The 115343-nt window shown below is 58.7% G+C and carries 92 protein-coding genes and 2 tRNA genes (1 of these 94 running past the window's edge); 43 read left to right on the forward strand and 51 right to left on the reverse strand.

All coding sequences use genetic code 11. The annotated features are described in order from the left end of the window. A partial coding sequence (locus tag ACR0KM_RS03840; protein ID WP_480865456.1) for an aldehyde dehydrogenase family protein occupies window positions 1–470 on the forward strand: 470 nt, incomplete at its 5' end. A 98-nt stretch (window positions 471–568) separates the two neighbouring features. On the opposite strand, the gene ACR0KM_RS03845 is transcribed toward ACR0KM_RS03840, so the two are convergent. After that, window positions 569–2875 (reverse strand): Tex family protein, encoded by a 2307-nt coding sequence (locus tag ACR0KM_RS03845; protein ID WP_480857670.1) that lies wholly within the window; start codon window positions 2873–2875, stop codon window positions 569–571. Between the two features lie 161 nt (window positions 2876–3036). Here ACR0KM_RS03845 and ACR0KM_RS03850 point away from each other — a divergent pair, with 161 nt between their 5' ends. The 5 genes from ACR0KM_RS03850 to ACR0KM_RS03870 all read left to right on the forward strand — a co-directional run bounded on the left by ACR0KM_RS03850 (window position 3037) and on the right by ACR0KM_RS03870 (window position 9717). Beyond that, entirely contained in the window at window positions 3037–4506 is a 1470-nt protein-coding gene (locus ACR0KM_RS03850; RefSeq protein ID WP_480857672.1) for a DUF4153 domain-containing protein, read from the forward strand. After that, the gene (locus ACR0KM_RS03855) at window positions 4484–5161 is read left to right on the forward strand and encodes a response regulator transcription factor (protein ID WP_480857674.1); all 678 of its coding nucleotides are present in this window, start codon (window positions 4484–4486) and stop codon (window positions 5159–5161) included. The genes ACR0KM_RS03850 and ACR0KM_RS03855 overlap by 23 nt, the downstream gene beginning before the upstream one ends. Beyond that, a complete protein-coding gene (locus tag ACR0KM_RS03860; RefSeq protein WP_480857676.1) occupies window positions 5149–6114 on the forward strand; it encodes a sensor histidine kinase in 966 nt (321 codons plus the stop codon). Before ACR0KM_RS03855 ends, ACR0KM_RS03860 begins: the two co-directional genes overlap by 13 nt. Before the next feature lie 75 nt (window positions 6115–6189). Next, window positions 6190–7314, forward strand: coding sequence for a tetratricopeptide repeat protein (locus ACR0KM_RS03865; RefSeq protein WP_480857678.1), 1125 nt, complete (start codon window positions 6190–6192; stop codon window positions 7312–7314). Window positions 7315–7503: 189 nt separating this feature from the next. Beyond that, on the forward strand, window positions 7504–9717 hold the full coding sequence (locus ACR0KM_RS03870; RefSeq protein WP_480857680.1) for an NADP-dependent isocitrate dehydrogenase: 2214 nt from the start codon (window positions 7504–7506) through the stop codon (window positions 9715–9717). Window positions 9718–10089: 372 nt separating this feature from the next. Here the strand turns inward: ACR0KM_RS03870 and ACR0KM_RS03875 are convergent, their stop codons facing one another. From ACR0KM_RS03875 to ACR0KM_RS03930, 12 genes are all read right to left on the reverse strand, one after another. Then, window positions 10090–11196, reverse strand: a complete 1107-nt coding sequence (locus tag ACR0KM_RS03875; RefSeq protein WP_480820949.1) for a peptidoglycan-binding protein LysM — start codon at window positions 11194–11196, stop codon at window positions 10090–10092. Between the two features lie 44 nt (window positions 11197–11240). Continuing rightward, window positions 11241–12503, reverse strand: a complete 1263-nt coding sequence (locus ACR0KM_RS03880) for a substrate-binding periplasmic protein (RefSeq protein ID WP_480820947.1) — start codon at window positions 12501–12503, stop codon at window positions 11241–11243. Between the two features lie 22 nt (window positions 12504–12525). After that, entirely contained in the window at window positions 12526–13305 is a 780-nt protein-coding gene (locus tag ACR0KM_RS03885; protein WP_480857682.1) for a PP2C family protein-serine/threonine phosphatase, read from the reverse strand. Next, on the reverse strand, window positions 13305–14306 hold the full coding sequence (locus ACR0KM_RS03890) for an FHA domain-containing protein (protein WP_480857684.1): 1002 nt from the start codon (window positions 14304–14306) through the stop codon (window positions 13305–13307). Before ACR0KM_RS03890 ends, ACR0KM_RS03885 begins: the two co-directional genes overlap by 1 nt. Before the next feature lie 204 nt (window positions 14307–14510). After that, window positions 14511–16667 (reverse strand): serine/threonine protein kinase, encoded by a 2157-nt coding sequence (locus tag ACR0KM_RS03895; RefSeq protein ID WP_480857686.1) that lies wholly within the window; start codon window positions 16665–16667, stop codon window positions 14511–14513. Window positions 16668–17005: 338 nt separating this feature from the next. Beyond that, entirely contained in the window at window positions 17006–18292 is a 1287-nt protein-coding gene (locus ACR0KM_RS03900) for a dynamin family protein (RefSeq protein WP_480857688.1), read from the reverse strand. Further along, a complete protein-coding gene (locus tag ACR0KM_RS03905; RefSeq protein WP_480820937.1) occupies window positions 18289–20328 on the reverse strand; it encodes a dynamin family protein in 2040 nt (679 codons plus the stop codon). Before ACR0KM_RS03905 ends, ACR0KM_RS03900 begins: the two co-directional genes overlap by 4 nt. 70 nt (window positions 20329–20398) lie before the next feature. After that, window positions 20399–21247 (reverse strand): hypothetical protein, encoded by an 849-nt coding sequence (locus ACR0KM_RS03910; RefSeq protein ID WP_480857689.1) that lies wholly within the window; start codon window positions 21245–21247, stop codon window positions 20399–20401. Between the two features lie 23 nt (window positions 21248–21270). Further along, window positions 21271–21672, reverse strand: a complete 402-nt coding sequence (locus ACR0KM_RS03915) for a hypothetical protein (RefSeq protein ID WP_480820933.1) — start codon at window positions 21670–21672, stop codon at window positions 21271–21273. A gap of 38 nt (window positions 21673–21710) precedes the next feature. Then, window positions 21711–23318, reverse strand: a complete 1608-nt coding sequence (locus ACR0KM_RS03920; protein ID WP_480857691.1) for a dynamin family protein — start codon at window positions 23316–23318, stop codon at window positions 21711–21713. An 8-nt stretch (window positions 23319–23326) separates the two neighbouring features. Further along, on the reverse strand, window positions 23327–25327 hold the full coding sequence (locus ACR0KM_RS03925; protein ID WP_480857693.1) for a dynamin family protein: 2001 nt from the start codon (window positions 25325–25327) through the stop codon (window positions 23327–23329). A 2-nt stretch (window positions 25328–25329) separates the two neighbouring features. Then, on the reverse strand, window positions 25330–25965 hold the full coding sequence (locus ACR0KM_RS03930) for a hypothetical protein (RefSeq protein WP_480820927.1): 636 nt from the start codon (window positions 25963–25965) through the stop codon (window positions 25330–25332). Window positions 25966–26503: 538 nt separating this feature from the next. Between ACR0KM_RS03930 and ACR0KM_RS03935 the strand changes: the two genes are divergently transcribed. Continuing rightward, window positions 26504–26588 (forward strand) — tRNA-Leu (locus ACR0KM_RS03935). A 13-nt stretch (window positions 26589–26601) separates the two neighbouring features. Here the strand turns inward: ACR0KM_RS03935 and ACR0KM_RS03940 are convergent. Further along, window positions 26602–27219 (reverse strand): TetR/AcrR family transcriptional regulator, encoded by a 618-nt coding sequence (locus ACR0KM_RS03940; RefSeq protein ID WP_480820925.1) that lies wholly within the window; start codon window positions 27217–27219, stop codon window positions 26602–26604. Window positions 27220–27368: 149 nt separating this feature from the next. Between ACR0KM_RS03940 and ACR0KM_RS03945 the strand changes: the two genes are divergently transcribed. The 6 genes from ACR0KM_RS03945 to ACR0KM_RS03970 all read left to right on the forward strand — a co-directional run bounded on the left by ACR0KM_RS03945 (window position 27369) and on the right by ACR0KM_RS03970 (window position 32822). Further along, window positions 27369–28298, forward strand: a complete 930-nt coding sequence (locus ACR0KM_RS03945; RefSeq protein ID WP_480857695.1) for an AEC family transporter — start codon at window positions 27369–27371, stop codon at window positions 28296–28298. 103 nt (window positions 28299–28401) lie between these two features. Continuing rightward, on the forward strand, window positions 28402–29235 hold the full coding sequence (fghA, locus tag ACR0KM_RS03950) for an S-formylglutathione hydrolase (RefSeq protein ID WP_480857697.1): 834 nt from the start codon (window positions 28402–28404) through the stop codon (window positions 29233–29235). 3 nt (window positions 29236–29238) lie between these two features. Beyond that, window positions 29239–30699: a Si-specific NAD(P)(+) transhydrogenase gene (gene sthA, locus ACR0KM_RS03955; RefSeq protein ID WP_480820919.1), complete on the forward strand. Its 1461-nt coding sequence runs from the start codon at window positions 29239–29241 to the stop codon at window positions 30697–30699. Then, window positions 30696–31151: a YaiI/YqxD family protein gene (locus ACR0KM_RS03960; protein ID WP_480857699.1), complete on the forward strand. Its 456-nt coding sequence runs from the start codon at window positions 30696–30698 to the stop codon at window positions 31149–31151. Before sthA ends, ACR0KM_RS03960 begins: the two co-directional genes overlap by 4 nt. Window positions 31152–31296: 145 nt before the next feature. Then, window positions 31297–31917: an HAD family hydrolase gene (locus ACR0KM_RS03965; protein ID WP_480857701.1), complete on the forward strand. Its 621-nt coding sequence runs from the start codon at window positions 31297–31299 to the stop codon at window positions 31915–31917. Beyond that, window positions 31914–32822: an ornithine cyclodeaminase family protein gene (locus ACR0KM_RS03970; protein ID WP_480857703.1), complete on the forward strand. Its 909-nt coding sequence runs from the start codon at window positions 31914–31916 to the stop codon at window positions 32820–32822. The genes ACR0KM_RS03965 and ACR0KM_RS03970 overlap by 4 nt, the downstream gene beginning before the upstream one ends. On the opposite strand, the gene ACR0KM_RS03975 is transcribed toward ACR0KM_RS03970, so the two are convergent. Continuing rightward, complete coding sequence (locus tag ACR0KM_RS03975; protein ID WP_480857705.1) at window positions 32823–34064, reverse strand: MFS transporter; 1242 nt, start codon at window positions 34062–34064, stop codon at window positions 32823–32825. A 146-nt stretch (window positions 34065–34210) separates the two neighbouring features. On the opposite strand from ACR0KM_RS03975, the gene zapE reads away from it, so the two are divergent. Then, window positions 34211–35269, forward strand: coding sequence for a cell division protein ZapE (zapE, locus tag ACR0KM_RS03980; RefSeq protein WP_480857707.1), 1059 nt, complete (start codon window positions 34211–34213; stop codon window positions 35267–35269). Window positions 35270–35329: 60 nt separating this feature from the next. Here the strand turns inward: zapE and ACR0KM_RS03985 are convergent, their stop codons facing one another. Genes ACR0KM_RS03985 through ACR0KM_RS04000 form a run of 4 tightly spaced genes read right to left on the reverse strand, consistent with a single transcriptional unit; the run spans window position 35330 to window position 41568 of the window. Then, the gene (locus tag ACR0KM_RS03985) at window positions 35330–36604 is read right to left on the reverse strand and encodes a bifunctional folylpolyglutamate synthase/dihydrofolate synthase (protein WP_480857709.1); all 1275 of its coding nucleotides are present in this window, start codon (window positions 36602–36604) and stop codon (window positions 35330–35332) included. Then, window positions 36601–37527, reverse strand: a complete 927-nt coding sequence (gene accD, locus ACR0KM_RS03990) for an acetyl-CoA carboxylase, carboxyltransferase subunit beta (RefSeq protein WP_480820905.1) — start codon at window positions 37525–37527, stop codon at window positions 36601–36603. The genes ACR0KM_RS03985 and accD overlap by 4 nt, the downstream gene beginning before the upstream one ends. Before the next feature lie 59 nt (window positions 37528–37586). Continuing rightward, complete coding sequence (locus ACR0KM_RS03995) at window positions 37587–38510, reverse strand: CPBP family intramembrane glutamic endopeptidase (RefSeq protein WP_480857710.1); 924 nt, start codon at window positions 38508–38510, stop codon at window positions 37587–37589. Beyond that, window positions 38476–41568, reverse strand: a complete 3093-nt coding sequence (locus ACR0KM_RS04000; protein WP_480857711.1) for an ABC transporter transmembrane domain-containing protein — start codon at window positions 41566–41568, stop codon at window positions 38476–38478. Before ACR0KM_RS04000 ends, ACR0KM_RS03995 begins: the two co-directional genes overlap by 35 nt. Before the next feature lie 238 nt (window positions 41569–41806). Here ACR0KM_RS04000 and ACR0KM_RS04005 point away from each other — a divergent pair, with 238 nt between their 5' ends. From ACR0KM_RS04005 to ACR0KM_RS04015, 3 genes are all read left to right on the forward strand, one after another. Next, on the forward strand, window positions 41807–42568 hold the full coding sequence (locus ACR0KM_RS04005) for a DUF6478 family protein (RefSeq protein WP_480857714.1): 762 nt from the start codon (window positions 41807–41809) through the stop codon (window positions 42566–42568). 9 nt (window positions 42569–42577) lie between these two features. After that, window positions 42578–42943 (forward strand): hypothetical protein, encoded by a 366-nt coding sequence (locus ACR0KM_RS04010; protein ID WP_480857716.1) that lies wholly within the window; start codon window positions 42578–42580, stop codon window positions 42941–42943. Window positions 42944–43023: 80 nt separating this feature from the next. Beyond that, a complete protein-coding gene (locus ACR0KM_RS04015) occupies window positions 43024–44550 on the forward strand; it encodes an MFS transporter (RefSeq protein ID WP_480857718.1) in 1527 nt (508 codons plus the stop codon). Window positions 44551–44582: 32 nt separating this feature from the next. Here ACR0KM_RS04015 and ACR0KM_RS04020 read toward each other — a convergent pair whose 3' ends face one another. From ACR0KM_RS04020 to ACR0KM_RS04050, 7 genes are all read right to left on the reverse strand, one after another. After that, on the reverse strand, window positions 44583–45923 hold the full coding sequence (locus ACR0KM_RS04020; RefSeq protein ID WP_480857720.1) for a S41 family peptidase: 1341 nt from the start codon (window positions 45921–45923) through the stop codon (window positions 44583–44585). A gap of 6 nt (window positions 45924–45929) precedes the next feature. Then, window positions 45930–47060, reverse strand: coding sequence for a murein hydrolase activator EnvC family protein (locus ACR0KM_RS04025; RefSeq protein WP_480820891.1), 1131 nt, complete (start codon window positions 47058–47060; stop codon window positions 45930–45932). Then, window positions 47057–48574 (reverse strand): 2,3-bisphosphoglycerate-independent phosphoglycerate mutase, encoded by a 1518-nt coding sequence (gene gpmI, locus ACR0KM_RS04030; protein ID WP_480857722.1) that lies wholly within the window; start codon window positions 48572–48574, stop codon window positions 47057–47059. Before gpmI ends, ACR0KM_RS04025 begins: the two co-directional genes overlap by 4 nt. An 84-nt stretch (window positions 48575–48658) precedes the next feature. Beyond that, a complete protein-coding gene (locus ACR0KM_RS04035) occupies window positions 48659–50329 on the reverse strand; it encodes a sulfatase-like hydrolase/transferase (RefSeq protein ID WP_480857724.1) in 1671 nt (556 codons plus the stop codon). 15 nt (window positions 50330–50344) lie between these two features. Continuing rightward, the gene (gene nqrM, locus ACR0KM_RS04040) at window positions 50345–50575 is read right to left on the reverse strand and encodes a (Na+)-NQR maturation NqrM (protein ID WP_480531099.1); all 231 of its coding nucleotides are present in this window, start codon (window positions 50573–50575) and stop codon (window positions 50345–50347) included. A gap of 15 nt (window positions 50576–50590) precedes the next feature. Beyond that, window positions 50591–51616, reverse strand: coding sequence for an FAD:protein FMN transferase (locus ACR0KM_RS04045; protein ID WP_480857726.1), 1026 nt, complete (start codon window positions 51614–51616; stop codon window positions 50591–50593). Between the two features lie 65 nt (window positions 51617–51681). Then, entirely contained in the window at window positions 51682–51867 is a 186-nt protein-coding gene (locus ACR0KM_RS04050; protein WP_480532455.1) for a hypothetical protein, read from the reverse strand. 123 nt (window positions 51868–51990) lie between these two features. Here ACR0KM_RS04050 and ACR0KM_RS04055 point away from each other — a divergent pair, with 123 nt between their 5' ends. Then, window positions 51991–52515, forward strand: coding sequence for a CBS domain-containing protein (locus ACR0KM_RS04055; protein ID WP_480857728.1), 525 nt, complete (start codon window positions 51991–51993; stop codon window positions 52513–52515). Here the strand turns inward: ACR0KM_RS04055 and ACR0KM_RS04060 are convergent. Then, on the reverse strand, window positions 52512–53291 hold the full coding sequence (locus ACR0KM_RS04060; protein ID WP_480857730.1) for a metallophosphoesterase family protein: 780 nt from the start codon (window positions 53289–53291) through the stop codon (window positions 52512–52514). The genes ACR0KM_RS04055 and ACR0KM_RS04060 overlap by 4 nt on opposite strands. Window positions 53292–53448: 157 nt before the next feature. Here ACR0KM_RS04060 and ACR0KM_RS04065 point away from each other — a divergent pair, with 157 nt between their 5' ends. Continuing rightward, entirely contained in the window at window positions 53449–54462 is a 1014-nt protein-coding gene (locus tag ACR0KM_RS04065; protein WP_480857731.1) for a GDP-mannose 4,6-dehydratase, read from the forward strand. A gap of 15 nt (window positions 54463–54477) precedes the next feature. Further along, window positions 54478–55761, forward strand: a complete 1284-nt coding sequence (gene tviB, locus ACR0KM_RS04070) for a Vi polysaccharide biosynthesis UDP-N-acetylglucosamine C-6 dehydrogenase TviB (protein WP_480857732.1) — start codon at window positions 54478–54480, stop codon at window positions 55759–55761. 35 nt (window positions 55762–55796) lie between these two features. Here the strand turns inward: tviB and nqrF are convergent, their stop codons facing one another. From nqrF to ACR0KM_RS04100, 6 genes are read right to left on the reverse strand one after another with little or no spacing between them, the layout of a single operon-like run. After that, entirely contained in the window at window positions 55797–57020 is a 1224-nt protein-coding gene (gene nqrF, locus ACR0KM_RS04075) for an NADH:ubiquinone reductase (Na(+)-transporting) subunit F (RefSeq protein WP_480857734.1), read from the reverse strand. Between the two features lie 10 nt (window positions 57021–57030). Next, complete coding sequence (gene nqrE / locus ACR0KM_RS04080) at window positions 57031–57639, reverse strand: NADH:ubiquinone reductase (Na(+)-transporting) subunit E (protein WP_480520774.1); 609 nt, start codon at window positions 57637–57639, stop codon at window positions 57031–57033. Next, window positions 57639–58292, reverse strand: coding sequence for an NADH:ubiquinone reductase (Na(+)-transporting) subunit D (locus ACR0KM_RS04085; RefSeq protein WP_170710614.1), 654 nt, complete (start codon window positions 58290–58292; stop codon window positions 57639–57641). Before ACR0KM_RS04085 ends, nqrE begins: the two co-directional genes overlap by 1 nt. Further along, on the reverse strand, window positions 58292–59119 hold the full coding sequence (locus ACR0KM_RS04090; RefSeq protein WP_480857736.1) for a Na(+)-translocating NADH-quinone reductase subunit C: 828 nt from the start codon (window positions 59117–59119) through the stop codon (window positions 58292–58294). Before ACR0KM_RS04090 ends, ACR0KM_RS04085 begins: the two co-directional genes overlap by 1 nt. Next, window positions 59112–60320 (reverse strand): NADH:ubiquinone reductase (Na(+)-transporting) subunit B, encoded by a 1209-nt coding sequence (locus ACR0KM_RS04095; protein WP_480733388.1) that lies wholly within the window; start codon window positions 60318–60320, stop codon window positions 59112–59114. Before ACR0KM_RS04095 ends, ACR0KM_RS04090 begins: the two co-directional genes overlap by 8 nt. 5 nt (window positions 60321–60325) lie before the next feature. After that, complete coding sequence (locus tag ACR0KM_RS04100; RefSeq protein WP_480857738.1) at window positions 60326–61669, reverse strand: Na(+)-translocating NADH-quinone reductase subunit A; 1344 nt, start codon at window positions 61667–61669, stop codon at window positions 60326–60328. A 285-nt stretch (window positions 61670–61954) separates the two neighbouring features. On the opposite strand from ACR0KM_RS04100, the gene ACR0KM_RS04105 reads away from it, so the two are divergent. From ACR0KM_RS04105 to ACR0KM_RS04120, 4 genes are all read left to right on the forward strand, one after another. Next, on the forward strand, window positions 61955–63070 hold the full coding sequence (locus tag ACR0KM_RS04105; protein WP_480857740.1) for a THUMP domain-containing class I SAM-dependent RNA methyltransferase: 1116 nt from the start codon (window positions 61955–61957) through the stop codon (window positions 63068–63070). Window positions 63071–63184: 114 nt separating this feature from the next. Beyond that, window positions 63185–63261 (forward strand) — tRNA-Pro (locus ACR0KM_RS04110). 250 nt (window positions 63262–63511) lie between these two features. Next, window positions 63512–65251 carry a type I secretion system permease/ATPase gene (locus ACR0KM_RS04115; RefSeq protein WP_480820860.1) on the forward strand — a complete coding sequence of 580 codons (1740 nt, stop codon included), beginning with the start codon at window positions 63512–63514 and terminating at the stop codon, window positions 65249–65251. Then, window positions 65251–66558 carry an HlyD family type I secretion periplasmic adaptor subunit gene (locus ACR0KM_RS04120; RefSeq protein WP_480857742.1) on the forward strand — a complete coding sequence of 436 codons (1308 nt, stop codon included), beginning with the start codon at window positions 65251–65253 and terminating at the stop codon, window positions 66556–66558. The genes ACR0KM_RS04115 and ACR0KM_RS04120 overlap by 1 nt, the downstream gene beginning before the upstream one ends. A gap of 4 nt (window positions 66559–66562) precedes the next feature. Here the strand turns inward: ACR0KM_RS04120 and ACR0KM_RS04125 are convergent, their stop codons facing one another. Beyond that, the gene (locus ACR0KM_RS04125) at window positions 66563–68608 is read right to left on the reverse strand and encodes a dockerin type I domain-containing protein (protein WP_480857744.1); all 2046 of its coding nucleotides are present in this window, start codon (window positions 68606–68608) and stop codon (window positions 66563–66565) included. A gap of 203 nt (window positions 68609–68811) precedes the next feature. Here ACR0KM_RS04125 and ACR0KM_RS04130 point away from each other — a divergent pair, with 203 nt between their 5' ends. From ACR0KM_RS04130 to ACR0KM_RS04150, 5 genes are all read left to right on the forward strand, one after another. Continuing rightward, window positions 68812–72633 carry an adhesin gene (locus ACR0KM_RS04130; RefSeq protein WP_480857746.1) on the forward strand — a complete coding sequence of 1274 codons (3822 nt, stop codon included), beginning with the start codon at window positions 68812–68814 and terminating at the stop codon, window positions 72631–72633. Window positions 72634–72664: 31 nt separating this feature from the next. Continuing rightward, complete coding sequence (locus ACR0KM_RS04135) at window positions 72665–73465, forward strand: SapC family protein (protein ID WP_480857748.1); 801 nt, start codon at window positions 72665–72667, stop codon at window positions 73463–73465. 70 nt (window positions 73466–73535) lie between these two features. After that, the gene (locus ACR0KM_RS04140; protein WP_480857750.1) at window positions 73536–74795 is read left to right on the forward strand and encodes a TolC family protein; all 1260 of its coding nucleotides are present in this window, start codon (window positions 73536–73538) and stop codon (window positions 74793–74795) included. Next, complete coding sequence (locus ACR0KM_RS04145) at window positions 74792–76924, forward strand: type I secretion system permease/ATPase (protein ID WP_480857752.1); 2133 nt, start codon at window positions 74792–74794, stop codon at window positions 76922–76924. The genes ACR0KM_RS04140 and ACR0KM_RS04145 overlap by 4 nt, the downstream gene beginning before the upstream one ends. Beyond that, on the forward strand, window positions 76908–78218 hold the full coding sequence (locus ACR0KM_RS04150) for an HlyD family type I secretion periplasmic adaptor subunit (RefSeq protein ID WP_480857754.1): 1311 nt from the start codon (window positions 76908–76910) through the stop codon (window positions 78216–78218). Before ACR0KM_RS04145 ends, ACR0KM_RS04150 begins: the two co-directional genes overlap by 17 nt. Window positions 78219–78273: 55 nt before the next feature. On the opposite strand, the gene ACR0KM_RS04155 is transcribed toward ACR0KM_RS04150, so the two are convergent. From ACR0KM_RS04155 to ACR0KM_RS04200, 10 genes are all read right to left on the reverse strand, one after another. After that, on the reverse strand, window positions 78274–78975 hold the full coding sequence (locus tag ACR0KM_RS04155) for a response regulator transcription factor (protein WP_480857756.1): 702 nt from the start codon (window positions 78973–78975) through the stop codon (window positions 78274–78276). Continuing rightward, the gene (locus ACR0KM_RS04160; RefSeq protein ID WP_480857758.1) at window positions 78976–80871 is read right to left on the reverse strand and encodes a PAS-domain containing protein; all 1896 of its coding nucleotides are present in this window, start codon (window positions 80869–80871) and stop codon (window positions 78976–78978) included. It lies immediately after the preceding gene. Window positions 80872–80924: 53 nt separating this feature from the next. Next, on the reverse strand, window positions 80925–82547 hold the full coding sequence (locus ACR0KM_RS04165) for a bifunctional aspartate transaminase/aspartate 4-decarboxylase (protein WP_480857760.1): 1623 nt from the start codon (window positions 82545–82547) through the stop codon (window positions 80925–80927). 18 nt (window positions 82548–82565) lie between these two features. Then, window positions 82566–84251 carry an aspartate-alanine antiporter gene (gene aspT, locus ACR0KM_RS04170; protein ID WP_480820838.1) on the reverse strand — a complete coding sequence of 562 codons (1686 nt, stop codon included), beginning with the start codon at window positions 84249–84251 and terminating at the stop codon, window positions 82566–82568. 210 nt (window positions 84252–84461) lie between these two features. Continuing rightward, window positions 84462–85283, reverse strand: a complete 822-nt coding sequence (locus ACR0KM_RS04175) for an ATP-binding cassette domain-containing protein (protein ID WP_480857762.1) — start codon at window positions 85281–85283, stop codon at window positions 84462–84464. Beyond that, entirely contained in the window at window positions 85280–86278 is a 999-nt protein-coding gene (locus ACR0KM_RS04180) for an ABC transporter ATP-binding protein (protein ID WP_480820834.1), read from the reverse strand. The genes ACR0KM_RS04175 and ACR0KM_RS04180 overlap by 4 nt, the downstream gene beginning before the upstream one ends. Further along, window positions 86275–87402 carry an ABC transporter permease gene (locus ACR0KM_RS04185; protein ID WP_480857764.1) on the reverse strand — a complete coding sequence of 376 codons (1128 nt, stop codon included), beginning with the start codon at window positions 87400–87402 and terminating at the stop codon, window positions 86275–86277. Before ACR0KM_RS04185 ends, ACR0KM_RS04180 begins: the two co-directional genes overlap by 4 nt. Window positions 87403–87406: 4 nt before the next feature. Then, window positions 87407–88411: an ABC transporter permease gene (locus ACR0KM_RS04190; RefSeq protein ID WP_480820830.1), complete on the reverse strand. Its 1005-nt coding sequence runs from the start codon at window positions 88409–88411 to the stop codon at window positions 87407–87409. A 67-nt stretch (window positions 88412–88478) separates the two neighbouring features. Continuing rightward, window positions 88479–90518, reverse strand: a complete 2040-nt coding sequence (locus tag ACR0KM_RS04195) for an ABC transporter substrate-binding protein (RefSeq protein WP_480857766.1) — start codon at window positions 90516–90518, stop codon at window positions 88479–88481. A gap of 483 nt (window positions 90519–91001) precedes the next feature. Further along, window positions 91002–92531, reverse strand: a complete 1530-nt coding sequence (locus ACR0KM_RS04200; RefSeq protein WP_480857768.1) for a sulfatase-like hydrolase/transferase — start codon at window positions 92529–92531, stop codon at window positions 91002–91004. Window positions 92532–92716: 185 nt separating this feature from the next. Between ACR0KM_RS04200 and ACR0KM_RS04205 the strand changes: the two genes are divergently transcribed. The 4 genes from ACR0KM_RS04205 to ACR0KM_RS04220 all read left to right on the forward strand — a co-directional run bounded on the left by ACR0KM_RS04205 (window position 92717) and on the right by ACR0KM_RS04220 (window position 96636). Further along, window positions 92717–93841: an MlaE family lipid ABC transporter permease subunit gene (locus ACR0KM_RS04205; RefSeq protein ID WP_480820823.1), complete on the forward strand. Its 1125-nt coding sequence runs from the start codon at window positions 92717–92719 to the stop codon at window positions 93839–93841. Window position 93842: 1 nt separating this feature from the next. Next, complete coding sequence (locus ACR0KM_RS04210; RefSeq protein ID WP_480820821.1) at window positions 93843–94658, forward strand: ABC transporter ATP-binding protein; 816 nt, start codon at window positions 93843–93845, stop codon at window positions 94656–94658. 5 nt (window positions 94659–94663) lie between these two features. After that, a complete protein-coding gene (locus ACR0KM_RS04215; protein WP_480857770.1) occupies window positions 94664–95980 on the forward strand; it encodes an MlaD family protein in 1317 nt (438 codons plus the stop codon). A gap of 101 nt (window positions 95981–96081) precedes the next feature. Next, window positions 96082–96636 carry an ABC-type transport auxiliary lipoprotein family protein gene (locus ACR0KM_RS04220; RefSeq protein ID WP_480820817.1) on the forward strand — a complete coding sequence of 185 codons (555 nt, stop codon included), beginning with the start codon at window positions 96082–96084 and terminating at the stop codon, window positions 96634–96636. Window positions 96637–96642: 6 nt separating this feature from the next. Here ACR0KM_RS04220 and ACR0KM_RS04225 read toward each other — a convergent pair whose 3' ends face one another. After that, window positions 96643–98223 carry an FMN-binding glutamate synthase family protein gene (locus ACR0KM_RS04225; RefSeq protein WP_480857772.1) on the reverse strand — a complete coding sequence of 527 codons (1581 nt, stop codon included), beginning with the start codon at window positions 98221–98223 and terminating at the stop codon, window positions 96643–96645. Between the two features lie 191 nt (window positions 98224–98414). On the opposite strand from ACR0KM_RS04225, the gene ACR0KM_RS04230 reads away from it, so the two are divergent. After that, window positions 98415–98822: a fluoride efflux transporter FluC gene (locus tag ACR0KM_RS04230; RefSeq protein ID WP_480857773.1), complete on the forward strand. Its 408-nt coding sequence runs from the start codon at window positions 98415–98417 to the stop codon at window positions 98820–98822. Further along, window positions 98819–99181 (forward strand): fluoride efflux transporter FluC, encoded by a 363-nt coding sequence (locus ACR0KM_RS04235; protein WP_480857776.1) that lies wholly within the window; start codon window positions 98819–98821, stop codon window positions 99179–99181. The genes ACR0KM_RS04230 and ACR0KM_RS04235 overlap by 4 nt, the downstream gene beginning before the upstream one ends. A 100-nt stretch (window positions 99182–99281) precedes the next feature. Here the strand turns inward: ACR0KM_RS04235 and ACR0KM_RS04240 are convergent, their stop codons facing one another. Genes ACR0KM_RS04240 through ACR0KM_RS04255 form a run of 4 tightly spaced genes read right to left on the reverse strand, consistent with a single transcriptional unit; the run spans window position 99282 to window position 103333 of the window. Further along, window positions 99282–99608: a cytochrome o ubiquinol oxidase subunit IV gene (locus tag ACR0KM_RS04240; protein ID WP_480820809.1), complete on the reverse strand. Its 327-nt coding sequence runs from the start codon at window positions 99606–99608 to the stop codon at window positions 99282–99284. Further along, window positions 99601–100233 (reverse strand): cytochrome c oxidase subunit 3, encoded by a 633-nt coding sequence (locus ACR0KM_RS04245; protein ID WP_480857778.1) that lies wholly within the window; start codon window positions 100231–100233, stop codon window positions 99601–99603. The genes ACR0KM_RS04240 and ACR0KM_RS04245 overlap by 8 nt, the downstream gene beginning before the upstream one ends. Continuing rightward, entirely contained in the window at window positions 100230–102320 is a 2091-nt protein-coding gene (locus tag ACR0KM_RS04250) for a cbb3-type cytochrome c oxidase subunit I (RefSeq protein WP_480857780.1), read from the reverse strand. Before ACR0KM_RS04250 ends, ACR0KM_RS04245 begins: the two co-directional genes overlap by 4 nt. Continuing rightward, entirely contained in the window at window positions 102317–103333 is a 1017-nt protein-coding gene (locus ACR0KM_RS04255) for a cytochrome ubiquinol oxidase subunit II family protein (RefSeq protein WP_480857782.1), read from the reverse strand. Before ACR0KM_RS04255 ends, ACR0KM_RS04250 begins: the two co-directional genes overlap by 4 nt. A 69-nt stretch (window positions 103334–103402) precedes the next feature. Between ACR0KM_RS04255 and ACR0KM_RS04260 the strand changes: the two genes are divergently transcribed. The 8 genes from ACR0KM_RS04260 (at window position 103403) to ACR0KM_RS04295 (ending at window position 114127) form a co-directional block, all read left to right on the forward strand. Then, window positions 103403–104632 carry a lytic murein transglycosylase gene (locus ACR0KM_RS04260; RefSeq protein ID WP_480857784.1) on the forward strand — a complete coding sequence of 410 codons (1230 nt, stop codon included), beginning with the start codon at window positions 103403–103405 and terminating at the stop codon, window positions 104630–104632. A 383-nt stretch (window positions 104633–105015) separates the two neighbouring features. Then, window positions 105016–106644 carry a peptide ABC transporter substrate-binding protein gene (locus ACR0KM_RS04265; protein ID WP_480857786.1) on the forward strand — a complete coding sequence of 543 codons (1629 nt, stop codon included), beginning with the start codon at window positions 105016–105018 and terminating at the stop codon, window positions 106642–106644. Window positions 106645–106710: 66 nt separating this feature from the next. Further along, window positions 106711–107634 (forward strand): oligopeptide ABC transporter permease OppB, encoded by a 924-nt coding sequence (gene oppB / locus ACR0KM_RS04270; RefSeq protein WP_480820797.1) that lies wholly within the window; start codon window positions 106711–106713, stop codon window positions 107632–107634. Window positions 107635–107644: 10 nt separating this feature from the next. Then, window positions 107645–108574: an ABC transporter permease subunit gene (locus ACR0KM_RS04275; protein WP_480857788.1), complete on the forward strand. Its 930-nt coding sequence runs from the start codon at window positions 107645–107647 to the stop codon at window positions 108572–108574. A 1-nt stretch (window position 108575) separates the two neighbouring features. Continuing rightward, on the forward strand, window positions 108576–110381 hold the full coding sequence (locus ACR0KM_RS04280) for an ABC transporter ATP-binding protein (protein ID WP_480857790.1): 1806 nt from the start codon (window positions 108576–108578) through the stop codon (window positions 110379–110381). A gap of 195 nt (window positions 110382–110576) precedes the next feature. Next, a complete protein-coding gene (gene galU, locus ACR0KM_RS04285; protein WP_480820791.1) occupies window positions 110577–111470 on the forward strand; it encodes a UTP--glucose-1-phosphate uridylyltransferase GalU in 894 nt (297 codons plus the stop codon). A gap of 24 nt (window positions 111471–111494) precedes the next feature. After that, window positions 111495–112931, forward strand: coding sequence for a mannose-1-phosphate guanylyltransferase/mannose-6-phosphate isomerase (locus ACR0KM_RS04290; RefSeq protein ID WP_480857792.1), 1437 nt, complete (start codon window positions 111495–111497; stop codon window positions 112929–112931). A gap of 119 nt (window positions 112932–113050) precedes the next feature. Then, window positions 113051–114127: a DUF2793 domain-containing protein gene (locus ACR0KM_RS04295; RefSeq protein WP_480857794.1), complete on the forward strand. Its 1077-nt coding sequence runs from the start codon at window positions 113051–113053 to the stop codon at window positions 114125–114127. A gap of 33 nt (window positions 114128–114160) precedes the next feature. On the opposite strand, the gene ACR0KM_RS04300 is transcribed toward ACR0KM_RS04295, so the two are convergent. Further along, window positions 114161–115240 carry a helix-turn-helix domain-containing protein gene (locus tag ACR0KM_RS04300; RefSeq protein ID WP_480857796.1) on the reverse strand — a complete coding sequence of 360 codons (1080 nt, stop codon included), beginning with the start codon at window positions 115238–115240 and terminating at the stop codon, window positions 114161–114163. Window positions 115241–115291: 51 nt separating this feature from the next. Next, window positions 115292–115343, reverse strand: partial view of a hypothetical protein gene (locus ACR0KM_RS04305; RefSeq protein ID WP_480857798.1) — the final stretch only. 686 nt of this gene lie beyond the right edge of the window; only the last 52 of its 738 coding nucleotides appear in the window; its start codon lies beyond the right edge, outside the window; its stop codon occupies window positions 115292–115294.

A 115343-nucleotide genomic window follows, 5' to 3' on the forward strand; every position in this document is an offset into this window, starting at 1 on the left:
GCTGCGTGATCCACGACAAGGCCGCCGAAGTGTTCGAGAACCGCGTCTATCAGGCTGAGAAAGAAGGCGCAGAAATCCTCTATCACCCCGGCCGTCAGGGCGCGCTGCTGCCGCCCATCGTGGTCGACAAGGTGCCCCATGACAGCGAGCTGGTGATGGAGGAAACCTTCGGCCCCATCATCCCCATCGTCCGCGTACCGGATAATGATGAAGAGGTCATGGCAATCTCGAACTCCACCGAGTTCGGCCTCAGCTCAGGCGTCTGCACCAACGACCTGAACCGCGCGATTGCCTATATCCACGGCCTCAACGTGGGCACCTGCAACATCTGGGAACAACCCGGCTACCGCATCGAAATGTCCCCCTTCGGCGGCATCAAGGACTCCGGAAACGGCGTCAAGGAAGGCGTCATCGAAGCCATCAAGTTCTTCACCAACGTCAAAACATACTCCCTGCCATGGCCAAGGTGAGCGGGAGGAGTTTAAAATAAAAAAAGGGCCTCAGTTTGAGGCCCTTTTAGTGATCCGTCGCACGAGGTCTTCGCAAACACCCGAACTTCTCTTTGTGACTATTTGGGCTTCAGAGCGTCCCGGAGTGCGTCACCAAATGCGCTATTCTGCGTGCCTCGAAGGAGCTGGGCGTTCCGGTTACTCTTAGGCTTTCCGTGATGCGCGGGTTTGCGCGGGCCGCGCGCGGCTTTATCCTCTCGCGCGGACGCACCGGCATCTTTGCGCATCGTCAGGCCGATGCGTTTGCGGGGCACATCGACCTCGACCACCCGGACTTTGACCACCTGACCGGTCTTGACCACCTCATGCGGGTCTTTGACGAACCGGTCGGCCAGTTGGCTGACATGGACCAGACCGTCCTGATGTACCCCGACATCGACGAAGGCCCCAAAGGCGGCGACATTGGTGACGGTGCCTTCCATCACCATGCCGGGTTTGAGGTCGGTGATCTCTTCCACGCCATCGGTGAAGGTGGCGGTCTTGAAACTGGGGCGCGGGTCGCGACCGGGTTTTTCCAACTCAGTGAAGATGTCGCGCACGGTGGGCAGACCGAATGTGTCATCCACAAACTGCTCGGCCCGCAGGCCTTTCAGCGCCCCGTCATGCCCCATGATCTGCCGGATATCGCGCCCGCAGGCACTGACCACGCGGCGGGCGACGTCATAGGCTTCGGGGTGGACGGAAGAGGCGTCCAACGGCTCGGCCCCGTCGCGGATACGCAGGAAGCCCGCGCATTGTTCAAAGGCACGGGGGCCAAGGCGTGCGACGTTCAGCAGGTCCTTGCGCGATTCGAAGGCCCCGTTGAGGTCGCGGTGAGTGACGATAGCCTCGGCCAGACCGGGCCCGAGGCCCGAGACATGGGACAACAAAGGGGCCGAGGCGGTGTTCAGGTCCACGCCGACGGCGTTCACCACATCCTCGATCACCGACTCCAATGATTGAGACAGGCGATGCTGATCCACGTCATGCTGGTACTGACCGACACCGATGCTTTTGGGTTCGATCTTCACCAGTTCGGCCAGCGGGTCTTGCAGTCGCCGCGCGATTGAGACCGCGCCACGCAGCGAGACATCCAGATCGGGGAATTCCCGCGCGGCCAGTTCCGAGGCGGAATAGACCGAGGCCCCGGCCTCGGACACCACAACCTTGGTGGGCGCTTTGACGGTTTTGGGCAGCAGGGCCAACGTGTCGGCCACCAGCCGTTCGGTTTCGCGGCTGGCGGTGCCGTTGCCGATGGCGACCAGCTCGATCCCGTGCGCCGAGATCAGGTTCAGGATCGCCGCCTGCGCGCCGCGCAGGTCGTTCTTGGGCTGGAAGGGATAAAGCGTATCGGTTGCCACCACCTTGCCGGTTGAATCCACGACCGCCGCCTTGACCCCGGTCCGGATGCCCGGGTCCAGCCCCAAGGTTGCGCGCGCACCTGCCGGGGCGGCGAACAGCAGGTCCTTGAGGTTGCGCGAAAACACCTGAATTGCTTCGTCCTGCGCGCGGCTGCGCAGATCGGCCATCAGCTCGACCATCATCGACAGGGACAGTTTCACCCGCCATGTCCAACCGGCGACCTTGCGCAGCCATTTGTCGCCCGGCGCGTCGCCTCGGGTCTGCAAATGGGCGGCGACCATCGCCTCGGCCCGCGCGGCACCGGTTTCGGGCTCGGGGGCAATATCCAGCGTCACGATGCCCTCTTTCGAGGCCCGCAGCATCGCCAGCGCCCGGTGTGAGGGGGTTTTGGCCCACAGCTCGGTATGGTCGAAATAGTCGCTGAACTTCGCGCCTTCCTGTTCTTTGCCCTCGACCACCTTGGCGGACAGCAGGGCCTCGCGCTGCATGAAATTGCGCAGCTCCCCCAGCAGGGTGGCGTTTTCGGTCAGACGCTCGGTGATGATATCGCGGGCACCGTTCAGGGCGTCCTTGGCGGTGGGCACGGCGTCACCCAGATAACCTGCGGCCAGCGCTTCGGGATCGGCGGCACGGTCGGCCAGAATCGCATCGGCCAGCGGCTCGAGCCCGTTTTCGCGTGCGATCATGGCCTTGGTCCGGCGCTTGGGTTTGTAGGGCAGATAGATGTCTTCCAACTGCGCCTTGGTCTCGGCCTGTGCGATGGATTTGACCAGATCGTCGGTCAGTTTTCCCTGATCCTTGATCGAGTTCACGATGGCCTCGCGCCGGGCCTCAAGCTCGCGCAGATAGGTCAGGCGGTCGGACAGCGTGCGCAGCTGCGTGTCGTCCAGCCCGCCGGTCACCTCTTTGCGGTAGCGGGCGACAAAGGGCACCGTTGCGCCTTCGTCCAGCAGCCTGACCGCAGCCCCGACCTGTTCGGGGCGGGCGTTGATCTCGGTGGCGATGGTGCGGGCGATGCGGTCCAAGGGGGCCTCCTTATAGTCGGTTGGAGGACCGTCTTAGCCAGAGGGGCAGGCGAGGGGAAGGGGCTTTGACGCCCTGCATGAAAACTGCACGAGCCATGCGCGATGTTCTGCACCCCCGGCAGGTCAGAAAGACGGTGCACTAGAACAAATGGAGCAGTGATATGGGACAGTTTATCGTGCGCGGGGTTCCGGCCTCGGTTCTGCAGGACAGCTGGTGGTTTGATGCGCCCGAGCAGCCGGGTAACCGACGGGATGGCCACACGGGACCCGGCAGGCGGCACGCGGCCGGGGGTCTGGCGCTTCTGGTCGCGCTCGCAGATGTGTTGTTTCTGGACCATCCCCCGGGTGTTTCGCTGGCAGTTTTTGCCTGCGCCGTGGCCGGGGTTGTGTGGTTTCTATTGGCGCGGCGGGCGGGCCTGATCGGACCGGCGGTTCTGCTGGTGCTCAGCATGTTGCCGGTGGCGGAATATGTGCAGGCGCTGTCGGTTGCGATTCTGCTGGGTGGCTCGACCGTGGCGCTGTGCTGGGCGGTTCTGGGCCGATACGAGGGCCCCTCGTGGCGCAGATTCTTGTCTGTGGCCCCGTTGTTGGCGGTCCGCGACGCCATTGAGGCGCTGCGGAGCGGCCATGTCGCATCACGGGCCGATGGTGCGGCTTTGCGCCTGCTACGGGCTTGGGGATTTCCGGCCGGGGGCGGTCTGATCCTGATGTCGCTCATGATGTCCGCGAACCCGATCCTGTCGGACTGGCTTGATCACCTCTGGCGGTTTGACCTTCGCATTGACCGGTTTCTGTTCTGGCTGGGGGCCGCTCTGTTGATCTGGCCGGTTCTCGCCGTTGCGGTGCGGCCCGAATTGCTGGCCGCGCGGAGTGGGCCAAGGCAACCCCGTTCTCTGCCCGGATTTGGCTTGAACGCTGGATCCGTGGCCAATGCGCTGATCACCTTCAACCTGCTGCTGGCGGTGCAGACGGTCATGGATATCGCGTTTCTGTGGGGCAATGCCGACCTGCCCGACGGCATGAGCCACGCCGAATACGCCCATCGCGGTGCCTATCCCCTGCTGGCCACCGCGTTGCTGGCCGGGGCTTTCGCCCTTGCCGCGCGCCCGTTTCTGGCCGAGCGGCAGGGCCTGACCCGCTGGATGATGCTGTGGCTGGGTCAGAACGTGCTGCTGGTGATCTCGTCTCTCATGCGCCTGTCGCTGTATGTTGAGGCTTATGGCCTGACCTATCTGCGGGTTCATGCCGCGATCTGGATGGGTTTGGTGGTAGCGGGACTGTGTCTGGTGGGCTGGCAAATCCTGTGCGGGAAATCGAACCGGTGGCTGCTGCTGCGATCCGCCGCGCTGGGTCTCGGAGTGCTCTACGTGTGTTCTTTCGTGAATTTTGCGGCGCTGATTGCGCGGGAAAATCTGCGCCATCCGCAGCGCTACGATGAATATTATGTCTGCCAACTGGGTCCGATGGCGGCGGCCGAGATTGCGCATTCTCCGCGCCCCACGGGCTGTGCGGCATGGGCGCCGCAGATCGGCAATTGGCGGGAATGGGGGTTTCGCGCGGATCGTGTGATCCGTAGTCTGAACGCCGAAACGAAACCGGAGAGACCTGATGAAAATCCTCGTCGTGGATGACGATCCGCGCCTGCGCGAGCTGGTTTCGATCACGCTGGAGCGTGCAGGCTATCAGGTCATCACCGCGCGCGACGGGCAATTGGCGCTGACCCATGCCCTGCGTGAGGCCCCCGATCTGGTGGTGTTGGACGTGGGCCTGCCCGAACTGGACGGGCTTGAGGTCTGCCGCCGCCTGCGCGCCCGGTCCGAGGTGCCGATCCTTTTCCTGACCGCCCGCGATGATGAGATCGACCGGATTCTGGGCCTCGAACTGGGGGCCGACGATTACGTCACCAAGCCCTTCAGCCCTCGAGAACTGGTGGCGCGGATCAAGGCGATTCTGAAACGCAGCTCGGCGCGAGGGGCGGGGGCTGTTCTGCGCCACGGGCCGGTCGAACTGGATGCAGCGGGCCATTCCGTGCGTATCGATGGTGCCGCGCTGGCGCTGACGGCCACCGAGCTGTCGATCCTGCGTCGCCTGATGCAGACGCCCGAGGCCATCGTCTCGCGCCCGCAACTGATCGACGCGATCTACGGCGCGGGCAGCGCCGTGGCCGACCGCACGCTGGACAGCCATTTGCGTAACCTGCGGCGCAAGCTGGGAGAGCAGGGCTGGGCCAGCGCCATCGAAACCGTGCATGGTATTGGTCTGCGGATGGGCGCATGGCCGGGCTAAGGCGCAAGTGGCGCCCCTCTCTGGGCTTTGTTCTGGGCGGCGCACTGGCCGGTACGCTGGTCCTGTCGCTGCTTGGCCTGATCGCGCTGCGCTATCTGGGCCCCGAGATCGGATTTCGCAACGCGGCGCTGCTGCTGGCGGGGGTGATCGGCGTGGCAACCGGGGTTCTGGGCTATCTTCTGGTGCGTTTGCTACTGCGCCCGATTTCGGCTTTGGCGGCCTATTCGGCCTCGGTCGAATTCGGCCAGACCGCCGCACCACCGGAGCATTACGGAACGCAGGAATTGTCACGTCTGGCTAGATCGGTTCTCGGGATGGCCGAAACCCTGCAACGCCGCGAAGCCTCAATCCGCGGCTTTGCCGACCACGTGACGCATGAGTTGAAGACACCAGTGACAGCAATCCGCGCCGCCGGAGAGCTGCTGGACGACTCACCGGACCTGTCGGATCAGGACCGGGCTTTGCTGTGGCAGATTCTGGGCGCAAACGATCAGATGCAAACCCACCTGAGCGCCCTCAACCGCGTCGCCGTCGCCCGGGTGCCCGAGCATCACGGGGCAAGTACGCTGGCTGAGTTGGCCGACGATTTGCAAGAGCGTTTCACCGGGCTTGATCTGCGGTTCGATGGCCTTGATCAGAGCCTCCCACTCGCCGCATCAGGTCTGAGAGTGGTTCTGCAGCAGTTGCTGGACAATGCCAGCCGTCACGGCGCGGGTCAGGTCATGCTGCGCGCCACACCGGGCCGGTTGACGGTTCAGGACGATGGACCCGGGATATCAGACGGTAACCGGGATCGCATCTTCGCCCCTTTCTTCACAACCGCCCGCGAACAGGGTGGCACCGGTTTGGGACTGGCCATCGCGGCAAGCCTGCTGGATGCACATGGGGGGCAGATTTCGCTGGCCTCGTCTACCGTTGGTGCGCGATTTGAAATAATCTTTCCAACGGCTTGATGGATGTCGTTAACTTGTAAACGAATCGCGTCGATACTATCTATAGTAGAGTTATTTATCAGAAGAGGAGTTTGAATGAAGGTCCGCCTTGCCGCAATAATCATTATCTGCATCGCCGCTCTGCTATGGTATTCCGAGCCTCTGAAGTCGGAAGATCTACTTGCGCAATGCGTAAGCGGACATGGCGCACCGTCTAATTCCATCGTGGCGTGTACTGCGCTAATTGGTACGAATGACCCTCGGCCAGAATACCAGTTTCTTTATTATTCAAAACGTGCTGAGGCACATTACCGGGCGAATATCTACGACAAAGCCCTGTCGGACGCGAACCACGCACTGTCCCTTACGCCTGGCAATCCCAGAATGCTCGTTTGGCGGGCTTACGCACATAATGCGCTTGGAGATCGGCAAGCATCGGATGCGGATTTTGAACAGGTTTTGCGGATCAACAAAGACGATACTTATGCGCTATACAACAAGGCTAAGCTGCATTGTCAGCGTGGAGAAACTGGCTCTGCAACGCGCGACTACGAAAGAGTCTTGGCGATTGTGCCCGACCATCAGAGCGCGATGAAGGACCTCATTAACCTGCTTGCTGATCAAAGCGAATTTGAACGCGTTGAACAACTCCTCAATCAGGCTGCATTGGCGTGGCCCGATAAAGAATGGGTCTATACCTATCGCATTGGTTATGCGCTTCAGTATTCGGGTGATACAGACGTCGCTTTATCGACGGCAGAAAAGGCTGTTGAGCTTTTCCCAGAGTCGTCGACGGCACTTTTGTTTCTTGCCGCTACGAACTTCCGTATGGGATATGATGCCGATGGGATTGCGACTGTTGAAAAATACTTGGTGTTAGGTAACCAAAAACGGAACTTGTTTGAGAGACTGAAGCTAACGGTCTCGAGTTTGCTTTTGGTCGGGCAGAATACAGATTCGATCGCCCGTGCCGTTTTTTACGCTGGCGTCGGCAAGACTGACCTTGCAACAACTGAGATTAAGTCCTTTCTGGCAAACACAGGAGAGAACGGTCGCAAGATCGTATTGCGTGGCTTCAAAAAGGAGGGCTTCTTGATCTCGAAAGACGCGTCCGATGGTGTTCCGGAAGCGATGGATGCGCTGATTGCAGATTATGTCGCCAAGAAACAGGCTGAAGTCGGACTAAGTCACCTTGTCTTTCCTGACCGCCCCGGGATCTGAACCACCCCGTGTCAATATGCGCCTTCAAATACGATTGATCCCAAGCCCATCCTGATTTAAGGGATGCCCTGTCAAATCAGAGTCACCCGTGGGGCACAACTGCCCCGTTACGGCTCGGTGCCATTGAATCACGTTGGCACATACTCTTGGATCGCACGCCCCGAAAGGCTTTAAAAAAGGTAAGGGAATATGGCAGAAAATTCGAACTTCGATATATTGTATACCATTGTAGACGAAGCGCCCGAGCTGGCGAGCGCGTCGTTCCTGCCCATCATCCGCAAGTTCGCATCCGCCGCGGGTGTCAGCGTTGGCACCAAGGATATCTCGCTGGCCGGGCGTATCATCGCGACCTTCCCCGAGAACCTGACCGAGGCGCAGCGAATCACCGATGATCTGGCTGCTCTGGGCGAGCTGGTGAAGACGCCGGACGCCAACGTGATCAAGCTGCCGAACATCTCGGCCTCGGTCCCGCAGCTGGTAGCGGCTATCGAGGAATTGCAGTCGCAGGGCTATGATATCCCGAACTACCCCGAGGAACCCTCGACCGATGAGGAAAAGGCGATCCGGGCGCGCTATGACGCGATCAAGGGCTCGGCGGTGAACCCGGTTCTGCGCGAAGGCAACAGTGACCGCCGCGCGGCGCGGGCGGTGAAGAACTACGCCCAGAAGAACCCGCATTCGATGGGTACGTGGGCGTCGGACAGCAAGACCAAAGTGTCTTCGATGCCGGGCAATGATTTCTATGCCAACGAGAAATCGGCCACCATCACCGCCGCGCAGGCCGGTGATGCGAAGATCGAATTCGTGGGCAAAGATGGCGGCGTGACCGTCCTGAAAGACGGCTGGCCGCTTGAGGAAGGCACCGTTGCCGATGCGACCTTCATGTCGGTCAAGGCGCTGTCGGCGTTTCTGGCCGAAGCCATCGAAGACACCCAGGCAGACGGCACCATGTTCTCGTTGCACATGAAGGCCACTATGATGAAGGTCAGCGACCCGATCATCTTTGGCTATGCGGTCAAGGCGTGGCTGGCCCCTGTGTTCGAGAAATTCGGCGCGGAGCTGGAGGCGCTGGGTGTGAACCCGAACTCGGGTCTGGGCGATCTGCTGGAACGGGTTCAGGGCAATGCCGATATCATGGCCGCCATTGATGCGCTGAAGGGCGACCGCCCGTCCATGTATATGGTCGACAGTGACAAGGGCATCACTAACCTGCACGTCCCGTCGGACGTGATCATCGACGCCTCGATGCCTGCGGTGATCCGTGCGGGCGGCAAGGGCTGGGATGAGACCGGTGCCAAGGGTGACACCAACTGCGTGATCCCCGACCGCTGCTATGCGCCGGTTTATGATGAATCCATCAAGTTCTTCAAAGCCAACGGCGCGCTGAACCCGGCGACTGCCGGAGCCGTGGCCAACGTGGGTCTGATGGCGCAGAAGGCCGAGGAGTATGGCTCTCACCCGACCACGTTCCAGGCACCAGCCGATGGCACCATCCGGATCGTTCTGGCCAATGGCGAGGCGCTGCATTCCCATGAGGTCGAGCAGGGCGATATCTGGCGGTCCTGCACTGTCAAGAAGGCCCCTATCGAGAACTGGATTCAGCTGGCGATGGACCGTCAGCGTCTGACCGGGTCCGAGGCGATCTTCTGGCTGGACGCGAACCGTGCCCATGACGCAGAACTTATCAAATATGTCAAACCGGCGCTTGAGGCGGCTGGCGTGGCTGACAAGTTCCTGATCATGGCCCCGCGCGAGGCGACCCGCCAGTCGCTTGAGACCATCACGGCGGGCAAGGATTCGATTGCGATCACCGGCAATGTGCTGCGGGACTATCTGACCGACCTGTTCCCGATCCTGGAACTGGGGACTTCGGCCAAGATGCTGTCGATCGTCAAGCTGATGAATGGCGGTGGTCTGTTCGAGACAGGCGCGGGCGGTTCAGCACCGAAACACGTCCAGCAGCTGGTCGAGGAAAACCACCTGCGCTGGGACTCGATGGGTGAGTTTTGTGCGCTGGGTGAATCCCTGAACTTCCTGGCCGACAGCAAGGGCAACGCCAAGGCCGGTGTTCTGGGTGCCGCTGCCGAAGCCGCGACGCAGGGCATTCTGGACAACAACAAATCACCCAGCCGCAAGGTCGGTCAGCCGGATAACCGCGACAGCCACTACTGGTTCGCCCGCTACTGGGCCGAGGCCCTGGCTCAGCAGACTGATGATGCAGCGCTTGCGGCCCAGTTCGCGCCGTTGGCTCGGGAACTGGCTGCCAAGGAAGACCAAATTCTGTCCGAGCTGGCCGCAGCGCAAGGTGCGGCTGCGGATCTGGGTGGGTACTATCACACCGATCCGGTCAAGGCTGCGGCAGTGATGCGCCCCAGCGCAACCTTGAACGCGATTATCGGCTGACGCCCAGTTCCCCACTGGCTCGATGCAAACGAAATCCGGCCCCTTCGGGGCCGGTTTTTTTGTTCGCCCCAATAAGAAAAGGGTCGGCCCCCATAGCCAACCCTTTTCTGAGTGAGTGGCGGGGCTGACGCCTCACCGGTGCAGTTAATGGTATCCTACGCTTATTGATCGCGCTGAACATTGGGGGATTCCCGTATGAAGGCCGCTTTTATGCGCTAGATACAGTATTTGAAACACTTATGTTCATACAATTTGGCAAATACCTCGCGATTCGAACCACGGCGTTCGCCAACGCTGCACAAAACCAGCGGGCATAAAAAAGGGGCCGGTCCTTGGACCAGCCCCCAAAAAATGGTCTTTTCGACCGAGGGATCAGTTGGATGCTGCGTTCAGCTTTTCGTTCTGTTCGCGCAGCGTGTCCGAGATGATCGCGTACCACTCACCGGATTCCCGCATCTCGACCAGGCCCTTGTTCATCATGGCGATGTACTCGCGTGCGAAGGGGTTGGTGCGGTGCGCAAGGAAGCTCATCGAGGACAGGGTCGAGACATAAGGGTTCTCGACGATGTCGCTCGACGTCAGACCCATATCCTTCATGGTCGAGGCGAAGAGTTCGACTTCGAATGCGGCCACATCTGCGGTACCGGTCAGAACCGCATCGAGGCATTCGCGGGCCGAGTTCGGCTGCACGACCGAGGTATTTGTGTGGTTCAGGCCAACTTCTTCCAGAACAACCATGCTCCAGCCTGCCATGCGGCAGATGGTCGAGCCCTCAAAGTCCGAGAAATCAGTGGCACCGGCATATTCGCTTTCGGGCAGGGTGAAGAAGCCCCCCACAACGTCGTAGACCGGAACGGACGCAACAAACTGCGTGCAGCGTGCTTCGGTTTCTGCCGACCACTCATACGAGCGGTTGGTGCAATCCGGGATCGTCCATGCGATCGAAATGTCAAACGCACCAAGCGGCAGAAGGGTGTCCAGATGCGAGCTCCAGTCATCCACAAAGCTAACCGAATAGTCGCGGCTGTTGCCCGCGCGCTGCAAGCTGGTTGTTGCAAGACGGGTCATGATACCGCCACCGCTCAGCGCTTCTGTGGTGAAGGGTTCCCAGCCGTTGCCCGCGACCATCTTGATCGGCGGAGCATAGACGTTCGAGCGTTTTACGCTGGCCGCACGTTGTTCCTCGGCTGCGATCACTTCCTGAGCGCTGCGGCCGTTTGGCAGACTGCCATCCTCACAGGGCAAGGCCAGAACCAGACCGGGCTCTAGCGCGCCCGGGTTGGTGATTGCGTTGCGGTTCGCGTTGAAGATGGGCTGATAGTTCGACGTGCCGTAGGCTGCGATAGCGATGGTTGCCATCGTGTCTCCGTCCTGAACGGTGTAGTTGGTGCAGGCCTCTTGCGCAGCGGCGGCGCCTGCGCTCAGGGTCGTCACGGCCGATGCTGAGAGCAGTGCCTTTTTAAGTGTCTTGTTCATCATGTCCTCGTCCTCCAGACTTTTGTTTTGTCAGGCCAATTGGGGCCTTAGCCATTTTCCATTTGATAGCGCAGGGCGGTCGACACGATGTCGCGCCATTCGCCGGATTGCTGCATGATCGTCAGACCCTGGTTGAGCGTCTCAAGGATCGCTTCCCCATCCGGATTATCTTTGTGGGTCATGACGTTAAGCGACTTAATTGCCGCCAGGTTGGGGTTTTCGATGATCTGATGCTCGTAACCCAGACGGCTGATGGCCTCGACCGCCAGATGGGCCTCGATGGCGACGATATCGGCGCTGCCATCCATGACGGCGTGGAAGCAGTCGTCAGGCGAAACCGGGCGCATCAGGGTGATTGCGGGCTCATACAGGCCCACCGCATCCATGTGCGACAAGGACCAGCCTTCGGGGCGGCAGATCGTGGTATCCGCAAAATCCGCGTAGGTCAGAGTTTCTTCATAGCCCGAGCCATCTTTCGCGAAGAACGTATCGACGACTTCGTAAAACGGGTTCGAGAAGTTATAGGTTTCGCAGCGGTTGCGGTCGCTTTCCGACAGGGCCTCGGCCTCTTCACAGTTCGGGCGGGACCAAGGGAAAGTCGCGTCAAAGGCCAGCGTAGGCATCAACAGATCCAGATGCGAGGACCAGTCATTGACGAACTGAATCTTGTATGGCTGCTCGGGCGCGGCCCGCAGCATCGCGGTCTCGACCAGATCGGTGTAGAGACCCCGGTTCGGCAGCGCCTCGTCCGTGAAGGGGGCATAGTTGCCGCCGGTGATCAGCAGCAATTGGCGATCGCGAATCTCGGGCTGCGCGCCGCCATCGGCGTTGCGGATCAGGGCCGCACCTTCGGCGCGGGCGGCTTCGATCTCTTTCTTGGCTTCGGCCTTGGCCGCGATCACGGCGTCTTCGCTGGCTTTCTTGGCCTCGGCTTCGGCGGCGGCCACGCGGGCTTCGGCCTCGGCGATGGCTTTTGCAGCACGTTCTTCCGCAGCTTTGACCAGTTCTGAGGCCATTTCAGCCGCCATGCGACCGGCTTCGGTATCGGGCAGTTCGGGCGCGCGGCCAATGTCTTCCAGACACGGGAAGGTCAGAACATCGCCGACCCGGATGATGTTGGGGTTCGAGCCGATGACATCGCGGTTGGCGTCATAGATGAACCGGTAATCCTCGGTCGCGTAGACCTGGATTGCCAATTCCCGCAGGCTGTCGCCGCGCTGAATCTCATAGGTTGAACACGCCTCTTGCGCCGAGGCCGCCCCTGTTGCGGCTGCAAGAGCCAGGCTGGATATGATCAGATGGGTTCTCATGTTGTCCTGTTTCTCTGCCTTGTTATGTCTGCGCCGGTTTGACCACGGCGATTGAAATATTGTCCTGATCCGGGTCGGCCTTGCCGTGGAGCGCTTGCAGCAGCGCATCCGCAATGTCGCGGGCCGGCGCGTGAACATGCGCCTGCAGCAGGGCCTCGATCTCGGGATTGCTGAGATATTGCAGCCCGTCGCTGCCGAGGATCACAACATCTGCCGGGGTGAGCGCCAAAGGCTCTTCGGGGCAATCCACCTTGGGAATAGCCGCCCCCATGATGACCGAGGTCAGCTGGTTGCGATCCGGATGGGCTTGCGCTTCGGCCTCGGTCAACAGGCCCTGCGCAAGCTGGCCGTCGATCACGGGGGCCATCGAATGATCCTCGTTCATCTGGCTCAGGGTTCCATCGCGGAACAGGTAGAGGGGGCTGTCGCCGATCGAAATCCAGAACAGGTTCTGATCGATCAGCAGGGTGCCCAGCAGGGTGGACCCCAGCCGGACCCCGGAGGTTTCGCCATGGCTGGCCACCTGGGCATTTGCCTGCATGGCTGCCATGGGCAGGGCGTCGAGCAGAGCACCCTTCGTCACGTTGGCGTCTTCAAGCTGCGTGTCCAGCGCCTCTTGCCAGGCGGTGATCACAAGCTCGGATGCGACCTCGCCCGCGTCATGCCCGCCCATGCCATCGGCAATCACGACATAGCCAGCATTGGCCGAGTCAAAGACCCGCGCGGCAATCGCGTCTTCCTGCGTCTCGCGCTGACCCTGGTCCAGGATCAGGGCGATGTCATATGCAGGGGTCGCCAGCATCAATCGGCATCCCGCCAGTCAAAGCCATCGTCGCAGAAGGCGGTAAAGCGGATTGAAGTCTCGCTGATGCGGATCAGGTCGCCGCTGGACAGGGCAATGGTGCTGAGCACCGGCTTGCCGTTCAGACGCACAAGGTTCGCCTTGCCGCCATGACCCAGATAGCATTTCCGGTCCTCGGGGTCATAGGCTATCACAGCATGGTTGCTGCGCGAGATACCGGTATCGCCGAAATCAAGCTGGATGGCCTGATCGTCGTTGCGACCGATCTGCATTAACCCTTCGGTCAGGGTGATGCTCGCGCCACGACCGGGACCGGAGGTGACAACAAGCCAGCCGACCGGGAAGGTCTGCTGTGCGGCCTCGGTCTTGGCGACCGGTTCGGCGGTTTCGATCAGTTCCTGAACATGCGTATCGGCGCGTTCAAAGCCCAGAAATGTTGTTTTCACACGCGAACGACGGTCTTCTACGGGGGCAGGCGCAGGGGTTGGAGCAGGCGCTTCGGCCACCGGCGTCGGTTCGGGCAGTTCGGCAACCGGTTCAGGGGTCGGCTCTGGTGCAGGCTCTGCAACAACTTCCGGCTCAGCCGGTGCTTCGTCGATGGTTTCCGGCTCAGGCGCTGCGGCCTCTTCTGCCACCGCGGCCAGTATGTTGTTTTCCTCGACATCTTCAACCGCGTCTTCGGGGCTGAGGTGAAGGGTGACGATCTGGTCATCTTCCTCTTCTGCGACGGTCTCGGTGGCGATCTCTTCTTCTACTTCGGCAGTTTCAGCTGCTTGCTCCTCAGCAAACTCTGTCATCCCCTCTTCGGGGATCAGCTCATCGGTGTCCTCATAGCTTTCGGAGGCCATGTTGCCGCCACCAAGTGCGGCGCGCAGGGCGTTGAAATCCGCGATCGGTTCAGGCTTTTCTTCCCGCACCGCCTCGACGTCGGCGGTTTCTTCTTCTTTCGGTTTGCCGGCACCTTCGAGAAGCCGGCTCAGAGGGCTTTTATATTTGAACATGGTGTCGACACCTTTTTGAATTCTGGCACGGGGATCATCCCGCGGGGCTGCTACAAACCATTGCGCAACGCGCGCAAAGGCACTGATGAAAGGGAAACGAAGATACTGGTAATGTCGCGACGGGCCGGTTCCCGACGGGGTGAGGTTGTTGCCGTCACCCTCAGCACACACACGCTGGCGAATTTCACAAATAACCGGTCTGAATTACTCCTGCGCCAACGGCATAACCGCCGTGCTTTCTCCACCGTTGCGCATCACGCTCAGGCGCGCCTGTGGCTCGTTGTCCGACACAAGCTGCGCCAGGATGCCATCGAGGCTTTCCGGCTCGTCCACGGCAATTCCGGTCAGCGCCTCGCGCAGCAGCACATCGCCGCGCTGCAGGCCGCCTGCGGCGTCTTGTGGAACCTGAGTCACCACGGTTTGCCATCCGGCATCCCCTGAATGGCGGACGTCGAAACCATATCCGTTTTGCAGGCCGAACATGCGGTATGCGGGCAGGGCCAGCAGGCCGTTCTGCGCCCGGGTCTGGCCCAGCGGGCGATAACGCGCTGCGACGCGGATGTATCCATCAGGATCGACCGTGAAATCATTCAGGACCTGCGCTGCAAGCGAGGCGTTTGCCTGAATGGGTTCACCGTTCAGCGTGAAGATCGTCGCGCCGCGCTGCACCCACTCTCCGATCACCGCCATATCCTGGCCCGCTTCGACGCCATTGATGGCGATGACGTTGCCGGTGGAGCTGCGGCGCTTGGACATGGTGAACGGAATTTCGACATCCCAATGGCCAAAGGCTACCTGATCGGGAGCCAGATCCACGGGTGTGGTCGGGGCCTGAGCAGTTTCGACAGGCGCTGCCTCAACCGCGACGGTATCCTGGGTCGCGGGCGGTGTTTCTTCCACCGGGGCTTCGGCCACAGCGGGCTCGTCCAGCGCGGTTTGTGCCTGCTCGACAGGTTGATCTTGCGCTGATTCCGGTGCCAAAGCAGGTTCGGCCTGTTGCGGCTCTGTTACGGCTTCGGCGGTCTGCTCGACCGGTTCCGGCTCGGTTGCGACAGGTTCAGGAACCTCTGCCGCAACCTGAGTTGCCTCGGGCGTCGACTGATCGCCCGACATAACGAAATACCCTCCGGCGGCCAGTGCGGCGACCACCACCGCTGCCCCCGCAATCATCTTGCCGCTGCCGCCCGACCCGCTTTTCACGACCGTATCGACGGCTGCAACCTCTTGTTCTTGAGGGGCGAACTTGGCCAACTCGTCCTCGGATTTATCCTCGTTGCCCAGTACCAGATCCGAGTTTCCGGCCAGCAGGGCGGTCACGACGGCCTCGGCGTTTTCGCTCTCGGCTTTGATGCGCTCTTTCTCGGCCTTTTCGTCCTGCCGATCCATGCCGACGATGACCGACACAGGACGATATGCGAAGGAGTCGAACATCACGCCGGGGCCGCGGAACATGCGCAGCCAGTCCAGCGCCGATTGCAGGCGGTCGGTGGCGTGCACCTCCATCGCTTTGTCGATCGCCTCAAGGAACCCGTCCGGGTAGCCTTTGAAACGCCCCGTCAAGGGCTCATAGGGATCGTCCTGCCCGTTGTTGAACGCGTTCAGACGGGTCTGACCGTCAATCGGGCGTTCACCACTGATCGCGTGATATAGCGTGGCGGCCAGCACGTAGAGGTCGCTGCTGGGCCCTTGTTCCGCGCCGCGCACGTAGAATTCATGTGGCGAATAGCCGTCCTTGATCACCCGCAGAGTCAACAACGCGGCCGACTTGTGTGCGGCCTGTTCGCGTGCAGCGCCAAAATCAATCAGGACCGGTTCGCCATTTTCATCGATCAGGATGTTGTCCGGCGAGATATCACGGTGGAGCATGCCGCTCTGGTGGATGAACGAAACCGCCGAGAGCATCTTTTCGGTGACCTGAATGATGAAATCCGGGCCACTTTTGTTGTCCGGGTTTTCGACATAATCCAGCAGGTCACAACCCCGGATCAGGTCCATCGCGATATAGGCGGTGTTGTTATCCTCGAACACCTGATGCACATCGACGATATTGGGGTGGACCAGCCGCGCATGGTTGCGGGCTTCCTGAATGAACAGGTCGATAATTGCGCGCAGGTCATCCTTGTGATCGGGGTTGGCCGGTTCGACGACATCACCGCTGCGCCGGCACAGGGCACCCGGATAGCATTCCTTGATCACAACTTCGCGGTCGAGGCTGTCCTTGGCCAGATAGGTGATTCCGAAACCGCCATTGCTGAGAAAACGGAGGATTTCATACTGACCGCGCAGCAGCTTCGCGCCGGGTTGCAGTCCTTCGATCTGAGGTTCGTCGTGCGTTGCGCCGACAGCCTGGTTGTGGCTCATATCTTCCCGCCCATTTCATACGTTTTGCGGCATAGATAACTGGGGCTTCAGCCCGCGAACTCACAACCAAACACAACCGCAGGACACTTGAGACGGTTAGACGTTTCAAATTTGACTTTATTGGGGCCGCCTGATGGCTTCACTAAGGATCAAAGAATCGCAAATAGACGATATAGTGCCGATATTCGATTGCGGTACAACATATTGTAAACTTATGGCGAAAATCTTGGAGTCTATCCTGCCGAATTCGCCAGTTGGTCCACGGATTCGAAACAATGGCGGCGTGATTCTCGCCGCCTCGAATCGCTGCATTGCGGCTCAATTTTAGCGGGTAAGGCTCAGGTGCCCGTTCTGGGCGGAGCTGACGCGACCGTGCTTCCGGCCCAGGCGAGGTTGTCGCTGAGTTGTGCGAGGATGCTGATGGCGTCCTTCAGAGGCGCATCGCCGCTTTCGAACTGAAGCAGCAACAGCAAGTCTGTGGCCTTCTCGAATTCTGCCGGAATCCAGTCGGCGTCGGGGTCAATCTCCTGACCTGACTCGAGCCGTTCGGCGAAATCCTCGACGATCTCCTGACAGCTTTGCAGGAATGCGGCTGGTTCGATCTCCGAGCTTTCGCGGAGGTCGTCATAAATGCTGGCAATCGCCGCAAGCCAGTCTTCGAGGATCGGGTTATCCAGCGGGGGCAGGGCGGATTCCAGACTGTTGTGAACTGCCTGACTGTCCGTATTCGAGGCGTCGGTTGCGTCACCGCCCAATTCTTCCAGATAAGGCAGAAACTCCTGCGCCAGGTCCTTGCGCGCGGCTTCCAGGTCGTGCTGGCGATGGTCTGAGGCGATCTGAAGCACCTGCTCGGCCAGGGTCTGACCGCCACAGCTTTCCCAGAGTTCAAAATCAGGCTCAGGTTCCTGTTCCATGGCACGCACGGCCACGGGCGTTCCGATGGGCACGACCGTGCGGAACAGGCCCTCTTTTTCCTTATTCAGGCGACCAAGAACCCGATCCAGGGCGTCACGCACTGGCGGCAGGTCGGCATGGGTGACGGCCAGCAGGCTGTTGTCACGCAGCTTTTGCGGGACTTTCGACCACAGATGCCGCTCGGTCTCGCGCCAGGCATTGGTACCATTGGTGCACCAAATCGCGCAGTCGACATATTCCAGCAAGTTCAACGTCTGCTCATATGACTCGTCGAGAGACCCTGCGCCGGGCAGGTCAAACAACGAGATTTCCTGCAGGGCAGGGGTGTTCAGCCCGACCGAGATAAAATCGGGATTGTCGGCCGCCGCTTTTTCAAGCGCGATGCCGGAATAGACCTTGGGTTCCTTGTCCCACCAGCCGACGGTGGTTTCGGGCGCATCGGCATAAGCCACGATGACCAGAGGCAGCTTTAGGTGCTGTGGGCCGGTGGGCAGGATATCGGCGCCCGCCAGCATGTTGGCGAGGCTGGATTTGCCCGCACCAAACTCCCCGGCGAACCCGATTGACACCGCGTTCGACAACCGCTCGGCATGGGCCAGAGCGCGGGCGCGCATCTCGTCCAAGTCCGCTGATGCGGGTTGCTTTTCGGTGACGGTCAAAAAGCGCTCCAGCTGGCGCACTTCCTGCTCGGTTCCGGGGAATTCAATCATTCTGCAGCCTCTGCCTGTCGCGTATCTGCCGATGCGGTACCCTGCACCGACCCCAGCTCATCCGTGATGCGGCGCGCCTGATCCACTGCGCGCTGCGCTTCGGCGCGGGCATTGGTGCCGCCACCGGTTCGATGTTCCAGATGCCCGGCCAGTAGCGCCAGATAGTGATCCAAAACGGTTTGCAACCGTTCTGTCAGATCACTGCGGGCAGTGTCCACCAGATCATCGCCGATCATCTCAAATTCCTGCACGATCATCCGCTCGGCCCGGTTCAGAACACTGCGGCGCGAGATCAGACGCGACAACCAAGTGACGCGCAGCTCAACCGTGATGCCACGGGTCAGGGCGGTCGTGTCGGGGCGGAACCAGCGCACCGCGCTTGTGTTCATGCGGTTATCCACCGGTTCTTGCCAGCCGGGCAGGGCGCGGAGGGCGGCGTTGCTTTGCATATCGATAGCATAAAGCTCGCTCAGCATGCGCTGGCGCACGACTTGAGTTGCGCCCTGCACGAGTTCGCGCATCCGTTCGCGCAGGGGGGTAAAGTTCAGCTCGGTATCGCCGTTCTTGGCTAGCAGCGGCGATTGCCCGTCCGGGCCGCGTACTACGATCGACACCGCTTCGGACACCGTGTCGTCCATCACGCCGCGCAAGTTGGCCAGTACGTCGTCCATATCTTTGGTGATCGCCTCGGTCTTGTCGGCGACCAGCGCGCGCAGCTCAGCCAGTGTTTGATTGTTTTCATCGGCATCTGCGGCGTCTGGTTCAACCTGCGCTTCGATCGCCCGCAAATGGGCGGTGCTGCGCTCAAGCTCACCCTGCGCAAAGCTGTTGAGGTGCTGCCATGCCATATGCAATTGCTCGTGCCTTGGACCCTCGGTCAGCGCCTTGGTGACGTGACGGCGCAGATCGGGCAGACCCGAGGCGATCATCGCAGCAAAGCGCAACACGCCTTCACGGCTGATCGGGCCGGGGCCTTGCTTGATCTCTTCGACGCCGGACAGGTATTGCTGCATCTGTTCGGGATGGGCGCGCAGCCAGGCCAGAATCTCGTCGTGATCGATGCCGGTTTCGTCCCCGGTCAGGGCGTAATGCGCCCATTGGGCACTGCCCATCAGCACATCGATATCCGCATTGCCAAGGGCCTGTTCCAGCCCGTCCATCACATCAGCACGCACCTTCGAGGCATCTTCGGCCCCGCCGCCCAACTCGTCCACGCGGTTGATGAAAACCACGATCTGCCCCAGCTCCAGCGCCTGCATCAGACGGAACAGCTTCAGGTCCGCTCGCGACAGGGCCTGATGCGCGGACAGGACAACCACGAAGAAATCGGATTCCTTGAGGTACTGGCGCGAGATCTCTTCGCGGATCAGCAGCGGGTCATTGACGCCGGGCGTGTCGGTGACGGTGATCGGATACGGAAAATGGCCGATGTCAAAATAGACCTCGGCCTTGCGGGTGATATCGCTGTACAGACCCCGGTCTGAACCGGGATCGTGCTGACCTTCTTCGGTGGGATCATCCCCGGCGCAGACATAGCGCGCCAGATCGTCCGTCGTCAGCTCATCCAGATCGTGATGCTGGCCCAGCAGGTGCTTATAGCTTTCACCCAAACGCAGTTTGGCGCGGGTTTTCATCGCCTCGACCTGTTCCTCGATCATCTCACGCTTATAGCTGTCCTCTTCATCAGGGAACATGTTGCGCAACTCTTCGCCCTCGGCGATCAGCGCCTGCCATTGGCGGTTGTCAAAGAAATGGAACTCGGCCCCCGAGGTGCGGCCCGAGGGGTGGCCGAAATGCATGTCGGTGATGACGGTGGTCCAGGGGTTTACGTCCGAAGGCAGATACTCTGCCTGACCAGTGAAGCCATTGATCAGGCGCGATTTCCCGGCCTTGATTTGCCCGACAAAGGCGATCGAGGGCTTCAGATTCGACAGGTCGTCGACAATCCGCGAGATGAACTGACGGGTTTCGTCGTTGCTCATCTCGTTCATGTCTTCTGCGATGCGAATAAGCTCGCGGCGGTTCAGTTCACTCATAAGATTTACCCTGGTAACTCGTATTTTAGATTTAGTTTTACAAAATGGACACTATTGGGCGGGATCGCGGTCATTCGACGGCGGGTTTCAAGGACTTCCACAGGTTGACGACAGCCCCCAGTTTGCGAGCGTCATGGAGCGCGGCGGCGGTTTGTTGGCCATCGGTAACAACGGCAAGTCCCGCTCCCTGACCCCCCGAAGGCCGCATGACGATCAGCTGAGGCGACGACAGCGCGTCGGCCCCATCGGTCTGCCAACCTGCCAGATCACGGGCGAAACGAGCCAACAGCTCGGGACCGGGATGGGCGGGCTGATCCGGGGCGCAGAGGCCGTCAAATACGGTGTCCTTGTCAGAGCCCATCAGTACACGCCCCAGAGCGAACCGATCAGAACCCGCGTAGAACTGGGTGGCAATGCTGGCATTGCTCGCTGGCTCGGCCTCGGTCTCCGGTTCAGCGTCCGGCACGATCGACATAAGCGGTTCATCCGGTAGGTCGATCCGGGCACAAGCGGCTTTTATTTCGGAATAGGTGATGCCGACATCATCGGCCTCAAGCGCCGCATCGGGGCGCAGCGAGACGAGTTCAAGCGGTCCCGCGGCGGTTGCGATTTCTGTTACCAGCCGCGCCAGCTGCTCGGTCAGGTCTTCGCGGGCTTCGGTCTCGAAATCCGGCACCGGCCCCGTGGCGCAGCGGAACACATCGGTGATGCGGGAACTGTTGACCTCAATCGCCAATACCGCGCCATCTGCGGCGGTGAATTCTAGCCGCCGCGGCAGGATTGTGCCCCGGATCGTGTCCAGCACCTGACCCCGGCGCAACTGAGCACTGTCGCCCGCAAGGTAGGTGGCCGGAGACAGCCTGGCCACCGATGAGCGCCCGATATCTTCGAGCATCTCAAGAATTTCACTGTCCATCATGCCGTGACCCCCTCTGGTCCCGTCTAAACCGCCGCCGCCACCGGCCCAAGGCTGAGATGTGATTTCGTTAACGCAAGCCCGACATTTGCGCTGTCGCGGCAGATATAGCACACCACGTGATCAGGGTATTCCCGGGTCCTGAGGAAGATGTGTAGACGATCATTGGAAAACACCGCGATTTCCCCAAATCCAGGGTGTTCCGTGTCGTCAATCTGCGCGGCGCGCAAAAGATCCTCGAACCCTTTGACGCCGCGCCCCTGAAACAGGTTCGCCACGGCCAGCGCCAGATGATCCAGCGCATCCGCAATGTCAGAGTCCGATGCGTGGGTGCCCAACAGCATCCCGGTCTCCATATCAAGATACCCGGCTGCTACGCAGTCGGGTATGGTCTCGATGGCCGAGGACAGAGCAGCGTCAATCGACATGACGTCGCCTGCCTGTGCAAATCGCCCTCATCTGCAGGTCAAACAGCATGCCATTCCGCTCCGCCAGTGGTGCCGGGTTCGGGAACCGCGCGCGGCATCTCTTTGTCAATGCGGGCACTGTGTTCGCGGGCGATCTCGTCAAACTCGGTCAGGAAGGCGGCAAATGCGCTTTGCAGACCTTTTGCATCGTCGGGCAAGGACTCGGTTGCAACGATTTCATTCCACATCGCGAACGCACTGAGTGGTTCGGACGCCTCCGGTGCATCCTCGATGTCCTCATCCGCGTTCATCGAAACCACCTGAACGGGGGCCAGAGCGTTCGATTCCGGTTCCGGCTCATAATCCTCGGCTTCGGCTTTGGATTGTTCAGACAGCAGCGCGGTGATCGACGAGACCGAGGATTCGATACCCGAGGGTCGCGTGTCTTCGTCGGTTGCTTGCGCAGTCTCATCTTCCTGCGCCACAGCGTCGGATGCGTCGGATTCCGGGCCAAGAACGATCAGCTCTGCCTCGTCTTCATCCTCCTCGTCATCGTCCATAAAGTCGAATTCGTCCACATCGGTGACCGGGTTCGCCAGCAGGTTGAGGTCCAGCAATTCCTCTTCCTTATCGGCGAAAAGGGCGCGCAGGTCTTCGTCGGCGGGTTCCGCCTCGGCTTCCATTTCGGCGCGCAACCGTTCGGCTTCACCGGCATCGATCCGGGGCCGCTCGGTCTCATCTGTCCGGCGTTCGACACGGGCCGGGCGCACTGGGAAGTTGGTGACCACATCGCCAGTCTCAGAGGAAGTCTCGACCGGATCGACCAGTTTCAGCGGCGTGTCTTCGTCAGTTTGGGCGGGGCGCATCGGTGCCACTTTCGTCGCATCTGACAGGGTTTTGTCGATCTGATAGCGCGCCAGCATGTCGGCACGGTTGTCCATGATCTGTTCGGTGATCTCAAGAAAACTGTCGACCATTTTGCCGCCACCGCTGCGCGCCCAAAGCTCGGCATCGCCGGTTTTGTCCCGCGCCAGAATGGCATCTCGGGCGGAGAACAGGATGGTCCGGTTAAACAGATGCCCGGCTTCGCGGTTGACACGGCGCAGCACCTTCTGGCGGTCTTTCTGATTCAGGGCATCTGCGCGGGTGACCAGCAGCAACGATTTGTGCTGCAGACGTTCAGGCAGCGATACCCAGGTGGCACGCTCGGTCTCGCGCCAGGCCTGCGTCGAATGTGTGCACCACAGAACGCCATTGGCCTGACCGACGGCGCGTTGCCACACATCGGTCGAGATCTTCGGGTCCGAGATGCCGGGCGTATCGATCAGGTCGACAGCCTCTAGAATGTCAGCCTCAAGGAAAATCCGCACGAACTGCGCATCGTTGACGCCGACCTGTTCAAGCTGATCCAGCTCGATCGTCTGCGTGCTGCCATCATGGCGCTTTATGTAAGCAGGCCGGTTGCCCCAGCTAAACCAGATCGGCGGCAATTGCGTGGCAGTGACCTGCGTCGGCAGGGCCTGCTTACGCAGAAGAAAGTTCATCAGTGTCGATTTACCTGCACTGAATTCTCCCATAAGCGCAAACACGGGTTTGCGGCGGGACCACTGCTCGATGCGGTTCCAGGCTTTGGGAGAGACGAAGCGGGTTGTTGAATCTTTTACCATAACTCTTCTTATGCTGCTTCGTTACTAAGGTCTTTCAGGATGTCGCCCAATATATCGTCACGCGACTTTTGCGGCTTCTGCTCGGCCACTTGCGCTGCCGCCCTTTCCGGCGATTGCGAGATGCTGAGCAGTGTGTCTTTCTGCTCAGTCATGAAGTCACTCAGGACGGCGCGGACATTTTCCAGAACGGCTGCGATCTGGTTTTCCTCAATATCCTTGGTGATCGAGTTCGCCTCGGACGCAATCAGACGAGTGTAGTCTGCGGCATAGGCTTCAAACCCCTTGCGTTTTTGCCACCACCGGCGCCACCAAGTGCTTTGCAGATCCAGCGCTATGGTGCGGCCGATACCCAGCGGTGGTGGGACACGCGGCACAATCGGGGCTTCGATGTTGAACTCGCCCAGATGGTTGCCTAGCAGCTTCTGATATAGTGCCTCGACATCTGCTGCCGCAGCGGAATAGAGCGCGCTGGCATCCTTGCGCATTGCACGGGCAAAGCTGAAGTAAGCCGCTTTCTGCAACGTGCGCAGGCCTGCAGGGTCGTATTGCCATGTGCCCTGCTCGCCATTCTGTTCCAAATGCACGATCAGCGAATCCGTGGCGCGTTTGACAAAGTTGGTCTCGGCCGAAGCCAGCCGTTCCAGCACCTTGTCGCGCAGCTTGGTTGTCAGGTCCGAAACCTTCTTTTCATACTCAGCCGACACCGTCGCGATCGCCTCTTCCGGCGAAACACCATCCAGATCGCGCACAATACCATCCGTGTTCGACAGCGTTTTGGCCACGGCGGTCGCCCTGATCTGGCTGGCGATGTTGCGCGCCCGGTGGCGCACACGGTCCAGCAGTCGGGTCCCTGCCCCCTCGGCAATGCGTTCGTTCATCGCCAGCAACAAATCCGGCAGCCCCGATAGCGCCCAGATCTTGTCCAGCGACGCCGCCTGATCGCCGAAACCTGCGGCCAGATAGAAGGTGTTCAGCGCGTCGCGCGATTCCTCGGTCAGGATATCGGGATTGCCGGTCAACGCGGCCTCGGCCCATAGTGCGCTGCCGAAAACGATGCTGGTGTTGGTGTCGATGTTGTTCTGTTTCAGCGTGTCCTGAATACGGTCACGGATTTCGGGAACCTGCGTGACCGGATCGGAGAGCTCGTCAATGCGATTGACAAACAGGATGATCTGCCGGTTCTCGAACTGCGCAATGATCCGCATGAGCGCCATATCCATCGTGGTCAGTGCCTGACTTGCGGCCAACACCACCACACAAACCTCGGACCCGCGCAGACTGCGCAGTGTGATCTGCTCACGCACCATGAAGGTATCGTTCACACCGGGCGTATCGCAGAGTTTCAGCGAAATCGGATACTGCGGAATATCCATGAACAGCTCGGCCGATTTTGTGACGTCTGCAAAACGGCCCGTCTTGGGATTGATATCCGGATCATCTTCATCGCCGAGGCAGACATAGCGCTGGATCAGTTCATCGTCGAAATAATCATACTGGTGGCTCTGCCCCAGAATCAGGTCGAAATGTTTGCCCAGCCGGTCCTCGGATTTGGCCTTCATTTCCCCGATCTGTCGACGGATGTCGTCCATCTCGTCATCGGCACCGGCACGATTGGCAAGCTCGCCCAGACGACCACCGCCAACCATCAGATTGTCCCATTCTTCCTGTTCGAAGAAGGTGAATTTCGACCGGGTGTCGCCCTCGGTCCGGGTATTGATGTTCAGCGTGGTCACCACGGATGTCCACGGGTTCACATCCGAAGGAAGCAGATTGGGCCGCCCCGCCAGTATATTCACGATCGAGGATTTCCCGGCTTTCACCTGCCCCACCAGCGTGACACTGGCGGTGAAGTTCTCCATCTTTGTTTTCAGCGTTGCCAGCCGTGCCGAGGAGCGCGCATCCGCCACCTCTGTCAATTGGTCGATCTGCGTCGTCAACGAGGTCATCGCTTCTGTCATCTCTGACAGGGCCTCGTTTCCTACAGACAGAAGGTGGTCATTGCGCGCCATTATCAGCCTCCGGTGCCAGTTGCGGCGATCTGGTCCCCTGCCCCGTCAGGCAGGCTAGCCAGCGTGTCGATACGCGCGATCAGATCCAGCGCATTGCCGAGGATTGCAGCCTCGGTCCGAGGCGAGATGGACTCATAAGCCAGAGAATCAGCCAGAATTTCGATCGAGCGAAAGCCTTCGCCGTTTTCCAGGCACGCGACGCGGCGCCCGGTCGGGAAGTCTTGTGATTTGTGGGCAGGCAACGGCATGCGGGCATTGGCCAACAGGTAGCGGTTGCCTGAGTGGGTGCGCAGAGCGATCCCGAATCCCGTGCCAGGATGCTGACGGTTCAGGGTTTTCAGCTCACCAATGAAACTTTCGCGTGCAAGACCGACGACGTCTTGCTCGGAGGCAGCGGTATTGATCTGGTTGGTCACGACAGAGACCCTTGTACTGGAGTTGAGCAGAAACTCGTACGATGCCAGATGGCAAAAAAGACTCATTAACTCCTGCGTCTCATCAATCATGATCACCGCGGTGTTATTTTGACGCGAATAAGACTTTTTGGCGTTTGAAATGTGGCGTAAATATGATCCAAGCCCACGGAAATGCCTCAACCAATGCGGGTATTTTGCGGTCATTTCAACAAATGCGAACACGCGGGTGGGTCATTCAAGCTGGAAATCCGGATTGAAGTATAGTTTTGACGCGCAATCGGAAGTAATCGTAATATGTTGTAATATTTAGAATAATTTTATCTGTCTTCAGCGCAATTGGGTAAGCACTTGAGCGCAGCGATGTGGAGATGGCGACTGGGCGTTAAACGGTTCGATGATCAACTCGTTTCTCCAGAATTATGGTATTCTACCTAAGATAGTAATCAATATTGCACCAAAAAGGCGTTCTGTTGCGGTTTCGGAAACCGAAATCCTGTCATGTGGCGTCTAAGGATTCAATGGTGCTCCTCTCAGGCATACGGTGTTGCGCTACAAAAACGCCAAGAGAGATTTCGCGACGCTGACAGATATCCTGTGTTCGCAAGTGCCGCGATGATGATTTGGTTTGTGCGAAGGCCGTCGACCCCGTCGGCGTTCCTCGCGCGGTCTCACAATCTTTGAGTCTGACAGATTTTACCTCTCGCCCTCCCCCAAAAGCTTTGCTATTGAGCGCGTCATTGCGGTGCTGTGTCACCGGATTGCGGGTGTGGCGAAATTGGTAGACGCACCAGATTTAGGTTCTGGCGCCGCAAGGCGTGGGGGTTCAAGTCCCTCCACCCGCACCACGAATTTCCACTGTCAGACGCCGTAGCGCGCCATAAACATGTCGACTGCCTGCAGGGCGACCTCATCGATTTCGCTCTGCGCAAAACTGTTTTGAATACCAAAGGCGGCCTTGCCCCAAAGGCGCACTTTACACAGCTCCGAAAATTGCTCGGCCGCGATATTGACGTCTTCGATCGCCAACTCACCTTTGGTGACGGCCTTGGTCAGATACTCGGCCATCTTGCGTTGACCATTCTGCGGTCCAGCCTCGTAAAAGGCATTGCCGAGATCGGGAAACCTGTCGCGTTCCGCAACGCAGATGCGGAACACCTGCTGCGCAAATTCCGAGACGAGAAACGCTGTCAGTTGCGTCGCAGCGATGAGCAACACTTCACGCGCCGGTTTGGTCTCGTCGATCATTGCGATGACCCGCTCGGACATCAGACGGCATTCGGTTTGCACCACTTCAGTGAACAAAAGCCGTTTGTCGGGGAAATAGCTGTATAGCGTCGCCTTGGACACGCCTGCCGCGCGCGCGATGTCATCAACGCTTGCACCTTCGAACCCGTCCGCCATGAACACCTCTCGGGCCCCGCGCAAAACTTGGTCGAATTTCCGGCCGGTGCGCAGGATGGTGGCGGCTTGGGTCATGGTGGCTCCTGATTTGGTTATTCTGCAACAGTATAAACCGGTCGGTTCAGTTTCAATGTTTTTCGCGGGGATAGCGGTTTTATCACGGATTACTCGGCTCGCCGGTCAAGCGCCCTTGCGACAGAAGAAAACCATGCTACCACTTCCGCATGGTCGAGATTTTCCTGCGTACCCTTCCCTTTTTTGCGATTATCGGCCTGGGCTTTTGGGCGGGTCGCAGTCGGTTCTTTCCCGCAGAAGCGACCGCATATCTGACCAAATTCGTTTTCTTCTTTGCCCTGTCGGCTATGCTGTTTCGCTTTGCGGCCACCCTGCCCTTTGCCGAGATCTTCGATGGACGCCTCGTCATTGGTTATCTTTTGGGTACTTTGGGGGTTTATGCGCTGGCTACGTTGGTGGCCTATCTGAGGGGATTGGATATTCCCACCGCGGCGGTCGAAGCGCAATGTGCGGCTATCGGAAACGTCGGATTTCTGGGCCTGCCGATGCTGGCGCTTCTATTCTCCGAGGCGGCAATTGGCCCGGTAATGCTGGTGCTGACAGTCGATCTCGTGGTCTTCTCCTCGTTGATTGTGATCCTGATCAACGGGGGCCGAGAGGGGCGCATAAGCCTTGGCACCATCCGCCTGATCGGTCGCGGCCTTCTTAAAAACCCTATGATCCTCTCGATCTCGGCCGGATTGATCTGGTCGGCGCTCCGCGTGCCTATGCCTGCGCCATTGAACGACTTTCTGACCATTCTGGGCGGTGCGGCCACGCCGGGCGCTTTGTTTGCGATTGGCGCCTCGCTGGCCGACAAATCCGCCGAGCGGATACACATTGCAGGGTGGTTGAGTTTTTGCAAACTGGGTCTTCATCCTCTCTTTGTAGCGATCATGCTCATCTGGTTGATTCCCATCGCACCGTTTCCGGCGATGGTGGCGATCGCGGCGGCGTCGCTGCCGGTTGCCGGAAATGTCTATATGCTGGCCGCGCATTACGGTGTAGCGCCGCAGCGGGCCTCGGCGGCGATCCTTTTGTCCACACTTGCCAGCATTGTGACCGTGCCGTTCGTGATCGGCTGGATCAGCACCTTCTGATCTTCACCTTTTCGAAAAATACTCCCGCCGGAGGCACCCGGACTTTACGCCAGCGCCTTGGACCGTTAGCCATGGCGCAGACATAACGCGAGGAAACAACCTGATGGAAACCCTTTCGGAAAACGCCTGTTTCGGTGGTGTGCAGGGCGTGTATCGCCATGCCTCCTCGGCCTGCAAATGCGACATGACATTTGGTCTGTTTCTTCCGTCCGAGGCCAAGGATGGTCCGGTTCCTGTGCTGTGGTATCTTTCGGGGCTGACCTGTACGCATGAAAACGCGATGACCAAGGCTGGCGCGCAGGGTTGGGCTGCGGAACAGGGCATTGCGCTGGTGTTCCCTGATACCTCTCCACGGGGTGAAGGCGTTGCCGATCACGAGGATTACGATCTGGGTCAGGGCGCAGGCTTCTACGTCAATGCCACCCAGACCCCTTGGGCACCCCATTTCAATATGTGGGACTATATCGCCGATGAGCTTCCCGCGCTACTGACCGAGACCTTCGCGATTGACCCCGACCGTCAAGCCATCACAGGTCATTCGATGGGCGGTCACGGCGCATTGACGCTGGCGATGAACCTGCCGGGACGGTTCCGGTCGGTATCGGCCTTTGCTCCGATCTCGAACCCTACGGGTGCAGATTGGGGGCGCAAGCAGCTCAGCGCCTATCTGGGTGATGATGAGGCGGCATGGGTCAAGCATGATGCCTCGATCATGATGCGCAGCACCGGGTTTGACGGCCCGATCCTGATCGACACTGGTGCGGATGATCAGTTCATGGACCTGCTACGCCCAGAGGCTCTGGCGCAGGCGATTGCCGAACGTCGTCAGCAGGCCACCTATCGCCTTCAGCCCGGCTATGATCATTCATATTATTTCGTATCCACCTTCATGGAGGATCACGTCACATTCCACGCCGAGGCGCTGTACGGAGACTGAGGCATGAGCAAATTTGACTATGACCTGATCATCGTGGGCTCCGGGCCGTCGGGCCGGTCAGCGGCCATTCAGGCGGGCAAGCTGCAGCGCCGGGTATTGGTGATCGACCGCAAGGACCGTTTGGGCGGCGTCTCGGTGCATACGGGCACGATTCCCTCAAAAACCCTGCGCGAGACGGTGTTGAACCTGTCGGGCTGGCGTGAACGCAGCTTTTATGGGCGCTCTTACCGCGTGAAGGACCAGATCCGGGCGGAAGACCTGAAAGCGCGTCTGCACATGACGCTCGATCACGAGGTCGATGTGTTGGAGCATCAATTTAACCGCAATCACGTTGAAACCCTGAACGGGCTGGCGCGCTTTACCGGTCCTCATGAGATCGAAGTGGCCACAGACGCGGGCGAAACAACGCGGCTGACGGCGGCCAAGTTCCTGATTGCGACAGGCACCAAGACTTATCGACCCGATTATGTGCCTTTTAACGGGAAGACCGTGGTGGATGGTGACGATTTCCTTGAGATGGAGGAAATCCCCCGCTCGCTCTGCGTTATTGGCGCCGGTGTGATCGGAGTTGAGTATGCCACAATGTTCTCGGCGCTGGACGTGCGGGTGACGCTGATCGAACCGCGTGAGACGTTTCTGGATTTCATCGACAAGACGCTGATCCACGATTTCACCCATCAGATCAGGGAAAACGGCGTTGATCTGCGTCTGGGATCGGCGGTTGAGAAAATCGAGGATGCCGGGGCCCATGTCGAGGTCACATTGGACAACGGCCGTCATGTGCGCGCCGAGATGCTGCTGTTCGCTGCCGGACGCATGGGTGCGACCTCGGCCCTGAATCTGGACGCGGTGGGGATCGAGACCGATCACCGCAACCGCATCAGCGTGGACCGGAAAACCTATCAGACCTCGGTGCCGCATATCTATGCAACCGGCGATGTGATCGGGCATCCTTCGCTGGCTTCGACCTCTTTGCAGCAGGGGCGGGTCGCGGCCTGTCATGCTCTGGAAACGCCAACGCTGCCGGAAAGCCCGTGGTATCCCTATGGCATCTATTCGGTTCCCGAAATCTCGACCTGCGGTATGTCCGAGGAAGAGCTGCAGGAACGTGGTATTCCTTACGAGGTTGGCGTGGCGCGGTTCCGAGAAACCTCTCGCGGGCATATCATGGGGTTGGAGCATGGGATGCTCAAGATGCTGTTTTCGCTCAAGACCCGGCGGGTTCTGGGTGTACAGATTGTGGGCGAAGGCGCGACCGAGTTGATCCACATTGCGCAGGCGGTTCTGAACCTGAAGGGCACCGTGGACTATTTTGTGCAGAACACGTTCAACTATCCGACGCTGGCCGAGGCCTATAAAATTGCGGGTCTGGATGCGTTCAACCGGATGCCCATCCCCGACGAATTCAAGGTGCGCAAAGCGGCGGCCAAGGCCAAACCCGCGAAACAGGCCAAAGAGGCGTGACAACGCTCTATATCGATGGCGACGCTTGCCCGGTAAAGGCCGAGGCTGAACGGGTGGCGACGCGCCATAGGGTCCCGATGGTCGTGGTCGCGAACGGAGGGTTGCGGCCGTCGGCCAACCCTCTGGTAAAGGTTGTCATCGTGTCCGAGGGCGCTGACGAAGCGGATAAATGGATCGCCGAGCGCTGCGGGCCCGGGGATGTGGTCGTAACCTCGGACATTCCGCTGGCCGCAAAATGTGTTGAGGCTGACGCGTGTGTGCTGCGCCCCAATGGCGAGGCGTTTACCGCAGCGAATATCGGTCAGCAACTGGCGATGCGCGACCTGATGGCTGATCTGCGTGCAGCAAACCCGTTGGGTACAGGGGGTGGTGGCAAACCCTTTGGCAAGGCCGACCGGTCGCGATTTTTGGACGCTTTGGAGCGGGAAATGCGGGCGGCCATTCGCCGGTAAAGCTCCCGCCGGTCGGAGGCGCATCAAAGATGCGCCGCCTCCCGTTGGGCCAGGCAGCGCGTGCCGCGCTGCGGTTGGTGCTTGCATATCAACGCTGGGATTGGTTCAGTCCGGGAATTCGCAACAGGTTGAATGGGATCGCAGTATGGCCATCAAAGCCGTCATCTTTGACATTGGGAACGTGCTGATCGAGTGGCAACCCGAACGCTATTATGATCGCGTGATTGGTGAAGAACGCCGCCGCGCCATGTTTGCCGAGGTCGATCTGCACGGTATGAATGATTTGGTCGATCAGGGGCATCATTTCACCGACACAATCTATGATTGGGCCGAGAAATACCCGGAATGGCGCGATGAGATTCGCATGTGGCATGACAAGTGGATCGAGCTTGCAACGCCTGAAATACCGCACTCTGTCCGCCTGCTGCGGGCGCTGCGCGCTAGCAATGTGCCGGTCTTTGCTCTGACCAATTTCGGGGTGCAGAATTTCGACTATGCCACCACGGTCTATCCGTTTCTGAACGAGTTCGACCGGCAATATGTCTCGGGCCGGATGAAAGCAGTCAAGCCGCACCAGCCGATCTATGAGATGGTTGAGGCGGATTGTGGTTTGCCGCCCGATACCCTGCTGTTTGCGGATGACCGGATCGACAATATCGAAACGGCGCGGGCACGCGGTTGGCAGACCCATCACTTTCAGTCGCCAAAGGGCTGGGCGGATCGTCTGGTGGCCGAAGGGCTGCTGTCCGAGGATGACGCGCGTTGAGCGTGTTGCAGATACCGTTCGCCGCAGGTGAGGCCAATCTGGACTGGATTGAACTGACCGAGGCCCTTGCCGCTGGTCATGAGCGTCCAAAGGCGCAGATCGAGGATACGTTTCTGTACCGTGGCGATGACACCCTGTTGTCGCGTTCTGCCTGGGTGGATGGTCTGGGGATTGCGATAAAATCGACGACGATTTTCCCGGGTAATGCGCAGATCGGGCGGCCGGTGATTGATGGTTCGGTCAGTATCTATGACGACGCGGATGGGCGGCTGGCTGCGCTGGTTGATTTCTTTCTGGTGACAAAATGGAAGACTGCCGGTGACAGCCTGCTGGCGGCGCTGCGATTGGCCAACCCCGATAGTCGCAGCATTCTGATCGTCGGCGCCGGTCCCGTGGCGGAATCGTTGTGTGAGGCTTTCGCGGCGGGGTTTCCGCACGCCCGGATTTCGTTGTGGAACCGGACAAGCGCCAAGGCCGAGGCCCTTGCCAGCAAGCTAGGCAATGTCGATGTCGCCTATGATCTGCCAGATGCGGTGAACCGTGCGGATGTCGTCGCCACCGCTACGATGAGCACGCAGCCCATCATCAAAGGGGAATGGCTGCGCCCTGGTCAACACCTTAATCTGGTCGGGGCTTACCGCCCGGACATGCGCGAGGCTGATAACGTGGCTCTGCAACGCGGAATGATCTATGTGGACAGCTTTGACTCGACGGTGGACCACATCGGTGAAATCAGAACCCCGATCCTGGAGGGGGCTGTTTCGCGCGATGATCTGGTCGCGGACTATTACGCGCTTGAGGCGTTCTCGCCCGCCCCATCGGCGATTACGATCTTCAAGAACGGCGGCGGGGCGCATCTGGATCTGATGACCAGCCGCTATATCATCGACAAATATCAGGACTGATCAGGCCGGGGCGACAGTGCCCACACGGTTTTCGCGGATTGGCAGGTGGACGATCGCGCTGAACGCGCCGATCCCGACGCCTATCCACCAGACCAACGTGTAATCACCATACAGATCATACATGCGACCCCCCAGCCAGATGCCCAGAAAGCTACCAATCTGGTGGCTGAGGAATACAATGCCATAAAGCGTACCCATGTATCGCAGCCCAAACAGATGCGCGACAAGGCCCGAGGTCAGCGGAATCGTCGCCAACCACAAAGATCCCATCGCCAGCGAAAACGCGATCACCGTCATCGGTGTGATCGGGAACAGGATGAAGGCGGCAGCCGCGATGGTGCGGCCCGTATAGACCGCCGCCAGTAGGTATTTCTTGGGAAAATGGTTTCCGGCCCAACCCGCCAACAGGGTGCCCCCGATATTGGCGAGGCCAATCAAAGAAATAGCGACCGCCCCCAAGGCTGAGGTGGTGGTGATGCCGATGGAATGCAGAACCCCTCCGGGTTCGATTGGGCCGCACATTTCGGTTACGAAGGCTGGGAAATGTGCCGTGATAAAGCCCAGCTGATAGCCGCAGCTGAAAAATCCGATGGCGATCAGTGCATAGGACGGATCTCGTAGCGCCTTACCGAGGATTTGCCCCATGCTTTCTTCCAACTCGGCCTTGGCAGCCGGTTTCGGTGCGCGCATATAAGGCAAGGTCAGCACCAGCGCCAGAATTGCTGCGGCAAAGATCAGAAAGACTTGCTGCCACGGCAAGAAACTCAGAAGCCACTCGGCCAAAGGTGCACCGATCACCTGACCAAAGCTGCCCGCCGCAGTGACAATCGCCAGCGACATCGATCGGTTGTGATCGGACGAGGCCCGCCCGACAACGGCCAGCACTACGCCAAAGCCCGTTCCGGCGATGCCAAAGCCCACGAGCCATGCGTACATCTGGTGCCCGAACGGCGTGACAGACCAAGCGCTGAGCACCATTCCCGCAGCATAGGTCAGCGCGCCCAAGACGATGGCACGCCGGTCTCCGACCTTTTCGGCGACGGCCCCGAAGATAGGTTGCCCGATGCCCCAGGCGAGGTTCTGAATGGCAATCGCCATCGAGAAATCGGTGCGCAGCCAGCCGAACTCATCTGCGATGGGGATCTGGAAAACGCCAAAGGACGCACGCACCGCGAAGCTGACGGTGATGATGATGCACCCGACGATCAGGATCGGGTTCAGCAGGCGGGCGGATTGCGGCATGGGGGCTCCGGTATCTTGGGACGCCCACGTTAGCGGCAACGCAGGTTGCGTCAATTCAGGAGTTTTGCGGCTTCGGTTCAGCAAAATTGATGTGCCCGGAAAAAGGTTTCTTTTCAATGGGCGGGCCGGAGGTTATGCCTCGGTCTATGACGAATTTGATTTCGCTCTACGAGGCGCGTATCGCCGACGGCGCGCTGACGCGGGATGACGCGCAAGAGGCGGTTCTGCCCCGGTTCGAACGCATCCGCGCGGCTGTGGCCGAACCAGTCAAGCGTGGCTTTTTTCGCAAAACCCCGCCCCCGCCGAAAGGACTTTATCTGTGGGGGGGTGTTGGGCGCGGGAAATCCATGCTGATGGATATGTTCGTCGAGACGCTGGGGGATATTCCGGCCCGGCGGGTGCACTTTCATGCCTTTATGCAGGAAATCCACGCCGGGCTGCACAAGGCTCGCGAAGATGGGGTAGAGGATGCACTTGCACCAGTGGCTGACGCGGTGGTGGCCTCTGCCAAGGTGCTGGCGTTTGATGAGATGCAGATCACCGATATCACTGATGCGATGATTGTGGGTCGGCTGTTCGACATGCTGCATGCGGGCGGAGTTGTGGTTGTCACGACCTCGAACCGGCATCCCGATGATCTGTACAAGGATGGCCTGAACCGGCAGCTGTTCCTGCCGTTCATCGCGCATATCAAAGAACAGCTTGAGGTGTGGGAGTTGATCTCGCCCACTGACTATCGTCAGAACCGGCTCAAGGGCTCGCCGGTTTACTTCTCACCCATCGGCCCGGAGGCGCGCGAGAAAATTCGCAGGGTCTGGCAGGACCTGTCGGGTGGCCCGGCGGAGCCGCTGGCATTGCAGGTCAAGGGCCGCGAGGTGGTGCTGCCCGCGTTTCGCAACGGCGTGGCACGGGCCTCGTTTTATGATTTGTGCGGTCGGATGTTAGGGCCAGGGGACTATCTTGCCATTGCCGAGGCCGTCAAGGTTCTGGTGCTGGAAGATGTGCCACGGCTGTCGCGAAACAATTTCAACGAGGCCAAGCGGTTTGTGACCCTGATCGACGCGCTCTATGAGGCGAAGGTGCGATTGATCTGTTCCGCGGCGGCGGAGCCCGAGATGCTGTATGTTGAGGGTGAAGGGACGTTCGAGTTTGAGCGTACAGCGTCGCGCCTGCGTGAGATGCAGGATCAGGATTGGGGGCGGTAGGGGGCTCTGCCCCCGTCGCCCTTGGCGACTCCGCCGGGATATTTTTGGCCAGATGAAGTTTTAGCGGTTTTCGCGCAGGATGTTGCCCGCCAGGTAGAGCGATCCGCAGATCAGGACGCGGGCTTGCGGGTCTTCGGCAGTGATTGCGCTGAGCGCCTCGGCGACGCTCTTTGCGGTTGTCGCGGGCAGGTTGACCTGAGCCGCGGCAGCGGCGGTGTCTTCGGCGCTGAGCGTGTTGGCCTCGCCCGGGATGGAGACCGAAGTCAGTGTGGAGGCTTGCGTCGCCAAAGGCGCGAGATAGCCGGTGACGTCTTTAGTATTCAGCATGCCGCAGATCATATGGGTCGGCTTTTTCGGCAGCTTTGCCAGCACGTCCGCCAATGCAATACCGGCGGCGGCGTTGTGGCCGCCGTCCAGCCAGAGCTCTGCCTGTGGTGCCTGATCGATCAGGGGGCCTGCTTTCAGGCGCTGCATCCGCGCGGGCCATTCAGCATGAGTGACGGCTGCCTCGTAGGCTGCCTCGCCCATCTGCAGGTGGCGCAGGACAGCAAGGGCAGCGCCCGCGTTCTGGATTTGGTGTGCGCCCAGAAGATTGGGCAGCGGAAGGTCGCGCAGTCCGGTTTCATCCTGATAAACAAGGCGGCCGTTTTCTTCGTGCACGTGCCAGTGCTGGCCATGGACCATCAGCGGTGCGCCAAGACGGGCGGCGGTGTATTCGATCACCTCCAGCGCCTCATCTTCCTGGGGGCCGACGATGCAGGGCACGCCCGGTTTGATGATACCCGCCTTTTCGGCGGCGATCTTGCCCAGAGTGTTGCCGAGGAATTGTTCATGGTCGATCGAAACCGGTGTGATCACGGTCACTGCGGGCTGTTCGATCACGTTGGTTGCGTCCAGACGACCGCCCAAGCCCACTTCAAGAAGTGTGTAATCGGCCTTGGTGCGGGAAAAAGACAGCAATGCGGCGCAGGTGGTGATTTCGAAATAGGTAATGTTCTCGCCACCGTTGGCGGCGTAGCATTCGTCCAGAACAGCGCTCAGCGCGGGTTCCGAGATCAGCTGACCGGCCAGTCGGATACGTTCGTGGAACCGGGCCAGATGGGGCGAGGTGTAGGCGTGAGCCGAGCGCCCTGCCCCCTCCAACCCGGCGCGGATCATTGCCTGGGTCGAGCCTTTGCCGTTGGTCCCGGCAATGTGGATTACGGGTGGCAGTCTCAGTTGGGGATTGTCGAGAGCTGCCAGCAAACGCCAGACGCGGTCCAAGGTCAGGTCGATGATCTTGGGGTGCAGCGCCATCATCCGTTCAAGGATGAGGTCCGAGCTCTGGCTGGTCATTTCTCGCCTGTGTCCTCGGTCGGGGCGTCTTGGGCCACAGGTTCCGGCGCGGGCAGATCGCCTTTGACTGCTGGGGGTTGATTCATAAGCATGCGGGTGATGGTGATGAGTTCATCGCGCATTTCGGTGCGCTTGGTCACACGGTCCAGCATCCCGTGATCCAGAAGGTATTCGGCGCGCTGGAACCCTTCGGGCAGTTTTTCGCGAATGGTCTGCTCGATTACGCGGGGGCCCGCGAAACAGATCAACGCGTTTGGTTCTGAAATATGCACATCGCCCAGCATTGCATAAGACGCCGTGACGCCGCCCGTCGTCGGGTGGGTCAGAACGACGATATAGGGCAGGTTTGCCTCTTTCAGCATCTCAACTGCTACCGTGGTGCGGGGCATCTGCATCAGGCTGAGGATGCCCTCCTGCATCCGCGCACCGCCCGCCGCCGAGAACAGGATCAGCGGGCGTTTCAGCTTTACCGCCTCTTGCGCGGCGGCGATGATCGCATTGCCGACATACATGCCCATCGAGCCACCCATGAACGAGAAATCCTGCGCAGCGGCCACGATGGGTGTGCGCCCGATCTCGCCCGAGGCGACCAGCATCGCCTCTTTCTCGCCGGTCTTTTTCTGCGCGGCTTTCATCCGGTCGGGATATTTTTTCTGATCGCGGAACTGCAGCGGATCATCTTTGGGCGCAGGTACCTCAACCTCGGTGAAAATGCCGCCGTCGAACAGGTGGCTGAATCGATCGCGCGGGGTGATCGCCATGTGGTGATCGCATTGGGTGCAGACATTCTGGTTTTCCGCCAGCTCACGATGGAACAACATCGTTCCGCACTCGTCGCATTTGTGCCAAAGGTTTTCAGGCACTTCACGGCGCGAGAAGATCGAGTTGATCCGGGGGCGGACGTAGTTTGTGATCCAGTTCATGTCGGAACCTTGCTGAGACTGCGTTGACGTCAAATAAGACGCTACGGAAGGAATTGCAATCAGCGCCTGAGAGCCAGACGCGCTGCGAGCCATCCTACGATCATGAGGCCAAAGTCCACCAGCAACCAGGGCCGGATCGCCTGTGAATCAGACGTTTCGTAAGGCAGGTGATAAAGCGCGAGGCCGCTTAGGCTGTCAGGCAGAGAAATCACGAGTAGCGCGGCAAAATTATTGAAGAAATGCAGGGCGATGGCCGGCCCCAGTGTTCCGGACCGGGCAGTCAAATCCGCTGTCAGCAGACCAAAGAACATCGCCCAGACAGCGATCAGAAAGGCGTTTTCTCCAGCGGTGGCCGGGCTGTAATGTCCCATGGCGAATAGCAGGGAAGGCAGGACCATCCACACTACTGGAGAGCGGAACCGAGCCGCCAGCCCTTGCTGCAGATAGCCGCGAAACAGGATCTCTTCGGCGCTGGTCTGAATCAAAACAGCAGCAATGGACAACGGCAACAGTGCGACCCATTGCGAAAGTGGCAGGTTTGCGATCAGGGGGGCGCCCAGATCATAAGGCGGCAGGATGAAAACCACGACGCCAAGCAACACCAGCGCCCGCAGAACACGCCAGAACTGCCATAAGGCGACCATCTGAGGCCCAATCACCGTCGCAAGCGACCGGCGCTGGATTACTCTGGCCGCGACCGCCACTCCGAAAGTTGCAAAGATAAAACTTCCCAGGACGATCAGCAGCGCCTCGGGGGATGTTCCGGTCAGAAACGTGGTTGCACTGTCCGAGGATCCAAGGCTGGCGACAAACGCAAACAAGGCTGTGTTCAGCGCAAGAACGACCGCAGCAACGACGCCAAGTCCAACGATGAGACGCCAGATTTGAGGGCGCTTGCGGGCTTCGGTGAGCAGCGCCTCATGCGGGGCATAGGCCCGATATTGGCGCTCAAGAGTCATCAGATGTGCCGATTGCTGACCCATCTGCGCCCTGCGCCGATGCGTTCGGCGCGCGCAGACGTTCGGCGGCGGATGTCAGATAACCCGCAACGGTTTCCAAAAGCCTGACTGCGACTCCGGCATCACTTTCGATCACAGCGCGCAACTCTTCTGCCCCGATCCGCAGAAAGGCACAGTCGGTGGTTGCTACAAGGTCCAGCTGTCGGGGCTCGTTGGTGATGATGGCAAGGTCGCCGATCAGGCGGCCCGGCTCAACGGTCGAGAGCGATTCGACTTCGCCGTTCTGCGCCAGCCAGTTCAGGCTGGCCTCGCCGGATAGGCACAGGTAAGCCGCGTCCGGGGCCTGACCGCGCGCAAAGATCGTCTGGCCCGCCGCTGCCTCATACCATTGCGCCGAGAAGGCCAACAGGCGCTGGTTGCGACCGTCCAAACGCGCGAACAGCTCGGTCGAGGAAATGATCTTGAGCTTGCGGCTCAGATCATCAGAGGAACTGTCTTCGGTTTCGGGCCGCACGCGAGAGACACCGTCGATGCGCCCGTCCTTGACCTCGACAAAAAGGTCATAGGCCTCTGGGTGGGCAAAGTGATCTTCCATGAAGATCATGATCGAGTCGGGCAGCAATTCGCGCAGTTTCAGACGAGTGCGCAGGCGGCTTTCCGAATCGTGGCTGGCCAGCGCTTTGTCGAGGATCAGGATATCAGGGCGCTTGATCCCGGCGCGCGAGAATGCCGCGCGTTCCTGAAACACCGTCGGCAGGTTGTTTCCTCCCAGCCCCGAGGGCAGGTCGTAGATGATTGCTGCTGCGCGACGGCGCAGCCCGGCTTCGTTGAGAACTTCGGCGACCAGATCCTCGATCTCTTCGGCATGGGCCCCCGCCATGATCGACACTCGGCCATAAAGGGCATTTTCCATTGCGGTCAGGCGCGGCACATAGAGATCGGGAGAGACCGGTACAAACATCCCTTCCATCGCGCTGCGCAGCCGCTCGGCCTGACTGTGACGAATCGAGAGTATCTTGTCCTTGTATTCTTCGGGGAAACTGGGACCTATCTGTTCCGCAGTCAGCATGAAGGGCACGGTCAACAGCAATGCGCGATCCTGCACGCTAAGGGTTTCATCCCCTTTGGTTTTGCGCCGCTCCTCAATATCGAGCAGGCGATGATACATCTCTTTCGATAGGCCAAGCCGCAGGAACAACGGGTGATCCGCTCCGTCCCGACCGAATGTCTGGTTCAGTGTATCCAACACCGCATTCGCGATGCTCAGAGCATCCCCATCCAATTCATGCGCTGCCAACATCGACATGAAACGCCCATCGCCAGCTAGAATTTCCGGTGAGATGTCGTGGGACGGGGAGGCGTATAAAAGGTTCCCGCCCAGCGGTACCGCAGGGTTGAAGCGTTCCGGGTCAAAGCGATAAACATATTTGTCTAAACCGCGCTCAGCCAGCCGGGTCGCGACAGTGTCGCGCAAACCAACAATCGCCTGCGCCAGCACCGGGTGCATATCGGGATCAAAGCGCGAGCGGAGCGTGCGACGGAACATGAACTCATCTATGCCCATCGCCTCAACCAGCTGGAACCACCAATCGCGGATGCCTTCGATGTCGTCGAGCCCCGCAAGGCCCGGATCGATCCATTCATCGCTCAGCGAATCCGGCGGATTGCCCGCGCGGACAGCTTCTATCTGACGGCGGCTGGGGGCCTTCAGCGTCTTTTCTTCATTTTGCGGATGGGTGCGCAACGGCATCAGAAGGTTGTCACCCAGTGTTCCGTCAAACAGATAGGGTCGTGAATAAGCATACCCGATCCGGGCAGCGATCACAGACTGATGCAGATCGTTGAGATTGTGGCCCGCTACGACGACCTCACCTTGCGCGGGCAGTAACTCGCGGGTCAGCAATTGGGCCAGTGCGCTACGCTCGGATGCGTGCGTCGACTGGATTGCAACACGCGCACCGCGGGGGATGATCAGGTCGATATCTTCAAGAACTGTCTTGCCATCATCGTCCCGCACAGTGACATTGCGCAGCTCGATATCGCCGGTCAGGCGCGGCAGGGTTTCGGGAACCCCTTCAAACAGATGTTCGGGGATCATGTTCGAGGGGGCAAAACGCTCGGTCACGATTTCCCATCGCAGGGACATATCCTGCACCTGATTGTAGTAGGTCAACAGATCCTTCCACGGGCCGCTGAGGTCCTTGTACGCCCCCAACGCCGCGACCAGCGCCCCGACCGTGACCTCTCCGGTGATCGCCAGATATCCACCCACCGAATAGAACAGGAACGGTGTCATCTGAGTGATCAGGTTGTTGAGAAACTTCATGAAGAATTTCTTGTTGTAAATCTTGAACCTGATCTCGAACAAGGTGCCCAGACGGTGGCTGAACTGCGCCAGTCGATAGCGCCAGCCACCATTCGTGCGCAGGTCGCTGATCCCGGCGGCGCTTTCGCCGATTTCAGAACTCAGGCGGCGGACCTCTTGGATGCGGTCCTTGTTCAGCAGATTGATCTGCCGCTGCAGCTTGGGGATGAGCCAAGCTTGCAAGGGGATCAGTGCAATGCTGGCCAGCCCGAACCAGACACTCTGCATAAAGAGAAACGTGACGATAGTCATCATCTGCCCGAACTGAAACACCGGCTGCGCGATTGCATCACCCATCAGACCGCCCATCGGTTCGGCCTCGGATGTGATCATCGAGACAAGCTCACCTTGGCTGGTGGTCGCAAAGTAGGATTTCGGGAACCGCATGGACCGGCTGATCAGGGTAAATCGCAACCGGCGTAGCATGCGCTCGGCCAGAATGCCTTTCATCGTGTTGATGCGCATCTTCATCAGCCCGCTGACGATCACGGTTGCCAAAAACGCGAAACAAAGGATCAGCAAGTAGTGTATCTGGGTCACCGTCACGCCGAACAACGTGACAGTGTCTGCGGGCGCGCCGATCGCATCGTTGATGATCTGCTTGGGCAATTCCAACGACGCATAGAGGAATGGAAACGAAAGAACGGTCAGCACCAGCAGCACCATTTGCTGCTTTTTCGAATACTTCCAGATGAATGAAAATAAGGTCGGTTCCATACACCTGCCTCGTCTTAAATCTAGATGGACCGGGGGGCATGCGCACCACCTGCAGGACCAGAGCGATGACGGTACGCCTCGGCTTGGTCTATTGCAAGAATGACGGCGCGCCAGCAGTCAGTTTTCCGCGCAGTTTGGTGCATGCTGAAAATGCGGGTTTCATGCCGAAACCGAGCAAGACGGGCTTGCCCCCGTGGGGTCTTTGACTAAACAGGGATGAGTTTCGGATGATGAGGCGATGGGCAGACTGCTGGACCGATATTTACTGCGCAAGACGCTGACCCGTTGGCGTCAGGCCGCTCAGCGGGCCGATCAGACCGGTTTGCCCGAGCTCAGGCGCCAGCGCGATGAGGCGCGTCAATTGCGCAAGTATCTTGATCAGCTTTCGCATACCGCCGATGGTCGGTTGGCGCGCCCTTTGGTCGGTTCGAACCAGTTTGTTCGCCCACTGGGTACGGATTGGTCCTGGAGGCCCGATTTATGGAAACAGCCTGCAAGTCGCAAAGGCCTTGCCCCCGCTCCGCGCAAGGCAATGATGGATGCGCAGGTAACGCTGTTTCATGATTGCGAACAATCCGAGATCGCGATGCAGCAGGTGCGTAACCGTCGCGACAAGGATCTTGCGCCGTTTAGCTTTGCAATTGAAGTTTTTGATTTTCTGGGTACTTTCCTGTCCGTGGCGATCGAGCTGCCGACGGGTGCAGCGATGGATCTGACCGGCCAGCATCTGATGCGGGTCGATACTGTCGTCGAAAGTGAACGCCCGATTGTTGTGTTCGCGCGGCTTAACATTCAGCATGGCCCCAACACCGAACAGGTGCTGCGCGCGCTTGATCTTTCGCGGCCTGAGGCGGCCGTGGATTTCGATCTGGCGCATCTGCATCTGAACGAACGCAGAATTGAAAAGCTCTGGCTTGATCTGATCTTTGAACAGCCTGCGATGAATCGGGTTGTGCTGCGCGACCTCACATTCTGTCGGCACCATAGGGCCGATCTGTAAGGATACCTGATGACTTACCCAACCCTGACCCCGATCCGTTTTGAGAACGCCCTTTGGGAAGCGCATCTGATCGCCGAGACGCAGCCTCAGATCAAGGCCGTTTATCTTGGCGAAGCTCTGCCGGATGTGGCCGTGGCCCGCGATGCGGATGGCTGGAGGCTGAGCGTACCTGTTCCTATGGCGGCCCTGTCCGAGGGCGTGCACTGCGTGACTATTTTTGACGCAGAGACTGATCGCAAGCTTGGGGATTTTACGATTATTGCTGGGGCGCCCGCAGCCGATGACCTGCGTGCAGAAATCGCTTTGCTGCGCGCTGAGCTGGATATGCTGAAACGGGCATTCCGGCGATCTCGGACCGCACAAGACGCACCCTGATTGCGTGGTCAGCCCACTTCCCTATCTTTTCAGCGCCATCCGTGCATCATGGAAGCGTTCCGAATGGATAGGATAACGTCATGGACCGCAGCAGTATCATAAAGGTCGTGGCTTTGATGGTGACGGCTTTTGGTATCGGTATCGATTTTACCGGAGCCCTGATGCTGGTCCCGGCGATCGAGAACAGCTTTGACGCGGATATCACAAGCACCCAGTGGGTTCTGAACATCTACGCATTGTTTTTTGCGATGACCATGGTCGCGGGTGGACGACTGGGGGATATGTACGGGCACCGAAAGGTCATGATCATCGGGCTGTCGATTTTCCTGTTTGCCTCGGTGCTGTGCTTTGTGTCGCCCGGGCTGGACTATCTGATTGGCGCGCGCGCGTTGCAGGGGATTGGCGCGGGCTGCGTCTGGCCATGTACGCTTGCGTTTGGGGCTACGAAGGTCTCAAAGGAAGAACACCGGGCATTGGTGATGGGCCTTATTCTTGCCGGTGTGACAACGGGCAATGTGTTCGGCCCGCTGATCAGCGGAGCGGTCGTAAGTCTGGGTGACTGGCGCTTGTTCTTCCTCGCCAATGTGGTGTTTTCGTGCATCTCGATGACCACTGCGATTGTGTTGATGGAGCGCGAGACCGAGCACAAGAAAGGCGAACATATCGACTTTGCCGGGATGGGGATCCTGTCTTTTGCAGTGCTGCTTCTGCTTTATGGGCTGGATGTCGGGGCAGATTGGGGCTGGACTTCGGTACCGCTTCTGCTGCTTTTCTTTGTCAGCGCGACCCTGTTCTTTCTGTTCCCAAGGGTCGAAAAACGCGTCAAGGAACCGTTGCTGTTACCTCAGCTGATGCAGAACCGAGAGTTTCTGATCACCCTTGGACTAAATATGTTCAACGTTTCTGCGGCCTTCGTAGCGCTGCTTTACTTCCCCCAATACATGCAGAAAGTCCTCGGGTGGTCGGTGTTTCAATCGGCTTTGGGATTGGCGCCATTGACCGTTCTGCTGGCGGTCGGCTCAATCATTTCGGGTACGCTTTATAATGACTTTGGGCCCAAGCGGCTTTTGTTCTGGGGGTATGTATGTGCCAGCGTGGGCGCGGCAAGTGTGGTGCTTATGCCGGCCAGTTGGGGGTATTTTCAGATTCTGCCGGGAATGGTTCTCATGGGATTGGGCGCGACATTGACGGTTGGGCCGTCCGGTACGGCTGCGGTGTGTGCTGTAAAACCCGAACGTGCCGGGCTGGTGGGCGGGCTAAGCTTCATGACCCACCTCGTCTATGGTGCAATTTCTGTCGCTTGCGCCACGGCGATCATGTACGTCGTCAGTCTGTCCAGTCTTCGGGATCAGCTTGCCACAGCGGGCATCAAGATGTCATTGGCAGATCAAAAGACGATCAATGGCGGTACGTTAGCGACCGATTCCGCCAAAGCCGTCATGCAAAAACTGGGGTCAGGTGAAGCGGAAACCGTAAGAGCCGCGATTGCCGCAGCTTTTGACAGTGGGATGAACATGGCCTTCGTCTTTGCGGCGATTTCGGTTTCTATGGGAATAGTTCTCGCCCTGATACTGGACGAGAAAAAACTGCATAAGGTCGAAAGCTAAGGGGGGCCGCAAGACATGCGGCCCCATGTTTGTTACTGAGACGGACCGGAGGGGTTGAACGCCGACAGGCCTTTGAGGATATCGATGGCGTAAGCCAACTGATAGTCCTGTTCACGCAGTTCTGCCGTCGCTTCGGCCTTGGCGCGATCTTCTTCGATCTGGCGGACCTCATCCTCGCTGAGGCTGTCGTTGTTCAGGCTGCCGCGCAGATCGGCCTCGGACCGGGTACGGGCGTTGTCTTCTTCCTCATCCGCCGCGGGGGCCGGGCGTGGCTGTTCCACGATGATATCCGGGCTGACCCCAAGTGCCTGAATCGAACGGCCAGACGGCGTATAGTACCGCGAGGTGGTCAAACGCATCGCACCATCCCCCCGTAGCGGCATGACTGTCTGAACCGAGCCTTTACCAAAGCTCTTGGTGCCCACAACAATAGCGCGGTGGTGATCCTGCAGGGCACCGGCGACAATCTCTGATGCCGAAGCCGAGCCTCCGTTGATCAGAACGACAATCGGCTTGCCGCCCGTCAGATCACCGGGGGTCGCGTTAAAGCGCTCGCCGTCCTGCGGATCTCGTCCGCGGGTCGAAACGATCTCACCTTCGTCCAGAAACGCGTCCGAAACCTTGATGGCTTGGGTCAGCAGCCCGCCCGGGTTGTTACGCAGGTCCAGCACGATGCCGTTGACGTTTTCGATGCCGCCGGCCTCTTCTATCTGCTCTTCCAGCCCTTCCTTGAGATTGGGGTACGTCTGGTCGTTGAACGTGGTGACACGCAGCACGACGCTGGTGCCCTCGGTCCGGGCGCGCACTGCCGTCAGCTTGATGGTATCGCGAACGATGGTGACATCGAAGGGGTCGGTCTCGCCCTCGCGCACCACAGTGATCACGATTTCCGAACCGACCGGACCGCGCATCAGATCGACCGCTTTATCCAGTGTCAGGCCCAGAATACTCTCGCCATCCACATGCGTAATGAAATCGCCCGCTTCGATCCCCGCATCATCTGCCGGGGTGTCATCGATGGGCGAGACAACTTTTACAAACCCGTCTTCCTGCGTGACTTCGATTCCCAGCCCGCCGAACTCACCACGCGTCTGCACGCGCATCTGTTCGGCATCGTCGGGCGACAGATAGCTGGAATGCGGGTCGAGCGAGGTCAGCATCCCGTCGATCGCCGCCTCGATCAGCTCCTCGGTTTCGACTTCCTCGACATATTGCGCGCGGATGCGTTCGAAGATGTCGCCGAACAGGTCCAGCTGCTCGTAGACGCTTGCCTTGCTTTCCGCTTCCTGCGCCAGCAACGGGCCCGCGATCTGAGTGGTTGCGATAATCCCTGCCACGGTGCCGGCCAGACCGGCCATCACAAATTTCTTCATACTCGTTTATCCATCCTTATCCGTGCGGAACCAGTCGTCCGGGTCCACGGGGCTGTTGTCTTGTCTTACCTCTATATAGAGCGTTTCTGACCGATCAGTTCCAGTGCCATCACCGCTTGTTGACATAATAGCGCCGATTCCGGGGGTTTCGCCCGGCATCAGACCGACCGGAGTGCCCTCTGGGATCACCTGCCCGGCCTGACCATAGACCTCTTGCAGGCCAGAAAACACAAAAAGCAGCCCGGGCTGAGGTTCAAGGATCACCAGATTCCCCAAATCCAACAGCGGCCCGCGATAGCGGATCGTCGCGGCGGTGGGTGACACCACAAGGGCGCGTGGGCGGGTGCCCAAGACCAGACCGGGGCGTGTGACCCCCGCCGCATCTGTCTCACCGGCCCGGTGCAGCACGATGCCCTGCGTTGGCAGCGCGATCTGGCCCTTGAGGTCGCTGACGCTGGCGTTGGTCTCGGCAATCTCGCCGTCTGAGATTTCAGACAGACCGCTGGCGAACCCGTCCAGCGTTTCGGTCGAGGAAATTAGGATCGCGGTGCGCACCGGGTCCTCGACAAAACGGCGCGGCAGGTCGGTGCGGTCGGCAATGGCCTCGCTGAGTTGTGTGCGGGCGTCCTGCACGCCAGTCAGACCCTCGGTCAGCGTGTCAGCGGCACTTTGTTGCAGTTGCCGCAGCGTCTGCACCTCTTGCAGATCAGCGGCCAGGGCGCGGGCCTGTGCATTCAGGCCCGGGGTGACCTCGGACAGCATCATGCCCGTCCGCGCGGCCCCCAGCGGCCCTGAAGGATGCAGCATCAGCACGGGAGGCGCGGTCGTTTCGATGGTCTGCAACACACCCAGCAGCTGCGCCACATCCTGTTCGCGGGCCTGCAACTCGGCGCTTAGTTGTGCCTCGCGTAGGGTGGCGCGGCGCAGACCGTCGCGCATCGCGGCAAGCCCGGCCTCATAGGCCTGTATGGTTTCGGTCAGGGCGCGCACCCGATCGCGGGCGCTGTCAGCCTCGGTCAGGGCGACCGAGGCTTGCTCCAGCATTTGCGCTGCCTGCAACGCGGCCTCGGACGGGCTTTGCTGCGCCATGGCGGACCACGGCCAGAGTACGGTCAGGCAGAGCCAGAATGCCTTCATGTCAGCAGGCTTTCTCCGGTCATTTCCGGTGGCACGGGCAGGTTCATAAGCTGCAACAGCGTCGGTGCCAGATCGGCCAGCCGCCCGTCGCGCAGCCCTGCCCCCTTGGGGCCACCGACCAGAGCCACCGGGACGGGGTTCAGGGTGTGTGCCGTGTGCGGGCCGCCGGTTTCGGGATCGACCATCATCTCGCAATTGCCGTGATCGGCGGTCACGATCATCGCGCCACCGACCTGCCGCAGCGCCTCAACCACCTGCGCCAGACCCTGATCCACCGCTTCGCAGGCCTTTATCGCGGCCTGCAGATCGCCGGAATGGCCCACCATATCGGGGTTGGCATAGTTGGTGACGATCAGATCATAGCCCTCATGGATCGCCCGAACGAATGCCTCTGTCACCTCGGCCGAGGACATTTCGGGTTTCAGATCATAAGTCGCCACCTTGGGCGATTTCGGCATATGGCGGTGCTCGCCTCCCTCTGGCTGCTCTTTACCGCCGTTCAGGAAGAAGGTGACATGAGGGTATTTCTCGGTCTCAGCCAGCCGGAACTGGCGCAGGCCCTGTTTGGCGACCCATTCACCCAGCGTGTTCACAATATCCCGCTTGGGGAAGACCGTGGTCATATAGGCGTTGTGACCATCGGAATACTCGACCATGCCCAGCAACGCCGACAATTGCGGGCGCGAACCGGTGTCGAAATCGGCAAAACCGGGCTCACCGATGGCGCGCAGAATCTCGCGGGCTCGGTCGGCGCGGAAATTCAGGCAAAAGAACCCGTCGCCGTCTTTCAGACCCGAATATCCCTCAAGCACCGTAGGCGCGATGAATTCATCGGTTTCCGATTGGTTATAGGCATGATCCACCGCAAAATGGGCGGTGTTTTCCACCCTGCCCTGCGCTTTGACCATGGCGTTATAGGCTTCGGCCACGCGATCCCAGCGGTTGTCGCGGTCCATGGCAAAGTAACGCCCGCAGACGGTGGCGATCTTTGCACCTTCGGGCAGCTGGTCTTCCAGCTCTGCGATATAGGTGAACGCCGATTTCGGGGCCACATCGCGCCCGTCGGTGATCGCGTGCAGCACCACCGGAACGCCCGCATCGGTGATGGCTTTGGCGGCGGCCACGATATGATCCAGATGCCCGTGCACCCCGCCATCCGAGACCAGCCCCATCAGATGCGCCGTGCCGCCCGTGGCTTTGACCTTGGCGATGAAGTCCTGCAGCGCGCCGCTGTCAAAGAATGAACCATCTTCGATGGCCAGATCGATCTGGCCCAGATCCATCGCCACCACGCGCCCTGCCCCGATGTTGGTATGGCCGACCTCGGAATTGCCCATCTGGCCGCTGGGCAGACCCACATCTGGCCCGTGCGTGATCAACTGCGCATGCGGGCCTTCCGCCATGATCCCATCGAAGGTTGGCGTGTTGGCCAGATGCGGCGCGTTGGCGGTTGTGTCGTCAGACAGGCCCCAGCCATCAAGGATGCACAGAACAACGGGTTTGGGGGCGGTCATGAAAGCTCTCCGGGTGCGGTGTTGCCATCTTCTACCCCCTGCCCGCGCAAGGTTGAACCGTCTTTTCAGGGTGCTGGTTCAGAATTAATCCGGCTTGTAGTCGCCAAAGGGCCGGGCCTTTCGGTTGCGGTATTTCACCGTCAGCTCCAGCGGCATATCGTTTTCGTCATAGATGCCGATCACCACACCGGTTCCCCGGCTTGATCCGCGCATATTCAACAATTGCTCTTCGGACCGGGTAGTGCGCTGTGACGGGCGTCGGGCCCATGCGAACAGGTGGCCATACATCTCGGCAATGACCTCTGCGTGCTGGGTGCTTTCGCCCAGATCGGTCAGTTCATTGGGATCATTCTCAAGATCGAACAGCAGCGGGCGATATCCACCTTCACAGTGGATCAGCTTCCATTTCTCGTTCGCGACCATGAACATGACCGCATCGCGGACCGAGGCATTCAGCACCTGTGCAATGGGCGAGGCGGAATAGTCATATTCACAGATCACCACATCGCGCGGGGTGCTGTTGGTCTGACCCCGCAGGATCGGCAGCAACGAATGCCCTTCAAGGATGTGCCCGGCGGGTTCTCCGCCCGCGATCTCCAGAAAGGTGGGGGCCAGATCAATGGATTCGACCAGCGCATCACAGGTGGTGCCGCGTGTGGCGTCTGCCTCGGGCGAAGGATCGTAGATGATCAGCGGCATTTTGGTCGAGGCGTCGTGGAAAAAGGTCTTCTCTCCCATCCAGTGATCGCCCAGAAAATCCCCATGGTCCGAGGTCAGCACGATCATCGTGTCCTGCATCCGCCCGGTCTGTTCCATCCAGTCAAACAGCCGCCCCATCTGGTCATCGGCCTGTTTGATCAGGCCCATATAGGCGGGGATCACAGCCTCGCGCACATCCTGACGCGAGAATGTCTGGCCGATCTTCGTATCCATGAATGCCTTGAGCACCGGATGCGCGTTCTGTCTCTCAGCCTCGGACCGAACCACGGGCAAGACGTGCTCGGGACCGTACATCGAAGCGTAAGGCTCGGGCACGATATAGGGCCAATGCGGCTTGATATAGCTGAGGTGGCAGCACCATGGGCCCTCATGGGTTTCCATGAACTCGATCCCACGGGTGGTCAGATAGGGCGTCTCACTATCTTCCTCGGCGATATTCGCCGCCTCAGATGAGTTTTTCAGGAACCAGCCCGACAGCACATTGCCATCGGCATCCAGCCCGGAATTGGCAAAGTCATGCCACGGATTGTCGCTCTCATACCCTTTGTCCTTGAGGTATTCGTTATATTTCTTGGCCCCGCCCGGATCGTAGAACCCGTCCGGGCCCTCGGGGCGCATCCCGTCATCGCGTTCAAAGACGTCAAAGCCGCATTCCGCCACCCGCGCGCCGATCAGGCTGTCGGGTTCCAGACCCAGCCGGGCCATGCCTTCGGCATCGGCGCGCATATGGGTTTTGCCGACCAGCCAGCAATCCATCCCCGCCTTGCGCAGGTGATCGCCCATGGTCATCTCACCGACCTTCAGCGGAATGCCGTTCCACGACGCACCGTGAGAATGCACGTAACGCCCGGTATAGGTCGACATGCGGGAACTGCCGCAGATCGGAGACTGAATGCAGGCGCGGTCAAAACGCACGCCCATCGAGGCCAGACGGTCGATATTCGGTGTAAGCAGATGCGGATGCCCGTAACAGCTGAGGTAATCCCAGCGTAGTTGATCGAACATGATGAAGAGGATGTTCTTGGCTTTACTCATGCCAAGAGGGGTATCCTAGCCTTCCATCTGTTGCAGCATTTTTTTCGCACGCTTGCACTGCAACTGGTCGCGCAGAGGGCTGTCAGGGTCGATATCCTTCTGGCAGACCACGCATTTGTCGGCACCCGAAATCGCGTTCAGACCACCGCAGCTACCCTTGATGGTCTTGCCCATCAGCATCACACCCAAAGACATGCCGACCATGATGATCAGCAACAGGATGAAGGCCAGAATAAAGGTACTCATTGCGGTTCCTACCGGTCAGTTGGTCCCCAGCGCATCCTTGAAGGCGCTGCTTTGTACAGTGATATAGGCTTCTTCCCCGCTTGTCACATCCCGCGAGATGAAGAACACGGCAAGTTTATGCTTTTCGGCCAGCTCCAGCCCCTTCTCCTGCCCCAGCGCCAGCATCGCCGTGGCCCAGGCATCCGCCATCATCGCGTTTTCTGCCAGAACAGTGACCGAGGTTGTGCGGTGCTTGATCGGACGCCCTGTGGTTGGATCAATGATGTGCGAATAGCGCACACCGTCCTGTTCGAAGAAATTCTTGTAATCGCCCGAGGTCGCCATGCCCAGATTGTCCAGCGGCACGATCAGTTGAATGGCCTGCGCACCCGCCTCGGGTTTCTCGACCCCGATGCGCCAGCTTTCACCCTTGTCGTTCTGGCCCATGGCCACGAGGTCTCCGCCGATCTCGACCATGTAGTTCTCGATACCTGCCGCGCGCAGTTGCGCCGCCAGCGCGTCGATCCCATAGCCCTTGGCGATGGCGGACAGGTTGATCCCCACACCCGGCTCGGACTTGGCCAGAGTGCCCGCGTCACGGTCCAGCGTCAGCAAACGGGCCTGCCCGACCTGCTGAAGCGCTGCCGCGATCTCGGCATCCGCAGGCACCGGGTCTTCGGGTTTGCGGGGACCAAACCCCCAAAGCTCGATCAGCGGGCCCAGGGTGACATCAAAGGTACCGCCGGATTTGGCATGCACGTCATTGGCGGCCTCAACCACCAGTGCGAATTCGTCGGACACCTGCACCGGCGCGGTGCTGGCCGAGGCCGAGAAGGTCGAGACCTCGGAATTCGGGTCCCAGTTGGACATCTTTGCATTGACCTCGGCCAAGGTGTCCTGAACCGCTTGGCCCAGTGCGGCCTCGTCCAGATCTTCGCCGATCGCGGTAATGTTGAAGGTCGTCCCCATCGTCTCGCCCGACAGGCGCACCACATCCGGTTCCTTGTCGAACAGGCAGGCGGTGACGAACAGCAGCGAAGCCAGTGCAATCATTTGGCGCATTAGGGTCCCCCGGCAAAACACGTGCCCGGCATATGCCAGCGGCCCCGATCAGAGTCAAACGGGCCTCAGACCTCAAGCGGTAGAAAGGCCAGCGCAAACAGCCCGATCGCCGCTGGCACACCAAACAGCCAGGCGCGTTTCTGCCACCCCTTCGGTTGCTGTTTCCACGCCATGCGAAAATTGTGGCCACAGACGACAACTGCAAAAAAGATCAGCGCAGCCACAGGCGGGGTCAGGTAGAGATCGCTCAAAAGCCTCGATTTCCTTGTAAACGGGCCGGGCTGCGCCGGATTTCGAAATTGCACCCTATACAGTCTCGGTGCCTGCGATAAGGTAGAGGAAACAGCCATTTCCGGTGAAGGAGGAGACCGCCCATGGCCCCAAGTTCTTACCAGCCCCCGACACGCGGCGACAAGGCCGGGTCGACAACCCGCAGCCAGTCCATTGAAACCAACCTTTCACAGACCCATACCACGGTTGCAAAGCTGATGGAGGGTAAGGGCGATGCGGTGTTTGCGGTGCGTCCGAACGACACGATTCACTCGGTCGTGGATATCCTGCGCGAAAAACGCATCGGGGCCGTGGTGGTGACCGATCAGAACGGGGCGCTGCAGGGCATCCTTTCGGAACGCGATATTGTGCGCCGCATGGCCGAAACACCGGGGCAGACCCTGCCGCAATCGGTGTCCGAGTTGATGACAACAGAGGTCAAGACCTGCGCGCCCGCCGACTTGTTGAACGACGTGCTGAAAACCATGACCGAGGGGCGATTCCGCCACATGCCGGTCCTGAGCGACGGCAATCTGCGCGGTGTCATTACCATCGGGGACGTGGTGCATTTCCGGCTGAAGGAACTTGAATACGAAGCGCTCAAGATGAAGCAGATGATTGTCGGCTAGCGGCTGACGGCGCTGCGGATGATCCCGCCGCGGCCGGTTGAAATGAACTGCACGGTCCCGTCCGAAATCTCGGCCGCAGTCAGCTGATTCGTAGCAAATGCGCCGGTATCGACCGAGATGACGCGGCCCAGCACGCGCGGTTCATCGACGATTGAATGCCCGTGAACCACCCATTGCCCGTCTTTGCGTGGTTTACCGGGGAAATTCGGATGCCCCCACATACAGACCCGGTCGGGCTGGCTGTTGAAGGCGCGCGCGGGGTCAAGCGCGGCATGGACGGCAGTGATGTTGCCTTGGGTCCATGTCAGAGGCCGCGCGCGTAGCCACTCCAGCAGTTGGTCGCCCATGGCTTGGCGCAGCTGCTCGGCCAGCGCTTCGGCCTCTAGCTCGTGGATATTGGTCAACCCGAACGACGCGAGCGTCTGTGTGCCTCCGTTATGCATCCATAGACGCTCCATCCGGGCGGGGTCGTCGAGAAAGCCCAGCAGCATCTCTTCGTGATTGCCTTTCAGGCAGATGGCATGGCTGTGCGCTTCGGTGCTGAGATGGCGCAAGTGCCGCAGAACCTGCGCACTGTAGTCGCCGCGGTCGATATAGTCGCCCAAAAACACCAGAGGCACCGCATCATCGAGCGACGCCAGCAGCGACTGCAACAGATCCAGCCTGCCGTGAATGTCACCAATCGCATAGAACCGGCCCGCAGGGGCCAGCGTCGAAAGGTCAACGCCCTGTGGTTGTGCCGTTGTCGGCAGCAGAAGGTTCCTGATCCAGTTCATCAGCATCGGCCCGATGCCTAACCCGACCCGACCCGTGCAGCAATCGCCAAATCCAAGTACTTTGGCCTTTGGTAAGGGGAAATCCTAAAAATCCGCTTGACGACCGGGCGGGGAAAGTATCCCTGAGGTGCAGGTTTCGGACAATGGTGCAGGACGCATGAAGCGGGTATTGATTACGGGCACGGCTGGGTTCATCGGCTATTATCTGGCAAGACTGCTGCTGTCCGAGGGATTTCGGGTGCACGGCTATGACGGGATGACGGATTATTATGACGTCAGCCTCAAGCAACGGCGGCACCAGATGCTGCTGCAGAACCCCGGTTTCACCGCGACCGAAGCTCTGCTGGAAGACCATGAAAAGCTGATGCAGGTGGCGGAAGAGTTCCAGCCCGAGGTCATCGTCCACCTCGCCGCGCAGGCCGGGGTGCGTTACAGCCTTGAAAATCCGCGCAGCTATATCGACTCGAACGTGGTGGGGACCTTCAACGTGATGGAGGTCGCACGGCAGCACAAGGTTTATCACCTGCTGATGGCCTCGACCTCATCGGTTTATGGCGCGAATGAGGATATGCCGTTTACTGAGGTCGAAAAGGCCGATCACCAACTGACGATCTACGCCGCGACTAAAAAGGCCAATGAAGCGATGGGTCATTCCTATGCGCACCTCTGGGATCTGCCGACGACGATGTTCCGGTTCTTCACGGTCTATGGGCCGTGGGGACGGCCAGATCTGGCGCTGTATAAATTCGTCGATGCAATCCTCGATGGCCGTCCGATTGATATCTATAATCATGGCGATATGTATCGCGACTTTACCAATGTCGAAGACCTTGTGCGCGGCATCCGACTGTTGATCGATGTGCCCCCGGTTCGGCCTGCCAGCCCAGATGAGATCGAAGAGGGCGACAGCCTGTCCCCTGCCGCGCCCTATCGGGTGGTCAATATCGGCAACGGCGAAAAGGTGCGTTTGATGGATTTCATCGAGGCCATCGAAGACGCCATCGGCCAGAAAGCAATCCGCAACTATATGCCCATGCAGATGGGGGACGTACCGGCCACATGGGCAGACAACGATTTGCTGCAGCGCCTGACAGGATACCGCCCGAAGACCGATTTCAAGGATGGTGTCGCCCAATTCGTCAAATGGTTCCGCGAGTATCACGGCAAATAAGCAGAAGTGACCGCCATGTTTGAAACCGACCCGAACGCCCGCAAGATCGCCGTCATCGGCCTCGGTTATGTTGGCCTGCCGCTCGCTGTGGCTTTTGGTCGGATCGGACCGGTTGTTGGTTTCGATATCAATGCGGATCGGATCGCGGCCTTGCGGGCCGGTCAGGACACGACTTTAGAGGTCGAACCCGCTGAGTTGAGCGCCGCGAGCGGTTTGAGCTTCACAACAGACCCCGCCGATCTCGCCGCCTGCGACACCTATATCGTGACGGTCCCCACACCGATCACACCGGGCAAACAACCTGACCTTGGGCCGCTGCTTAGCGCGTCAGAAACGGCTGGTTCGGTTTTGAAACCGGGTGATCTGGTGATCTACGAGTCCACTGTCTATCCCGGCGCGACCGAGGAGGATTGCGTTCCGGTGCTCGAACGCGCCTCGGGCCTGTCCTTCAACCGGGATTTCTTTGCGGGCTACAGCCCCGAACGGATCAATCCCGGCGACAAGACCCATCGGATTGCCGATATCTGCAAGGTCACCTCGGGCTCAACCCCTGAAATCGCTGATCTTGTCGATGCGCTCTATGCTCGGATCATCGCTGCTGGAACCCACAAGGCCGAGAGCATTCGCGTGGCCGAAGCCGCGAAGGTGATCGAGAACACGCAGCGGGACCTGAATATCGCGCTGGTGAATGAGCTGGCGATGATCTTTGGGCGGCTTGGTATCGATACCGACGCCGTGCTGCGCGCTGCCGGAACCAAATGGAACTTTCTGCCGTTCCGTCCGGGTCTGGTTGGCGGGCACTGTATCGGCGTTGACCCATACTATCTGACCCACAAGGCCGAGGCAGTCGGGCACCATCCACAGATCATCCTCGCTGGGCGACGCCTTAACGATAGTATGGGCAGCTATGTCGTGTCTCAACTGGTCAAGCGCATGACGCGCGGTGGCATAGATGTAAGCGCGGCGCGCGTACTGGTCATGGGGCTGACCTTCAAGGAAAACTGCCCCGATCTGCGGAACACGCGAGTCGTCGATATCATCACCGAATTGCAGGACTACGGCGTCGCTGTAGATGTGCACGACCCACATGCGGACCCGCAGGCGGCGTTTAGCGAATATGGTATTTCATTGACCGCGGCACCGGAACAAGGGGCTTATGACGCCGTGGTTCTGGCCGTCGCGCATCAGGAATATCTGGCGCTCGACCCGAACATGATCCGTGGATATGGCAAACCGCAAAGCGTCGTCTTTGATGTCAAATCCTGTTTGCCGAGAGACCTCAGCGACCTGCGGCTTTAAAAAAACCGGCGCGTGATACGCCGGTTTTTCCTAAGTTATCCGCCGAAATCGTCCAGCATGATGTCTTCGCGATCCACACCCAGATCCAGCAGCATGTTGATGACCGACTGGTTCATAATTGGCGGGCCACACATATAGTATTCGCAATCTTCCGGCGCGGGGTGGTTCTTGAGGTATTCCTCGAACAGCACATTGTGGATGAAGCCGGTATAGCCTTTCCAATCATCCTCGGGCTGCGCGTCCGAAAGGGCCACGTGCCAATCGAAATTGTCGAATTCTTCGGCCAGTTGGTCGAAATCCTCGACAAAGAACATCTCTTTTTTCGACCGCGCACCGTACCAGAAGCTGATCTTCCGATCACGGTTTTCCAGTCGCTTGAGCTGGTCAAAGATGTGGCTACGCATGGGGGCCATGCCCGCACCACCGCCGATGAAGACCATCTCTTTTTGGGTTTCGCGAGCGAAAAACTCACCGAACGGACCCGAGATCGTGACTTTGTCACCCGGTTTCAGGTTGAAGATATACGATGACATCTGACCCGGCGGGATGCCTTCGGACCCCGGAGGCGGCGAGGCCACGCGGACGTTCAGCATGATCATGCCCTTCTCCTCCGGGTAGTTGGCCATGGAATAGGCCCGTTCGATTGGCTCGCTGACGACGGATTTGTACTGCCACAGATTGAAGCGATCCCAGTCTTCGCGGTACTCCTCTTCCACATCGAAATCGGTATATGCCAACTGGTGCGCAGGCGCTTCGATCTGGATGTAACCACCGGCGCGGAAGTTTACGTCTTCGCCTTCGGGCAGGTCCAGTGTCAGGGCCTTGATGAAGGTTGCGACGTTCTCGTTCGACCGGACCGTGCATTCCCATTTCTTGACGCCAAAGACCTCTTCTGGGACTTCAATGTCCATGTCCTGCTTGACCGCCACCTGACAGGAAAGGCGGTCGCCACAAGCCGCCTCACGCTTGGTGATATGGCTTTCCTCGGTTGGCAGGATCGAACCGCCGCCCGAATGCACTTTGACGCGACATTGCGCGCAGGTGCCGCCACCGCCACAAGCCGAAGGCACGAACAGTTTCTCAGCCGCGAGCGTTTGCAACAGTTTGCCGCCTGCGGGCACAGATACCGTTTTTTCACCGTTGATGGTGATGTTAACATTCCCGGTTGAAACCAGTCGGGAGCGCGCAGCCATAATGATGGCTACCAACCCGATCACGATCAGGGTGAAGAGTGCGACGCCTAGAGTGAAAGTTTCCATCGACGCCTCCTTACAGTTTCACGCCGGAGAAGGACATGAAGGCCATTGCCATCAGTCCTGCGGTGATGAAGGTGATCCCTAGCCCTTGCAGGCCATCAGGGATGTCCGAATACTTCAGCTTTTCGCGCACGCCCGCCATTGCGGTGATCGCCAGCGCCCAGCCGAAGCCCGAGGACAGGCCATAGGTGGTTGCCTCGGCAAAGTTGTAGTCACGCTCAACCATGAACAGAGAACCTCCGAGGATGGCGCAGTTCACGGTAATCAGCGGCAGGAAGATCCCCAGCGCGTTGTAAAGCGGCGGGAAGTACTTATCGAGGACCATCTCGAGAATCTGCACCATCGCCGCGATCACGCCGATGTATGAGATCAGGCCAAGGAAAGTCAGGTCCACATCCGGAAAACCTGCCCAGGCCAGCGCGCCGGGCTTCAACAGGTAGTTCAGCAGCAAATTGTTCGCAGGCACGGTGATTGCCTGCACAACCATGACCGAAATCCCAAGCCCCAGCGCAGTCGAAATCTTCTTGGACACGGCGATGAAGGTACACATCCCCAGAAAGAAGCTGAGCGCAAGGTTTTCGACAAAGATGGCCTTTACGGCCAGTGAAATCAGGGCTTCCATCAGTGCGCCTCTACCTGCTGGATTTTGTATTCACGTTCCTCAACCTGGTTCGGCTTCCATGTGCGGAAGGCCCAGATGATCAGGCCGATGATGAAGAACGCCGAGGGTGGCAGCAGCAACATGCCGTTGGGCACATACCAGCCGCCATTGTTGACGGTCTGCAGGATGGTAACGCCAAACAGCGAGCCCGCGCCGAACAGTTCCCGAATGAACCCGACCAGCAGCAAGATCAGACCGTAGCCCATGCCGTTACCCATCCCGTCGATGAAGGACGCAACGGGTGGGTTTTTCATCGCAAACGCCTCGGCCCGGCCCATCACGATGCAGTTGGTGATGATAAGGCCAACGAAGACCGAAAGGGTTTTCGAAATCTCAAACGCATATGCCTTGAGGATCTGGTCCACCAGGATCACCAGCGAGGCGATGATGACCATCTGCACAATGATCCGGATAGAGCCCGGAATCTGGTTGCGCAGGCATGAGATGAAGAAGGACGAGAACGATGTCACGAAGATCACCGCCAGCGCCATCACCATCGACACCTGCAACGACGAGGTCACCGCCAGCGCCGAACAAATGCCCAGCACCTGCAGCGTGATTGGATTGTTGTCGACAAGCGGGTCGACCAGCATCTCTTTCTTGGTCTGGGACATCAGATCTCTCCTGCTTGCAGTTTGGCCAGGAACGGAGCGTAACCCGCATCGCCCATCCAGAATTTCACCAGATTATCAACTCCGACCGAGGTCAAAGTCGCACCGGCCAACGCATCAACGTAGAAGTCAGGACCTGCCGCAGGCTGCGACTTGGCAACGGTGATCTGCAGATCACCCGCGTCATCGCGCAGCCGCTTGCCGTTCCACAGCGCCTTCCAGCGCGGGTTGTCCACTTCGGCCCCAAGACCGGGCGTTTCGCCGTGCTGATAGAATTGCAGGCCGTAGATGTCGTTGCCGTTGTTTTCCAACGCAATGAAACCATAGAGCGTGGACCAAAGGCCGTACCCGTGCAGCGGCAGGATCACCTTGTCCAACTCCCCCGCATCGTCACGCAGCAGATAGATCACGCGATATCTGGACTTGCGTCCGATCCCGGCCGGGTCATCATTGAGCGCGACGCTGAGGTCCGGGTCGCTGGCGGCTGCGAGATCGTCAAATGTGGCCGGATCGAATTGATCATCGACGAATTTGCCGGTTTCCAACTCAAGCACATGCGGCTCGAACGCGGCAAAAGCTTCGGTGACGTCGATGCCGGGCTCATAGACACCTGCGACCTGCAGAACGTTAACCTGCTTGTCCTTCAGCGCGTTGGCTTCCTGCACCGGACGCAGGCTGACTGCGGCTGCCGAAACGACCATCGAGGCCACCAGGCAAACAGCAACAGCGATGATGATGGTCTTGCTGACCGAATCCGGCGAGGCCGCCAGAAACTTGGCAAACGCGCCCTTGGGGGCCTCGTTTTGATCCGGGGATTGCGTATCAGACATGGCGACGCGCCCTCCGTTTGATGTTGGCCTGTACGACGAAATAGTCGATCAGCGGTGCAAAGACGTTGCCGAACAAGATTGCCAGCATCATGCCTTCGGGGAAAGCGGGGTTAATGACGCGGATCATCACAACCATGACACCGATCAGCGCGCCGTAGATATAGCGGCCCATATTGGTGTGGCTGGCCGAAACGGGCTCGGTCACCATGAAGGCCAGACCAAATGCGTAGCCACCCAGCACGATGTGCCAGTACCAGGGCATTGCGAACATCGGATTGGTATCGGACCCGATCAGATTCAGCAGAAGCGAAAAGCCAATGGTTCCCGCCAGACAACCCACAATCAGCCGGAAGTTGGCAATCTTGGTCGTCAACAGGAAGGCCAGACCGATCATACAGGCCAGCGTCGAGGTTTCCCCAAAGCTGCCCTGAATCGTTCCGAAAAACGCGCTTGCCCAGGTGATGCCTTCGCTCGCCAGCGCCTGAACGCCCTGCGCTGCGGTCACGCCCAGCGCTGTCGCGCCAGAGAACCCGTCCACCGGTGTCCAGACTGAATCGCCGGACATGCTGGCCGGATAGGCGAAGTACAGGAACGCCCGCCCCACCAGAGCGGGGTTCAGGAAGTTCTTGCCAGTGCCGCCGAATACCTCTTTGCCGATGACGACACCAAAGATGATCCCCAGCGCCACCTGCCAAAGAGGCGTGGTCGCGGGCAGGATCAGCGTGTAAAGCATTGAGGTCACAAGGAAACCTTCGTTCACCTCGTGCCCGCGTACTGTGGCAAAGATGACTTCGAAAATACCACCCGCAACCAGTGTCGTGATGTAGATCGGCAGGAAATACAGCAACCCATGCATCACATTGGCAAACAGACTTTCCGGGTTCAGCGAAATGCCAAACATCTGCAACAGAGCAATCCGCCAGCCTGTTGCCGCATCCGGCCCCAGTGTCGCGATTGCGGAGTTGGCTTGATAGCCGGTGTTCCACATCCCCCACAGGATACAGGGGATCGTCGCGATCACGACATAGGTCATGATCCGTTTCATATCCACGTAAGACCGTGCATGCGGCGCTACGGTGGTTACGGTTTTCGGAGTGTAGATGAAGCTTTCGACCATCTCGTAGATGGGGAAATACTTCTCGTACTTGCCGCCCTTGGTAAAGTTCGGCTCAATCCGATCAAAGAAGCTGCGCAGACCCATTCGGCTTAGCCCTCCTTTTCAATCTTGGTCAGGCAGTCGCGCAGCGCCAGCCCGTATTCGTATTTCGCTGGGCAGGCAAAGCCCACAAGGCCCAGATCTTCCTCGTCCAGCTCCAGCGCGCCAAGTGCCTGCGCGGTGTCGGTATCCATCACCAAAAGCGCGCGCAGCAGTTGCGTGGGCAGGTAGTCCTGCGGCATCAGTTCCTCGAACACGCCGGTCGGCACCATCGCGCGGCGACCTCCGTTCAAGTTGGACGTGAACGCGTAGAGTTTCTTCGCAAAGGCCGACCCCAATACCGGCTGGGCCGCGTATTTGGACGGCATCGGACGAATCCAACCCATTGGAATCTGGTCATGATCTTCGCGAATAATGGATATCTGGCGGGCAAAGCGCCCAAGATAGGCAGTCGGGCCAGCCGCATGCTGCCCGGACAGGATTGAGCCCGAAATGATACGGGCAGTGCCTTCGACGGCAATTTCATCGCGGGTCAGGTCATCTGTTGATGCGCCCATGACCGTGCGGATCAATCGCGGCTGACGTGCGCCGGGCCCGGCCAGCGCAATCACGATGTTTGAATCCAAATGACCCGTTTGCATCAGATGACCAACGGCGATCACATCCTGATAGCCTATGGTCCATACCTGTTTGTCGCCGGCCAGCGGCTCGAGGAAGTGGATGTGCGTTCCTGCCAGACCGGAAGGGTGCGGCCCGGAAAAGGCCGCTGCTTCTATACCGGGCAAATCCGCCCCGGGGATCGATGCCCCTTCTTGTTGACACACATAAGTTTTGCCGTCGGTCAGATGCGCAATGGCGGCAAGACCCGCCACAAAGGCCTCGCTCGCGTCGGAAATGATCAACGCGGCATCGCCTGCCAATGGATCGCTATCCATCGCCGTCACGAATATCGCCGCAGGTTTGGTGCCCGGTTCAGGCATTTTCGAGTAGGGACGCGTGCGGAAAGAGGTCCAAAGCCCGGCAGAGCACAGCTTGGCAGTCACGCCCTTGGCGGTTTCGGTGTCTCCGACACCCGAGAAATCGAGGCCGCGATCATTGGTGTCGGTGATCTCAATCACGACGCTCTGCAGAACCCGGCGCGCACCGCGGTTGATCGCGACGACCTTACCCGTCAACGGGGCAACCATCATCGCGTCAGGCGCATCCTTATGACAGAACAAAGGAGCGCCGCGCTGAACCTCGTCGCCCTCCTGCACCAGCATCTTGGGTTTCAGGCCAATGTAGTCCGCCCCCAGAACAGCGACCGTTGAGAACTCGGGCCCCGGCTGGATCTTTTGTTCGGGCGCGCCTTCGACCGGCAGATTCAGCCCTTTTTTCAGTTTGAAAGTTTGCATGTTGCTATGGTCTTCCAAGCCTTCTTTCCTGCGCCCCGAGATCCGGGCTATTGCTTTGCTCTGTCGGCGCCCTATCCAGAGACGCAATGCGCCGCGACGCATTCAAGACACCCGTCGCGCGCGCAGGCGCAACTTCAATTCCCGCTCCTTTAAGCAAGCAGCGCTATAAACGCAAACCTGTTACCGCTCAAAAAAGCTTACACGCAACACTTTCGTTGGAATTGCGTCAAAATGCCAGCGAATTTGCCTGTCGCACCAACCTGACATCCAGTGTAATCAACCGGCATGAACACCGATGACCAACTCGAGATTTTTCTCGTCGCCACACCCGGTCTTGAGGCACCTTTGCACGCGGAAGCGCGCGAACGGGGCTTTGCGCAAGCGCGGATCACGCCAGGCGGTGTCACCTGCAGCGGTGATTGGCGCGAAGTTTGGCGTGCAAACCTGCAGCTGCGCGGAGCCAACAAGGTTCTTGTCCGCTTGGGCAGCTTTCCTGCGGTGCATCTGGCGCAGTTGGACAAACGCGCCCGCAAGTTCCCATGGGCCCAGCATCTGCGACCAGATGTGGCGATCAAGGTTGAAGCCAGCAGTCGAAAATCGCGTATTTATCATGCGGGTGCCGCGCGCCAGCGGGTCGAGCGGGCGATTGCGGAAACGCTGGGTGCTTCAATTTCTGCAGATGCGCCGGTCCGGGTGCTGCTGCGAATCGAAAAGGATATCTGCACGTTCTCACTCGATAGCTCGGGCGAGCCGCTGCACAAACGCGGGCACAAAGCTGCCGTCGCGAAGGCTCCAATGCGCGAGACCATGGCGGCAATGTTCCTGCGCGAATGTGGATACGACGGATCAGAGCCCGTGTTAGATCCGATGTGCGGCTCGGGCACCTTCCCGATCGAGGCGGCCGAAATCGCACTGGGTCTGCATCCGGGCCGAACCCGGGCATTCGCGTTCGAAGAACTGGCATCATTCGACCGTGACGTGTGGGCAGAGCTGAAGCGGGCGGCACCGGTACCGACACTGCAGCCTTGTTGTTTCGGGTCCGACCGAAATGCCGGGGCGGTCGAGGCTGCAAACGCAAATGCCGCGCGTGCCGAAGTTGCCGACATCGCGCGCTTTCGCCAACGCGCCATGAGCGACGTCACTCCGCCCGATGGGCCTGTCGGTCTGGTGATCGTAAACCCACCGTACGGCGCGAGGATTGGCGACGAAAAGCGTTTGCGGTCACTCTATGGCATGCTCGGCAAAGTGCTCATGAACCGCTTTTCAGGTTGGCGGATTGGTATCATCACCACCACTCCGGGCCTTGCTCGGGCCACCCGCCTTCCGTTGTTGCCGCCTGGGCCAGTCGTTGATCATGGCGGTACCAAGATCCGGTTATTCCGCACTGATCCATTGCCGTAGCACAAGTTAGAACCGACAAATCCGCTGGGTTTAGGCCGAGCGAACGGCGTCATTGGGCGTTGCAAAAACCCTCTTGCACATCCACCCCCTCGGGTATAGATCACCCGCCACGGTCGGAGTGTAGCTCAGCCTGGTAGAGCACTGTCTTCGGGAGGCAGGGGTCGGAGGTTCGAATCCTCTCACTCCGACCAAAAACGATTTCCAGAGTAATCGAGAAGCTGCCTTTTCCCGGACCCAGAATGTCTGGTGCTAACGCAAGCTCGGCGTAAATCTGCCGTCAAACCGGGCCGCATCGTTCAATCGCCGCCGAAATGCACCGGTTTCAGTGAAACGCGCGTTGTTCAGGGTTTTGGGGATAGTTATACACTAAAGCAAGACATCGGACCTGATTTAACCGCAGAATCACATGGTCCGACTATCCGCAATTGGGGACTGACTTTCGTGAGTTTGAGAAATCCGACCAGTGCAGCGCAGCGCCATGAACTGCGCGACGTTCTGGGGCAAGGCCGTAGTTTTCTGGCGCTTGCCTTTCTGTTTAGTATCTTCGTCAACCTCCTGATGCTGACCGGGCCGCTGTTTATGCTGCAGGTTTATGATCGGGTTTTGGGGTCTCGCTCGGTCGAAACTCTTTTTGCGTTGTTTTTGCTGGTTGCGCTGCTTTACGCCCTGATGGCAATGCTCGACTATGCACGTGGACGTATCGTTGCCCGGTTCGGGGCGCGGTTCCAGTCGTCTCTGGATGAGCGCGTTTTCGAAGGCACAATGCGGCGCGCGTTGTTCCCACAGTTCCGTTCGGCCCCAGCAACCGCCCTGCGCGATCTTGAAGCGATCCGGTCCTTGTGTGCGTCACCCGTCCTGCTTGCGGTCATGGACATGCCCTGGACGCCGCTGTTTATCGCAGCAATTTTTCTGTTCCACCCGCTTTTGGGTTGGCTGGCCGTAGGCGGAGGCACGCTTTTGGTCGTGATTGCACTGCTGAACCAGGCGTTGACGCATCGAAAAGTTGCCGAAGCGCAGAGCGCCTCGGCCAAGGCAAACGCGTTTTCCGAGCACGCGAGGCAGGCGGCCGAGGTCGTGCGCTCGCAGGGTATGCAGGAGGACGTCGCCCAACGTTGGATGAAACAGCGCACCGAAGCTTTGTCGCAGTCGATCTCGGCAAGCGACTGGACGGGCAGCTTCACGTCCTTGACCAAGTCTCTGCGGTTGTTCCTGCAATCTGCGATGCTGGCGCTTGGGGCATTGCTTGTTTTGCGCAATGAGATGACACCTGGCGCGATGATTGCGGGCACGATCCTTCTGGGTCGCGCGCTTGCCCCGGTTGAGATGGCGGTTGGACAGTGGTCGATGGTCGAGCGCGCGCGTACCGCATGGATCAATCTCAACAAGTTTCTGGACGCTACACCACCCGAAACAGCACGCACCAAATTGCCGGTGCCCAAGGCTCATTTGGTGGCGAAGAGCCTGACGGTCATACCGCCGGGGTCCAAGACCCCCACTTTGCGCAACGCGGCGCTGAATCTGGAGCCTGGCAAGGCATTGGGTGTGATCGGCAAAAGCGGCTCAGGGAAGACGACGCTTGCGAAGGCCTTGTTGGGCTTGTGGTCGCCTGCGGCAGGCGAGATCCGCTTGGCATCGGCCACTCTCGACCAATATGATCCTGACGATCTGGGGCGCCACATCGGGTATTTGCCGCAGGAAGTCACGCTGTTTAATGGCACGGTTGCCGAGAATATTGCGCGGATGTCGCAAACGCCTGACCCCGAAGCGGTCGTCGCCGCGGCCAAAACCGCGAATGCACACGAGCTTATTCTGAGTCTCGAGAAAGGTTATGATACCTTTTTGGAGGGCAATGACAGTCAGCTTTCAGGTGGCCAGAAACAACGGATCGCACTTGCGCGTGCACTCTATGGCAGCCCGGTGTTGCTGATTCTGGATGAACCCAATTCGGCCCTCGATGCAGATGGAACGCTGGCGCTCAACACGGCGGTTCGCGAGTTCAAAGCCGCTGGAAAGTCCGTCATCATCATGACGCACAGGCCGCAGGCCATTTCGGAATGTGATGATCTGGTCGTGGTTGAACGGGGCCAGATTGTCAAAGCGGGCAAGCGAGACGAGGTTCTCAGCACCATGGTGCAAAATGCCAATGTCATCAAACGGCATCTCAACAAGGTTGGTGAGTGATGTTCAAGAAGGGTAAACGCGCCGCATGGAGCATTACAGTACCGGCGCTGGTGGGCTTGTCGGCATTGGCAATTCTTGTTCTGGGACTGGGAGTTTGGAGCATCCGGACAGAGCTGGCGGGTGCGATCATTTCTCAGGGGGTGATCGAAGTACAGAACAACCGGCAAGTGATCGAGCATCCAGATGGTGGGGTTGTGGGTGAGATTTTCGTGCGCGATGGCGACGATGTAACACGCGGACAGTTGTTGTTGCGGCTGGATGATACGTTCCTTGCGTCTGAGAAGACGATTGTGGAATCGCAACTATTTGAGCTTCTGGCCCGCAAAACGCGGCTGGAAGCAGAGCGGGATGGCGCAGATGCTGCTGAGTTAGAGAAGCGCCTTCAGGACCTGCGCTTGGAAGAGCAGATCGCCGATGATCTGTTGGCTGGCCAGCAGCGCCTGTTTGACGCGCGTCTGGACACGCTGACGCAGCAGGTCGAGCAACTTGGCAAACAAAAAAGTCAGATCGAAGATGAGATTAAGGGTATCGAAGCACAGCTGACGGCGCTGCGGACTCAGGTTGATCTGATAACGCAGGAACTGGAGGATCAGGAAGGGCTGTTGCAACGCGGGCTGACGCAAGCCAGCCGGGTCTCGGCCCTCCAGCGGGAGGAGGCTGATCTGAATGGCCAGATCGGTCGGCTGGAATCCACAATCGCGCGCCTGAATGGCCAGATATCCACGACCGAAATCCAGATTGTTCAGCTGAATGCGACCCGCCGCGAAGAGGCCATTGCCGAACTGCGCGATGTCCAGTCGCGGGTCGTTGAGTTGGCCGAACGGCGTTTGTCGCTGAAAGAGCGGCTCTCACGTCTCGATATCCGAGCGCCCGTGGCTGGCAGCGTCTACGATAGTCAGGTCTTTGCCATCCAATCTGTCATACAGCCTGCCGAGCCCATGATGTACGTGGTTCCGAAAGATACACCATTGCTGGTGGCGGCACGTGTTGATGCTCTGCATGTTGACCAATTGCACAGAGGACAGGAGGTCGCGCTGCGCTTCCCTGCATTCAACCAGCGCGAAACGCCGGAGCTTGATGGGCATGTCATCAACGTTTCGGCCGATACGTTCACGGACGAGACCACAGGCTTTACGTTCTATCGTGCCGAGGTCGAGCCCGATGAAGGACAACTTGAGCGTCTGAACGGTCAGGAGTTGCTTCCGGGCATGCCGGTCGAGGCGATGATCAAAACTGATGAGCGCACACCGCTATCCTATCTGGTCAAACCGTTGGCGGATTACTTCTATCGTGCGTTCAGAGAATAGTGGGTCAGGCAGGCTCGATGTTGCCCAGTAGAATGGATGTCATGTCGACAGAGAAGTCTCCGTCAATAATCGTGATGTCTGCGCCAGTTTCATAGCTGACAGCATTTCGGGTGATCCCGGACATATCCGCATTTGCGTCTAAAAACACCCATTTTGCCTCATGCGGTGTGGGCAGCCCCACAGCGTTTTGAAGGATCGCCAACGCATCCAGCGCTGTGACAGCCCCGTCTTGCGTTATATCTGCCGCGATCAGGTTTTCTGGTGTGGCGCCCCCCCAGGTCGGATCCAGGCCGACGGCGATGCGCAGGACCTGAAGCGCATCCAGCGCGGTGACCTCGGTGCTCGCGTTTGAGTAGGTTTTTACAATATCCAGATGACCCGAAAACGATCCATCTGGCACGTCTAGGTCAAACAATCCCAGACCATCCGCCTGCGCTGCGATCGTGGCCCCTCCATCTGGTGTAAAGCGGATTTCGGCATCACTCAAAGCGGTATTCGCGGTGCCAGTGCCAATCGTGATCGGTCCCGTGACGCCGTCAGATGCGTTATTGTCAGGGCCCGCGCCAAGATCGGTTGGGATGTGATCTGCGCCGCCGAACCCGACCCCAAAGATATCTGCGCTGCTCAACGGTGTGCCCTGCGCCGAGGTGACCTCGATGGTTTCGTCCCGGTAAGCAATGCGTGCACCCTGTGCCGTTGTCGAAAAGTCGAGCTGCGCGGGGGTGCGTAGAAATGGAAAGTCGGACAGGTCAAGCCGATCAATTCCCGCCTCGAAGTCCGTAATTGTGGTGGCACCACTGCTTTCGCGCAGCACAAAGACGTCAGCACCCGCTCCGCCAGTCATGGTTGTCGCGCTTGTGCCCGTAATCAGGATGTCGTCCCCTGCCCTGCCGAACAGCTGGCTGTCCAGAATACCCCCTTTCAGCATGTCGTCGCCTGACGTGCCGCTGACCACACCAAAGCCTTGTGCTACGACCCCGAGGTCGGCAACCGAAACGCCAAGTTGCGTCAGACCCGCATCCTGTTGTGAGGCGGCAAATATCTGCAACTTATCGCCGATATGTGCCACGCTCAGCTTCTCGACATTTTGCAGCCCGCTTGCCGTTGTATCTTCGAAGCTATCCATATGAATGAGCTGTCCATCCGGTGTCATCGTGAACAGGGTGACACCGTCATCAGCACCCCCGGCGATGACAAAAACCCGCCCGCCAACCTCTATGAGCGAAATATCCTGCACCGATTGGAACCGCGTGTGCAGCGTGTCCAGAACATGATCGGTTGCGCGCAACGCTCCATCGCTCGTGACCGTCATGACGCTCAGGGAATTGCTGTCTGCGCCCGCGACGACCGCCCAAGATTTTCCATACGCTGCTACGGTTTCGATATCGGTCGGTGCTCCGATCCCCAGCGTTTGCAGGTTGGTCGCCCCATCGGTCAGGGTCAAAGCGCCGGTGTCCTTATCCAGCGCAAAGCTGCTGATCGTGCTGCTTGCGGTAGCAGCGGTAATTACGTATCGGTTGCCGCCCGAATTGATTGCCTGCATCGCGTCGGCGCGCCCTGTGGTCAGGTTCGTTAAACTTAAAGAACCGTCTGCGGCGATCAGATAAGTGCCCAGCATGTCCGTGTCCGTATGAGCAACGGTCAGAAAATGGTTATCCCCGATTGCAGATTGCGCAATGGAAGAGATGCCGCCGCCACCTGAAAGCCCGTTTGTTTCCTGCAATGTCCCGATGGTGCCGTCAGTGTTCAGATCATAGCCAACCAAGCCGTCGGCGGTGTCCACATCCAGCACTAACCGTATCTCGGCACCAAGGGTCGCAATAGCGCCGCTGCGTCCGACCTGCTGCGCGATCGAGGCCTCAAAATAGTGCTGATCCTGTAGAACCGGGGCACCGCCTTCTGTCAGTCGCCACGAGACGACACCGCCCTGCAATCCGGTCGTGCTGTAGAGATACGTTTCCCCGTTAAACGTTTTTAAAGCCAGATCACCGATACCTGAATCGAGCGCTGCGGTCCCCGTTGCAACCACTCTGTCGAACTGAAGCATCATCGTTATTTGCCCTCAATGCCAGCATTGGCACTGCGATCAAAATGACCCGAAGCACCGGTTCAAAACCAGAACAGGAATGTGGTGAAAACAAGGACTTCAGTTTCAGTTTTATGCAAGTTTTCCGGGTCATCCGGAATTCAAAGAACCATGGCGGGTTGCCATCTGTCGCCCGACAGAACCGGACCATCGATTGTGAGGATAAGATGACCAAAGAGACCGATTCGACCGACTTCCAAACCTCTCGGGTGCGTCGCAGTAAGGCGCTGGCGTGGATTGAGAAGAAGCTCAAGCGGAGTGCCGGGCGCGGAGTGCTAGGGGGGCTTGGTACGGCGCTGATGGCGTTGCCCGCACTAGCCGAAGCAACAGATGACATGCTCGCGTCGTTTCAGTTCGCAGAGGCCATTGCAGGTGTCAGATCGGTCGCACTGCTGCCAAATGGCGATGTGCAACTGAAGATGACGGACGGGCGAACCGTTATCGTAGATGCCAAGAACGTTCAGGTGCTCGAGAACGGTTCGATCATGATCGAAGATCAAGCTGCTATGGAGATTGCGCAGTTTGCTGCCGCCGAAATAGCAGCTGTTGGTGCAGCAGGCGGCGGGATCAGCGGGGCCGGCCTCGCGTTGGGCGGTCTCGGTCTTGCCGGTGCCGCTGCCGCTGCCGGAGGGGGTGGCGGCGGCGGAGGCGACGATGAGGATGATGATTCTGACACACCTTCGAGCCCGCGTCCCCCAAGCCTCAATCTCGCTGAATTGCAGTCAAATGCACTGAACAACAACAGTACAAAGATCGCCACTCCGGATGACACCGCGTCCGTAGAGGTGATAATCGGTTCGCTAACCAAAACAGCCATCCCCGCGGCAGACGGCAGTTGGAGCGTGTCGCTGACCCAGGCAGAGGCACAGGGTTTGGCGCAAGGGGTCACGGATGTAACCGTCCGTCACCTGGACGTTGCTGGAACCGAGTTGTCGAGCGGCACCGCACGGTTCGACGTGGACACCGTGCCACCAACGCTGTCGATTGATGCATTTTCACATGGCGCGGTTCTGAATGCGGCAGAACAAGCGACGGACCTGGCCATCTCTGGTGCCACCACCGCCGAAGACGGGCAACTTGTAACAGTTTCGGTGAATGGTCAGGACTATTTGGGTACGGTCGCGAATGGCGGTTGGAGCGTTTCGGTGCCGGCCGCTGATCTGGTCGGCCTTTCAGATGCATCGACCATATCGGTGACGGCCAATGTCTCTGACCGCGCGGGAAATCCGGCTTCTGAGGCAAACGGCAGTTTTGTCACCGATTTCGATGCACCTACACTGACGCTGGATCCTATTGCAGGAGGTTCGATTGATCTGATTGATGTCAGTAGCGATTTGATCCTAACGGGTGCGTCAAACGCTGAAGACGGTCAACTTGTGACGGTAAGTTTCAATGGCGAAAGCTATTATGGCGCTGTATCTGTTGGCCTCTGGAGCGTGACAATTCCAAACGCGGATCTGGGCGACCTAACGACAGGTACACCGGTATCGATCTCGGCCGATGTCAGCGACAGCGCTGGAAATCCGGCATCTCAGGTCTTGGCGTCAGTGCCGGTTGACCTCACGGGGCCGTCCATTGCCATCGATCCACTAACCGTCGGAGGCGTATTGAACGCGTCGGAGATGGGTGCTGATCTCGTGGTCAATGGTACTGTCGGAAATGTCCCGGATGGTCAAACAGTCACCGTCACGTTGGACGGGCAGACTTATACCGGAACCGTGTCTGGCGGCACGTGGTCCGTAACTATCCCCAGCGCCGATCTTGGTGATTTGTCAGAGGGCGGAACCTTCGCAGTCGCTGCCGATGTCAGCGACGCTGATGGCTTGAACGCACCACAGGCCGAAGTCGCGCTGAGTAAGGATACGGTGTCACCCACGATCAGCATCGATACGTTTTCCGCGGGTGCCGTGATGAATGCCAGTGAGCGAGGCTCGGATCTTGTAATCACAGGCACGACCTCAGCCGAGGATGGCCAAGTCGTGACACTAACATTTGAGGGGCAGCCCTACTCGGCGACGGTATCGGGCGGAGCTTGGAACGTCACGATCCCAGCCGCAGATCTTGTCACGCTGTCGGATGGCGCGACGGTTAATGTGACGGCAACGGTCGCGGATGCGGCGGGTAACACCGCGCTTCCTGCGGTTGATGGTTTTGGCACGGATTTTTCGGCACCTTCACTTTCTATCTCGGCGCTTTCCTCGGGCTCTGTGCTGAACACTGCAGAACAGGCGACTGGCTTAACGGTTTCGGGCACTTCGGATGCCGTTGATGGCTCTCAGGTCTCGCTCGAAATCCGTCGTCCGGATGGTTCGGTCGAGGTCAGCGGTACCGCAACCGTGAATAGCAACACCTGGAGCTTTGTTGTCCCAGCGAACGATCTGAGCGGTCTGGAGGACGGTGAGACTTATCAGGTTCATGCCACTGTCACAGATGCGGCAGGCAACGGTGCTGATGCAAACACCAGTTTTGATACGGATCTGAGCGCGCCTTCGCTCTCGATTGATGCGCTACCCGTTGGAAGCGTTCTTGATATAATGGAACAAGGCGCGGACCTACGGGTCTCGGGCACGACCAACGCAGAAGACGGTCTAATGGTCACCGTCGGCCTGAATGGTCAAAACTATTCTGCCACTGTCGCCAATGGTACTTGGGTGGCTACTATACCAACTGCCGACTTGGCAGCCTTGGCGGATGTGACGGACTTCCCGGTGACAGCGTCAGTCGCGGATGCCGCCGGTAACGCTGCAGCAGATTCAACAACACTAACAACTGATTTTCGCCCGATACTGACTATTTCAAGTGTTGGAAACAACGATGCTGTCGCGTTAACTGATTTACAGAGTGGTGGGGTCACCGTCAGCGGCCATTCCGTTGGTTTGAGCGCAGGCCAAGCGGTAGATATTGCGCTGAACGGCGCATCGGTCGGAAATGCAACCGTAACTGCCGATGGTAGCTGGTCGCTGAACGTCCCAGCCTCGGAGTTTTTGGCAGCTGAGGCTGGTGAAAGCCTGGGTTTTGAAGCGCAGGCTTCGGTGGGTTCTGGGCAGAATCCAATACCGGCGACGGAACAAGCCATCGTACATGTGCCGGCCGCATACACGATATCCGCGGCGGGGCGCAGCGGATCGACGTTGACTTTCGAGGTGTATGCTGACCCCGATCGCGACGTTTCAGGCGGACTGGGATTTACCGCCGACCTGGGTTTTGACCCTTCCGTCGCCACATACGACGTCAACTCGGAAGTCGAGAATGATGATTTTAACTTTTTCTTATCGAACCCTCAGAGCGCATCCGCAATCAGTTTCGCCGGCGCAGCAACCAGCTTTGGTGACCTGACGCAGCCCATCATCACTTTCACGATGACCGTGCAGGACCCGTTGCAACCGATCATCTTGTCTTTGGTAACGCCGGATGGCGGCCCGTCCCAATTGCATCTTGGAACTGATGGCGCAGACACGCTTACCGATAGCAGTCTTGATGACAGCATAAGAGGTGGCGCAGGGGACGACGCTATCGATCTGTCAGGCGCGGGCCGCGATGTCGTGATCTTTGAGGCAGATCCAACAGCCAATGGAACTGATACGATCACCGGTTTTAACCTGGGGTCCGCATCCGCAATCGCTGATGCATTCATGTTCTCAGGACTCAACCCCGCAAATCTGCGGGGGGCTGGTACGGGTGTCGAAGCCCTGAACCAAGGCGACGTTATCGGGCAAAACACAGGATTTATCGGATTGCAGACCACGCTTTCGGATCTCGACACCGGCACGATTGCGACTGCGGCGGAAACCCTGCTCGGAGCACAGGCTGGCGACGAAGTCTATATGCTCGCAACGGATGGTGCTGACAGTCTTCTGGTCAAAATCGACTACACCGCTTCCAACGATGCGACCGTTGAATCATTGGCACAATTTGAGGGCCTCTCCGACCTGAGCGGGTTTGATGCAGACAATATCCTGCTGACCGACCCAACCGGCGCAAGCGCTTGATCGCTACCCAACCCATACGGATGAGCAAATCATGACACCTAATGGCTTCGTCCCCGTCACGTCGAAACGGCATCACAATCGGTATTGGCGACGCTTCGCATCGTATGAATTTGCAGCCAAATGGACCGCCTGCGCAGTCGTATGCAGCGAGATAACCGAAGTGGCTGCCGTATTCCCCATTCTGTTTCAGCAAACGGAGCGCGGTGTCGAACCTGTGGCTTTGCTTTCTATGTCTACAAAACTTTGTTCACCCTTTGTCGCCGCGGATGGGCGATGGTTGGCGCGCTACATTCCCTCGGCTCTTAGGGGTTTTCCCTTCAAGGCTGAGCGTGTGAACGACAAACAGTATCGTCTCTTGGTGCATGAGGGTTCTGGATCGGTCACAAGTGACCCCAACGACATACCTTTCTTCATAAATCACACCGATCTGTCGCCTGAATTGCATGACTTGCTAGCTTTTCTCCGCGCACGTGAAGCCGCCGCGGATGAAACCAGAGAGATATGCGCTCAGATGCAATCTCTCGGTCTGTTTGCAGAATTTTCGATTGAAGATAACTCCATTTCACCACCAAACCTTCTGATGATCGACCCGGATAAGCTCGGCGATTGTTTTGACGGGCCGCACAAAGCAGCCATCCCGAATCGTGCGCTGAAGCTGATCCATGCCCATCAGATTTCGCTTTCGCACTGTGACTGGTTGTCAGGCCTCCAGCGCCAACAGCAGGTACGTACCCTTGAAGCCTCTGGAGAATTGAGGGGCTTCATTTCTGCAATTGGACAGCAACTCAAGTGTTCGCAACAGGTCGATCAGGTGACATATGCGTTGGGATAAGTTCGGCTTCAGGTACATCAGCCTACTGGCTTTCCTATTCGTCGCTGCGGCTTGCACCCAGCCGCCTGACTTGGCGCCGGTTTCCAGATCATTCAGCGACGGATCGGTCGGCGCTGGCGCACGGACGCCGTCGACTGTTCTGATGCAAAGTGATTTCGGAAAACGCGTTCGCCGCGCTGTACAAAACAACCCCATACAGTCGCAAAGCGCATCGCTCCGAAGTATCGCAGAAGCTGATAGGGACGCCGCCCGTGGGGAATTTCTGCCGCAGGTATCCCTGGGATTAAACGCGCGAACCGAGCACAATCGCAGTGGAACCGACGACTTCACTCCCTATCTTCGCGTATCGCAACTTATCTACGACGGAGGTGTTGCTACCAATTCCTTGGCAGCCGCGCAGGCACGTGTGTTGGAAAGCTTGGGAGATCAACTGCAAACCACGTCTGCCACCGCCATGGCCGCGATCGAAGTCTATGTTGCGCTGGCCGATCAACGCAAAATCCAGGAGATCGCGCGGCAAAACGTGGAGGTACATGAAGAAGTAGAGCAGCAGATTTTCGATCGCCTGCAAACCGGTGTCGGATCGCAGGCGGATGTCTTGATGGCGAGGTCACGTGCGGCCGACGCCCGCACACGGCTTGCCGAAGCCAAATCCAGAACGGACCGCGCAGAGGCTCGGTTCCGCGAGGTTTTTGGGGCGCCCGCCGGGACGCTTGAGCCTGCCGTACCCGCCCCACAGCTTGGCCTCAGCGATGCGCAGATTGTAATGGACAGCCCGTCGGTACGGCGCGTGGACGCAGCTTTGGTTGCTGCACGCGCTGACTGGGCGGCCGCTCAAGCAAGACGCAAGCCGGATGTCAGGCTTGCAGCCTTTGCCAATCATGATGATTTTGATGATACCGATTTCGGCCTCGATGTTTCGGTCAACTATGAGCTCGACAGTTCGGGTCAACGCCGCGCGGCCATCACAGCGGCACAGGGAAGAGTCACACAGATCGAGGCGGAGCGAGAAACCCTGATCCGCGAAGTTGGGCGCGAGTTGGCCTTCATTCGGTCCGATCAAAAGGCCGGTGCCGATCGGTTGCGCGAGGCGCGGCTCGCCGCGCAAATCAATGCTGAGAGCGTCGCTGCTGCGCGCGCTCAGTACACCATTGGGCGTCGGAGCCTGATCGAAATTCTGGATGCACAGCGCGATTATGTGAATGCGCAGGAACGGCTGATCTTCGCTGAGCAGAGTTTTTTCCTGACCAACTACGCAGTGCTGAGTCTTACGGGAGACATTCTGGATCTTCTCGATCTTGGCCTCGCAGGACGGAGCGCGCTACCATGAGCGATCAAACAAGACCTTTTCGAGGGTTGGAAGCCTGCCTTCTGAACGTCGCCGCGACGCTTGAATGCACGATGACGACTGCAAATCTGGACGCAATCCGATCCGGCGCTGAGGGTTACCTGACAATTCCCGATGCCATCTTAGCCGCGCGCCAGGCGGGATTGCAGGTCGGTTTTGGAAAAATGCAGCTTCGCCGTTTCGACGCGACCCTCTGCCCCGCCATACTGTTGCTCGAAGATAATCGTGCGGTGGTCTATCATGGGCGTTCGGATAGCGGAGGCATCCTGATTTTTGACCCGGACTTGGGCGATGGCGTCGGCGAAGTTGCCCAGCACGCCGTTGCCGAGACCTACTCGGGCTATGCAATTCTTTTGCGTCGTGAGCACACAGGCAGCCAGACGTCCGACGATGCAATCGAAGGCAAACACTGGTTCTGGTCGGCCCTTTCTGCAAGTCGCTGGATTTACGCACAAGTCGGGATGGCGGCGGCACTTGCGAACATTCTGGGGCTGTCTACATCTGTGTTCATCATGGTCGTCTATGACCGGGTCTTGCCAAGCGAGGCAACGGCTTCGCTGGTGGCGTTGACCTGCGGGGTGGGGCTGGCATTGCTTTTCGACTTTGCGTTGAAGCTCTTGCGCGCAGGCTTCATCGATCGCGCCGGGGAACGGGCCGACTTGCTTATGGGGTGCAGGATTTTTGACCAGTTGATGAATATGCGGTTGGCCGATCGCTCGGGATCAACTGGCGCCACCAGCAGCACGGTACGTGAGTTCGAAACGCTGCGGGAGTTTTTTACTTCAGCAACCTTGGTGGCGCTCGTCGACCTGCCGTTTATTGCGGTTTTCATTTTCACCATATACTTAGTCGGCGGTCCGTTAGCCGCGATCCCGGCTTTGGCTATCCCGATCGTGTTGCTGACAGGGTTGGCGATACAGCCTTTTTTGTCGAGGCTCACGCGGCAGAGTTTCTCTGATGGCCAATCGAAACAAGCTGTTCTTGTCGAGGCTCTGACCGGTCTTGAAACCATCAAAACCACTGCGGCATCGCGACAGATGAAATCCCGCTGGCAAGATGCGCTGAAGCGACAATCAAACCATGGATCGCGGAGTCGCGCGATCACTCAATTCGCGCTGAACCTGACCGGGTTCACGCAACAGGCGGCGCAAGTTTTGGTGGTATTTTTTGGTGTGTTCCTGATCGCTGATGGTCAGACAAGTATGGGCGCACTTGTCGCATCCGTCATGTTGACGGGGCGTGCTCTCGCGCCGCTGGGACAACTCGCGCAAACGCTGACACGGGTAAATCAGGCCCGTACTGCATACCGGAATCTTGATGCGTTGATGCGGTCTGAAAGCGAACGGCCAGATGGCAGGAATTGGATCAGCCGGACCAAGTTCAAAGGCCACATCCGTTTCAATAATGTCTATTTTGCATATCCCGACCAAACGGAAGACGCGTTGAAGGGCGTATCTTTCACGATCGAGGCGGGTGAAAAGGTCGCCATTCTCGGGCAGGTCGGCTCGGGCAAAAGCACGATTACGCGATTGATGCTAGGCCTTTATCAGCCGCGGGTAGGCTCAGTGATGCTGGATGGGTTGGATATCCGTCAAATTGATCCCGGCGATCTGCGGCGAAACATTGGGGCGGTCTTGCAGGATGTCTGGCTATTTTCGGGCTCGTTGCGGGACAACATTGCCAGCGGCAGCATCCATGCGCGCGACGAGGATTTGATCCGTGCGGGAAAGTTGGCAGGCGTAGAGGATTTCGTGTCCCGACACTCCAGAGGGTACGATCTGCAAGTGACAGAACGCGGCGAAGGATTGTCAGGCGGGCAGCGACAGGCCACCGCACTTGCCCGTGCGCTTGTCGGGCGTCCGCCCGTGCTGCTGCTGGATGAACCCACAAGTGCGATGGACGTCAAATCCGAGGCTGGAATCATCCGGCGTCTGAAGGCTGCAACTCAGCAAGAAACGATGATCGTTGTTACCCATCGCCCCAGCTTGCTGGAACTCGTCGATAGGGTGATCGTAATCGAAAATGGGCAGGTCGGTATGGATGGGCCAAAGAGCATTCTGACCCAGCATATCAGCAAAACCGGGAGACACCTGAATGTCGCGGTATCCTGATCTTGAGCAAATTGCACGCGAGATGCAGGGAAGATCTTCCTTACGCGGGTCGCTTCTCTTGGTGTTGATTTTGCTGTGTATGGTCAGCGCCATCTCGTGGGCCTATTTCACCGAACTGGACGATGTTGTTCGGGCGGACGGTCGGATCGTGCCTTCCAGCGACGTGCAGGTGATTGAAGCAACTGAATCCGGTGTGATGCACGCATTGCATGTTCAAGAAGGCGTCGTCGTGGAGGCGGGCACCCTGTTGATGGAACTCGACACCAATCAGATCAATCGTGAGCTGAGCCAAGAACAACAGCGGGCTTACGGTTTGATGGCGCGTGCGCAACGGCTTCAGGCCGAGATCGATGGAACTGCTCTTGAGTTTGATTCAATACTGCTAAGCGGGGCACCGGGTGTGGTTCGTTCGGAAACCGCGTTGTATCAGGGGCGACAAGCCGAGCTCGAAGCTGAAATCGCAATCCTGCACCGACAACGCGAGCAAAGGCAGCGAGAATATGAAGAGGGTCTGGTTGATCAGATCACAGCGGTGGAAACCCTGTCTGTCCTCGCCGAGGAGCGATCTATGATAGCCCCCCTTGTCGAGCAGCGCATGGAACCGGTTACCACCCTGCTCGCTTTGCGCCGCAGCGAAGCTGAATGGAAAGGCCGCAAAGTTCGCGCCGAAGCAGTGATTGGCAGACTGAAGACCAGTCTTGATGAAATGGATGATAAGGTGAAAGCAGCGCGCAACCGCTTCCGAAGCGCTGCTTTGACTGACCTGGCGCTGGTCACCGCAGAGCTTGCCGCGTTACAACCAGCGTTGCCCGCCTTGCGCGACCGCGTCGCACGCGCGCAGATACGCGCTCCGGTCCGTGGCATCGTGAACCGCATTCATCGTACCACGATAGGTGGGCTGGCAAGAGGCGGCGAAGAACTGATCGAGCTGGTGCCGCTGGACGAGCGTTTATTGGTAGAGGCGTATGTCAAGCCAGGTGATATCGCTTTTTTGCACCCGGGCCAGCTGGTAAAAATCAAGATTACCGCGTATGATTTTTCGCGCTACGGTGGCCTGAACGGCGAGATTGTGCGCATCGGGGCAGATACGATCACCCGATCAGAACGCAACGAGGAAGAAGTATTCGTTGTTGAGATTGAAACCATGGACACCATGCTCGATGCCGGAGGTGTCGCGGTCGAAATCATCCCCGGTATGGTTGCCGAAGTTGATATCCTGTCAGGCAAGAAATCGGTGCTGGACTATCTGATCCGACCCGTCCTCAAAGTGAAAGAGCAAGCGCTGCGTGAGTAGGCTGAAGGCGCAGCGGATCTACAACATGGGTGTTCCGTCGATCTAAAAATCTAATTCAGCGCCAGCTGACGTCGCCCAGAAAGATGTATCCGGCACCGTATATTGTCTTGATGAGTCGCGGTTTTTTGGGATCTTCGCCTAGCTTTGTCCGCAAGCGCGAAATCCGGACATCCATTGCACGATCAAAGCTGTCACCAGCTCCGCCGCCCAGCATCTCTTGCATCCGGGCACGGTTAATCAAGCGCTTCGGGCTCTCCAAGAACAGGCGCAGAACTTCGCCTTCAGCATGGCTGAAAGGGGTTTCTACGCCCTTTGCGTCAATCAGAACATATCGGTCGAACTGGGCGGTCCAGCCGTTGAACTCTGCGACCTCTGCGCTCTGAACCGCGGGACCCGAAGACCTCAGGCGTGCGCGGATGCGCGCGATCACCTCGGCGGGATCGAAGGGTTTGGTGATATAGTCATCCGCCCCGAGCTCAAGCCCGGTTACGCGGTCCTGAACTTGCGCACGTCCAGAGATGATGATCACTGCTGCGCCTTGTTCCAGTGCCAGCCGATGCACCAATGCCAGCCCGTCGGTATCAGGCAGCGACAAATCCACCAAACACACATCTGGCGTGACACGCTTGAGTGCCGCCTCAAATTCGCGCGCTCGGGCATAGCTTTGGGTGCGGAATCCTGCTTCTTCCAGCGCGTCGGTTAGGATGCGCCGAATTTCCGGCTCATCATCCAGGATGGTGACCAAAGGGTTCGTCATCTAAGCGGCCTCGGCGCGGATCAGTGCGGACAATTGCGTTTGGGTAAATGGTTTGCGCAGGACAGGTGCGCGGGTCAATGCCTGATCGTGCAGCGGATCAGAATGCGGTAGGGACGTCATCAGGATGCAGGGTAACGCGCCATTGATCCGGTCCACAAGATCAATACCGGTGCCCTGCCCCTCGAGTCGAATGTCGCTTACCACAAGTGAGATATCGTCGATCTCTTCAATCAACTCAAACGCCTCATCAACCGAGCTTGCCTCGATCACCGAACACCCCAGCTCGACCAGCATGTCGCGACACTGATCGCGCAGGTCGTCGTTGTCCTCGACCAGAAGCACAAAGCCGGATCGCGCAGGTGCCGCAGGCCGATAGGGTAAGCGCATGACGACAGATGCACCGGAAGGCGTGTTGCGGAGACTCAGGTCTCCGCCGGCGAGTTTCACTGTGTCGTAAACCATAGGCAGACCCAGCCCCGATCCATCACTGCCCTTGGTCGTAAAAAACGGGTTCAGCGCATTGTCCAGCGCCTCTGACGAAAAGCCAGGCCCCGTGTCTGACACCGTGATTTCGGCCCAGATCGTTCCAATAGCATGAGCACTAATGGTGATCTGCCCCGAGCTACCGCAGGCGTCACGCGCATTAAGCACGAGGTTCAGCAACGCATCCTGTACCATCCCCGGATCAAGCATCAACGGCACATCAGGCAGTGTGTTCACGACCGACAGCCCCATGCCACGCGGCAAGGATGGCGTCGCCAAAACCCGCAGGTCTTCAAGCAACCCGCGCATGTCGGTGGCCTTGGGCTGCGGCGTTCGATTGCCGGTCATATCGGCGATCCGGTTGAGTAGTTGGCCACCGCGGCGCGCGGTAGACTGCGTGGCCGCCACGAGCTTATGGGCCTCTTCGGACAGGTCCATCCTGGCCAGCCGCGATTGCATCCCAAGAATGATCGTCAGAAGGTTCGAGAAATCATGCGCCAGCCCACTTGTCATCTGCGCCGCCATGGCGCGGCGGCGGGTCTGCTGCAGGGCGACGCGGGCCTGAGTTTCCTCGGTGATATCCACTGACATGACATAGACCCCGCCCGCCTGATCCGGCGTAAATGACACCCGAATGCGCCGGGCATCCTGATCTTCGGTGAATTCGAATACCGAAGGCTGGCCGCCATAGGCCTTTTCCAGGTGCGGTTTGACCCGGTCATAGGCCGTTGTACCGAGTGCTTCGGATATATGGCGACCCAGAATTTCCGATGGCCGACCCGGCATGACCGAACTGAGCCGACGGTTGGAATAGTCATACCGCTGGTTTGCATCGAGATGGGCGATATGCGCAGGCATCATCTCGGTCGTCATGCGGGTCCGCGCTTCAATCTCGGTCAGCTGGCGCTTGGCCTCTTCCAAAGCGGTAATCGTGGCCGCCAGTTTGCGGTTGGTGGCCGAAAGCTCTTCGGCGTGGCTCAGAAGTTGTCCTGACAGTTCCTCTGACCGCGCGCGCAGCAAATCTTCGACCTGCCGCGTTCGGGTGATGTCGGTATAAACGGCCACCCAGCCCCCATTGGGCAGCGGCGCACCCTCGATCGAGATGACCTGACCATTGGGACGAACGCGTTCCATGTAGTGGGGCTCAAAGGCAAGCGCCTGCGCGACACGAGTTTCAACCATCTCGGCAACGTCCCCATCGATGCCATATTCGCCGCGACTGGCAAGAAAATGGATCGTGTCGTGGAACAAGGCTCCAGGCTGGACAAGCTCTTCGGGCAGGTCAAACATCTCTTGAAAGCGAAGATTGCTAAGCACGAGACGCAGCTTGCTGTCATAGATCGAGAGCGCCTGGCCTATGAGGTTCAGGCCAGAAGTCGTCATCGCCTTTATGCGTTGTTCGGTGATCTCCAATTGCGTCCTCCCCTGCGCCTAGGGGTATCACCAGATCAAGCGCAGGTGTAGGGTCATGTCGAGCCGTGTAGCGGTTGGTTATGCGCGGCGCGATAGGCCTGTACATAACCGCGCGCGACTGAGCGGACCGCAGTTCCGATTTGTGAATAGGCTTCATCTGGAAGGTTTGCGAAAGACACGCGGGCCGACCAGCCGGGGGCATCAAACCCGCTGCCATTCAACAGGACGATCCCGTAATCCTCGGCCAGTTTGAACGCGATATCCAGCGGATGGACATTTTGCTTGATCCAACGCACCACATCCTCGCCCACGTATTTGCGCAACCAGAATTCGAAATCGATGATGCCATAATAGGCGTCATAGTGTTCGCCGGTTTGAACCTCGATCCCCATCGCTTCGGTCAGCAGTTTGAATCTGCGGTGGACCAGCTCGATGCAGGCAGTCTGGTAGGCTTTCTTTGTGTCAACAAGCTCGCACAGTGAAAACAGCGTCATCATAACCTGTTGTGGTAAAGACAGCCCGGCCGTGTGATTCAGCGCCACATCGCGGCTGTCCGCGACCAAACGGTCAATGAAACGAATATCGCGTGGCGTCAGACTGAGCGTGCCATAGCGTTTATCCAGCTTCTGTTTGATGTCGTCGGGGTGGTCGGCCAGCTTAAGGTCAAAGATGTTGTCTTGCGCAACGGCGATGATACCTAGACGCCAGCCGGTGCAGCCGAAGTATTTTGAATAAGAGTAAACTCCGATCGTATTGCGCGGCAAATGACCCATAACAGAGGTGAAGTCATGCACGAACGTGCCATAGACATCGTCAGTTAGAACAATCAGGTCGGGTCGATGGTTTTCGACCAGATCAGCCAGCTTGCGCAGCGACCCCGTACTGAGGGCGACCGAAGAAGGGTTGCCGGGATTAACGAGGAAAAAGGCCTTCACCTTAGGGTCTTTCAGCTTCTCCAGGGCGGCGTCCGTCAGCTGAAAGCCGTCTTCTTCGTCGGTTTCGACATGCACGGATTCCAGCGCGTAGTCTTCCAAATCTGGCATCTCAAGATAGGGCGTGAAGATCGGAGTGCAGAGCGCAATAGTGTCCCCGGCATTCAGCAAACGGTTCGCTTTCAGCGTTTTGAAGATATAGCACATCGCGGCTGTCCCCCCTTCAACCGCGAAGAGATCGAACTGCGCGTCGGGCCGCTGGCCTGCGCACATGGCCCACATCAGGTATTCATGCGCGATAATCGCGTTGTGTTTCAGGATGCGATCGGGAACCGGATAGTTGTCGCCGATAATGGAATCCGTCAGCTCGTGAACAAACTCGTCCGCTTCGAACTCAAAGGCCGAAATGGCATGTGCCACAACATCTACCAACGTGTCGACGCCCGGCATGTCGGCATTTTTTGCGGCCCAATCCTGTAACCGATCATGGGCACCGTTCATGGCGGGCATACCGCCTAGTCCGGCGGGATGATTCATCACACGTTTGGACTCGGTCACAGCAAACTGGCCTAGGGCAAAAAACGCTTCGCGCGGGCGTGTGGCGACCCAGTTGGGGTTGCCGCGACCAGCGTTCAGAAAGGCGCTGTTGGCCTTGCGCGCTTCGGCTGAGGCCAGCTGGATCAGCTCATCCTTGATCTGAAACGGGCTGAGCGCTTCGTAATCGTGCAGCGTGACTCTATCCATGGATCGAACCTTTCAAAATCAGCTTAGGATCAAGACGACGACCATCCCGAAGATGGTCAGCAATGTGTTGCCGATGGCATAGGGCATGCCATAGCCAAGCGCGGGAATGCGGCTTTGGGCAGCTTCCTGGATCATGCCCAAGGCTGCGGTGGTCGTGCGTGCCCCTGCACAGGCTCCGAACAGGATGGCGGGGTGGAACTTGAATACGTAGTGCCCGACATAAACCGAAAAGATCATTGGCAGCGACGTGGCGACGATGCCCCATAACAACAACGCGATACCAGCCTGCTGTAGGCCGGCGACAAAGCCTGGTCCCGCCGTGATCCCGATTACGGCGATGAAGACATTCAGACCCAGTGTGTTCATCAACCACAATGCAGGCCCCGGAATGCGGCCAAATGTGGGGTGCACCGTGCGCAGCCAGCCCAGCACCAGACCCGCGAGCAGCGCGCCGCCGGTCGTGGACAGGCTGATGGGGAAACCGCCGATCATGATCGCGAGTGTACCGATGATGCCACCGATGAAGATGCCCCAGCCCACAAACGCAAGATCGGTTGTGTCGACGGGTCGATCCGCATATCCGATTTTTTCAATGGCAGCCTCGACATGGCGCTTGCTGCCTTGCAGGGTCACAATATCCCCGCGATGGACTGCTGTGCCGGGCAATAGCGGAAGCTCTAACATATTGCGGGTCAGCTTGGAGACATACACGCCGCGCGCAATCGCCATCTTTCCAAGCTCTTCCAGCGTCTTGTTGTGCACCGCTTTGCTGGTGATTAGTACGTCTAGCTTTTCCGAAGGGATACTCAGCAGATCGGGCGCGTCAGCCTCTTTCAAACTGGTTTCAAGCAGGGTCACCAGATCGGCCCGACGGCCAGAGAACATGACCACATCACCCGCCTGTAATACGGTGTCGTCGTCCACCTCGATAATCTGGTCACCCCGGCGCAACCGTTCGGCATAGATGCGAACGCCGGGCATCAGCTCTTTCACCGGTTGCCCCAGAAGATCGCTGCCCTCGGGGATTTCGAACGCCCGTGCTTCGATTGCGCGATAGGCCGAAACCATGCCATCGCCTGTTTCAACCGATGCGCCGCCACCGAGTTGCACCTCATATTCCTTGCAAGCCGCGACCAGATCGACACCGATCAGGCGTGGACCGATCTTGGCCAAAATAATAGCCGAGCCGATGGTGCCGTATATGTAAGTCACCGCGTATGCGACGGGAATCTGGTTGGCATAGGTCTTGGCCTGTTCTGCCGACAAGCCCAACTGTCCAATTTGATCCGTGGCAACACCGATCGCCGCCGAGATTGTCTGAGACCCGGCATAAAGCCCTGCGGCATAACCCAGTTCCAACCCAGCGACCTTGGCGGCAATGACGGGCACTACAAGACAAAGCGCGAGGACGCTCAGGGCAAAGAACACCTCGCGCGCGCCATCCACCTTCAGGCCCCTCATGAATTGCGGACCAACGCCGTAGCCAACCGCAAAAATAAACAGAATGAAGAAGGTCGATTTGACCGCCGAGTCGATCTCGATCTGCGCCTGCCCTATCACCACGGCAGCCAACAGTGTCGCCGTTACAGTGCCAAGGCTGAAGCCCATCAGCTTCCAGGGACCGACAAGGAAACCTATACCGATCGACAGAAATACGGCCAGTTCCGGGTAGGTTTGAAGTATATTCACCAGCCAGTCGATCATATTCCACCTCATAATCATTGACCAATGAGCATAACAGGCGCGGATCGGTGACCCGGCTCAGGCGTTCGTCGTCGAACGTTCTTGCGTGCCGGCCAACTCGCCTGTGCAAATAAAGGGTGTTGCAGCAGATAAACCTGCTGCCACGATACCCCAAGTCCGGTGCTTGTCTATATTTATCTGAGTATTAGCGAGCCTGCACGCTGATGACGGTCAGACCTGCAGACGGTGATCTGGATCCAACGACGGGATCGCGGCCAATAAGCGCTTCGTGTAGTCCTGTTTGGGGGCCGCAAACAATTCGCGCGTGGGTGCCGTTTCAACGATTTTGCCATGATGCATCACAACAACGAAATCGCAGGTATGCGCAACGACGGACAGGTCGTGGCTTATGAACATGAATGTCAGGCCCAGATCATTCTGCAATGATTTGAGCAAATTCAGGATATCCGCCTGAATTGACACATCAAGCGCCGCCACACATTCATCGGCGATGACAAACCGCGGGTTACAGGCAAGCGCGCGCGCGATGGAAATCCGCTGCCTTTGTCCGCCCGAAAACGCATGCGGATAGCGACGCAGGTGCTCAAGGTTCAAGCGGCACTTGGCGGCAATCGTCCGCACGCGCTCGTCGGTTTCCTCGCGTGACTTGGTCAGACCCATGACCTCAAGCGGTTCTGCAATGATGTCGCGGACGGTCATGCGCGGGCTCAGCGCGGCATATGGATCCTGAAAAATCAGCTGCGCCCGTTTGCGATATTCTTTCAAATCCGCAGCAGAGATGCGGTTCAAATCGAACTGTTTTTCGCCGTCATCATAATGCGCGCTGCCGCTGGTGATCGGCACCGCGTTGAGCAGCGCGCGCCCCAGCGTGGTCTTACCTGAGCCCGACTCTCCAACCACGCCGACGAAGGCGCCTTTCGGTATTTCGATCGACACATTGTCGACTGCCTTGATGGATCGCCTGTTGAATATCGACCCGCCCAAAGGAAATTCGACGGACAGGTTTTCTGTTTTGATCAGGTTGTGTGTCATAGCTGGTCCGGCACGTCTTCGGGGAAAATTGCAGCGAAATGACCCGGAGCGACCTCGGTCAACGGAGGGCGCTCTGTTTCATAACGTGATCCGGGCTCAAGCTCGGGGTTTCGCGGGTGGAAGACGCACCCTTCGGGTCGTTCAAGCGGTGACGGAATATCTCCGGGAATCGGGGTCAGGGGGGCATCCAGATCGTCGAGCCGGGGCAACGCATTCAGCAAACCGCGCGTATAGGCATGCGCAGGGTGTTTGATGACCTCGCGGACCGGTCCGCTTTCCATGATCCTTCCCAGATACATCACCGCGACCCGATCCGCTGTCTGGGCGACGACGCTCAGATCATGTGTGATGAAGATGATCCCCATGCCGAACTCGGCCACAAGATCCTTCATCAGTTCAAGCACCTGCGCCTGAATGGTCACGTCCAGAGCGGTCGTAGGCTCATCAGCGATCAAAAGCTTCGGTTTGGTGGAAAGCGCCATCGCAATCATGGCGCGCTGCCGCATGCCGCCAGACAGTTCGAACGCGTATTGATCAAAGCGGGCGGCAGGTTCAACAATGCCGACTCGATCCAACATCTCGATCGACAGCTCTTTGGCTTGTTTCTTTTTCAGGTCTGTATGGATCAGCAATTGTTCGACCATCTGATGGCCAATCGTCATAGCCGGAGCGAAACTGGCCATCGGTTCCTGAAAAATCATGCTGATGGCCCCGCCCCGCACGATTTGCATGTCGCGAGGGCGGCGCAATGACATTACATCCACCTCGCCCGATTCGAGATGCAGGTTGATCCGGGATTCAGGTGCATAGACGGTATTGTTGGCGTTGAGCTTCATCAGCGACTTGGCCGTCACCGACTTGCCTGAACCGCTTTCGCCAACGAGCCCCAGCACCTCACCCGGTGAAACGGAAAAAGATACGTCATCTACGGCGGTGATCAGACCCTCGTCGGTTTTGAACTGAACGGTCAGATTTTCAACGTCGAGCAGGCTCATTTTCGGGTCTCCGAATAAGGGTCTGCCGCATCACGCAATCCATCGCCAACGAATACAAACGCCATCACCAGAGCGATGAAGAAGAACACTGGTATGAAGTACCACTGGTAGTTCAGCAAGACGTCAGCATTGGTCACATTCTGCAACATCACTCCAAGGCTATTGACCGGATCTTTCAGGCCGAGGCCAATAAAGCTGAGCGCGGTCTCGCTGAGCACCACATAGGGAAATGTAATCACCAGATCGACGATGATATAGCTTGTGAAGCTGGGCAGCAGGTGTTTGCGGATGATGTGGCTGGGGGATGCTCCGCTGAGCTGGGCGGCCAGTACATATTCCTGGTTCCGTTCGGTCAACAGGTGGGTGCGCACGCGCCTTGCCAGCGTAGGCCAGCCAACAAGTCCCAGGATCGCGGTAATGACAAAAAACCTGGTTTCTGCGGACCATTCCGGCGGGATAAAGGCAGCAATGGCCATAAACAGCGGGATTGAGGGGATGGTGCGCACGGCGTCTGTGATCATCTGGATCACGCTGTCGATCATGCCTCCATAATACCCGGCGATCCCGCCGATTGCCAAAGCCAGAACAAACGAGATCAAAACACCCAAGGTACCGACCTGCAGTGAGGTCCAGACCGCATGAAGTGTCCGGCTGAAAATATCCTTGCCGGCGGCGTCGGTCCCAAACAGGTGAATGTAACCTGTGTCAGTTCCAAACAGATGAATGTCGCCGGGGATAAAGCCGAACAGCTTGTAGGGATCGCCCTTCACGAAGAACTGGACATAGCGCCGTTCGTCTTCGTTTACCTTCTCCACCCAGCGAAAGTTCGTCGCCAAAGAGCGTTCGCGTGTGACCTCGTGCAGGAATGGGCGCAATGAGCATCCGTTCTTGTCACAGAATTGCGGGATCTGCGGTGCGCCGTTCAGATAGTCTTTGTCACGACCCGCAGCGGTGGGGTCGTAGGGCGACAAGAAAGGCGCGAAAATTCCGGACAGGATCAGTACAACCAAAACCGTGGCGGCAATCATGGCCGAGCGTTGTTTCTTGAACCGCGCCCAGATCAGTTGCCGCTGAGAAGCGGTGAAATAGGCCTCTTTCGCCTGTTGTTTTGTCATCGCGGTCATCGGTTTACCTCAGGATACTTTTGCGGACGCGCGGGTCGAGCACCGCCAGCAGAATGTCGGTGGCAAAGTTCAGGGTCACGATGGATGCGGTCAGAAGAAAGATGATCGCCCCTGCAAGTTGTTGGTCATTCGATCGGGCAAGCGCATCCAGCAGCAACGAACCCGCTTCGGTCAGTGTCAGGATCAGGGCCACAATGGGCAGTTCATTGAAAATGCGGTTCAGATCGAACCCCAGCGAATTCACGATGGGCCCAAGCGCGTGACGGGCCGGGTACCGCCAAAGAAGGCGGCGGCCATAAATGCCCCGGGCCGCTGCTGCCGTTACATAAAGCTTGCCGATCTCGTCCGACATCAGCGCGCGCACGGTTTGCAAAGCAAACGCGGTTGCGGACCAGCCGAGGATGAAAACAGGCAGCCACGCATGTTTCAGCAAATCCACGAACTTCGCCCATGACCACGGCGCGTTCTTGTATTCCGGAGAGAACAACCCGGTAAGCGTTTCGCCAAAATAGATGGTCGAAAACAGCATCACCATGAGGGCCAGCAGGAAGTTCGGCATCGCGAGCCCAAGATAGCTGACGATGCGCAGCGTGTTGTTCAGGACAGCGTTGCGTGACGCCGCCGAGATGATCCCGACCGGAATCGCAATCGCATAAGCCAGCGTCAGCGAGCCAAGGCAAATCCAAAGTGAGACCCAGAATTTGTCACCCAGCAACTGCGCGATATCGACCCGCAGGATGCAGCTATCACCAAAATCGCCACGGAAGGCACCGGCAAGCCAGCTGGCCCAACGTTCCAAAAATGGGCGATCCAGACCGAGGCGTATGCGCTCGCTTTCGATATCAGCCAGTGTAATCGCCTGCCCTTGAGTGTTCTTGTAGGCAAGGTAGCGCTCGGCACAGTCGCCCGGCACAAGCTCCATCAAAGAGAACACAATCAGCGAAACTATCACCAGAGTGATCAGTGCCATGACCGCCCGGGTCGCGGCAAATCGGGCGAATTGTAGCATGGGTATCCTTCAGAAACAGCGTGAAGACGGGCGTGACCGCCCGCCTTCGAATTGCATTATGCCGCGTTTATTCGCTCAGCGACCACTGATACGCGCGGTAAGGATAGGTGCGGTAGAATTCATAAGACGCGGTCTTGAACTCTGGCACGTTGCTCAGCTTGTTGCTGAAATAGATCGGCGATGGTGCCGCGATGATGCCGATGAAAACAAGGTTTCCGGTCTTCGCCGCAACCAGACGGTTGCCGGCATCGGCCTGTTCCTGTGACCCCGGGGCCGCAGTCTGGAACACCTCGATATCGCCCAGCATATCTTTCGCGAATTGCGGCGGCTCTGTACCGGCTGCTCCGTCGGAACTAAGCCATTCAGCCCAACCCATTGCCGGGCGCAGGCCGAAATAGTCCGAATAGGGCGGAACCCAAAGCTGGTTGTCACCCAGAGTAGTGCCCACAGGCGTACCCACAGTCCACATCAACACATCAAGCGTGTTCGCCGACTGGGCCGAGCGATATTCGTCCGGGGTCACCTCTTTGATGGTGGTGTTGACACCGGCGTCCTTCCAGTTCTGAGCAATCAGTTCGACGAGCGGGGAAGAAACCTCTTGGGTTGAGAACTGCCAATCCAGAACGAATGGATCGCCATTCGGCAGATCCCGGTTTCCATCACCATTGGCATCAACAAGTCCGATCTCGTCCAGCAAAGCGCCCGCGCGATCAGGGTCGAAAGCGATCTCGTGATTGGTCCATTTTGGATCAAGGAAATCCGGAACAGGCGAGAAGCCGACATATTGCTGCGGCGTGCCCAGACCAAAATAGACCGTCTCATTGATCTCGTCGCGGTTAATGGCAACCGACATCGCCGTGCGGAAGCGGAGGTCGTTGAAGATCTCACGAACGGCCTCATCCTCGTGCGTCAGGTTGAACGCAACAGCAGGCATCGCGATACCGGGACGCACGTCAATGCGGTAGTCGCCCGCTTCCTGTCCTTCCAGCAACACCGGCGCCGAGGGCAGGCCAACCGACTGTGCTTTGTACGTTACTTCACCGTTCAGAAGCTTCAGCACGCGGACTTCTTCGTCGCTGATGTAAACTTCGTCTTGCGTGTTGATATAGGGCAGCTGGTTCCCCGCCGTATCAACTGCAAAGAAATAGGGGTTCGCCACCAGGCTTCTGCCTTCAGCGCTTTCTTCGACAATGATATGGCTTTCCAGCGTCGGAACCGTGTGTTTAGGCAGGTTCCCAAGGCGGTCCCCCGCAGTCAGCATCGGTGAGGGCGTATCGGTCCAGTCCGAATTCCCGTAATAGGCTTTGATCAGATCGTAGCCATTTTCGTACCCCAATGCTTGCGCTTTCGCATCAGCATCTTCACTGATTTCCGGGTGGTATTGGCCCAGGAAGTGAACCGGCTGATAAGGCTGGATGTACTGCGTGGCAAAAGTCTCGATCAGGCCCGCTTTGGGCGCCTTGAGGTTGAATTGCACGGTTTGCTCGTCCAGTGCGACGACCTCCATGGGCTCGCCACCGGCCAGAGCATAGGCTTTGGCCTCAGGGATCACATTCGTGTCCATCATCAGGTTGTTGTACCAGAACACGACATCGGCCGAGGTGAACGGCGCGCCATCCGACCATTTGTGACCTTCACGCAGCGTTACCGTCAGTTGCGTAAAATCGTCGTTCCACTCGTATGACTTTGCAACATGCGGCACGATGGTTTGCAGGTCGTCGGCATAGCGGACAAGACCCGTGTGGCGGGTCGACAGAAAGTCCGAGGTTCCAGATTCGGTTGCGTTCGACAGCGCGTTGAACTGACCGCCATATTGACCAATCGCCTTATACGGCACCACCACCAGTGGTTCGCTGGGCAGCCGGTCTGCAACGGCGGGCAAGTCCCCGTTCCCTGCGATGCGCGCATTTAGATCGGCAATTGCGGGGTTTTCCGAGAAGCTCAGCTCGCAATTCGCAGCGGATTGGAACTCTGCCAGCTCATATTGTTGCGGATGTGCGCCAGCGGCAATGCCTTGTGAATCCGCAACCGTTATCGCCGGACACGCCGCAAAGGCGGCACCGGGCAGCACAATCGCTGCAACCCCGGATAGGAGAAGTCTTTTCATCTTGGAACCCTCTTGGTTTTGAGTCTTTGAAACGTCGATGCACGCCGGGCGACAGGCACCGGGCGCGATACTTGGGCTGAATTGTGGTGCGGATCGTTTGTACGCTGCGTGGAATCAACGATTGCGAAACCCGGCTGCCAAAGCCGAGCCGTGCTGCTCATTTCTATTGTCCCACCCAGCGCCAGAGTGTTGGCAAAGCTGTCGTTCACTTTGGTCTTCGTCATGATGCCCGCAAGTTCAGGTCTTTCTTCAATTCAGCAAAAGACCATAAAGATGTGACAGTTTTTTAATGTTTTTGTCACCTAAATTCTTTTCCGGTCAAAAACCCAATTATCCGGTCATTTGCCCTACATACCCGCACAGAACGGGCAACAGGCCCTATAAACGGGGCTGAAACGTCGCGTCCCAACGGCTTGTTTTGCCTGAATTTTAATCACCCTCGCTGAGAAAGCGACCGCCAAGACCCGCCTTCCGGTGGCGAATCTACGGATAGCGGGTTTGGGATCTCGGACCGTCAGCGGTGATCGAATCAAGCGACAGGGTGTGATCGGTGTTGCGCATCCGGTGACGCAGCATCTGACGGCACAAACGCGCAAGGTCCACCGCAAACTCCGGCCTTCCCGCGACATCCTCAAGCTCGCCCCGGCCCTGATGGTCAAACAGCAGCGGTGGCAGATCGGCGGCGAACTCGACCAGAGTGAACCGATCGTCCCGCAGAATCCCAAGGCACGAGTCGCTGTTACCGGTCCCCAGCCTTTGTTGCCAAAGCGTCGGGGCCTCGGGCTCTGAGAAATCCAGCTCGCTGAATGTATAGCTGCGCCAATCTGACGGCGTTTCTCCACGCACCAGCGGCAGCAGCGACCGGCCATCCATCGAATTGGGCGCGGTCTGCCCCACCCAATCCAGAATCGTGGGTGAGATATCGATGGACTCGGTTGGATCAGAGACCTCCCTACCCGCCCCATGCCCGGGCACGCGGATCATCAGTGGAGTTTTGTAGGCGGCCTCATAAACCGACATCTTGCCCCATGAATGCCGGTCGCCCAGCATTTCACCATGATCCGCAGTGATTACTACAAGGGTTTTGTCGTAAAGGCCGCTGTCTTTCAGGTACTGAATAACCCGTCCGATATGATGATCCACCTCGGTCGCCAGTCCCAGATAGATTGCGCGCAGGGTCTGCAGGTTCTCTTCGGTGGGCGCGACCTCATCAAATCCAAGAACGGCGTTTTTCAGATGGCTCTTGTCAATCAAGGGGCCAAAGAACGGATGTACCGCGCGCTCGGCCTCTTCCGAGGGCAAGGTCTCGGGCAGCGGCAGCTTGGCGGGGTCATACATCCGGTTATAGGGCGCGGGCGCGACCAGAGGCGGGTGTGGCCGGATATAAGTCAGATGAGCGAACCAATCCGCCTGATGATATGCCGCAATGCTCTGCAGAAAGCGGTCAGTCAGGAAAGCGGTGTCGCTGTCCTCGGCCCGATACAGCGCGGGGTCGTCCAGTTTGGGCGCTCTGCCGTCGGGCGAGACGGGTTTGTAGACATCAAAATAGTCTTCGAATTCATAGCCCTGCTGCAGCAGATGCGCGCGCCAAGGATATGATTCCTCGAGCCGCATTTCGAGGATTTCGTGAAAGCCATTCATCGGCTGTTCATAGCTTTTTGCAGCAGGGTCGTTGGGGTGATGGGCGCGCGGGTCGGCGGAAGTATCGGTATAGCCGTAGAGCATGGGCAGATACCCGGCCTTGCGCATCTCGGTCGCGATATTGGGCGTATCCTGCCGCATCGGCGTACCATTGCGGATCGACCGGTGATTCATCGCATAGCGCCCCGTCAGCATCGAGGCACGGGACGGGCCACAGGGGTTGGTGACCGAGAAATGCCGGTCGAACGTGGTCGCCTCGGCCATGAAAGCGCGAAGGTTGGGCATGTCCACGTGATCGGCCAGCGCACCGCTTAGACAATCTGCGCGCAGTTGATCGATGGTGATGAACAGAACATTCCCGGCCTGAGCCATTGCGTCCTCCGCTGATCCAGTGATTTGCGGCGGACTGTGTCCGGCTTTAGCGCGCCGCGCAACCGGTTTCAGCCCCCCACAGCACCGGAAGCCGCTGTAACACCATCGCAATTGCTCGCCGCGAAATCCCGGCCCGGTTGCACAAACCCGTTGCAGCCGCGCCCGGTTTCACATCACATACCGCTATGACTCGGCCCACGATCACCTCTGACACCGACGCAACCGGCGTTTGCATTCGGATTTCGGGTGACCTGCGCACGCAGCAACTGGACACAGTCGAGCGTGACTTTGCCGCCATCCGGCCCGACGGTCAGGACATTACCGTGGATATGTCCCAGCTACAGGCGCTGGATACGGGCGGCGCCTGGATGGTCGCCAGTCTGGTGCAACGCTTGAGTACGATGGGGGCACAAGTGCGGTTCGAAGGGTTGGCGCCCGCGCATTCATCGCTCATCGAAACGGTATCGCACAATATCCCCGAGAAACTGGGCGATCAGGCCCCGCCCCGCGGGTTCTTGAACTGGGTAAGCCGGATCGGAGAGCGTACGGCGGGCGCGTGGCAGGACACGCTGTCGATCCTTGGCTTTCTGGGCCTGACGCTGCACCGTCTGGTGCGCACACTGATCATGCCCTGGCGGCTGCGCCGTGCCGCACTGGTGTCACAGATGGAGCAGGTCGGCTTCAAAGCGCTGCCCATCGTGATGCTGATGGGCTTTCTGATCGGTGTGGTTCTTGCCTTTCAGGGCGCGACCCAGCTGAAACAGTTCGGCGCCGAGATTTTCGTGGTCGAGCTGATCTCGATCTCGATCCTGCGCGAGTTGGGTGTTCTTTTGACCGCAATTATCGTTGCAGGCCGATCAGGATCGGCCTTCACCGCCTCAATCGGTTCAATGAAGGTGCAGGAAGAAATTGATGCGATGCGCACGCTGGGCCTCGACCCGATCGAGGTGTTGGTTATCCCGCGCGTTCTGGCGCTGTTGATCATGCTGCCAATCCTTGGGTTTGTGGCAGATATCGCGGGCCTGATCGGCGGCGCATTGATGAGCTGGATCGATCTGGGCGTCAGCCCTGGTATGTTCCTGACGCGGCTGAAGGAAAACACGGGTGTCTGGCAGCTGGCCATTGGCCTGATCAAGGCCCCGTTCTTTGCACTGGTAATTGGCACGATTGCCTGCTGGCAGGCGATGCAGGTCAAGGGCTCGTCCGAAAGCGTGGGCCAACGCACCACCGCCTCGGTCGTGCAATCGATCTTCATGGTCATCGCCATCGACGCGCTGTTTTCGATCTTCTTCTCGGAACTGGGGGTCTGAGATGGACGGCACCGCCCTGCAGGATCAACCCCAAAGCGATACCCAGCGCGAAGCGGTCATCCGCGTGCGCAACCTGACCAACCAGTTCGGTGAGCAGGTGGTGCATGACAACCTGAGCCTCGACGTCTGGCGCGGCGAGGTTTTGGGCGTGGTGGGCGGTTCGGGCACGGGAAAATCGGTGCTGTTGCGCACCATTGTCGGGCTGAACAAACCCAAGGCGGGCAGCATCGAGGTTCTGGGCGTCGACGTCCTGAACGGCCCCGAGGCCGACCGCCAGCGGATTGAGAGAAGCTGGGGCGTGGCGTTTCAGGACGGCGCGCTGTTTTCATCGCTGACCGTGCTGCAGAATGTGATGGCCCCGCTGCGCGAACATACCGGCATCAGCGAAAGCCTGATGGCGGCACTTGGGGGCCTCAAGATCAGCCTTGTGGGTCTGCCGCAGCTGAGTTGCAGCAAGTTCCCCTCGGAACTGTCGGGCGGGATGCGCAAGCGCGCGGCGCTGGCGCGCGCCTTGTCGCTGGACCCCGAGATCGTGTTTTTGGACGAACCCACCGCCGGGTTGGACCCCATCGGGGCCGCCGCCTATGATGACCTGATCGGAGAGTTGCAGCAGGCATTAGGTCTGACTGTGTTCATGGTCACGCATGATCTGGACAGTCTGTATGCGATTTGCGACCGCATCGCGGTACTTGCGGAAAAACGCGTGCTGGTTGAAGGTCCGATTGAAGACATGACCAAAGTCGATCATCCTTGGGTTCAGGAATATTTCACAGGCCCCCGCGCGCGCGCCGCGCAAGAGAAGGGGCAGGACAGGTAGAGGCCATGGAGACCCGAGCGAATTATATCCTGATCGGTGCGTTCACCCTTGCCGGTATTCTGGGGGCCTTCGGCTTTTTCCTATGGCTCGCGAAGTTCGAGGTCACGCGGCAATACTCCTATTATGATGTGCTGTTCGACAACGTCTCGGGCCTGTCCGCTGCCGGGGGCGTGAACTATAACGGCCTGCCCGTGGGTCAGGTGATATCGTTGCAACTGGACGACGATGATCCGTCCAAAGTCCGTGTGCGCCTTGAGGTGGATGCCGATATCCCGGTGACGAAGGAAACCATCGCGCAGTTGCAATCACTGGGTGTGACGGGCGTGGCTTATGTCGAGCTGTCGGGCGGATCCCCAACAGCCGAAAGGTTGCCGCAAAACAGCGTTATCCAAAGCCAGCGCAGCTCGATCCAGTCCCTGCTGGAAGGTGCGCCCAAGGTTCTGGACAAGGCGTTGACCTTGCTTGAAGACCTGAATTCTGTCGTGGACGAAAAGAACCGCAATGCTGTGTCCGAGATTCTCGACAACCTGGCCTCAGCCTCGGGGCGGTTGGACAAGACGCTGTCGGACTTCGAAAGCCTGTCGAGCGATCTTGGCGGCGCGGCCAAGGAAATCGGGGAATTTACCAAACGCCTGGATTCGCTGGCCGACACTGCCGAGACAACGCTGACCACCGGCACGGACACGCTGAACAGCATCAAGGACGCGTCGGAATCCGCAAAGACCGCGTTGGAGACAGCCAACGGCACCCTGCAAACCGCGCAGACCGTGATGGCCGACGATATCCGACCCTTTATCGAACGAGGCTCGCGGTTGGCCGATCACCTGATTGTCTTGTCCGAAGAAGGCAGCATCACCCTGGGCACGGTGACAGAAACCTTTGCAAATGCGAACACGACACTTGGTTCGATCAATTCCGCCATGGACACCGCCAAGGCAGCGCTTGCTTCGGCCGAACGCGCGTTTGACTCGGCCAACCGGGTGATGGACGAAGATATCGCCTCGGTTGCGGCGGATGTGCGAAAGGCCGCAAATCAGGTGGCTGCCACCGTGTCGAACATCACCGAGAAGATCGACAACATCTCGGACGATATTCTCAGCGCCTCGAAATCCGCTTCGGACCTGCTGGGGACAATCGACGGGATCGTGCAGGACAATCGGCGTCAGGTCTCAGACTTTCTGCGGGTGGGCCTACCACAATTTGTCCGCTTCATCGAAGAATCCCAACGTCTGGTCATAAGCCTCGACCGCCTCGTCGATAAAGTCGAACGCGACCCGGCGCGCTTCTTGTTGGGCACCCAAGCATCGGAGTTTCGTCAATAATGATACGGCCCCTTATTTTTACTCTGGCCTTGGCCGCGCTGGTGGGTTGCACTGGTTTGGGTACTTTGCGGCAAGCGTCAAAACCCAACGACCTGTATCTCTTGACGCCCAAAAGCACCTTCTCGTCTTCGCTGCCGAGCATCCAGAAGCAAATCGTCGTCCAAGAACCCACAGCAACCGCCGCCGTCAACACCGACCAGATCGCTATTCAACCCACATTGCTGCAGGTCCAATACCTGCCACGGGCGCGCTGGGTAGATCGGGCGCCGTTGATTGTGCAGGCTCTGATGGTGGAAAGCTACGAGAACTCGGGGAAAGTCGCCGCGGTTGGTCGTTCGACTGTTGGCCTGCGTGCAGACTATGTCATCGCCCCTGACCTGCGAGAGTTTCAGGGCATCGTGATCAGCGAAACTGAAGACGCGACGTCGGTGCGCATTGAAGTGCGCATTAACATCAAGATTATTGACGAGTACGACGACAAGATTATCGCGTCCAGTTCATTCCAGGAGAACGTGTTGGCAGCCAGCGATCAGACCTCTGATCTGGTTGATGCGTTCGATATCGCGCTTGGCAGAACCATGCGCGATGCCGTCGAATGGAGTATCCGCAGGATCAACACGCATGTGCAGAACAATCCGCGATCTAATCCGCGTTAAACAAGGCTAAAAGTGGCGCGCTGAAGCGGCATGCCAGTCAGATGCGAACTCTGCCGGGATCGTTTCGCCCAACAAAGCGCCGTCATCCAGCAAGCTGTACAATTCGGCGTAACTCCGCTCTCGCTCATCCGCCGTCCGGCGGCGGATATCCGCGGGCGTCAGCTCTGACACGTGTTCTTTGCCCATCGCGCCCAGAATTTCGCGGAAGCTTTCGAGTGTCGCATCATGGAACCTATGCACGCGCTGACGTTTCTGCGGTACATTCACTGCCCGGCCCCGGATCGGATCCTGCGTCGCGACGCCGGACGGGCAGCGGTTGGTGTTGCAATGCAGTGCCTGAATACAACCCACGGCAAACATCATGGCCCGCGCTGCGTTGCAGATATCAGCCCCCAGCGCGAACTTCTCGACCATATCAAACCCGGTTGCGACCTTGCCCGAGCAAATGATGCGGACCTTGTCGCGCACTCCAATTCCCCGCAAACAGTTGTTCACGAATATCAGGGCCTCGTTCAACGGCATGCCCAGGCGGTTGGTGAACTCGACTGGTGCTGCACCGGTGCCACCCTCTGCGCCGTCGATGGTAATGAAATCAGGCAGAATACCGGTTTCTAACATGGCTTTGCAGATCGCCATGAATTCGGTCGGGTTGCCAATGCACAGCTTGAAACCGATGGGTTTGCCACCGGACATCTCGCGCAGGTGTTGCACGAACTCCATCAGCCCCGTCGGACCGTCGAAAGCCGAATGGGTCGGCGGAGAGATAACGTCCTGATGCAGCGGAACCCCCCGTATTTCGGCAATTTCCGCGTCAACCTTTGCAGCGGGCAATACCCCGCCATGCGACGGTTTTGCACCCTGAGACAGCTTGATCTCTATCGCTTTCACAACGTCTTTTTGGGCTTTTTCGGCGAACTTGTCTTTATCAAACCCCCCGTCCGGGGTGCGGCAACCAAAATAGCCAGTACCGATCTGCCAGATGATGTCCCCGCCCTCTGCCAGATGATGGGGTGACAAACCGCCCTCGCCCGTATTGTGCGCAAAGCCACCGTCCTTGGCGCCTCCGTTCAGCGCCCGGATCGCGTTCGCGCTGAGGGCCCCGAAACTCATGGCCGAGACGTTCAGGCGCGAAGCGTTATAGGGTTTATCGCACTGCGGCCCGCCCAGGATCACCCGCTCTTCGCTTTCGGCGACATGCTTGGGTGCAAGCGAATGGTTGGCCCGATGGTATCCGACGGTGTTGATGTCGTACTGCGTGCCAAAAGCCTGAGTGTCGACCTGCCCTTTGGCGCGAGAATAGACAAGGCTGCGGATAATGCGATTGTAAGGCCGCCCGCTTTCATTCGTTTCCACGAAATACTGTCGAATTTCGGGGCTGACGAACTCCAGCATATATCGAAAATGCCCCAGAACCGGATAGTTGTTGAGCACGTTATGCTTGGTTGTCAGCATATCGTAGAGGCCGATCACCGCATATGGAACAAGAATAACCAGCAGCCAGTAGGCGGGTGGCCAGAAATAGCCCCACAGCAAGGTCAACGGCAGGCAGACATAGCTGAGGATGTAGTAGAGCCTGCGAACAATCATATAAGATCTCCCTTGGGTTAGGCCTGCGGGGCGTGGCCTTTTTGTTCATGACGACCGTGGATCAGATTGACCATTCTGTGCAAGCCCTTGTGCGGCTGTCATCTGTCACGAATGCTTCACCACGGTTGCTTGAAGCATATTGGCGCAATCTGTATGCCAGATGAACAGAGGTGAATTCAGGATCAACCGCAGTGTCACGACCAGACTCGCAACTTAGGCATCGGGCCGTGATGTATCTGGCGGTTTTTGTCGGCGGCGCGGCAGGATCGCTGCTGCGCGAGGCCTTTGCGCTGGAAATTCCCGGGGCCCCTTTTTTAACTGCGACCTTTGGCATCAATATTGCGGCCTGTTTCATCCTCGGTTGGCTTTATGCAATACGTCATCATATCCATGCCCATGTTTTGCATCTGGGGGCGATTGGCTTTTGTGGCGGATTGTCCACCTTTTCTTCCTTCGTGGCCGAGTTGGATCGGATTGCCGAAAAAAGCTATGCGCTTGTGTTCAGCGCATCCGCGTTAGAGATTGTCTTTGGCTTGGGTGCCGCCATTGCAGGCGAGGCCCTGGGTCGCCGCTTCGCGCCATCTGAGACAGCAGAATGACTGGGTTATATCTACACGCTGTGTTTGCATTGGGCGGAGGGTTAGGTGCCGTGCTGCGCCACTGGCTGGCGGTGCGATTGGAGCACGATCTGCCGTTTTCAACATTGCTCGTGAATGTGCTGGGCAGCCTGTTGCTTGGCCTTTGGATCGGTTATTTGGGTGGCCTGGTGGAGATGGGCGAAGAACAAAAACGCTTGGTGTTTGGCTTCTGCGGTGGTTTCACGACCTTCTCAAGCTTTGCCTATCAGACCCTCGGGTTGCATCGTGAACGCACCATCGCGCTGGCGGCCGGAAACATCGCGCTGAGCCTGTTTCTTTGCTGGGTCGCGCTATGGCTTGGTCTATTCTTGACGAGTTGACATCGGGGTATCACGCCTAAGGCTTCGATTTTGATCTTGTCAGGGCCGAGCGACGACCTTTTGGCTTTCCCAGTAACCGTCTTTAGCCAAGCGCGCTGTGCTACATCATATGGGTGTGCATTCGAATGGCCAGGTTGCCAAGAATCCAGACCGTGCCGCCGATGATGATCAGCAAGACAAGGGTTGAAAACAGGATCAGGTCCAGATCTTCGCGACTGCTGCGGCGGCGGTCGATATGCAGGAAATAGACCAGTTGCACGACCAGTTGCGCTAAGCCCAGCAGGCCAATCGTCAGGTACACCCCGGGCGTTTCGATGCCGAACCGGTATGCGATGACAAACACGACAAGTGTAAGCAGCAGCGAGCCGCCATAGCCGATCACATAGCGCCGCCGCTCGCGGCGATGGAGTTCGGTTCGGTTATCCATATGCCAGCCCTCCGAAATACACGACGGTGATGATGCCGATCCAGATCAGATCGAGGAAGTGCCAGAACAACGCCAGTCTTACGGCACGCGAGATTACCAGATCGGTCATCCCCATCACGCGCAGCTGGATGCCCAACACGACCAGCCAGATGCACCCTGCCGCGACATGCAGCCCGTGCAGAGGCACAAGGCCATAAAAAGCCGACAAAAAACCGCTGCGTTGGGGGACACCCCCTTGCGCAGCCATGTTCATGAAGTCGCGAATTTCCAGTACCAGAAAGCTGAGCCCAAGTACCAAAGTCACCCCGAACCAAAGCACCACACGTGCCCGTGGCAGATTGTACTTCAATGCCAGCATCGCCAAACCGACCGTCAGGCTGCTTGTGAGCAAGATCAGGGTTTGGGCGAAAATACTCTTCAGATCAAACAGTTCATGTGGTCCTGGCCCGCCCGCCTGCGCGTCGATCATCGTGATGTAGATTGCGAACATCAGGCCGAAATAGACCAGATCACTCATCAGAAAGACCCAAAATCCGAAGGTGACAACTTCGGAGGCCTTGTGCGCGCTGGCGTGATCTTCTCCGAGGTTGATGCCGGGATAGCTGTGCTTGGGTGTGCCGGTCATGTCGAGGCCTCCATATCCGGACGCGCAAGGCCATGGTTTTCGGGCGCGGTTTCAAAGTCGCGGTCCACTGCCTGCGTGATATGGACCAGAGATAACCAGGCTTCGTGCTCTTTGCGGACCTCTTCGGCGGGGATGATGATTTCGGTGCTGGTATCGAAGCTCCAGACGATGAAGGCCAGAAGCATCGCGATCGTTACCAACGCGGCCAGCCACCATATCCACCAGACCAGTGCAAACATCCAGATGCCGCTGAGCACACAAAGGATAAAGCCAATGCCGGTGTTGCGGGGCATTTCGATATCCTCATACGCGTCGGGTTCGGGATAGGCCTGACCCCGTTCCTTGGCAGCAGCAAAGTCATCGCGGTCGGTCACTTGCGGGATGACAGCGAAATTATAGGGCGGCGGCGGCGACGGAATTGACCATTCCAGAGTGCGTCCATCCCATGGATCACCGACCGGCGCGCGGGCTTGTTCGCGATCGCGGATGCTGACCCAAAGCTGGATCAGCACCGAGAACAGGCCGCAGGTGATCACCACCGCGCCAATCACGGCGGTGATCATATAGGGATGAAAACTAGGGTGTTCCCAACTGAATGACCGGCGCGGCATTCCCATCAGCCCAACGAAGTAAAGCGGCATGAAAGTCAGCAGGAAGCCAACGGTCCAGCAAAAGACCGATACACGGCCCCAGAACTCGTTCAGGCGGAACCCGAAAGCCTTGGGGAACCAGTAGTTATACGCGGCAAGCAAGCCGAACAGTACGCCGGGCAGCAGAGCGTTGTGAAAGTGCGCGACCAGAAACAACGTGTTGTGAACCTGATAATCGACAGTCGGGTTGGCAAGGATGACGCCGCTTAGCCCGCCGATTACAAAAAGCATCAGAAACGCCAGACCGTATAGCATGGGAACCGAGAACCGGATGCGGCCTCGATAAAGCGTGGCCATCCAGTCATAAACCTTCACCCCGGTTGGGATCGCGATTAACATCGTGGCAATACCAAAAACCGCATTTATCAGTGCGCTTTGACCCATCGTGAAGAAATGGTGCAGCCAAACCGTGAAGGACATGATGGCGATCGACATAGTCGCGATGACCAGCGAGTTATAGCCATAGAGCCGCTTGGCCGAGAAGGTCGCAAAAACCTCGGAATAAATGCCGTAGGCGGGCAGGACCAGCAGATAAACCTCGGGGTGGCCGAACAGCCAGAACAGGTTGGCATAGTTCATCATGTTGCCGCCAAGGTCATTGGTGAAGAAGTGGAAATCCAGATACCGGTCGGCGGCTAGCAGCAGTGCGGCGACACCCAGAGGAGGCATGGCAAAGATGATCAGGATCGAACTGCAGATGATCGTCCAGCAATACATCGGCAGCCGCATGAACTTCATCCCCGGCGCGCGTAGCTTATAGATCGTGACGGCAAAGTTGATGCCCGTCAGCGTGGTGCCGACGCCAGAAACAACAATGGCCCAAATCCAGTAATCGGGTCCAACGCCCGGATTGAATGCAGCCCCGGTGTAGGGCGGATAGGCTGTCCATCCACCGGTCGAGAACTCTCCGACCACCAGCGAGACCATCAACATCATGCCCGAGGATACGGTCAGTCCTAGCCCTATCTGGTTCATTACGGGAAAGGCCACATCTCGCGCGCCGATCATCAGCGGGATCACATAATTGGCGACCCCAAAGACGAAGGGTACTGCGACGAAGAACACCATGATCGTGCCATGGGTGCTGAACAGCTCGGCAAAGTGTTCGGCTTCCAGGAAACCGTCCCCCGGCCCGGCAGCCTGTTGGGCGCGCATGACGACCCCCTCCAGGACACCGCGTGCCAGCATGACAATGGCAAAAACGATGTACATGATCCCGATCTTTTTGTGATCGACGCTGGTGAGCCAGTCGCGCCAAAGCGGCCCCCACAGGCGGAACCACGTCAGCACTCCCACCACAGTGATAACCCCGATGATGACAATCCCTGCGGCGGCATTGGCCACAATCTCATTCGCGTTCGGAGTCTGGATCAGGCCGACAACAGGAAATGCGTCCCAATTCAGACGGCCAAGGAACCCGGTCTCGGCTGATGTCATTGCTGCACCTCCTGCCCGAATGTGGCCGTCCCGGGCTGCAGGTCTCGGGGCAGAGCCCTTCCGCCGTGATAACGGTGCAGGATTGACTGGAAGATATCCTTATCATCCAGGGTAAAATAGAGCGCATTGAGCGGCATAAGCGGCGTACCTAGCGCTGCCTGGACTTCATCCCGATCAGTACGCATGGCGAGGATGCGATAGGTATCTTCGGTCAATGGTATGCCGTTGGCCCGAACGCTGGTGACCCAGGCATCGAAATCCTGCGGGTTCATCGCTTGTGTCAAGAATTTCTGTTTGGTGAAACCGCGCCCGTTATACTGCGTGTTTTCGCCCTGCATGGTCTTTGGCGCATCCGCCACCAGATGCAGTTTGGTGGTCATCCCCGGCATCGCATAGATCTGACCCGCCAAAGCGGGGATCATAAAGGACTGCATCACCGTATCAGTGGTCAGCGTCATCGCTATTTGCTGCTTGATCGGAATGCCCAGCTCTCCCACACTCGCGATGCCGAGCTCGGGGTAAATGAACAGCCATTTCCAATCCAATCCTACCACTTGCACCTGCAGGGCGGGCTCTTCTCCGAACGGGGCAGCATAAGGATCAAGGCGGTGGGTGGCTTTCCACAGATAGAAGGACAGGATCGCCACGATAACAACAGGGATACCCCACATCAGAACCTCAAGCCGGGCTGAGAAATCCCAATGCGGTCTATAGGCGGCGGCTCCGCCTTTTCGGCGGCGATACCGCAGGGCGATCAGGGGGACCAGGACCAGCACCGGAACCACGGCGACCAATATCAGGGCTGTTGCACGAAACAGATGCTGTTTCTGTGCGGTTGCGATCGGGCCCTGCGGGTCCATGAAACTGTCGCTCGCCCAGGCGATTTGGCCGGACACAAGCAGCGTCGTCATAGTGGCCAGTGCGACAGCGAGTATCCGAGAAATGGTCACGCCTGCTGATCCTTTCATGACCGGGTTCTTGGCAACTATCAGCAGAGTCAGAAGATTTCTCAAGACCTTTTCCCGAAAGCTGCGCTACCCCGGCGGTTGACTTGCAGGTTCGACCGGGCGACACCGTTTGACATGCGTTCGCTTACTGCCCTCTTTTGGCTGATCATAACTGCAAGCACTGCGTTTGCGCAGGATCGGGTGGTGGTCGAACAACAGTTTCAGAACTGGCTGCAACAGGTGATTTGGCCACAGGCAAAGGCGCGCGGGGTTTCCCGTGGGACGTTTCAAAAGGCGTTCGAAGGGGTCAGTTTGAACTGGGATTTGCCCGATTTGGTGCCGCCCGGAAGCTCGAACCGAACGCCCAAAATCCAACGACAGGCTGAATTCGGCGCGCCGTCGCGTTACTTCAACGCAGGCTCGGTTCAAGGCGCCACCCATGTCGGCCGACAGATGGCCAGGCGACATGCAGATGTTTTGGCAGAGGTCGAGGCAAAAACCGGCGTGCCTTCCCACATCATACTGGCGATTTGGGGGCGCGAGAGCGGTTATGGCAAGGTTCCGATCCGCCACAGCGCGTTTCAGGTTCTGGGCACCAAGGGGTTCATGAGCACACGGGCCGATTATTTCACTTCGGAATTGATCGCGGCGCTTCAAATTGCCGAGGCCGGACATGTGCGTGTTCTCAAAAGCAGTTGGGCAGGTGCGCTTGGACAGCCTCAATTCATGCCAAGCAGTTTTCTGGAATACGCGATTGATGGGAACGCAGATGGCCGCGCTGATATCTGGGACTCAGAGGCGGATACAATTGCCTCGATTGGGAATTATCTCTGGCTGCATGGTTGGGTGAAAGGCCGCGATTGGGGATTTGAGGTCTCGGTGCCACAGGATGTCTCGTGCACGCTTGAGGGACCGGATCAAGGGCGTCCGATCCGTGATTGGGTCGCGCTGGGTATCAATCGCATCTCGGGTCGGCCCTTTCCCGATCATGAGTTAGCCGCCGAGGGCTACCTGATGTTGCCCGCGGGACGGAACGGCCCGGCGTTTATCGTGACGCCCAATTTTTATGTTTTGAAAGACTATAACACCAGTGATCTATACGCCCTGTTTGTTGGTCATGTCGGGGATCGCATTGAATATGGCGTTGGCGATTTTCGCGCCTCCTGGGGCGAGGTCAGTGGCCTGTTGCGCTCGGACATCGCCGCCATGCAACAGGTCCTCGTTCAAGGCGGGCATGATGTTGGGGGTGTCGATGGATTACCCGGTTACAAAACCCGGCGGTCGATCGGGCGCTGGCAAGAACGAACCGGTCGCACACCGACATGCTTTCCCGAGGCCGGAATGAAGGCGCAGCTGGTGCCATAGAATCGCAGGTGATTCGCCATTGGCGGGTATCCGCGCCAACGTATTCCCCTAAACCAATATGTCTCGCTTCACGAAAGTGTCATATCGACAAAGCGTTTCAAAATAATATTTCGACTGCCTTACCGGTTACGGTTTCAATCGACCTTTCAGCACACAAATACCGTCAAAACCCTTTACCTTTGACCAAAAACCGGCACCTTCCTGCGCAGTGAAAGACCACTTTCACAATTGATTTTCTGACATCCCCTGCCGCTGAGCGCCCAAGATGTGGCCTTTTGGCGATCTAGATCAAAGCGCAGCCACAGCAGATGCCGGAAACAGATCGGTAGACGAGCCCCAGCCGTATTGGCGCGGCTTCGACACCAATAAACGGGAGTAAACACATGAACAGAATGATCCGAACCTCGTTAGCGGGGCTGCTGTCCTCAACCATCATCGCCGGCGCAGCCATCGCCGCCGGGACGCACCCGGAAACCGGCGAAGCGCTGGCGGAGGACCAGACCTTTACCTACCGCATCTTGGACGAACACAGCTCGGTTGATCCGCAGGTTGTCGAAGACGTCTCGGGTGCCGAGATCGTTCGGGACCTGTTCGAAGGACTGATGAACCAGGACGAAGAAGGCAATTTGGTTCCTGGCGTTGCCACCGGTTTTGAGGTCAATGACACCAAGGACGTCTACACCTTTACCCTGCGCGACGATGCCAAGTGGTCGAACGGCGATCCGGTGACTGCGGGCGATTTCGTCTTCGCCTGGAAACGTGCCGTCGATCCCGAGCTGTCTTCGCCCTATGCATGGTTCATGGAACTGATGTCGATCGAGAACGCTGCCGAGATCATCGCAGGCAACGCATCCGTCGACGATCTGGGCGTCAAGGCCATCGACGACAAGACGCTGGAAGTCCGCCTGAGTGCCCCCCTGCCCTATTTCCCGCAGATGACCACGCACTCGACCACCTTCCCGGCCCCTCAGAAAGTGATCGAAGAGTTTGGCGACGCTTGGACCAAACCTGAAAACATCGTCTCGAACGGTGCCTATGTCCTGACCGAACATCTGCCGCAGGAACGTTCGGTGCGTGAGCGCAACGAAATGTACTGGGACAACGACAACACAATCATCGACAAGGTTGTCGCACTGGTCATCAACGACGAAAACGTCGCCCTGACCCGCTATCTGGCAGGCGAACTGGACCGCACCGAAATTCCGGCTGGACAGTATCCGCGCCTGAGCCAGGAACACCCCGAAGAAGCCATCAGCTTCCCGCGTCTGTGTAACTACTACTACACCTTCAACCTGTCCGAAGGCGGCCCCGAGGCGTTCAAGGACCCCAATGTCCGCCAAGCGCTGTCTCTGGCTGTTGACCGCGCGATCATCACCGAAAAGGTCATGGCCGGTGGTCAGCCGCAGGCTTACACTTTCGCACCCGAAGCCACTGCGGGCTTCACTGTTCCGGCGGTCGAAATGGCGTCCATGAGCCAGGCCGAGCGCGACGAACTGGCCAAGGAGCTGTTGGCCGAAGCAGGTTATGGACCCGACAATCCGCTAAGCTTCGAGATGGTCTACAACACCTCAGAAGACCACAAGAAGGTCGCCGTGGCGCTAAGCCAGATGTGGAAACAGAAGCTGGGCGTTCAGGTTGAACTGGCCAACATGGAATGGAAAGTGTTCCTGGAAGAGCGCGGCAACCAGAACTTTGAGCTGGCCCGTGGCGCATGGTGTGGCGACTATAACGAAGCCTCGACCTTCCTCGACCTGCTGCAGTCGGACTCGGGTTACAACGACGGCAAGTTCAACAACGCCCGCGTTGACGAGCTGCTGGCAGAGGCCAAAACCTCGAACGATCCCGCGCCGCTCTATACCGAGGTTGAGCGTATCATCGCACAAGAGACCCCTGTGATCCCGATCTACCATTATGCTGGTGTTTACATGATGGACAGCGATGTCGGGAACTGGCCGGTCAACAACGTCGAGCAGAACTGGTACTCGAAGAACCTGTACAAGATCGCTGAATAATCGTCTTTGAACCACGCTCTGTCCCGGGATCGCCCGGGGCAGAGCCAATAAACACGGGGGCATGAAATGCTTGCCTATAGTTTCCGGCGGCTGCTGGTCGCCATTCCCACGATCCTTTTGCTGGTCATCGCCTGTTTCTTCCTGATGCACGTCGCGCCCGGTGGGCCCTTCACCTCGGAGCGGCCTTTGCCACCGCAGGTTCTGGCCAATATCGAGGCACGCTATGGGCTGGACCAGCCGCTGTGGAAACAGCTTTGGGACTATCTGTATAATATCGTTGTGCATTTCGACTTTGGCCCGTCCTTCAAGTTCAAGGACCGGGACGTCAATGACATCATCGCGCAGGGTTTCCCGATCTCGCTGACCTATGGCTCGCTGTCGTTTCTGGTGGCCACATCCATCGGTGTCGCGCTGGGGATCGCCGCTGCGATCAAGCACAATAGCTGGATCGACTATTTCGCCGTCGGTCTGGGCATTGCCGCGCAGGCGCTGCCGAACTTCATCATGGGCCCGATCTTGATCCTGACCTTCACCCTGTGGCTGGGTTGGCTGCCGGGCGGTGGCTGGCATGGCGGCCAGTGGCAATATCTGGTCATGCCGGTTATCGCGCTGGCGACCTCGTATATGGGCTCGATCGCGCGGATCACCCGGTCGTCGATGCTCGAGGTTCTGAACTCGAACTTCATCCGCACCGCACGAGCCAAGGGTCTCCCGACCAGAACCGTGATCTGGCGTCACGCACTGAAACCGACGCTGCTGCCGGTCGTGTCCTATCTGGGGCCGGTCTTCGTCTACGTGCTGACCGGTTCTGTCTTTGTCGACATCTACTTTTCGACCGGTGGTCTGGGTCAGGCCTATGTGAACTCGGCGCTGGCGCGGGACTATGCGGTGCTGCTGGGGGTCACGATCCTCTATGGCACGCTAACCGTCATCGTGAACCTGCTGACCGACCTGGCTTATGCCTGGTTCGATCCGAAAATCCGCTACTGAGGGGCTGGCAATGCTTGGAAAATCTCAAAAAGCCGCCCAACTGGCCGACGACGTCACCGACTATACGGTCATTCAGGGGCGTTCGTTATGGCAGGACGCACGGATGCGTTTTGTCCGCAACAAAGCTGCAATGGCGAGTGTCATCATCCTGAGCCTGATCGTGCTCTTCACGATCTTCGGGCCCTATTTTGCGGTCTGGAACAACGAAGAGATCGACTGGAATGTCATGGGTGACGTGCGTGGCATGGGGATGCCATCGATCGAAACAGGCCACTATTTCGGTGTCGATGATCTGGGGCGCGACCTGTACAGCCGCGTCATTCAGGCCACCACCACGTCGCTGCTGGTGGGTCTGATCGGGGCCGCAACCGCGCTGATTGTGGGGACCTGCTATGGCATCGCCGCTGGCTATATCGGCGGTCGCACCGACAGCGTGATGATGCGCTTTGTCGACATCCTGCTGGCGATCCCGGCCACGCTGGTTATCATCCTGCTGCTTGTCGTAGCCGGGCGATCCTTCTTCATGTTGTTCATCGCGCTGGGTGCGGTGGGCTGGCTAACGATGGCGCGGATCGTGCGGGGGCAGACCCTGACGCTGAAAAACCGCGAATTCATCGAGGCCGCCCGTGCTGCCGGTGTCAGCGAGTTCACCATCATGTACCGCCACATCCTGCCCAACCTGCTGGGCGTGGTGATCGTCTATGCCTCGCTTCTGGTGCCCGAGATGATCCTTACCGAGAGCTTTATCTCGTTCCTGGGTCTTGGCATTTCGGAACCCTACACCTCGCTGGGGCGTCTGATCGCCGAAGGGGCCGGTACGATGAGCTATGGCACGCTGTGGCAGCTGATGTACCCGCTGACTTTCTACGTCACCATCATCATTACGATGTTCTTCATCGGCGATGGCCTGCGTGACGCTCTGGACCCGAAGGATCGCTGATATGAGTTTGTTCTCCGTCAAGGACCTGAGCGTCCAGTTCGACACCCCCGATGGTGTGGTCGAGGCCGTCAAAGGCATTAGTTTCGACATCAATCCCGGCGAATGCCTTGGCATCGTGGGTGAAAGCGGATCGGGTAAAAGCCAGACCTTCATGGCCGCGATGGGGCTTTTACCGCCTGCAGGCCGGGCCATAGGTTCGGCCATGCTGAACGGCAATGAAATCCTGAACCTGCCGGTCAACACGTTGAACAAGATCCGCGGATCGGATGTAGGCATGATCTTTCAGGATCCGTTAACAGCCCTGACACCGCATCTGCGGGTTGGCCAACAGATGCGCGAGGTTCTGCAAATTCACGAGGGCTTGCAAGGCTCTGCCGCGCGCCAACGCTGTCTGGATTGGCTGAACCGCGTGCGTATCCCCGAGGCTGCGCGCCGTCTGGATCAGTACCCGCACGAGCTTTCTGGCGGGATGCGCCAGCGGGTGATGATCGCTATGTCGATGCTGTGTAACCCCAAGCTGCTGATCGCGGACGAGCCGACGACGGCGCTGGATGTTACCGTTCAGGCCGACATTCTGGACCTGATGGTTCATCTGCAAAAGGATGAAGGCACCGCGATTGCCCTGATCACGCACGACATGGGCGTCGTAGCGCGCATGTGCGACCGGATTCAGGTCATGCGCATGGGTGAGTTTGTCGAGGAGGGTGATGCGCGCGAAATCTTCCGCGCTCCGCAGCATGCTTATACCCGCACTCTTCTTGAGGCAATGCCGCGCATCGATGCGGGCGACGCGCCCAAGGCGCTGCCTGCGGTCGATGAGCCGTTGCTTAAGGTCGATGACGTCAAGGTCCATTTCCCGATCCATGTCTCGGGCGGATTGTTCGGGCGCAAAGTGCCGCTGAAGGCGGTCGACGGTGTCAGTTTCGACATTCGCAAGGGTGAAACTCTGGGCGTTGTGGGTGAGTCGGGCTGTGGCAAATCCACGCTGGCTCGGGCTGTTCTGCAACTGATCGAACCAAGCGCCGGCGAAGTCAGCTGGCTGGGCAGCCCGATTGTCGGGTTGAAACGCGCCGAGCTGAACAAGTACCGCAAAGACCTGCAGATCGTGTTTCAGGACCCTTTGGCAAGCCTTGATCCGCGGATGACAATCTCGACCTCTATTGCCGAGCCGCTGAAAACCTATCGCCCTGATCTGACCGATCGTGAGCGCAAGGAAATGGTCGCCGAGATGATGGAGCGGGTGGGTCTGAACGCCAACATGATCAACCGTTACCCACATGAGCTGTCCGGTGGGCAGAACCAGCGCGTGGGAATCGCGCGGGCCATGATCAACAAGCCGAAACTGATCATCTGTGACGAGGCTGTTTCGGCGCTTGATGTGTCTATTCAGGCCCAAATCGTTGAATTGTTGCGTGAATTGCAACAAGAGTTCGGCCTGTCGATGATCTTCATCAGCCATGATTTGTCGGTGGTGCGGGCTGTGTCGAACCGGATTATGGTGCTGTACCTGGGTCGCATCGTTGAACTTGGCGATGGTGAGGTGATCTGTTCCGACCCCATTCACCCGTACACCAAGTCGCTGATCTCGGCCGTTCCGATCCCGGACCCGGATATCGAGCGCAGCCGCCAAAGGCTTAAGCTGCCGGGAGAATTGCCCTCGCCCATGGACCCAAAGGCGGCACTGCGGTTCCTGCCCAGCCGGTTGTCGGCGGGTCAGTTAGACTATGTCCCGCAGCTGAGCGAAGTTGCACCGGACCATTTCGTGGCCGAGCACGACCCGCTTGATGCTATTATGGCCAATGGCTGACCACTTGCGCCCCCGTGCCGCAGAACGGTGCGGGGGCGCGGTTTCGTTTTGACTCTGACCCTTGGTTAATGGCAGATTCCAACCGGTCCAGGGGAACTGTGCCTGGTGCAATTGATTGATACGGATTTACATCTTATGTGAAAGCGCCGGCTGTAAAGACGACCCGCCGGTTGTGCATCGAATTTGAGAGGTAACATGACACGCAAGGTCACCAAGGCGATTTTTCCCGTTGCAGGGATGGGAACACGGTTTCTGCCGGCGACCAAATCGGTGCCAAAAGAAATTATGACATTGGTTGACCGTCCGCTGGTCCAATACGCAATCGACGAGGCGCGCGCGGCCGGGATCAAGGAATTCATTTTTGTGACCTCGCGCGGGAAATCCGCGCTCGAGGATTACTTCGACCACAATCTGGTGCTGGAGCAGGATCTGAAGTCCAAGGGCAAGGATGAGCTGCTGGAGATTCTGAATGCCACCAATATGGAAAGTGGTGCAATCGCCTATATCCGCCAGCACAAGGCGCTGGGGCTGGGCCATGCGGTCTGGTGCGCGCGCCGCCTGATCGGGGACGAGCCCTTCGCCGTCATGCTGCCCGACGATGTCATCGCAGCCGACAAGCCCTGTCTGCAGCAGATGGTCGAGGCCTATGAGGAAACCGGCGGCAACATGGTTGCTGCGATGGAGGTTCCCAACGAGAAGACAAGCTCTTACGGGATTCTGGATACCGGTGAGAATGTCGGTACCGTGGTTCGGGCAAGGGGGATGGTCGAAAAGCCCAAACCTGCCGAGGCGCCCTCGAATCTGGCCGCAATCGGTCGCTACATTCTGGGTCCGTCGGTGCTGTATAATCTGAACCAGATGAAGACAGGCAGTGGTGGTGAGATTCAGCTGACCGACGCGATCGCCGAGGACATCACCAACGGTGTCCCGGTCTTTGGCTACAAGTTCGACGGCCAGCGGTTCGATTGCGGTTCGAAGGCCGGGTTCCTGCAGGCGACCGTCTCTTTCGCTCTGGATCGCGACGATCTGCGCGATGACCTGAGCCGCTATCTGCACGACATCGTCGCCTCGGATCGCGCCGCCCAATAACGGCCCTCTGAGGGAGCAGGTTACATGAGCAAGATCTATCCGGTCATCCTGTGCGGCGGCTCCGGTACGCGGCTTTGGCCGCTGTCGCGCAAAAGCTATCCCAAGCAATTCGTGCCCCTGATCGGCGAGACCAGCCTGCTGCAGCAATGCGCCGAGCGTCTGCAAGGGCCGGATAGTGCGCCTTATGCCAAGCCCTTGATCCTGACCAACGAGGCCTTTCGCTTTGTTGTGCCAGAACAGCTGATGGAGATCGGGGTCGATCCGGGCCCAATCCTGATCGAGCCCGAAGGGCGCAATACCGCCCCGGCCGTTCTGGCCGCGGCACTGCATCTGGCCTCGGTCGATGTGGAGGCTGTGATGCTGGTGGCAGCGTCGGATCACGTGATCCCCGACACCACCGCCTTTCAAACCGCCGTGGCCGAAGGGGCGCGCACGATCGCCGAACGTGGCGATCTGGTGACCTTCGGCATCACGCCGGACCGGCCCGAGACCGGGTATGGCTACCTCAAACTGCGCCATGCGCCAGATACGTCCGGTTCGGCGGTTCCGCTGGATCGGTTTGTAGAAAAACCCGATCTGGACAACGCCAAAGCAATGGTCGCTGTTGGCAGCTATCTCTGGAATTCGGGCATCTTCCTGTTTGCCGTACGCGACATCCTGAAAGCCTTTGAACAGCACGCGCCTGACCTTATGGCTCCGGTTCGCAAGGCGGTTGACCAGGCGCAATCCGATCTTGGCTTTCTCAGACTGGATGCTGAGGCCTGGGGCGGGGTTCAGGATATCTCGATCGACTACGCGGTGATGGAGAAGGCCGACAATCTCAGCGTTGTGCCTTATGCCGCCGGGTGGTCCGACGTGGGCAGCTGGTCTGCGGTGCAGGAGCTCAGCAACCCCGACGCGAATGGTGTTGCCACGGCGGGCGAGGTCACGGCCATCGATTGCCGAAACGTGCTGGTCCGCTCGGAATCCCCTGCGCAGGAGGTCGTCGCTATGGGGCTTGAGAATGTGATCACCGTGGCCATGCCCGACGCGGTTCTTGTCGCCAGCATGGACAGGGCGCAGGACGTCAAACAGGCGGTTGCGGCGCTGAGGGCCAAGGGGGCAAAACAGGCTGAATCGCTGCCGGTCGACCACCGCCCCTGGGGCTGGTTTGAAAGCCTCGTGATAGGCGACCGGTTTCAGGTGAAACGCATCCACGTTCATCCGGGCGCTTCGCTGAGCCTTCAGTCGCATCACCACCGGTCCGAGCATTGGATTGTGGTCGAGGGGACCGCCGAGGTCACCATCGACGATACGGTTCAGCTGGTCTCGGAAAACCAGTCGGTCTACGTGCCGCTGGGCGCGGTGCACCGGATGACAAACCCCGGCAAAGTGCCGATGGTTCTGATCGAGGTGCAGACCGGGACCTATCTGGGCGAAGACGATATCATCCGCTACGAGGATATCTACGCCCGCGATTAGGGGCCTCATTTCTTAACAGATTACCAGACGGGCGTTCGGCCCGGTCAGGTGGGATTCACGCGGATCACGGCAGGGTGGCGCGCAATCATCACCGGACCGATAGCCTCAGGAGGACGCCCGTGCCACAGAACTCACCCCGACTGGACCTGCCCTATTTGCAACCCGCGCAAGCCCAGAAACACGTCACCCATAACGAGGCGCTGCGCGCACTCGACCTTATCGTCCAACTGAGCGTCGCCTCTGTCAACGCCACCACGCCTCCGGCCGCGCCCGAGCAGGGCGAAACGCACGCCTTGGGCGCAACGCCCAGCGGCGACTGGAGCGGACAGGCCAACAAGCTGGCGGCATGGATCGACAATGCCTGGCATTTTCTGACGCCCGGCACAGGGTGGCGCGCCTGGGATCAGGGTGCAGGTCAGATCCGGGTGTGGGACGGGGCCGCATGGATCGATCCACCGGTCAACGCTCAGAACCTCCCCGGCGTGGGTATCGCCACCGGGTCCGATGCAATCAATCGCCTGTCCGTGCGCAGCCCTGCCACGTTGCTGACACATGAAGGGGGCGGGCATCAGCTGAAGATCAACAAGGCGGACGCGGGCGAGACGGCTTCGTTGCTGTTTCAGTCAAACTGGACCGGTTATGCCGAAATGGGCTTGTCGGGCAGTACCGAATTTTCGATCAAGGTGTCACCGGATGGCAGCAGCTGGTCCGAAGCGCTGCGGATTGATGCAGCCACAGGTACGGTTGGAGGGACTTCTGTCCAAAGCAGCGCTCAGGACGTCACCCCCGGGCGCCTAATGCGCGCGGATTACGGCTATGGCCCCGGCAATCTGTTGGGCGCAGTGTCCGAAACCGCGGGCACGCCCAGCGGTGCAGTGATTGAACGCAGCGAAAATGCTAACGGCGCATATGTGCGCTTTGCCGATGGCACACAGATTTGCACCGTCACGCTGGATCCGGTCGCCTGCACCGCGGCAACGGGTCCCGTGTTCGCCAGCGGTGCAGTGGACTGGGATTTCCCGATTGGGTTTGCACCAGGTACCACTCCGGTGTTGGCAGGCAATGGCGGGGCGCTCACACGATTTGTGGGGTTTGATGCCGCATCCGAGGTGCAAGTCAGCGCTCAGGTGATGTCCGTTACCTCGGATTCAACCGCCTTGCCGCCAGCTTTGACGGCGGTTGGGCGTTGGTTCTGAGGTATCGGGCGACCCAGAACTGATGGCGGGTGGTCACAAATCTGCAGTCCAGACGCGGTAACGCCCCTGCCCTGTGACCTCCCGGATCAGACCCCGGCGCGTGAACTTGTCCAGATTTCGCTGAACAGCTGCGCGTGAGGAACGGGTCAACTCTTCGGCCAACGGAGCCGAAACCATCGGCCAGGCGGTCAGCACATCAATCAGAACGGGTGGCGTGCGCCCGCTGAGGTCCGAAGTGGCCTCGCGTGCGCGCGCCTCCCACGCGCTGATCCGATCCAGATGCAGCAAAGCAGCAAGGGCGGCCTGTCCTGCCCCTCTTATCCAAGCAGCAAGCTTTTCATCGACTGACCCAACCCCGCGCAGCGCACCGGGCCCAGACAGCGCCAGCGGCAAAAACACTGCCCCGCCTCGTCCCATGGTCGCCGCGTGCCGGTTCGCGACGACGGCGGCTTCGGTATCTTGCCCGATCCCCGGCGAGAATGCCCTCCAGGCGTGAAATCCGATTGCAGCCTGCGTGACCGGATGCAGCCCTTGGGCGCTGCGCATGACCTCAGCCAGATCGGCAACCGCTTCGGGTACGTCTTCGATCCCTTGCGCCTGACGGTCGAGAAAGGCTGTCAAACCGCCCTCCCATCCGCCGTCAGAAGGTCCCGCACCCGCCGTCAGCCGCCGTACCGCCCAACCTGCACGATACAGCGCCTGCACATCATCGCCAGTAGAGCCGAGCCGCAACCCGGTCCACAACGCCAGCCGGTCAACCCCGATCCGATCACCGGTCCACCAACCCAAATCCGAGACTTCCATCAACGCCAACCGGTGTCCCCATCCCGCAGGGCCCGCGCGCAGCCGTTCGTCCAATGCACCGAAGGTCAGGGCGAGATCAGCGAGTTCTGCGGACAGCTCAGATTGCGCCGCACGCCAGTCGCGCGGGTCGAACAACAGGTTGGACTGAGGCCGAGGGCCCGGGGTCAGAAAATCCTCGGGGCTCTCTTCGTCTTCCGGCGGAAGAAACCAAAGATCCTCGTCATCGGGCGGATCTGTGTCGTATATGCTGCGTGGCCACTCTTCGATGGCGTCGTCATCCGTATCCGGTTTCACAGGTCTGGGCGTCATGGTCGATATTCTTCGGCCATTTGGCCCCGCCCACAAGCGGTTTCTGCGCGATTAGCCGGTGAAAGCACCCGTCAGCACGCTGAGTTCTCGATCCAGATCCGTC

The sequence above is a fragment of the Ruegeria sp. G10 genome, assembly GCF_056533645.1.

Coding starts and splice junctions, on each gene's coding strand:
- ACR0KM_RS03850 (WP_480857672.1), top strand. CDS start 3,037: ATGGGACAGTTTATCGTGCGCGGGGTTCCGGCCTCGGTTCTGCAGGAC.
- ACR0KM_RS03855 (WP_480857674.1), top strand. CDS start 4,484: ATGAAAATCCTCGTCGTGGATGACGATCCGCGCCTGCGCGAGCTGGTT.
- ACR0KM_RS03860 (WP_480857676.1), top strand. CDS start 5,149: ATGGCCGGGCTAAGGCGCAAGTGGCGCCCCTCTCTGGGCTTTGTTCTG.
- ACR0KM_RS03865 (WP_480857678.1), top strand. CDS start 6,190: ATGAAGGTCCGCCTTGCCGCAATAATCATTATCTGCATCGCCGCTCTG.
- ACR0KM_RS03870 (WP_480857680.1), top strand. CDS start 7,504: ATGGCAGAAAATTCGAACTTCGATATATTGTATACCATTGTAGACGAA.
- ACR0KM_RS03875 (WP_480820949.1), bottom strand. CDS start 11,196: ATGATGAACAAGACACTTAAAAAGGCACTGCTCTCAGCATCGGCCGTG.
- ACR0KM_RS03880 (WP_480820947.1), bottom strand. CDS start 12,503: ATGAGAACCCATCTGATCATATCCAGCCTGGCTCTTGCAGCCGCAACA.
- ACR0KM_RS03885 (WP_480857682.1), bottom strand. CDS start 13,305: ATGCTGGCGACCCCTGCATATGACATCGCCCTGATCCTGGACCAGGGT.
- ACR0KM_RS03890 (WP_480857684.1), bottom strand. CDS start 14,306: ATGTTCAAATATAAAAGCCCTCTGAGCCGGCTTCTCGAAGGTGCCGGC.
- ACR0KM_RS03895 (WP_480857686.1), bottom strand. CDS start 16,667: ATGAGCCACAACCAGGCTGTCGGCGCAACGCACGACGAACCTCAGATC.
- ACR0KM_RS03900 (WP_480857688.1), bottom strand. CDS start 18,292: ATGATTGAATTCCCCGGAACCGAGCAGGAAGTGCGCCAGCTGGAGCGC.
- ACR0KM_RS03905 (WP_480820937.1), bottom strand. CDS start 20,328: ATGAGTGAACTGAACCGCCGCGAGCTTATTCGCATCGCAGAAGACATG.
- ACR0KM_RS03910 (WP_480857689.1), bottom strand. CDS start 21,247: ATGATGGACAGTGAAATTCTTGAGATGCTCGAAGATATCGGGCGCTCA.
- ACR0KM_RS03915 (WP_480820933.1), bottom strand. CDS start 21,672: ATGTCGATTGACGCTGCTCTGTCCTCGGCCATCGAGACCATACCCGAC.
- ACR0KM_RS03920 (WP_480857691.1), bottom strand. CDS start 23,318: ATGGTAAAAGATTCAACAACCCGCTTCGTCTCTCCCAAAGCCTGGAAC.
- ACR0KM_RS03925 (WP_480857693.1), bottom strand. CDS start 25,327: ATGGCGCGCAATGACCACCTTCTGTCTGTAGGAAACGAGGCCCTGTCA.
- ACR0KM_RS03940 (WP_480820925.1), bottom strand. CDS start 27,219: ATGACCCAAGCCGCCACCATCCTGCGCACCGGCCGGAAATTCGACCAA.
- ACR0KM_RS03945 (WP_480857695.1), top strand. CDS start 27,369: ATGGTCGAGATTTTCCTGCGTACCCTTCCCTTTTTTGCGATTATCGGC.
- fghA (WP_480857697.1), top strand. CDS start 28,402: ATGGAAACCCTTTCGGAAAACGCCTGTTTCGGTGGTGTGCAGGGCGTG.
- sthA (WP_480820919.1), top strand. CDS start 29,239: ATGAGCAAATTTGACTATGACCTGATCATCGTGGGCTCCGGGCCGTCG.
- ACR0KM_RS03965 (WP_480857701.1), top strand. CDS start 31,297: ATGGCCATCAAAGCCGTCATCTTTGACATTGGGAACGTGCTGATCGAG.
- ACR0KM_RS03975 (WP_480857705.1), bottom strand. CDS start 34,064: ATGCCGCAATCCGCCCGCCTGCTGAACCCGATCCTGATCGTCGGGTGC.
- zapE (WP_480857707.1), top strand. CDS start 34,211: ATGACGAATTTGATTTCGCTCTACGAGGCGCGTATCGCCGACGGCGCG.
- ACR0KM_RS03985 (WP_480857709.1), bottom strand. CDS start 36,604: ATGACCAGCCAGAGCTCGGACCTCATCCTTGAACGGATGATGGCGCTG.
- accD (WP_480820905.1), bottom strand. CDS start 37,527: ATGAACTGGATCACAAACTACGTCCGCCCCCGGATCAACTCGATCTTC.
- ACR0KM_RS03995 (WP_480857710.1), bottom strand. CDS start 38,510: ATGGGTCAGCAATCGGCACATCTGATGACTCTTGAGCGCCAATATCGG.
- ACR0KM_RS04000 (WP_480857711.1), bottom strand. CDS start 41,568: ATGGAACCGACCTTATTTTCATTCATCTGGAAGTATTCGAAAAAGCAG.
- ACR0KM_RS04005 (WP_480857714.1), top strand. CDS start 41,807: ATGGGCAGACTGCTGGACCGATATTTACTGCGCAAGACGCTGACCCGT.
- ACR0KM_RS04010 (WP_480857716.1), top strand. CDS start 42,578: ATGACTTACCCAACCCTGACCCCGATCCGTTTTGAGAACGCCCTTTGG.
- ACR0KM_RS04015 (WP_480857718.1), top strand. CDS start 43,024: ATGGACCGCAGCAGTATCATAAAGGTCGTGGCTTTGATGGTGACGGCT.
- ACR0KM_RS04020 (WP_480857720.1), bottom strand. CDS start 45,923: ATGAAGAAATTTGTGATGGCCGGTCTGGCCGGCACCGTGGCAGGGATT.
- ACR0KM_RS04025 (WP_480820891.1), bottom strand. CDS start 47,060: ATGAAGGCATTCTGGCTCTGCCTGACCGTACTCTGGCCGTGGTCCGCC.
- gpmI (WP_480857722.1), bottom strand. CDS start 48,574: ATGACCGCCCCCAAACCCGTTGTTCTGTGCATCCTTGATGGCTGGGGC.
- ACR0KM_RS04035 (WP_480857724.1), bottom strand. CDS start 50,329: ATGAGTAAAGCCAAGAACATCCTCTTCATCATGTTCGATCAACTACGC.
- nqrM (WP_480531099.1), bottom strand. CDS start 50,575: ATGAGTACCTTTATTCTGGCCTTCATCCTGTTGCTGATCATCATGGTC.
- ACR0KM_RS04045 (WP_480857726.1), bottom strand. CDS start 51,616: ATGCGCCAAATGATTGCACTGGCTTCGCTGCTGTTCGTCACCGCCTGC.
- ACR0KM_RS04055 (WP_480857728.1), top strand. CDS start 51,991: ATGGCCCCAAGTTCTTACCAGCCCCCGACACGCGGCGACAAGGCCGGG.
- ACR0KM_RS04060 (WP_480857730.1), bottom strand. CDS start 53,291: ATGAACTGGATCAGGAACCTTCTGCTGCCGACAACGGCACAACCACAG.
- ACR0KM_RS04065 (WP_480857731.1), top strand. CDS start 53,449: ATGAAGCGGGTATTGATTACGGGCACGGCTGGGTTCATCGGCTATTAT.
- tviB (WP_480857732.1), top strand. CDS start 54,478: ATGTTTGAAACCGACCCGAACGCCCGCAAGATCGCCGTCATCGGCCTC.
- nqrF (WP_480857734.1), bottom strand. CDS start 57,020: ATGGAAACTTTCACTCTAGGCGTCGCACTCTTCACCCTGATCGTGATC.
- nqrE (WP_480520774.1), bottom strand. CDS start 57,639: ATGGAAGCCCTGATTTCACTGGCCGTAAAGGCCATCTTTGTCGAAAAC.
- ACR0KM_RS04085 (WP_170710614.1), bottom strand. CDS start 58,292: ATGTCCCAGACCAAGAAAGAGATGCTGGTCGACCCGCTTGTCGACAAC.
- ACR0KM_RS04090 (WP_480857736.1), bottom strand. CDS start 59,119: ATGTCTGATACGCAATCCCCGGATCAAAACGAGGCCCCCAAGGGCGCG.
- ACR0KM_RS04095 (WP_480733388.1), bottom strand. CDS start 60,320: ATGGGTCTGCGCAGCTTCTTTGATCGGATTGAGCCGAACTTTACCAAG.
- ACR0KM_RS04100 (WP_480857738.1), bottom strand. CDS start 61,669: ATGCAAACTTTCAAACTGAAAAAAGGGCTGAATCTGCCGGTCGAAGGC.
- ACR0KM_RS04105 (WP_480857740.1), top strand. CDS start 61,955: ATGAACACCGATGACCAACTCGAGATTTTTCTCGTCGCCACACCCGGT.
- ACR0KM_RS04120 (WP_480857742.1), top strand. CDS start 65,251: ATGTTCAAGAAGGGTAAACGCGCCGCATGGAGCATTACAGTACCGGCG.
- ACR0KM_RS04125 (WP_480857744.1), bottom strand. CDS start 68,608: ATGATGCTTCAGTTCGACAGAGTGGTTGCAACGGGGACCGCAGCGCTC.
- ACR0KM_RS04130 (WP_480857746.1), top strand. CDS start 68,812: ATGACCAAAGAGACCGATTCGACCGACTTCCAAACCTCTCGGGTGCGT.
- ACR0KM_RS04135 (WP_480857748.1), top strand. CDS start 72,665: ATGACACCTAATGGCTTCGTCCCCGTCACGTCGAAACGGCATCACAAT.
- ACR0KM_RS04145 (WP_480857752.1), top strand. CDS start 74,792: ATGAGCGATCAAACAAGACCTTTTCGAGGGTTGGAAGCCTGCCTTCTG.
- ACR0KM_RS04150 (WP_480857754.1), top strand. CDS start 76,908: ATGTCGCGGTATCCTGATCTTGAGCAAATTGCACGCGAGATGCAGGGA.
- ACR0KM_RS04155 (WP_480857756.1), bottom strand. CDS start 78,975: ATGACGAACCCTTTGGTCACCATCCTGGATGATGAGCCGGAAATTCGG.
- ACR0KM_RS04165 (WP_480857760.1), bottom strand. CDS start 82,547: ATGGATAGAGTCACGCTGCACGATTACGAAGCGCTCAGCCCGTTTCAG.
- aspT (WP_480820838.1), bottom strand. CDS start 84,251: ATGATCGACTGGCTGGTGAATATACTTCAAACCTACCCGGAACTGGCC.
- ACR0KM_RS04175 (WP_480857762.1), bottom strand. CDS start 85,283: ATGACACACAACCTGATCAAAACAGAAAACCTGTCCGTCGAATTTCCT.
- ACR0KM_RS04180 (WP_480820834.1), bottom strand. CDS start 86,278: ATGAGCCTGCTCGACGTTGAAAATCTGACCGTTCAGTTCAAAACCGAC.
- ACR0KM_RS04185 (WP_480857764.1), bottom strand. CDS start 87,402: ATGACCGCGATGACAAAACAACAGGCGAAAGAGGCCTATTTCACCGCT.
- ACR0KM_RS04190 (WP_480820830.1), bottom strand. CDS start 88,411: ATGCTACAATTCGCCCGATTTGCCGCGACCCGGGCGGTCATGGCACTG.
- ACR0KM_RS04195 (WP_480857766.1), bottom strand. CDS start 90,518: ATGAAAAGACTTCTCCTATCCGGGGTTGCAGCGATTGTGCTGCCCGGT.
- ACR0KM_RS04200 (WP_480857768.1), bottom strand. CDS start 92,531: ATGGCTCAGGCCGGGAATGTTCTGTTCATCACCATCGATCAACTGCGC.
- ACR0KM_RS04205 (WP_480820823.1), top strand. CDS start 92,717: ATGACTCGGCCCACGATCACCTCTGACACCGACGCAACCGGCGTTTGC.
- ACR0KM_RS04210 (WP_480820821.1), top strand. CDS start 93,843: ATGGACGGCACCGCCCTGCAGGATCAACCCCAAAGCGATACCCAGCGC.
- ACR0KM_RS04215 (WP_480857770.1), top strand. CDS start 94,664: ATGGAGACCCGAGCGAATTATATCCTGATCGGTGCGTTCACCCTTGCC.
- ACR0KM_RS04225 (WP_480857772.1), bottom strand. CDS start 98,223: ATGATTGTTCGCAGGCTCTACTACATCCTCAGCTATGTCTGCCTGCCG.
- ACR0KM_RS04235 (WP_480857776.1), top strand. CDS start 98,819: ATGACTGGGTTATATCTACACGCTGTGTTTGCATTGGGCGGAGGGTTA.
- ACR0KM_RS04240 (WP_480820809.1), bottom strand. CDS start 99,608: ATGGATAACCGAACCGAACTCCATCGCCGCGAGCGGCGGCGCTATGTG.
- ACR0KM_RS04245 (WP_480857778.1), bottom strand. CDS start 100,233: ATGACCGGCACACCCAAGCACAGCTATCCCGGCATCAACCTCGGAGAA.
- ACR0KM_RS04250 (WP_480857780.1), bottom strand. CDS start 102,320: ATGACATCAGCCGAGACCGGGTTCCTTGGCCGTCTGAATTGGGACGCA.
- ACR0KM_RS04260 (WP_480857784.1), top strand. CDS start 103,403: ATGCGTTCGCTTACTGCCCTCTTTTGGCTGATCATAACTGCAAGCACT.
- ACR0KM_RS04265 (WP_480857786.1), top strand. CDS start 105,016: ATGAACAGAATGATCCGAACCTCGTTAGCGGGGCTGCTGTCCTCAACC.
- oppB (WP_480820797.1), top strand. CDS start 106,711: ATGCTTGCCTATAGTTTCCGGCGGCTGCTGGTCGCCATTCCCACGATC.
- ACR0KM_RS04275 (WP_480857788.1), top strand. CDS start 107,645: ATGCTTGGAAAATCTCAAAAAGCCGCCCAACTGGCCGACGACGTCACC.
- ACR0KM_RS04280 (WP_480857790.1), top strand. CDS start 108,576: ATGAGTTTGTTCTCCGTCAAGGACCTGAGCGTCCAGTTCGACACCCCC.
- galU (WP_480820791.1), top strand. CDS start 110,577: ATGACACGCAAGGTCACCAAGGCGATTTTTCCCGTTGCAGGGATGGGA.
- ACR0KM_RS04290 (WP_480857792.1), top strand. CDS start 111,495: ATGAGCAAGATCTATCCGGTCATCCTGTGCGGCGGCTCCGGTACGCGG.
- ACR0KM_RS04300 (WP_480857796.1), bottom strand. CDS start 115,240: ATGACGCCCAGACCTGTGAAACCGGATACGGATGACGACGCCATCGAA.